The sequence below is a fragment of the Providencia sp. wls1916 genome (genome assembly GCF_009706585.1).
Taxonomy (GTDB): Bacteria; Pseudomonadota; Gammaproteobacteria; order Enterobacterales; family Enterobacteriaceae; genus Providencia; species Providencia lanzhouensis.
Genome location: NZ_WLUL01000013.1, coordinates 115,343 through 230,685, shown reverse-complemented (window position 1 = coordinate 230,685; position 115,343 = coordinate 115,343). Strand labels below are relative to the sequence as shown.

Sequence of the window (115,343 nt, the reverse complement as noted above, 5' to 3'; positions counted from 1 at the left end):
GTGCTTCCTGCAATGGCAGTGTATGCAGGCGGTGTCTTAGTCTCTTATCTATGCGGGTTTATTTTCACTTATCTATTTGGCAGTAAAAATGTTGATTTGGACTAGAGAATAGTGTGGATTGAAAAGCAAAAAGGCACCTAAGGTGCCTTTTTTCTCATAAAAAAACTTACTCCAGCCAAATTAACGGTACACACGCGGCGGTCAGTATCCCCATCACTAGGTTGAAAATAAACCATGCGCGGCGGCTACGTAAGAAAACTCCGATCAAGGAACCAAAGCCCATCCAAATCAAGCCCGCGACAAAATTCACAATCACAAACGCGATGCTCATCACGATAATAGACTGAGTAAATAACTCGCCTGGAAGACTAAAACTCCCTACTGCGCCTAGCCCCATCATCCATGCTTTCGGGTTTAAGAACTGCAACAGTCCGCCTTGAAACCAAGTAACGCTTTTAGAGGCTTTGCTGTCTGTTTTGAGTGGCTCGTAACTGGCAGTGGCTGTTTTCCACGCTAGCCATAATAAATAAACGCTACCAATGATTTTCAGCACAATATGAATTGCAGGATATAATAGTAATAGTGCGGCAACACCGAAGGCAGACAAATATAAAATTGACTGCATGCCCAGCATTATTCCTAATAATAATCCGATACTGCGACGAAAACCGTAGTTAGCTGCACAAGAGGTCAACAACATGTTGTTAGGGCCGGGTGTGACTGCTGCAATGAATAAAAACGTAAAAAGCGAAAAAATTAGCCCCAGAGTCATTTATACTATGTTCCTCAACCTAAATTTGTTTCTAGATTTGTTTACTTGCATCACAGAAAAATAACAGTATGTTATGTCACTCACAAGCGTTCCACTAAATAAAAAATAAGGCCATGTCAGAAAATTTCCGCCCTATGAGTTGGGCAAAGAACCCACATCTCCAAACCTTATTGCCAAGGATCTTTCGCCGTACCCCGAAAATTATCCCAACATGGCAGCGATTAGAATTGCCTGACGGTGATTTTATCGATCTTGCTTGGAGTGAAAACCCAGAACAAGCGAGCGAAAAGCCTCGTTTAGTGATTTTTCATGGGTTGGAAGGAAATTTTAAAAGCCCCTATGCCCACGGGATGTTAGAAAGCGCCCAGAAACAAGGGTGGCTCGGCGTGATCATGCATTTTAGAGGATGCAGTGGTGAACCTAATCGCCAAAAACGTATTTACCATTCCGGTGAAACCAGTGATGCACGCTATTTTTTACATTGGCTAAAACAGACATGGGGTGATGCCCCCACCGCCGCGGTAGGCTATTCCCTTGGCGGTAATATGCTCGCCTGTTATTTAGCTGAAAACGGTGAGAATGCTGAATTAGATGCTGGCGTCGTTGTCTCGGCGCCATTAATGCTTGAAGCCTGCTCCATGAAAATGGAGAAAGGAATTTCTCAGCTCTATCAACGTTACCTATTAAATGGATTGAAACGTAACGCCACCCGCAAACTGGTGCGTTATCCGGGTTCACTTCCTCTTAATTTGTTGCAGCTTAAACAGTTAAAACGCATTCGTGAATTCGATGATGTGATCACCGCGCGTATTCATGGTTTTGATGATGCTGCGGATTATTATCAAAAATGCAGTGCGCTACCTAAGTTATCTCAAATTACTAAGCCAACCCTGATTATTCACGCGAAAGACGACCCGTTTATGGCGCCCGAAGTCGTGCCTGATTTAAGACATTTACCCGAAAATATTGAATACCAAATGACGGAGCATGGTGGGCACGTCGGGTTTGTCGGCGGTAGTTTTAGAAAACCACAAATGTGGTTAGAAACTCGCATCCCTCTGTGGCTAACTGCGTATTTGAATGAGCAAAAATCATGATTATTCCGTGGAAAGATCTCGCACCTGAAACGCTTGAAAATCTTATCGAGAGTTACGTTTTGCGCGAAGGAACCGATTATGGCGTTCACGAAAAAAGCTTGCAAGACAAAGTCAATGATGTGAAACGGCAGTTAGTTTCCGGCGAAATTGTGCTAGTCTGGTCTGAGTTACATGAATCGGTAAATTTCATGCCTAATAACCAGTTTCGCCCGTAGCGCTGTTTCTCAAAAATAGTGGTCATGGCGTAAAACAGGGAGTCCACTATGTCGAAGAAGCATCCGATTATTGCAGTGACGGGTTCGAGTGGCGCAGGAACAACCTCAACGAGCCAAGCTTTTCGTAAAATTTTCCATCAATTAAATATCCGCCCAGCCACCCTTGAGGGGGATAGTTTTCATCGTTATACCCGTCCTGAAATGGATATGGCTATTCGTAAAGCTCGCGAGCAAGGGCGCCATATCAGTTATTTCGGCCCAGAAGCCAATGATTTTTCTCTACTTGAACAAACCCTCATTGATTATGCCCAAACGGGTGGCGGTCAATCTCGGAAATATTTACACACTTACGATGAAGCCGTGCCTTATGGTCTACAACCCGGCACATTTACGCCATGGGAGCCATTACCCGCTAATACCGATGTGCTGTTTTATGAAGGATTACATGGTGGCGTAGTCACCCCGGAGCATGATGTTGCTCAGCATGTTGATTTACTTGTCGGTGTAGTACCGATTGTTAACCTTGAATGGATCCAGAAATTGATCCGCGATACCACCGAGCGAGGGCATTCTCGTGAAGCCGTAATGGATTCTGTAGTCCGTTCGATGGGGGATTATATTAACTATATTACACCACAGTTTTCTCGTACTCATATTAACTTCCAACGGGTTCCTACCGTTGACACCTTTAACCCTTTCTCTGCTAAAGCAATACCTTCACAAGACGAAAGTTTTATCGTTATTCGCTTTAGAGGATTAGAGCAGATCGATTTTCCTTATTTATTATCCATGTTAAATGGCTCATTTATTTCAGCGATGAATACCATTGTAGTACCCGATGGGAAATTAGGACTCGCAATGGAGCTTATTATGATGCCATTAGTGGAAAAGCTAATGAAACAGCGAAATGGGTAGTTTGACACTCTCATTAAAGAGATAAATAACAAGATGCTTATCTTAATTATCGATAAGCATCTTAATATCAAGAAAACAATTACGGCGCTTTAATTTCGAAACTATGAGTCACGTTAACCGTTTTTTCTAGCATGATAGCAACGGAACAATATTTTTCCGCAGAAAGTTGAACCGCACGCTCTACCACTTTATCCGTTAATTCACGTCCCGTCACAATGAAGTGCAGGTTGATATCCGTAAAATAACGAGGGGCTTCTTCACGACGCTGTGAAGTTAATTTCACTTCACAATCAACAATATCCTGACGACCCTTTTGCAGAATAGAAACCACATCAATCGCACTGCATCCGCCTGCCGCCATTAAAACCATTTCCATCGGACTCGGTGCTTTATCGCCCGCATTACCATCCATCATGATTTGATGACCTGATGCCGACTCACCTAGAAAAGAGAGCCCTTCAACCCACTTTACGCGTGCTTCCATTTTTATTCCTCTCGAAAATAGTGATATTTATCGCCATATTGTTCCATATATCTAGACAATGTTATATCAGCATTATTAGGCTGAAGCGATACAGGGAAGACTTTCGGCATTGGATATGATACAAACAATGGTCAGTTGATAGGATTAAGATCAAAACTCAACGATTTAATTGATTATATTATACAATTGATATTAATTTACGTTAGCCTAGAGCAGCATTAATAATAGGCATCAATGTGACTTAATATGCTAAGCTAGACACTTTAAAGTCAGCCTTTCCCTACTTTTCGAAAGGTTGCAATAACATACAGAGGATAACGCTAATGGTTCTCGGCAAGCCACAAACAGACCCTACTCTTGAATGGTTTTTGTCACACTGCCATATTCATAAGTATCCATCCAAGAGCACTCTGATCCATCAGGGTGAAAAAGCAGAAACCCTTTACTACATTGTTAAAGGTTCAGTGGCTGTTTTAATCAAAGATGAAGAAGGCAAGGAAATGATTCTCTCTTACCTCAATCAGGGAGATTTCATTGGCGAACTTGGGTTATTTGAAGAAGGGCAAGAACGTACTGCGTGGGTTCGCGCGAAAGTTGCTTGCGAAGTCGCGGAAATTTCTTACAAGAAATTCCGTCAGCTGATTCAAGTCAATCCAGATATCCTGATGCGCCTTTCTGCGCAAATGGCAAGTCGTTTGCAAACCACATCCGAAAAAGTGGGTAACCTTGCATTCTTAGATGTTACTGGTCGTATTGCTCAAACATTGTTGAATTTAGCTAAACAGCCTGATGCGATGACTCACCCAGACGGTATGCAAATCAAAATTACTCGTCAGGAAATCGGTCAAATCGTAGGTTGTTCTCGCGAAACTGTCGGTCGTATTTTAAAGATGCTGGAAGATCAAAACTTAATCTCCGCACACGGCAAAACGATTGTTGTTTACGGCACTCGCTAATTTACCTGTCAGCCTCACCTTTCTTGGTGAGGCTTCGTATTGAAATAGCTTTATACTTCACGTACAAAGCTATTTTTTTACTTATAGCTCAGTTTATATCGTCTCAGTAACGAGTGTCGTTTCTTTATATTCTTCTAGCTAATTATCGAACTAAGATAGTGAGAGTTAATCATTATTTGGAGATTATTAGTTATGCCACATATTTCCCAGAATTCTACAAAATCAACACCACTTAACACAATCAATAAGAAAAGTAGTTCAGAAGAAAACCTTGTTACGAAAAATAAATCTTCTCTAATAGAGCCTCGTACAAAAACACCTTTTATATCTCCTGACTTATTAGCAAAAGCAAAGGAAATCTCCAATGTAATTAAAAGTGGTATGAATACTGAATATTTACTTCCTAGTCAGTTTATTAAATTCCCAGTTAATCAGGAAAAAGCTATTCTAACAGATATATATACGCTCCCACCTTATAAAGATAATAGAAATCACTCAGCACCACTCTCTATTATTAATTTAGACAAAAACAATACTTCACCAAAAGACATTAAATGGGATAACACACCAATGGAAATCAGCAATTCAAGCAAACAAACAGTGAATATAAAAAATAGCCATTTTTTAATTAAAGATTTTGGCATCAATAAGTTAAAGCATTTTTTCTATGAATCTATTGAGAAAGTAAAATCAACAGGGAAAATTCAAGCTTTAGTCATTGTGAACAAAATAATTCCCAGAGAAAAAGATTTATACAACGTTAAGTTTTATAATAAAGAAGGAACGGTTGAAATACAAAAAACTCACAAAGAAAATGTAGTAATGCTAAACGACGTAAAAAACCCACCAATATCATTTACAGGCAAGGAAAAAGATAATTTTAATAAAATTAAAGATCTACAGAGTGTAATTCGCACCCTAGAAAAGGACATACTAAAAATAAGAAAACCTAATCCCGAAAATATCGGCAACTTAGAAAGTGAATTTAATTATACAAAATCTGCCAAAGCCTTAATTGACCAATGTATTCTATCACCGAGTGATCAAAGAGATAAAAAATTCGACGCCACTATTAAAACGATGAACAGAGTTGTTAATGAATTAAAAAATGAACGTGACAATTTTAAAGGAAATCAAAATTCAAGCATAAATATCACCGTTGAAAACAACATTTATAAGAGTAATGGTAGCTTAAGCTCCAATTCATCCAGCTATTTTTCAGAAATAACGGAGGAATCAGAATATAGTTCAGAAGAAATAACAAAGATGCATATAGAAAACGATCATATTACCACTCAAAAAAATAATGAGTTAAAAAGCAAAAAAGTAGAAAATACAGAGGCACCTCAGAAAAAAACACATTCTGTCGTGAATTCAAAGAAAAAAACATATCAATCTAATAAAATAATACATATCAATAGAGCAACTATATTACGAGACAAGCATATTAGCAAAACGTTTAATTTAAATGAAAATCCACAAAAAAAAATATTAAACGATGGGAAACTAAATACTAAAGAATTAGATGCAAATTTTGAAGAAATCCAAAAAACCTTACATGATATAAATGTTCTAGGCGAAGAAATAGTCAATGAAAAAGCTCACTCTGCGATGCTTAAAACGGAACTAGCTAAGCTTAAATAGCGAGTAACAGCTTGATAAAATGCTCAGTGACAGAGGCAAATTCGTCTCTGTCACTATAAAAATACAATTAACCCAACAGTTTACTAATTGCCGTTTCTAACTTCGCCATACCGCTATTAATTTCATCTTCAGAAATAATCAGTGATGGTGTAAAGCGCAATACATTTGTACCCGCATTCAGCATCATCAGCCCTTCAGCCGCGCAAGCTTGTAGAATATCTTTTGAGCGATTCAGTAATTTGCCATTTAGTTCTGCACCAATTAATAAGCCCATTCCACGAATTTCAGCAAAAATGCCATATTGGTCATTAAGCTTGTTTAAATGGGCGACAAATAACTCACGGCGCTTAGCAACCCCATCAAGTACTTCATCGGTATTGATAATATCAAAAGCGGCATTACCCACCGCACACGCCAGCGGATTACCACCATAAGTGGTTCCGTGTGAGCCCACTTCCATAGTCTTAGCAATTTCAGCGGTTGTAATCATCGCACTAATCGGGAAGCCGCCGCCGAGGGCTTTTGCTGTGGTTAAAATATCGGGAACGACATCATAGTGCATATAAGAGAATAATTTCCCCGTACGCCCCATTCCACTTTGCACTTCGTCAAAAATAAGTAATGTATTATTTTCATCGCAAAGCTTACGAACTCCTTGCAGAAATTCTGATGTTGCTGGGGTTACCCCGCCTTCCCCTTGAACTGGCTCCAAAACCACTGCACAGGTATTTTCATCGATCACGGCTTTAACGGCATCAAGGTCATTAAAAGGCACATGAATAATATCCGCAGGCTTTGGACCAAAACCATCTGCATATTTCGCTTGTCCACCGACTGAGACAGTAAATAATGTTCTGCCGTGAAACGCTTGCTTGAATGCAATGATCTTCGTTTTATATGGGCTATATTTGGTGATGGCATAACGACGCGCTAACTTGAATGCGGCTTCATTCGCTTCAGAGCCAGAGTTCACAAAAAATGCACGGTCTGCAAATGTTGCTTTGGTTAATTTTTGAGCCAGCTTTAACGCCTGCTCATTGGTAAAAACATTGCTCACATGCCACAGTTTTTCGCTTTGTTCACGAACAGCAGCGACTAAACTTGGATGGCAATGACCCAGCGCTAAAACCGCGATCCCGCCTGCAAAATCAATATATTCTTTACCTTGCTGATCCCAAACGCGACTACCTTCGCCTTTAACTGGAATAAATTCAGCTGGCGAAAAAATAGGTAACATAACCTGATCAAAAGTTTGCCGATTGACTGCGTGTTGTTCTGACATACCCCTCACCTGCTCTTTATCGAATGCCTAAGTGAAAATATAAGCATCAAATATGAATAAAAAATCAATAAAGAGCAATAGGCAAGGGTAAAATATGCATAATTAATTTTGCTATTCGCGAAAATCAACTACTAATATTTGAGAAAATTACTCAACAACTCATGACCTTGTTCGCTGAGAATACTTTCAGGATGGAATTGAACCCCTTCAATTGGCAGGGTTTTATGGCGGATCCCCATAATTTCATCGATATCTCCATTATTCAGTGACCATGCGGAGACATCAAAAGAGGCTGGTAGTGTTTCTGCCGCAATCACTAAAGAGTGATAGCGAGTCACCGTTAAAGGCCGATTAAGTCCTTTAAATACCCCTTGATGATTATGGTGGATAGATGACGTTTTGCCGTGCATCACTTCTCTCGCTTTCACGACAGAGGCACCAAACGCCTGCCCAATGGCTTGATGACCTAAGCAGATCCCCAAAATGGGCACTTTTCCGGCAAAATGTTTTATCGCTTCCAGAGAAATCCCTGCCTCATCAGGCGTGCAAGGACCCGGTGAAATGACCAAATGGGTTGGAGCCAATTGTTCAATTTCTTCAATGGTAATTTCGTCATTACGTTTCACCAGCACTTCCGCCCCTAGTTCGCAGAAATATTGGTATAAGTTGTATGTAAATGAATCGTAATTATCAATAAGTAAAAGCATAGTAGCCTATCCGACTGATTTTTATCATTATAAGTTTTTTTGTTTATGCATAATTCGTGGCGGTTAGCAATTAGAACGCGTCCCAAAAACCATAAATTATCACAAAGGGCGGCTATCATAGCACAGCCAAGACAGGAAAATAGCCTATTTACGTCAAGTAACCCACTTTCAGTACAAAATTTCCATATAAAAATCATGGGATTATATTCACAAGAATATAACAACATTCAAAATTTGATAATAATTGCTTTAAATACAATGGAATAAAATAGCAGCAGCCAGACTAAATTAGATTGCCCTTCATGTTGTGTATTTCATGTACAATATTTTTTTCACTCTAAAATAAGCTCCATATTTAGTGCTAATTTTAGAGGTTGCTATGTATACCAAAACGCTTCTTGCTAAAAAAACATCATCAATTAGCGAATTTAAAAAAATCCCTCCGCCGCAATGAATGAATCAAATGGAGAGCCTGTTGCCATTTTGAGCCACAACAAAGCGATCTTCTACTGCGTACCTACCGATTTATTCGAGCTAATGGTAGAAAAACTTGGCGATCAACTCCTATTAGAAAAAGCAATCGCACGCATGGATGATGATGAAATAGAAGTGAGTTGGGATGACTTATAATGGAAAGAGTGTAAGAAAAAATGCAAAGAAAGGCTTTGTAGATAAGAGGATGATTGCAATAAACCACCCTCTTTATTAGAAATGATATTAAGGCTTTTTAATCACTTCCGCGGAAATAATCGTAATAGGTTCAACAGGAACATTTTGATATGGGCCTACGTTCTCTGTTTTCACTTTAGAAATTTTGTCTGCAACATCCATTCCTTTAACGACTTTACCAAATACCGCATAGCCGAAATCACGTTGCCCATGATCTAAAAACGCATTATCAGCAACATTAATAAAGAATTGGCTGGTTGCACTGTCTTTATTTGCGCTACGAGCCATTGAAATAGTGCCACGTAAATTACGTAATCCATTATCAGCTTCGTTAGCGATTGGTGCACGGGCTTGTTTTTGCTGCAATTCTTTATTAAAACCGCCGCCTTGGATCATAAATCCAGGAATAACACGGTGGAAGGTTGTACCGTTGTAATAGCCTTCATTAACATATTGCAGGAAGTTTTCAGTACTAACAGGGGCTTTTTTACTATTGAGTTCTAATTCAATATTACCTGCGGAGGTGACTAATTTAACGTAAGTTTCACCCGCGGCTAATGCAAGAGAAGTTGTGCTCATTGCACAGATTGCCAATAATGGCACAAAAATTCGTTTCAACATTCAAGATCCCTTTTGTTAATACCCAAAAACATATTAATGCCCAATTCTAGAGCGAAGCGGGAGTAATTGCTAAAGATTTACCTATATTTACGCCAAATAGTTAAATTTTGCTGAATTAAATTAATTGTAGAGCCATTTAATGAAAAAACCTTCGCTTAATGTCATTCTCAAATAGATATCGCACCAAATATCCCCCTTTTGTTGTTTGTATGCTATTCAGTCGCTATAATCCCCCAGCCTTTTGAGGCTACTCAGGGAGAACCACCAATGGCAATTAAAAACCACAACTACCACATGACAAAATTTGTCATCAGTGCCCCCGATATCCGTCATCTACCAAAAGATACGGGCATTGAGGTGGCGTTTGCTGGCCGATCTAACGCGGGCAAATCCAGTGCATTAAATGCATTAACACAGCAAAAAAGCTTAGCGCGAACCAGTAAAACACCGGGAAGAACTCAGCTTATCAACCTGTTTGAAGTTGAAGAGGGCATTCGCCTAGTTGACCTTCCGGGCTACGGTTATGCCGAAGTACCTGAAGAGATGAAGCGCAAATGGCAGCAAGCTCTCGGTGAATATTTACAGAAAAGAGAATGTATCAAAGGGTTAGTGATTTTGATGGATATCCGTCATCCATTAAAAGACCTCGATATGCAGATGATCGAATGGTCAGTCGCCATGAGCATTCCTGTTCTTGTTCTACTCACCAAAGCGGATAAGCTCGCTTCAGGCGCAAGAAAGAAACAGTTAATGGAAGTTCGCCAAGCATTAGCGCCGTTATCAGTGGAAGGCGATATTGAAGTGGAATATTTTTCTGCACTGAAAAAAATGGGTATCGATAAATTACGTATCAAACTCGACAGTTGGTACAGTAACGCCGCAGAATAATCTTTTCATTCCTTGTACGCCCATTCGGCGTACAACGGTCTATGCCGTTAGCGCATCAAAATTTATGCAAAAAAAATGCTCCAGTCAAAAACTTGACTGGAGCAGCTAATATTCAGCTAAATCCGATTACGTGAAGTAAAAGGTCTGAAAGATAGAACATCTTACCTCTGTACCCTACGCCTGATAATGTACTTTATTTTCCGCTCGAAAAAAAGGCTTTTTGTAGTTTTTTTTCAAAGCTTACTACGATTCAGCCCTGCAAATTGCCTAATAATTCGCTAAAAACGTATTTTTACTACATATTTATGAGATCTAAGTCGCATAATAACAACCTTAGCTATCCCAACGATATATTTAAAATTCAGTGTTTTACCCATGAATTATGTGCAATTTAAAGGGAATAAAACGCCTCCAAATTTCTGCGTAAATACCACTATAAAAAATATTCTAAGCATAAAAAAACACCCCAAAAATTGTCTCCAACCTTTGGGGTGCCTTACATTATCTTCTACTTAACTCTTAGCTTTTGCTTTTGCTTTTGCTTTTGCTTTTGCTTTTGCTTTTGCTTTTGCTTTTAGTTTTTAGTTTTTACTTCTAAGATCGTTTTACCAACCAATACTCTAAATAGTTCGCGGCTGTAGGTAGGCGGCAAATGAGGATATCCCTAGGAGCATACACAAGTATGTGACTAGGGTGGCCGAGTGCAGCCAACACCCCTACAGCCCGAAATATGACGAGTATTGCTGATTAATGAGCTTCGTCCCAGTTCGAGCCGACACCTACTTCCACTTTGAGGGGAACATCCAGCACCATACTCTGCTCCATCAGCGCCTGAACCTTCGCTTGTACCTTCTCTAACTCGGACTCTTTGACTTCAAACACCAGTTCATCGTGCACCTGCATGAGCATATCTGCATCTGGTTTTTCGGTTTCGAGCCAATTATCTACTGCTATCATCGCTTTTTTGATGATATCAGCTGCTGTACCTTGCATTGGAGCATTGATCGCTTCGCGTTCTGCTGCTTTACGGCGCATGCCATTGCTAGATTTAATATCGGCAAGATACAATCTACGCCCTTCTAATGTCTCAACATAACCTTGTTCAGACGCTTGCAGGCGGGTATTTTCCATATAACGCAGCACACCTGGATAACGCTCAAAGTAGAGATCCATATAACGCTGCGCTTCTCCACGTGGGATGCCTAACTGGCGAGCCAAACCAAATGCACTCATGCCATAAATCAAACCGAAGTTAATCGCTTTTGCACTACGGCGTTGGTCGCTGGTGACTTCCTCTAACGGAACACCAAATACCTCGGCTGCGGTGGCTCTATGGATATCTTTCCCTTCCGCAAACGCCTTCAATAAGCCTTTATCTTGGGAAAGGTGCGCCATAATACGCAATTCAATTTGTGAATAGTCCGCTGCCATCACTTTGTAGCCATCACGCGCCACAAACGCTTGGCGGATACGTCGACCTTCTTCGGTACGCACTGGAATATTTTGCAAGTTCGGGTCACGGGAAGATAAACGTCCCGTCGCTGTTACTGCTTGGTGATAAGAGGTATGCACGCGATGAGTTTTTGGATTAATCATCAGCGGCAGCTTATCCGTATAGGTGGATTTTAGCTTCGCTAAGCTACGATGCTCTAACAGTAATTTTGGTAGTGCATGGTTTAATGCCAGCTCTTCCAAAACTTCTTCGTTGGTTGAAGCAGCGCCACTTGGTGTTTTCTTGATAACTGGCAATTGCAGCTTTTCGAATAAAATCGTCTGCAACTGTTTCGGAGATGCCAGATTGAACTCTTCACCCGCTAACTCAAACGCCTGTTTTTCCAACTCCGCTAAACGCGCGGTGATCACCTGAGACTGCGCCCCTAATGCCGCCGCGTCAATCAGCACACCTTTACGTTCCATACGCACTAACACAGGCACCAACGGCATTTCGATATTTTGGAAAACGTGGGCTAATTTTGGCTCTGCTTCCAGTTGTGGATACAGCGCTTGATGCAGTAACAATGTCACATCCGCATCTTCCGCCGCATAGTTTGCCGCTTGTTCCAATGGAATTTGGTTAAAGGTTAACTGCTTTTTGCCTTTACCCGCTATCTCTTCAAAACTCACGGTCTTATGGTTGAGATGGCGATCTGCAAGGCTGTCCATATCATGACGTCCCATGCCTGCCACACTGTTCAATACATAAGATTCCAACATAGTGTCAAACGCGATGCCTTTTAGCGAAATATCGTAATTTAATAACACTTCCGCATCGTATTTTAGATTTTGACCGATTTTGCCGATTTTCTCATTTTCTAAGATAGGCTTCATCGCTGCCAAAACGTCTTTTAAAGGCAACTGATCTGGCGCATCAAGATAGTCATGCCCGACAGGTAAATAGGCGGCATGACCAGCTTCGATAGCAAAAGACATACCCACTAAACGAGCTTCTTGGGTATCAAGGCTGTCAGTTTCTGTATCAAAGGCAAACAGCGTCGCTTCGCTGAGTTTTTTCACCCAACTATCTAACTGTTCTTTATCGAGAATTGTTTGGTAATTTTCAGCACATAGTGTTGGGACGGCAGGCTTAGATTTTGCCGCAGGCTGGCTTGCTGGTGCACGGTAACTTTCTGCGGCTTTAGTTGGTTTCCCCCCTTTGCCGTCCATCCAGCTACCATTTTCAACATCGGCCAACCAGCGTTTAAATTCATAACGGCTAAACAGTGAATGAAGTTTATCCGCATCCAGTTCCGTCACTTTGAGTTCTTCACACGGTTTTTCTAGCTCAACATCCGTTTTAATCGTCGCCAGTTGGTAAGATAACAGTGCGAGTTCGCGGTTTTCTTCCATTTTTGGTGCGAGGGTTTTAGAGCCACGGAAACCGAGTGGAGCAATCGCATCTAAGTTTTTATAGATGTCGTCTAAGCTACCAATACCTTGCAATAATGCTAATGCGGTTTTTTCACCGACACCCGGTACACCCGGAATATTATCGGATGAGTCCCCCATTAAGGCTAAAAAGTCGATAATTAGGCTTGGTGGAACCCCATACTTCGCTTCCACTTCTTCAGGACCTAAGATGGTGTTGGTCATTGTGTTGATCAGAGTGATATTCGGTTCAACCAACTGCGCCATATCTTTATCGCCCGTACTGATCAGCACTGGCATCCCTTTACTGCTGGCTTCACGCGCCAACGTACCGATGACGTCATCAGCCTCCACACCAGGCACCACTAGCAGCGGCAGCCCCATGGCTTCCACCATTTCATGCAATGGTGCAATTTGAGCACGTAAATCATCCGGCATTGGCGGGCGATGGGATTTGTAGCTTTCAAACAGTTCATCACGGAACGTTTTTCCCTTAGCATCAAAGACAACCGCCACATGACTCGGGGTATATTGCATGATTAGGCTACGCAGCATATTCAACACGCCATACATCGCTCCGGTAGGTTCACCAGCGCTGTTGGTCAATGGAGGGAATGCATGATAAGCACGGTACAGGTAGGAAGAGCCATCTACCAAAATAAGGGGATTTTCAGCAATCTGAGCCATAATCTGTCATCATCTTTTTTATCGGGAATGAATGGGGGATAGGATGCCACATTGTGGCTTCAGATACACCTTGAGATTCAATTTCCCGCTGAGTTATCCCATTTCTTATGCGATAACTTCCTGTGGATAACTTTGTGAGTAAAATTTAGTTATCTAAAGGATTCAATGAGTAAGAGAATTGCAAGAAGAAAACAATAAAATAAAATCAATAAGTTAGCTAATGAGGCTTTGATTTATCGCAAATCAGGGGGGATGGTCGAATTGTGGATATTGATAACGGACAATCAGTAAATAAAAAGATAGCGGCAAGTTGCCGCTATCTTCATTGATTATTTTTTGCTGACTAAGAAGTTCACAACTTTTGAGTATTCTTTAGCATAATCCTCTGCGTTATCGACAGAAATTCCGTTATTACGGATTTGATATTTACCATCGACGAATAACGCTGGCACGCCACGCAGTTTTAAATCTTGTGCGGCATTTTGTTGCTTAGCAACTAACGATTTTACGACGAAGCTATTCAGCGCTGCATCGTATTCTTCACCCGTTACGCCCGCTTTAATAAACGCATTACGGATATCCGCAGGGGTATTGATCGTTTGGGTTTTCTGAATGCCTTCAAACAGAATTGGCGTCACTTTATCTTCAACTTTCAGCACCATCGCCACAGCCCACGCTTGAGTCATTTGAGCACCTAGAGGGCCTAAGAAATCAACGTGATAACGCGCTTTAGTGACACCTTCTGGCAGGTTTTTCTCTACCGTTTGTGGCACTTTGTAGATGCTTTCAAACTGATAGCAGTGTGGGCAGTAGAATGAGAAAAACTCCAGAACTTGCGGTAAGTCTTGTACCGGAGGCTTAACATCCGTGTACTCTTTACCTTCTGAATAATTTGCTGCCGCAGCACCAAAAGACATGGCAATACCAATCAAAGCCAACATGATTTTTTTCATAGAAAACTTTCTCCAAAAACATAGTCTTAAATATTAAAATTGCGGGTTCAATTGCAAAGGAGCATCTAACAACCGCTCAGTTTGCTGTGCAAACTCGATAGATTGCTTTTGCCAAAAATCAGCAGATTGGATCCAAGAAAATGCTTTCGGGAAAGCGGGATCTTGCCAGCGACGAAGGATCCATCCTAAATAATGCACCATTCGCATCGCACGTAGCGGTTCAATCAGCTTTAACTCACGTACATCAAAATCACAAAACTCGTTATACGCTTCTAATAACGTATCCAGTTGGATAATCTGCTCTTGGCGTGAACCATTAAGCAACATCCATAAATCTTGCACCGCAGGACCATTGCGTGCATCGTCAAAATCCACCAGCCACGCTTCATCACGCCACAAAATATTGCCAGGATGACAATCCCCTTGCAGGCGAATAAAAGATTGTTGAGCAGGCCACAGGGCTTTAACTTGGGCAATCAACTTATCCAATGAATCTATCAATGGTGCTTTATCACGTTCAGTAATTAATGAACTGGCGGCGATAATATTTCTCGGTTGGTCAAGATACTCATCCACACCAAGAGTCGGACGAAATGCAAAGTTTCGCTGTTTACCGATTTGATGCACTCGTCCTAATAAATGACCGACACCCTCAAGCTGGAATAAATTATCCGTTTCATATTGGCGCCCTCCGATACTCGGAAAGAGTGCAAACATAAACCCACCAAACTCTAATACCGTTTGTCCGGCAAATTCTAAAGGCGCAGCCACCGATAAGCCTTCATCTTGTAGCTCAAGGGTAAAATCATGCTCTTCTTGAATTTGAGAACGGTTCCAGCGCTCAGGACGATAAAATTTCACCACATAGCGTTGGCGATTTTCATCCTGAAATTGGTAAACGCGATTTTCGTAGCTGTTAAGCTCTGTCAGCCCTGATTCTGGGTAAATCCCCGCTTCCATCAGCGCATCAAGGATCAAATCAGGGGAGATCCCACTAAAATGGAAGCTCGATTGTTCTGTTAAATCCATGTTCATTTAATCTTTTATGATGCCACGAGCACGTAGAATGGCCGTTTTAAAATCATCTTCGTAATCTTTTTGAATACCGGGGATCACCGCATTGCTGTCAGTGCCACGCATTTTTAGATGATAAATTAATACGTCGTCTGTCAGTTCAGATAAACTGCCTTTAAAACCCGCTTCATCTGCCAGTTTTTGCAGTAATTGCACTAAATTTAAATCTGAATTGTCCTTCCATACTGGATGCAGAAGTTCGATGACTTCATTTAAACGATGGCATTTCATGTTTATTCCTTATCACGAATATTCGATACAAGTTACCAATAATCCTACAAGAGAAAAAGGGAACAGTTGTCAATCTAAGTAAAGTTTAACCGTTTCTTGTATTAATATTCATTGATTTTATAGGAAAATAGAATAGATTTTAGCTGTTACTATACTCAAAAAACTACTTAAGTTCGTTAAAACATTTTCGCTAAGATTTTCAGAGATATTGAACATGTCATTTCGTCAGTCGATTACAGGCGTGATCCTCGCCGGGGGCAAAGGCACCCGCATGGGTGGCCAAGATAAGGGTTTAATTCCTTTATTGGGTAAGCCGCTATACCGCCATATTATTGAGCGTTTGCAGCCGCAAGTCGGTCAATTGATGATCAACGCTAATCGCCACCACGCAGAATATGCACAAAGCCAGCTGCCCGTTTTCACGGATTTAACCGCAGATTTTTCGGGTCCCTTAGCAGGGATGCAAGCTGCACTCCATCAGGTCACCACCGATTGGCTGCTATTTGTCCCTTGCGATGTTCCCGAATTCCCAACTGATTTAGCCGAAAAAATGTTTCGCGAAAAAGGCGAGCACCTTGCCTGCTACGCCTGCGATAACGAACGAGAGCACCCGACATTTACCCTACTCCATCGGTCTCTCCAGAAACCGTTGAATGATTACCTCGCAAGAGGAGATCGCAAACTGATGCTATTTATGCGTGAAATCGATGCAAAAGGCGTCATGTTTACCTCTGAAACCGGCACATTTGCTAATTTAAATACGCCGGAAGATAGCCGTAACTGGGAGTTACAACAAAAAAAATCATGAACCAGAACACGTTACCTCTACTCGGGATCACCGCCTACAGTGGCACCGGGAAAACTACTTTGCTCAAGAAAGTTATCCCTTTACTGAGACTACGTCATGTTCGTGTGGGCTTAATCAAACACACGCATCACGATATGGAAATTGATACGCCGGGCAAAGACAGTTATGAATTACGCAAAGCAGGTGCAGCCCAAACGTTAGTAGCCAGCAATCAGCGCTGGGCATTAATGACCGAAACCCCTGAATGCAATGAAATGAATCTGAGCTATCTGGCTAGCCGCTTTGATCCTGCTTCGCTAGATCTGATCTTAGTGGAAGGATTCAAAAGTGAGCCCATCGATAAAATCGCGCTATTTCGATCCGATGTAGGTAAGCCGCTAAACGGCTTAATTGACGAGTATGTCGTGGCGGTTGCCAGCGACGAAATTATTGATACCGACGTGCCACAATTGGATATCAATAACCCCGAACAGGTGGCGGATTATATTGTTTCCTGGTGGCAGAAAAGCCAGTAATTGCCGCTCTAAATGCCTCATTCGAGGCATTTTTTATGCGCTTTTGCGTACAACCAGCTCAGGTTCAAGCTTGATAAGATTCGGTTGATTCTCTGACTGCGCCCAAATGCCTTCAAGCAAGGTAATCACTTGCTGGGCAATACGATTTACAGGCTGAGCCAATGTGGTGAGTTGATACCCTTCCCACCCCGCCATCGGAATATCATCACACCCCACGATCCTGAGTTGTTCAGAAACCGTGATATTCAACTTTTGCCGGCAACAATCCATTACCCCGAGCGCCAAAGAATCTGCGGCACAAAATAAGCCATCCAACGATTGTAGTTGCTGCTGATGCTGCAACGCCGCTTCAAAACCCGCTTGATAACGATAGCTCCCCGCAGATAAGCACATTGGCTCAGGATAACCCGCTGCCATTAAATAGTTTTTAAAACCTTGATAGCGTTCATTTGATGCTTGCCCATCTCCACGCCCAGCCAGAAACCCCAACCGAGTTAAGCCTAAACTTAATAGATATTTTGCCGCCATTTCTCCGGCTAATTGGTTATCTGTTTGTACTGATGGAACCAATCCCGCAGCATCACTGCGTCCCAGTGTAATTAGCGGTAAAGAGAGTTTTAAACATTGATGAAAATGCTCGACTGGCAGTGACCCCACGACAGCAACCACCCCATCAATTTGATATCCCGATAATTGCAAAATCGCCTCATCAAGGTCGCCCGCCTTTTTCACATTCAACAGCATCGGCTGTTTTCCGTGCCCTTGTAATGCGCTGGATAAGGCTTCAAACAAATAGGATTCATACGGGTTCGACAAATCACTGACAAGGATCGCCACGATATTGGAACGTTTTTTCTGGTTAGGCGTACTCAGTGTACGAGCAAAAAAATTAGGTTGATAACCTAACTGCTTCGCTGCGTCTAAAATCTTTTGCTGTTTCTTCGGGTGAATACTCGCACCTTCGGTAAATGCCCGTGATACCGACGAACGGGAAACGCCTGCCACTTCCGCCACATCCGATGCCGTCACTTTGCGATTTTGCATCATGATAAGCATTCCCCCTGCTGAGCCAACTGAAGAAACGGATATTCGGCAATATGTTCACGCAGGCTATCTCGGTAACGCGGCTCAATATGATAAAGCCGCCATTGGCTATTAGATTTGGGAGATAACTTTTGCAACCGCTGGTGTAGTGATGCCCAAGAGCCATGACTGGGATGAATATCGAGGGTTTCACACTCCAAAAATACCCAATCACTTTGCAACGCCAATTGTTCCCCTTGGGGTGAAATCTCACCATCCCCTGAATAAAACAGACTACGCCCCGAATTCGCCGTCAGGTGCAAACTGCGGTTACTGACCGAATGTTGAGTTAACGCCGTTGTCACTTTCCAATCACCAATAAATTGAATCTCTTCACTATTTTGTTGGATGATCTCAAAACCTAATTGCGCTTTAGGCCAATATGAAAAAGCAAGAAGCGGCGTCAATAGCGCCCATTGTTCCCGCTGAGCAATAATCGTCAGTGGGCGCTTTCGTCGGTACGAATCCATCCAGTTAAGCAAGGAGGTTAGCCCCAAACAGTGGTCAGGATGGGTATGGGTTAAATAGATAGCATCCAATTCTTCCACATGCATTTGTCCAAACAGCGCTTGAGGCACCGTCGGACCACAATCCACCAGCAATTGGTAGCCTGACTCTTCCACCAGAATGCTAGCATTGATGCGTTCGCTATCATAAGCATCCCCCGTTCCCACTACCGTAATTTGAAAACTAGGCTGCATGGTTTTTCCTTGTTTTAGCCATTTCAATCCGTTGTTCTTGCTCATCAAAAAGGTGCAACGTCGAACCCGATAAGCTTATGGGTAACCTGTCCCCCAATCCATAAATCTGGTCACTCTCCACCACAAAATGCAGCCCTTGTAGTGAACCGAAGCCTTGTAGAGAACCCTTGTCTTGTAATAGGCCATAGTAGAGCCGTGAATGCCCTAGAGGCTCCACCACCGTGATTGGCATAAAGGCATCCGGGTTTTGGCTATCCACCACCACTTGATTAGGACGAACGCCTATACACTCCGTTCCAGCAGGTAGCGAAATATCGATTGAATCGAACATTTGCGGTGGGAGAAAATTCATCACCGGTGACCCAATAAATGACGCTACAAATTTATTGGCTGGCTTCTGGTATAACGTTTCAGGCGTACCTACTTGCTCAATGCGTCCTTGATTTAAGACCACAATGCGGTCAGCCAAAGTCATCGCTTCAACTTGGTCGTGAGTCACGTAAATCATGGTGGCTTTCAAGTTTTGATGAAGTTGCTTCAAGTAAATGCGCATTTCGCCACGTAGCTTCGCATCAAGGTTTGACAGCGGTTCATCAAACAAAAATAACTCAGGGTCACGCACAATCGCGCGCCCAATCGCCACCCGTTGACGCTGCCCACCAGACAGCGCCGATGGTAGTCTGTCAAGCAAATGAGTTAATTGTAAATTCTCGGCGGTTTCCCGTACTTTTTGGGTAATTTCTCGCGCACTCATTCCCGCCATCTTCAGCGGAAATCCCATATTCTTTTCCACGCTCATGTGGGGATATAGGGCATAGGATTGGAACACCATCGCCACTTGTCGCAGTGAGGGGTGCACATCATTCAACGGTTGACCATTGAGTCTCAATTCCCCCTCAGTGATGGATTCTAGCCCTGCAATCATACGTAGCAACGTGGATTTCCCGCAGCCAGAAGGTCCAACAAACACCACGAATTCGCCATTATCGATGGTTAAATCCACCTGTGGGATCACGCAATGCCCTTCGTAGCTTTTACCAATATTAATCAGTTCAAGTTTTTTCATGATAAGTGCCTACTATTTCAATCCCATCGAGAAACCACGTAATAAATAGCGCTGCATATAGCCCGCCAGCGCCAGCATCGGCAGCGAAGAAACAATCCCTATCGCCATCATTTCTCCCCATGCAGTACCGTCTTCAGTCATAAAGTTAGAGATAAATAATGGGATAGTGAATTTGTCTGGCGTATGAATAAATAACAGCGAGAATAAAAACTCATTCCAACCGAGGATCATGGAGAAAATCGCCGTCGCGACTAACCCCGGCGCACAAAGCGGAAAGACAATATAGGCTAAACGGCGCAGTAAGTTCGCCCCATCCATCGCCCCTGCCTCTTCAATCTCTAATGGAATATCGCGAATAAAACCGAGCAGCATCCAGATACAAAACGGCAAGGTATACACCTGATAAGACAAAATCAGCCCAATGCGGGTATTCAGTAACCCAACTTGGTTCATCAAGGAATAGAGCGGAATGGCAATCACAATCGGCGGCATCATTTTAATAATCAATACACCGAGCAAAAACACGTTATCGAGCTTAGCAGGGAAGCGATAACGCACTAAGGCGTAAGCACAAAAGAACGCCAGTACCACCGAAACCGCCGTTGCCCCCACCGAGACTAAAACCGTGTTGCCCACTAAGCTCAGCAAGTCCCCTTCAAATAGCTTTTCAAACGACGATAAGCTCGGTTGGCTTGGTAGTAATTGCGCCCCCGATTGCATAATTTCAGACGGGGATTTAAACGCCGTGCCGAACATCCAAATAATCGGCAGCGTCATGATCAACACTGCCAACCAAACAAACAATGTATGTATTTTGGCTTTCATGATCAGCGTCCTTTCATTACGTTTCGGGCATAAATCAATGTCATCAGCAAGGAAATCGCCAACATCACTAACGCCGCCGCACTCGCCATGCCTAAGTCAAAGAAGCGGAAACCGTATTTATAGACAAACATAGATAATGTCTCGGTTGAATTTCCTGGACCGCCCCCCGTCATCACATACACTTTGTCGAATAACTTAAAGGTATCGATAGAGCGCAATAAAAATGCCAGCATCAGTTGCTTTTTGATCAGCGGAAGCGTGATGTAGACAAAGGATTTCCAGCCTTTTGCACCATCCACCATCGCCGCTTCGCCAATATCTTTAGGAATGGATTGCAAGCCCGCCAAAATGATCAGAAATGCCATTGGCGTCCATTGCCAGGTATCCACTAACGCTATGGAATATAAGGCCAAATCTGGATTGAACAACCACTCTTGGGCGGGTAAACCCACCGCCACCAGCAGGCTATTTAAGAATCCAAAATCATAGTTGTACCAAGAGCGCCAAATCGAGGAGCACACCAGCGTGGAGAGCATCATCGGGTAGATAATGATGGGCAACGCAAATTTTCGCCCAGCAAATTGACGGTTAAACAGCAGTGCTAGCCACAGCCCTAAAAGAACTTGGGCAATAGACGCCACGAGGGTAAACACGAAAGTATTTTTAATCGCAGCCAGAAAGAAAAAGTCATCGAACAATTCCGAGAAATTCGACCAGCCAATAAAGTGATAGCTGTCATCGATATAATCCACTTGCCCAAATGCGTGATACAGCACGGATACGATGGGATACAACGTCAATAACCCCAGCATAATCAACGCTGGGAGGAGTAACCAAAACAACTGTTTACGGTTTTCAAATAACATACTCAGCATTCCATAAAGGCGCTAGAAACTAGCGCTATGAAAAACATCACTATTTTTTTGGGTGCTATTTTTTGGTGCTACGTTCAATGCGTTTTTGCGCTTGTTCCAAAGCTTGATCTCCGGTCATTTGCCCCATCATCGCCATTTGTAAAAAGTCCCCAAGAATACTTTCCACTTCTGCCCAGTTTTGAATGCGTGGGCGTGCTTTACCCGCTTCTAATGCGGCTGCTTGTTGCGGATACCAACGGTATTGACTAACAACTTGCGGGTCTGCGTAGACGCTATGGCGCGTTGGCGGTGTACCAAAGTTTAGTGCTAACGCTTTTTGCATTTCGGCACTGCTAGCAAATGCAAGGAATTGCTCCGCTTCCACTTTGTTTTTCGCATCCGCCGGAATCGCAAGCTGCCAGATACCTAGCATCGGTGATGGCTGTCCTATTTCTGCTGGTGGAGCCATCATTTCCATTTTGCCGACCACATTCGAGACTTTGGCATTATCAAGATCCGGCACCCAAGCTGGCCATACTTCGATTGCCATTGCTGCGGTACCTTTTTGTAATGCATCGCGAACTTCATCTGCGTTAAACACATCCACCCCTTTCGGTGCATATTGCTTCATGGCTAAGAAGGTTTCTAACGCTTGTTTGGCCTGCGGGGTATTCAAGGTCGGTTTTCCGTTACTATCGACAACGTCGCCACCATATCCCCACAGAATGGGTAAAAATCCCGTCACGATCGGGTTGCCTTTTACTCCTCGGTACACCACGCCATTGGCTTTGCCATCTTGGCTAATGGTTTTCGCTGAGTTCAACACATCCGTCCATGTTTTCGGCTGTTGAAGTTTGTACTGATCGAACAGGTCTTTATTCCACGCGAACATTGCCACGTTACCCACCATTGGCAATGCATAGCTCGCACCTTTGCCGTCTTGGCGACCGATATCCACGGTGGATTGAATAAAGTCTTTATCTTGGAGTGAATCAGACAGTGGGGATAACCACTTGTTGGCAAGGAATTCAGGTGCCCACGAGTCATCCATTAAAATCACGTCATAGTTACCGGTTTTCTCGCGCATGGAGAGCACGACGCTTTCATATAGCCCTTTACTCGGACGCTTAACTAACGTGATTTGTGCCTTAGGATTATTTTTTTTATATTCGTCGACAACAAACTGCATCGCATCACCGTAACTGCTATCTCGTCCGGCAATAATTAATTCAGAGGCGCTAGCGCCAAGTGTTGAGGCTATCAGAGCGGATGCCAATAATGTGCGCTTAATCATTTGCTTCTCCTAGTGGATGTCTCTTGTTCTTTGTATGAATTTTCGGTTGAGTCGTTTTTGCACGCGCGTTCAAATTGCCATGGCAGGCTACGGCTGGAAGATGACAGTTAGATGAAGGTGAAGTGAAGGTTTTATTCATAATGGCAAAGACGATTGGAATTCAATGATGGCTTTCTTTAGTATGATGGGCAATTCTTTGCATAACATCCTAACTGAGAGCCGAATGACTCGCACCCAACGCTTACTCACATTGATTCAGATCCTGAAAGAGAATCGCTATCCGGTCACCGCAGATGCCCTCGCCTGTCAGTTAGAGGTGAGTGTTCGTTCCATTTATCGGGATATCGAATCGCTACGCGACCAAGGAGCTGAAATTACAGGTGAAGCGGGCATTGGTTATCAGTTAAAAAGCGGATTGTTACTGCCACCATTGATGTTCGATGAGAATGAACTAGAAGCGCTAATTTTAGGTTTACGCTGGGTACAAAATAATGCCGATGAAGAACTCAAAAACTCTGCCCTGCGCACACTCAATAAAATTAATGCTGTGGTGGGTAAAGAGGCACAGATCATCCTAAACAGTAATACGCTATTTGCCCCAACGACCCAACTTAATGAAATTGACGAGCATGTGGCTAAAAATTTACGCCTGAGTTTACGGGGAGAGCGCAAAGCCAAAATCGCGTATGTGGATATTAAAGGACAATCCAGTGAACGAATTATTTGGCCGATTGCGGTGGGTTATATGAAAGATACCCAAGTGTTAGCGGCGTGGTGCGAATTGCGCCAAAGCTATCGCCATTTCCGCTTAGATAGAATCCAAGCTTACACCGTCTTGGGTGAGTCGCTGCCCTACCCGAAAGGCTATTTACTCAGCCGTTGGCAGAAAGAAGTTTTGTGTGTCACTCCTGACAATTTCTGACACCGCCTTCGCTTATAGTCAGTGCTCTACTTAATTTAAGGAAAAACCACTATGAGCGAGCTAGTTCTATTTACCAATGCAATGTCCCGCGGCAATACCGTTGATTTACTATTAAAAATGATGGACGTTCCCTATAAGCGCATTGAATTAGCTTATGGTGCAGAGATGCACACCAAGGAATACCTTGCCATTAATCCAATGGCAAAAGTACCTGCTTTAGTTGATGGTGATGTGGTTGTTACTGAGTGCGCGGCGATTTGTCTTTATTTAGCCGATAAGTTTATTGAAAAGGGTTTTGCCCCCACACTTAATAGCCCTGAGCGTGGTGCTTATTACCGCTGGTTTTTATTCACGGCAGGTCCGATTGAATCTGCGTTTACCGTCCTTGATTTAGGTGTGGAATTAACAGAAGAACAGCAAAAATCGTCAGGCTTTGGTAGCGTTGAACGCACTTTAGCGACGCTAGATGTCTGCCTCGCCAGTGCCAAACCGTATATTTGCGGTGAAACATTAACCGCAGTGGATGTGTATGTGGGCTGCTTTGTGATGTTTTTAATCAAATATTGCGGATATACCGCAACACCGCCGATGCAAACCTATATGGATAGCCTAGCAACACACCCAGAGATTGCTACGCTGCTAGCGATGTAGTACCTATTATCATCACCGTGAAATGCAAAAAGGCGCAGAATTAACCTGCGCCTTTTTAATTTCTCGCTAAAGAGAGCTAAACGATGCTTAACGCATTGTCACAAACTCTTCCGCAGCAGTCGGGTGGATTGCAACAGTGTTGTCGAAATCTTTCTTGGTTGCGCCCATTTTGAGAGCGACCGCGAAGCCTTGCAGCATTTCATCCATACCAAAACCGATACCGTGGATGCCGACAATTTTCTCTTCTTTACCCACACATACCAGCTTCATGCGGCATGGTTGGCGATGAGAAGTGACTGCGGTATACATCGCGGTAAATGAAGATTTATAGCATTTCACTGCATCTGCACCATATTTTTCAATGGCTTCTGGCTCAGTTAAACCCACTGTACCAATTGGCGGATGGCTGAATACAACCGTTGGCACGTTGGTGTAATCTAAATGTTCGTCAGGTTTGTTGTTAAACAAGCGCTCAGATAGACGGCGACCCGCAGCAACGGCGACTGGCGTTAATTCTACCGCGCCGGTGTTATCGCCCACCGCGTAAACGCCAGCCACATTGGTATTCTGATATTTATCGACTTTAATATAGCCTTTCGCATTTAGCTCAACGCCTGCCGCTTCAATATTCAGGTTATCCGTCATTGGCTCACGACCGATTGCCCAAATCAGCACATCAACAGTTTGCTCGTGACCATTTTCTAATTTCAGTGTCAGTGATCCGTCTGCATTTTTGACCACTTCTTTCGGAATGGATTCTGTGTGCAGCGTTGGGCCTTCTGCGTTCATCACTTCCACTAACGTTTCAACGATAAGCGGGTCAAACGCACGCAGTGGAGCATGTTTACGCACAAACAGGTGGGCTTCGCTACCTAAACCATTCAGTACGCCAGCCAGTTCAACGGCAATGTAGCCCGCACCGACAACAGCAACACGCTTAGGCAGTGCTTCCAGTTCAAAGAAACCGTCAGAAGTCATGCCATATTCCGCACCTGGGATAGCTGGGATCACCGGGCGACCACCCGTTGCGATCAAAATATGATCCGCGGTGTAAATCTCGCCATTCACTTCAACGGTATGTGCATCAACAAAACGAGCAAAACCTTTGATCACATCGACTTTGTTATTGCCAAGTACGCGATCGTAAGATTGGTGGATACGGTCGATATAAGCAGTACGGCTCTCAATTAATTTCTTCCAGTTGAAATCATTGATAGTGGTATCGAAACCATAGTCTGGACCATAGGCGCGAATAGCTTCAGAAATTTGCGCTGCATGCCACATCACTTTTTTCGGTACACAACCGACGTTAACACAAGTGCCGCCTAACTCTTTAGCTTCAATCAGGGCACACTTTTGTCCGTACATTGCCGCACGGTTCATTGACGCAATACCGCCGCTACCGCCGCCAATTGCAATATAGTCGTAATGTTTGCTCATAACTTGGTGATTCCCATTTGTTGAATTACGAATACGTTAATATTCTCTTATTATGCTATGTAAACATAAACATTTAAGATAGCTATTGCCTGTTACTGCAATAGCTAGAGTCTATTATTACTCAAGTACAATTTACTCAGGTACAATCCACTCAACTAATGTATGCCCAGTGCCTTCTGGCACCAGTGTTTTATGTAACCATGGCAGGACATTTTTCATCTGCTGCTCAAGTTTCCAAGGCGGGTTAATGACAATCATACCGGATGCGGTCATGCCGCGTTGGTCGCTGTCAGGGCGTACCGCTAATTCAATTTGCAGAATTTTACGGATACCCGTAGCTTCTAGCTGGTTCACCATACGTTTGATTTGTTGGCGTAGAACCACTGGATACCAAATCGCATAAGTGCCTGTTGCGAAACGTTTATAACCTTCAACAACGCCTTTTACGACCGCTTCATAGTCTGATTTCATCTCATAAGGTGGATCCATCAGCATAAAACCACGGCGGCTTTGCGGAGGTAATTTCGATTTTAACTGCTGATAACCATCTTCGCGGGCAACTTGTGCACGCTCATCGCGAGAAAATTCAGTACGCAATAATGGATAATCACTTGGATGTAACTCGGTTAAAATCAGTTTATCGTGCTCACGCAGTAAATGTTTCGCTAATAGTGGTGATCCCGGGTAATAACGTAAGCGACCATTTTCATTTAAACGGCGCACAACTTGCATATAGGGCAGTAGTTCCTCAGGTAAGTCCGGTTGCTCCCAAACTCGTGCAATCCCTTCGAGATACTCCCCTGTCTTTTCTGAATGTTCGCTGGTTAATTGATAACGACCCGCGCCGGAATGGGTATCCAGATACAGAAATGGTTTCTCTTTTTCTTTAAGAGATTCAATGATCAGGCTTTGTACCGTATGTTTGAGAACATCCGCATGGTTGCCTGCGTGAAAGCTATGACGATAACTTAACATGTCGCGTTTATTTCCTGAGGAATTCAGCAGTCACTTTTGTGAATGCTGTTAATAGAATCTGTACAGAAGGTCTGTTGAATGAAAAATAGACCAAATAATTTCTTTCGCGCCATTATAGCTAAAATTTGATGGGATTGTCATAGTGACAAAACATGACAAAATTGCACATGACCTTTCCTTAGCAAAAAGTTATCCTAAGCAAAATTAAAAACCACAACAGGGGAAACCAATGAAACGAGTATTTATAATATCTTCCATTTTAGCGTTATTTTTAGTGAATAATTCTGCAATGGCAGGTAATTCATCCCAAGGATGTGAAATCAAAAAACAAAAAATTGAAACTCAGCTCAAATATGCCAAAGCACACGGCAATACTTACCGCGTAAATGGCTTAGAGCGAGCGCTCGAGAACGTTAATCGCTACTGTACCTCTGATTCTCTGTATCGCGATAGCCAGCAGAAAATTGCTGAAAAACAGAAAAAAGTCGCTGAGCGTGAAGCTGAATTGCAAGAATCTGTTCAAAAAGGTGACCCTGAAAAAATCGCTAAACATAAGCGTAAGGTCGCCGAAGCAAAGGCTGAACTTAAAGAAGCTCAAGACCTCTCCGACATCTACAAAGATACCCTTTAATAAAAATTCAATTTTAATCAAATAGTTAATTTCTATTCTTTATCTCACCCTATGCCTAATTTTGGATAAATAAAGGCATAGGGTGAAATTATCAACAAACTTAGGCTATAGTATAAAAGAATATAGAATGGTGAATTATAAGAATATTTTGATTAAGCAGTGAAAAGGGGAACGCATGTCAGACATGCAAGATGAGCAACAAAAAGAGACCAACAAATTAAAATCCACTCTAAACAAAAGCCTAGACGGTAGTAAAAAAGCCTTAACGTTCTCAATGAGAGTGGTCGATTTTGTTTGTGCAATTCCATTTATTGCGCATTTAATCCGCACTGCCCAACGTTTTACCGATAGAATGGGTAACCAGTTTGGCGCCGCAATTACCTATTTCTCGTTTTTATCCCTGATCCCTGTACTGATGTTTAGCTTCGCTGCGGCGGGTTTCGTGTTAGCCAGCAATCCTGAATTACTTGAGAAGCTCATTCGTGGCATTTCTGCCAACATTACTGATCCCACACTCGCAAATACCCTTGAACAAACCATTGATACGGCTATCCGCCAGCGTACCACCGTGGGGTTAACTGGTTTAGCACTAGCGGTCTATTCTGGCGTTAACTGGGTAAATAACTTGCGCTTAGCGATTTTAGCGCAATCTCGCACCATTTGGGAACGAAACGAATCAGAACAAGAAAATATCATTTTTCGCTATGTTCGGGACTTTTTCGCGCTAATAGGTTTGCTAATCGCGTTAATTGTCACTATTACACTGACCTCCGTAGCTGGCTCTGCTCAAGCAACCATTGTCAGTACGCTTGGCCTAGACAGCATTGAGTGGCTTAAGCCCGTTTGGACACTGATTGGCTTAGCAATTTCCATTACCGCCAACTTCTTATTATTTTTGTGGATTTTCTGGATTTTACCACGCATGCAGCACCGTCGCCGCTCACTGCTGAAAGGCACCTTGCTCGCCGCGATTGGATTTGAAATCATCAAATCTATCATGACATGGATTTTACCAACCTTAGCCTCTTCACCATCGGGAGCAGCTTTTGGTTCAGTATTGGGGTTAATGGCATTTTTCTATTTCTTTGCCCGACTCACACTCTTTTGCGCTGCGTGGATTGCCACGGATGAGCCGAAGGGGGGTGCACAAGACGTTCTCACTTCCTAATATCAATCATAGGGGAATGGTAGGTTTATCATTCCCCTCACTCATTTATTCCATCTCTTTAATGAGCGTCGCCATTAAATCTTTTGTGCTCATTTCACGGACTTTTGCCACATTTTGTCCCGCCCAATGGGCGGCAAATTCATCACTGCCGGAATGAGTTGCCGCGGCATTCAGCTGCTTACCCACATCATAAGCGATGGGATAATCTGGCAATTTACTTTCATCATACTGCTGCCCCGCTTGCATAAACTGGTTGAAAATACCTCGGGCAGGCCGCCCTGAGATAGCCGCAGTTAAATAAGTATTATCCGTAGTTTGGCTTTTCAGTTTACGACGATATCCTTCATTTGCCGCAGATTCTGGGCATAACAGAAAGGCGGTTCCTAATTGTGCGGCAGAAGCACCATGAGCAAGAGCTTGCTTGATATCCGCACCATCCATGATCCCCCCTGTCGCAATAATCGGTAATTGCGTGTGTTTAGCAAGTAGCGCAACCAGCTGATTTGTTCTCAGTTCTTCATCTTTTAATTGCACATCAAACATGCCACGATGGCCACCAGCTTCTATTCCTTGCGCCACAATTGCATCAATGCCTGCTTGTTCAATTAATTGGGCTTCATGTAAGTTTGTCGCCGTCGCCATCGTAAAAATACCTTTTTCTTTCAAAGCATTGATAACTTCACAAGACGGCACATTGAAGTGGAAACTCACGACTGCGGGTTTCATTTCTAAAAATAGTTCCAACATGGCTGGGTTATCTAAAAATGAGAGATAAATTTCATCCAATTGCTCTGGGGCTTGATGGTTAAACTGCTGAAATTTAGGCTGTAAATGTGCCAACCAAGCCTGTTCGTTCTGGCTATTGCGTTGTGGTGTCGTATGGCAAAACACATTCACATTAAATGGTTTGTTTGTTAGTGCTTGAGTGGCTGCAATCATTGACCTAGCTTGATCTACCGAGCTGGCGCCCAGTGCTAAGGAGCCCAATCCGCCCGCCTCACAAACGGCGGCGACCAACGCAGGTGTTGAAACTACCGCCATAGGCGCTTGAATAATAGGATAACGTAGGTTTAGGCGATGCAGTAATACATTGGAATGGCTCATACTTTCCTTACCTTTTTATGCTTATGCGATAGATGAATGGCATGTTAATAAATTGCATATAATATGTATCTTTATCATTCTATCCCAATATTTACTCAATGAACCTAACTGTTTTTCGGAATGTGATAACAGCCGCATTTCTCATTACTATCATAAAATTAGCAAACTAAACGCATTTTAAGCGTGTATGTTATAGCGACAAACAGCCGAAGATACAGTGAGCCCACGCTTAAGGAAGCCGACAATGCTAATCTCTCAATTGGAAAATCTATCTTGTGGTGTCGTCGTTTATTACCATAATCAGCCACAAAACTGCGTTGGCACATTCTGTGCGCGAGGTAGCGATCTTGCGGGGAAACGATTAACTGTCGATACGCCTTTGCGCATTGCGAGTAACACTAAACCCTTTACTGCAGCGGCGATTTTACGCTTGGCTGAGATGGGCAAGCTGTTTGTAGATGACAGTATTTCTCATTATATTTCACCAAAATACAATCAATTACTCTCACCAAAATACGACACCGATGCGATTACGATCCGTCACCTACTCAACCACAGTAGTGGGCTATTGGATCATGCCAACGAGGAATACCTCAAAGACGTTTTAAAACGTCCTGATTATCAATGGACACGTTCAGAGCAAATTGAGTTATATATTCAGCAAGATCACCCCTTTTTCCGCCCCTCCGAAGCTTTTATCTATTCTGATACGGGCTATATTCTGCTTGGGAATATTATTGAGCGAATGACGGGACAAGCACTGGGAGAAGCTGTCCGAGAACTCTTGAAGTTTAATGAAATTGGCTTGCAGACCGCCTACTGGGAAACATTTGAACTCCCTGCTACAACGGAACCTCGTGCAAAACAGTACCTCGGAAAACTCGATTGCTCCGACATGGATCCTTCAATGGATGTGTATGGCGGTGGTGGCTTAGTGATGTCCTCGAAACAAATGGCACAGTTCTTTGAAGCCCTATTTAGCGGTAAGATTTTTACCAAATCGGAAACCCTAGACACCATGTTAAGTGCAGGCTCCCATGAAGGGGCGCAAGGCTATCGGCAAGGGATCATGGTCAATGAGGTCAACGGTATGACACTCTATTCCCATTTAGGCTTTTGGGGTTCCGTTGCGTACTACTCACCGGCAACTCAAACCAGTGCTGCGGGGTTTGTGGATAATCGAGATTCACGGAACGAACTGATTAACGCGATTGAAGCATTGTTGACGTCTAAATAAAGCGCCATCAACACAAAAAAATAACCCTCATCAGTGAGGGCTATTTTTATTCAGTTGATCACTAACGGGTCAATGGTGCTGGAATCGGTAACGCTGGTGCAGGCCCGCCCTCTTGAGGCTCTGCGACTGCTGGAGATTCTGGCGCCGGCTCCACAACCGCAGGTAATTTAGGCCATAACACTTGCGTGAATTTCTGGCGAATTTGCTCTGCATCCATGGTCTGTTTTTCTTTCGGCTGTGCTAAGACAATCGCCGCTTCTTGAGACAGTAAACGACGCGCTTCCATATTTACTTGTTCAAGATTTTGAGTTCCTAAGAACGCTTGTCTGAGTAATTGATACTGCTCAGGTGCGATATCCACGACGCCATTTTGTTGTGAAATCAAACGCTGGCTAATTAACACATCGGTACTGGTACGCGCATATGCCGCAAACAGTTGTGATAATTGAACTTGCTTCTCTTTCATCATGTCATTGAACAGCTCTGGGTCAATACCATTTTGTTTGATTGCCGCCAGCTCATTCAACGCCACGTCTGCCACTGCTGCCATTTTTTCTGGTGGTGCAGAAATCGCTAACGTACAGCTCGCTTTTTGATACTGAACACGACAATCTAAGCCCGGCGTCACACCCTCTTCCGCAAACTTTTGTTTAAAGGACTTCTGTAATGAGCGGTAAATGGCTTCTCGAGCGAGGTCACTTCCCCAATAACGCAGCAACACGTTGGAATCTTTGATTGGCAACCAATCGATATCCCAAATTAGCGAGAGGGTATCTTGCGTTGATTTGTCTTGAAGGATATCAATTGCCTGAGGCTTCACTGACGATAAAACAGCAACTGAAACAGGCTCAGAACGCTTACCTTCTAACGATGAAAACGCTTGAGTGATACTGTCAGATAACATGCGAGAATCCACATGCCCCGCGACATATAATGTCATGACATCAGGTGTGTACCATTTTTGATAGAACGAATTCACACTGGCTAAATCGACTTTACCGTTTGGCTTCTGCCCTGGATCATAACCTAGCATCGCCGACCCATTGAGACGAGCACGCCAAACAGGGTCGTTGGCATTGACTGGTAAGGTAGCCACTGGAATATTGGGAACAGTTAACCCACTCTGTAATGAATTCTCAGTATATTGCGCCCCAGCCACAGATGTTGCCAACCAACTTAATGCTTGTTTCACCAAATCAGGGCGGTTGTTAGGCAGACTTAAACTATAAATTGTGTAGTCGTAAGAAACGACGGCTGGAGGTAACGGCATATCAGGGTCGGTTGCCTGACGCCAAAAATTTTGCAATGTAGCAGCAGGAAAAGCTTCAGATTGATGGAATAGCGCCATTCGGGGGATCAGATAACTGTACCCTTTTTCACTGGCTTTTTCAGATAACGAACCTGTTTTAATGGCTAACCGAAGTTGGATCCGATCATTTGGACGCTGTGGTGTTTGTAATAACTGCCAATTAAAGCCATTCTCGAGCTTTCCTTGCTGCCATGCTGGATCGGGTTGTAAAGGTTCAGCACTAGCAAAACCAGTGACTGATAAAAGTACCACGCCGATGATATATCGCACTTTCAAACCCTGCATGTAGACCCCTATGTTCTTTATATCCTTGTATTTAACCGTAAACAGCAACAGAAAAATTAACGAAAAACGCTAATTGACTCGGTTAAGCGATATAGTTTGGCTTCATCAAAAATTTGATTATCACTATACCCGAAAAAAACATCGCTGCATGTTATTGAGATAATTGGGCAGCGCTCAATACGCTAAGTCGCTAAGTTGATCACTAAAATGCATGTTAAACATCACCATTTATTTGCTGATATTTCGCATTTTGGATACGACAGATAGTGAGTAAGTCGCCCGAATCTTGCTGCTAACAATATGATAGGTATGTGTAATGATATTAGACCACAAACCTTATAACATGTTCATGGCTTAATCTGAATTTTGTTGTTTTATTTGACGATTATAACCTTTCGCCAATAACCCTATCTCATCATCTTGATGATATTGAGAAACTTCCAAATGGTCGACGTACTGATTTACTTGCAACTCCCCCGCCATTTTACGCAGTGGGCGTACAATCATGCGGCTCACACACCACGTCATCGCAATGGAGATAATCAGCGCTAGCAGCAAATACGTTGTCGTTAGCAACGCAAAGGTGTTGAGTGCAAAACGGTAAACCCGGTTAGAATCCACTTGTAACGTCAAATAACCTTGAGGTTTCGCTTGTGGCGCTACCGTACCATAGGCATACAATGGAACAGTCATCTCAACCGGAATACCAATAAGCGGTAAAGACCATTCTGGGATCGGTTTCGGCGTGGCAAAGCTTAAATTCATTACCGTCGCATTATCCACCGTAACAATGGCTTTTCCCATAATCCCCGAGGTTTTCAGGCTCACAAGTAGCCTTTTGGCTTCGTTTAAATCAGAGCTAAGTAGTGAGTCCGTCAATGGTTTTTGGACTTGAACTACGGCATTGCTCAGTTGATTTAAATAATCTTGTTTGCGCTGTTCTAAGAGGTAAGTAAATTGAATGGACAAAAAAAGTGCAAGAAAAAGCAACGTAATCACAAAGAATACGACCATGCTCTTAAACGTGAGTGAACGTTGGACACGAGTGTTCATTTCCCACAACCTTCCTAATCAAGCTGCTTTTTAAAGAAAAAAATCGGACAAACAGTATACTTGATTTTCTGTATAAAGGTGCAGCTTTAAAAAAGAAAGATCACTTATTTAAGATAAGCTCCAAATTAACCGCTAAAGTGAGTAGATACAGCATAAAGAAACGGCAGAAAGTTTGCTTTTCTGCCGTTTAAAGTAATTAATTTGCGACTATTACCTGCTTTTCGTCTTCATCAACGGCAAAACAAGCGACTAACTGCTCACGGTAATTTTTCAATGCAGGCTGAGATTGCGTGCAAGGACCAAAAGCGCGTCGACAACGTGCTGCAAACGCACACCCCGGAGGCGGATTCATTGGGCTCGGTAATTCTCCCGTTAATTTGATGCGCTCACGGCGTTGGTCAGGGTTCAAACGTGGCGTCGCAGAAAGTAGCGCTTGAGTGTATGGATGCTGAGGATTGTTAAAAATCTGCTCTTTAGTCCCCTTTTCCACACAACGCCCCAAATACATCACCATCACTTCATCCGCGATATGCTCTACCACCGATAAATCGTGGGAGATGAACACATAGGAAAGCCCCAATTCTTGCTGTAAATCCATCATCAGGTTCAATACCTGAGCACGTACGGACACATCCAACGCCGATACTGGCTCATCCGCCACAACCACATCAGGGTCTAACATCAACCCACGAGCGATAGCGATACGTTGACGTTGCCCACCAGAAAACATGTGCGGATAACGGCTATAATGCTCTGTTTTCAAACCCACTTTTGCCATCATGGATAACACTTTTTCTTTACGCTGCTCTTTCGATAGCGAAGTGTTAATCAATAAAGGCTCTTCCAAAATTTGCCCGACTTTTTTACGCGGGTTCAGCGAACCATATGGGTTTTGGAAGACAATTTGGATTTTTTGGCGACGTAGTTTCTCTGCTGCTTTATCAGCAATCAGTAAGTTTTGGTCACGATAATACAGCTCACCGTCCGATGGTTGCTCAATCATTGTTAATAAGCGCCCAAGCGTGGATTTTCCACAACCTGACTCCCCAACCACCGCCAATGTTTTCCCTTTTTCTAACTCAAAAGAGACACCATCAAGCGCTTTGAGTGTTTTCTCCTTCGAGAAGACCCCGCCTTTCACGGAATAGTATTTTTTCAAGTCCACCGCTTTTAATAACGGCATTCCTTTAGCTTGTTGCTCACTCATAGCGTTGGTCTCCCCATATCATCCAGTGGCATGTGACATTTCACCTGACGGTCACCAATGGTTTGTAACGCAGGCTCCTCTTGGCGACAACGATCCGTTGCATACGGGCAACGCGGGTTGAGTAAGCATCCTTCAGGGCGGTCATATTTACCGGGTACAACACCCGGCAAAGAAGCTAAACGCGATTTGTTGCTAGCAAACTCAGGCAATGCGCGCAGCAATGCTTGGGTATAGGGGTGTCTCGGATGTTTAAAAATATCCTTCGCTTTCGCAGACTCGACCACTTGCCCTGCATACATCACGATAATATGGTGTGCGGCTTCTGACACTAACGCTAAGTCATGGGTAATCAGTACTAGCGCCATATTTTCTTGTTGTTGTAATTCCAACAATAATTCAATGATTTGTGCTTGAATGGTCACATCAAGCGCCGTAGTGGGTTCATCGGCGATCAACAACTTTGGACGACAAGCAATCGCCATCGCAATCATAATTCGCTGACTCATCCCGCCAGATAACTGGTGAGGATATACATCAAGGCGTGACTGCGGATCAGGAATTCCCACCATGTTTAGCAGGTCAATGGCCCGCTGTTTACGGGTGCTTCTATTGCCCCCTTGGTGTACTTTTAACGCTTCCATGATCTGATAACCGACCGTAAAGCATGGGTTCAAACTGGTCATCGGATCTTGGAAAATCATTGCCACATCTGCGCCGACAATTTGGCGACGCTCTTTTTCAGGAATCGACAATAAATCGCGTCCATCAAACTGCAACGATTTCGCCATCACTTTGCCGGGGTAATCAATTAACCCCATAATCGCCAGTGAACTAACTGATTTACCGGAACCTGATTCGCCTACGATCCCCACCACTTGCCCTTTCTCAACTTGGTAGCTGATGCGGTCAACGGCGCGAAACGGTGTCCCTTCGTCACCAAAGTGAACGGAGAGTTCTTCTACATTTAACAATGCCATTAGATTACCTCATCACTGCTTGAGTTTTGGATCAAAGGCGTCACGTAAACCATCACCCATCAGGTTAAACGCTAATACCGTTAATAAAATTGCTAATCCTGGGAACGTTACGACCCACCATGCGCTTTGTGCAAACTGCAACACATCAGACAACATAGTTCCCCATTCTGGTGTTGGTGGCTGTGCCCCCATTCCCAGAAAACCCAGTGCAGCCATATCTAAGATGGCGTTCGAGAAGCCTAAAGATGCCTGTACAATCAATGGTGCCAGACAGTTAGGTAAAATATTGACGAACATTTGACGCAACGCCCCTGCTCCCGCCACTCTCGAGGCAGTCACATAGTCACGATTCACTTCCACGAGAACCGCGGCTCGCGTCAAACGAATATAGTGCGGTAATGCCACAAAGGTTAACGCTATCGAGGCATTGACAATCGAAGGTCCGAAAATTGCCACCAAGACCAATGCGAGTAATAAACTTGGCAGAGCCAACATAATGTCGACGATACGCATAATCAGCGCATCCACTACGCCGCCAAAATAGCCCGCAATCACCCCAATAGTGACCCCCATAATTAGGGATAACACCACCACGAGACAGCCCACTAATAACGAAAGCCTTGCTCCGTACATTAGGCGAGATAATAAATCGCGCCCGACATCATCCGTACCAAGAATAAACTCCCATGAGCCACCTTCTTCCCAGACTGGCGGCATCAGTAACGCCTGACGGAATTGCTCATCAGGAGCATGAGGCGCTAATACACCCGCAAGGATAGCAATTAATACCATCAAGATGATGTAGAACATACCAACAACAGCGCCTTTGTTGCGCTTAAAGTAATGCCAGAATTCTTGTAAGGGTGTCATCGGCTTCGGGGCGCTGACAGCTTTCGACTCAGTTGTTTGAGACATGTTTGCGCTCCTTATTTCTTATGACGAATACGTGGGTTAACAATGCCATACAGCACATCAACCACTAAGTTAACGAAGATAATCAACGTTGCGACAAGTAAGACGCCACCTTGAACCACTGGGTAATCTCGACGTTGTAATCCTTCAATTAACCAACGACCTAATCCCGGCCATGAAAAAATAGTTTCCGTCAAAATTGCACCGGCGAGCATCACACCGACCTGCAAACCAATGACCGTGACAACCGGCAGTAATGCGTTACGCAGGGCGTGAATTAAAATCACGCGAGCACGGCTAACACCTTTGGCTCTCGCCGTACGAATATAGTCTCCCCCTAATACTTCCAGCATCGCCGAGCGAGTCATACGCACAATCACAGCCAGTGGAATGGTTCCGAGTACAATGGATGGCAAAATTAAGTGCTCCACTGCATCTTTGAAGTCTCCCGCTTCCCCCCAAATTAGGGTATCAATCAGCATAAAGCCCGTGAGCGGATTCGAGTCATCAAGGAAAACTGTGTCGCTTACCCTTCCCGCAACAGGAGTGAGATCCCACTGAACAGAGACCAGCATGATCAACATGATCCCCCACCAGAAGATCGGCATAGAGTAGCCTGTTAATGAAACCCCGATCGCAGTGTGATCGAAAATCGAACCACGTTTAACTGCCGCTAAAACCCCGACAGGGATCCCAACAGAAACCGCAAAAATCATGGCGCAAGTGGCTAGTTCTACGGTGGCTAAAAAGCGAGGTAAAAATTCTTCCCAAACGCCAATGCGGCTTTTTAAGGAGATCCCTAAATCACCATGCATTATGCCGTTCAGGTAATGGAGGTATTGTTTCCAAAGTGGCTGGTCAAGTCCTAATTCAGCCATTAAGTATGCGTGTCTTTCTGGAGATAATCCGCGTTCACCCGCCATAATCATGACTGGGTCGCCTGGGATCATGTGAACGAAAGCAAAAGTAAGTAGCGTGATACCGATAAAGGTGGGGATCACGAGCCCGAATCGTCGGAGGATAAATTGCAGCATATCCTGAGTCTCTTTAATAATGCCGTCGACGGCTCTTAGTCCGCTTGGCTGGTCAGAAAAACAACGTTTTCATCTGCTCACAAATAACTAAATTTATCTGCATCTTCTGAACGTCAGAGGAGAAAACGCCCTCCGCTGCAAAGAGGCAGTGAAGGGCATTTACAGATTAAAAACAATTACTTATCAATGTCTACGTTTTCGAAGTGGTGTTTACCTAATGGATCAACCACGTAGCCTTTTACTTCTTTACGCACAGGCTCAAATACGGTGGAGTGAGCGATGATCAGCGCTGGCGCTTGTTCGTTCATGATCACTTGAGCTTGTTTGTACAGTTCTACACGTTTGTTGTGATCAGATGTCATACGTGCAGGCTGGATCACGTCTTCAAAGCTTTGATTACACCATTTAGAGTAGTTAGAACCCTGTTTTTTCGCAGCACAGCTGAATAAGGTCGCGAAGAAGTTATCAGGGTCACCATTGTCACCAGTCCAACCCATCATTACGGTTTGAGGCTCGCCGCTCTTAGCACGTTTCAGGTATTCACCCCATTCGTAGCTAACCACTTTCGATTTAACCCCGATCTTCGCCCAGTCAGCTTGGATCATTTCCGCCATTCGGCGTGCATTCGGGTTATATGGGCGTTGAACTGGCATTGCCCACAGGTCAATTTCAAAACCTTCTGGGAAGCCCGCTTCCGCCAGCAATTTCTTGGCTTTTTCTGGATTATATTCGGTATCTTTAATCGCGTCGTTGTAACCCCACATAGTTGGTGGAATTAAGTTTTTCGCTTTTTGACCCGCACCTTGATAAACCGCTTGGATAATGGCGTCTTTGTTCACGGCCATTGACAGCGCTTGGCGAACCTTTTGGTTATCCAGTGGTTTCTTTTCAACGTTGTAAGACAGGTAGCCTACGTTCAGACCAGGCTGCTCCATTAACGTAATTTCTTTATCTGCTCTCATGCGCTCTAAGTCAGCCGGATTTGGATACGGCATCACTTGGCACTCATTTTTCTGCAATTTTGCATAGCGTACTGACGCGTCAGGAGTGATAGAGAAAACTAAACGGTCAATCTTCGGTACCGCGCCCCAGTAATCTTTGTTTGCTTTGTACAGAATGCGAGAGTCTTTCTGATACTGTTGCAGTTCAAAAGGCCCTGTTCCAATTGGGTTCAGGTCAACTTTCTCTGGAGTTTTCGCTTTCATCATTTGGTCAGCATATTCCGCTGATAAAATTGATGCGAAGTCCATTGCCATATCCGCTAAGAATGGCGCTTCTGGGCGTGTTAATGTGATACGAACAGTGTTGTCATCGACTTTTTCAACTTTGTCGATGATTTTGTCCATGTCCATTCCCATAAAGTATTCATAGCTACCGCCAGAAACTTTGTGATATGGGTGGTTTGGATCTTTTTGGCGCATGAACGTATAAATCACGTCATCCGCATTTAAGTCACGGCTTGGTTTGAACTCTTTATTGGAGTGCCACTTCACGCCTTTACGCAGGTGGAATGTGTACACTTTACCATCGTCACTGACTTCCCAGCTTTCTGCTAAGCCCGGCTCAATTTCAGTCGTACCCAGCTTAAATTCAACCAAACGGTTATACAGGGGGATTGAACTCGCATCATAAGTTGTTCCAGAGGTGAATAACTGCGGGTTAAACCCTTCAGGTGAACCTTCAGAACAATAAACCAGTGTTTTAGCCTGTACTGAGGCAGATACCGCTAAAGCAGCTAATGTTAAGCCTACCGTCAATAAACCTGTCTTTTTCATCGAGAGCGTCATTGGTAATGCTCCTGTGGTGTATGTTGTTTTATCGAATACTGAAATCCATCTTGAATAAGACAGATGCCGTATCTGTATTTTTTGTTATTCACTGTGCAATTAATCAACTGGAATACATTTCGTCAATAGCATTATTCACTGTAACAATTTCGCTTAAATAACATTTTTTGAATTATTTTGGTGTAAACATAGCCTTATATGTTACGAAAATGTTTATTTCCTAGCGGTTATAACCACAGAAACATTACTGGATAGATTTTTATAAGGACGTTAATTATTTGTATATTTGTGATTAAGTGCTGAATTACTGAGCGGAAATAGTGGGCAATACAAAAAACTGCAACATAAAACGCTAAATAGAATTCACATGAAACTATTTGTTAGCTGATTGTTTTGCATGTTTTTTATACTAAAAAGAATTATTGGCGGATTTATATATCCTCTTACCATTTTCAGGGAATCGCGGGGGAAAATACCAATCACATTATGAAGGCTGGTTTTGATAGCTAGACTTGTTTTGTTCTGAGCGCTTAGCTTAAAAGCAATGAAAAGCTTATTAATACGTAATGTGCATTAAATGATGCGTAATTGCGTAATAGTGGTAACTAAAAGGCGTTGGAAAAATGAGGGAGCTAGAAACGAAAAAACCCACCTCAATGAGGTGGGTTTTAGAATTTGGTCGGCGAGAGAGGATTCGAACCTCCGACCCACTGGTCCCAAACCAGTTGCGCTACCAAGCTGCGCTACTCGCCGAAAACGGTGTGAATAATACTGCCAAGAATGGGGATCGTCAACCCTATTTTTCGCTAAAACCGTTCGTATGCTGATAAAACCATCAAAATGGTATGGTTTCTTATTTTTACGTCTATTTTTGGATAAAAAATAAGCGCTAAAAATATTTTAGCGCTTATTTATTCCAATCACTGGGAAGGTCATATTTATGCAATTATTTTCTAAACAGAAAATAACTGATTAAAAATCAACCTATTGAAGCAGTGAAATATCTGCAACTTTTAAGAATAACTCGCGAAGCTGGCTTAACAGTGTTAAACGGTTATTCCGCACAGCAGGATCTTCATCCATCACCATGACATTAGCAAAGAATTCATCAACGACGTCACGTAAAGAGGCTAACTCTACGAGTGCTTCTTGGTAGTTACGTTCAGCAAACATTGGCGCAAGCTTGTCTTGCAGTACCACAACGTGAGTGGCTAATTTCACTTCTTCTGGCGTTTTCAGTACAGACGCTAACACGCTATCAGCGAGTTTCTCTTCTGACTTACTCAGAATGTTAGAAACACGTTTGTTGGCAGCTGCCAGCGCTTGTGCTTCTTCTAAAGAACGGAAGTGAGTTACTGCTTTAACGCGCGCATCGAAGTCAGCTGGCTGAGTTGGGCGACGTGCTAATACGGCTTGGATAGTGTCGATGCTGTAGCCCAGTTCTTGGTACCAAGAACGGAAGCGACCTAGCATGAACTCAACCACATCTTCCACGACATTTTTGTTAGTCAGTTTATCGCCATATAGACGTACCGCCTCTTGGGTCATTTCCACAAGATCAAGCTGATAGCCTTTTTCAACGATAATACGTAACACACCTAATGCCGCACGGCGCAGAGCGAATGGGTCTTTATCCCCTTTCGGATGCTGACCGATACCGAAAATACCTGCGAGAGTATCCATTTTTTCAGCTAACGCTAATGCCGCAGAAACATCAGTAGATGGCAATTCATCACCCGCAAAACGCGGTTGATACTGTTCTTTTAGTGCAAGTGCAACATCTTCTGACTCACCGTCATGGCGAGCATAGTGCATCCCCATAACACCTTGAGTGTCTGTGAATTCAAAGACCATGTTGGTCATCAAGTCACATTTAGCCAGTAAGCCTGCACGGGTTGCGTGATTTACATCCGCACCAATCTTGCTCGCAATCCAACCTGCTAACGCTTCTAAGCGATCAGTTTTATCACGCAGAGTACCTAGCTGTTGCTGGAACAGAACAGTTTCTAAACGTGGTAAGTTATCTTCTAAGCGCTGCTTACGGTCAGTTTTGAAGAAGAATTCCGCATCTGCTAAACGCGGGCGAACGACTTTTTCGTTACCGGAGATAATTTGCTGAGGATCTGAAGACTCAATATTTGCCACAAAGATAAAGTTCGGCATTAACTTGCCAGCATTATCATAAACAGGGAAATATTTTTGGTCGCCTTTCATGGTGTATACCAGTGCTTCAGCAGGAACTTCTAAGAATTTCTCTTCGAATTTTGCTGTTAATACTACTGGCCATTCAACCAAAGAAGCCACTTCTTCAACTAAGCTGTCGGTTAAATCTGCTTTACCGCCCAACGCTTGAGCAGCTTTTTCTGCATCGGCAATAATTGTCGCTTTACGCTCAGCATAATCTGCAATGACTTTACCGCGAGTACGTAAAATTTCTGGATATTGTTCCGCGTTATCAATTGTGAATTCAGCTTCACCCATAAAACGGTGACCACGGATAATACGGTCGCTCTTAATACCAAGAATTTCACCCTTAACAACATCGCTACCCAGCAGTAATGTCACAGTATGTACTGGACGTACAAACTGAGTTTCTTTATCTGCCCAGCGCATTAATTTAGGGATCGGTAATTTCGCTAGTGAACGGCTAACCATATCAATCAATAATTCGCTGACTGGCTGCCCTTTCATTTGTGCGCGATACAGTAACCATTCGCCTTTATCTGTGGTTAAGCGTTCTGCTTGATCAACGGTGATCCCACAGCCACGCGCCCAACCTTCGGCTGCTTTTGTGGGTTTACCTTCAGCATCAAATGCTTGGGAAATTGCAGGGCCACGTTTTTCAACTTCGCGATCTGGCTGAGCCCCGGATAAGTTTTCCACTTTCAGCGCTAAACGACGAGGTGCAGCAAACCAGTTCACTGCTCCATGAGCGATATCTGCACCATCCAATTCCGCAGTAAAGTTAGCGGCGAATGATTCTGCAAGAGAACGAAGAGCCTTCGGCGGTAACTCTTCTGTACCGATTTCCACTAGGAAAGTCTGTTGAGTCATGACAGCCTCTTAGTTCTTATGACACATAGGGAAACCCAGCGCTTCACGAGAAGCATAATAAGCTTCTGCCACCCCTTTAGTCAGGGTACGGATGCGTAAAATATAGCGCTGGCGTTCTGTGACTGAAATTGCCTTACGGGCATCCAGTAAGTTAAAGGTATGAGCAGCTTTTAAAATACGCTCATAAGCCGGAAGTGGCAGAGGCGTTTCTAAAGCAAGCAGATATTGAGCTTCTTTTTCATACTCTTCAAAGCATTTGAATAAGAATTCAACATTGGCATGTTCAAAGTTATACGTGGATTGCTCAACTTCGTTTTGGTGATAAATATCGCCATACGTGGTTTTACCCAGTGGGCCATCGCACCAAACCAGATCGTACACGCTATCAACGCCTTGAATATACATAGCAAGACGCTCAAGACCATAAGTGATTTCACCGGTTACAGGTTTACACTCCAGACCACCCACTTGCTGGAAGTAAGTAAACTGAGTCACTTCCATGCCATTTAACCAAACTTCCCAACCCAGACCCCAAGCACCCAGTGTTGGGTTTTCCCAGTTATCTTCAACGAAGCGGATATCATGGACAGTTGGGTCAATACCAAGTTCTTTTAATGAACCTAAGTACAACTCTTGGATATTGTCAGGCGAAGGCTTAATGATCACCTGAAATTGGTAATAGTGCTGTAGACGGTTCGGGTTTTCACCATAGCGACCATCAGTTGGTCGGCGAGATGGCTGAACATAAGCTGCTGCGATAGGCTCTGGACCTAAAGCGCGCAAACACGTCATTGGGTGTGAAGTACCTGCGCCGACTTCCATGTCCAGTGGTTGAACAATGGTACAGCCTTGGCGCGCCCAGTAATCCTGTAATGTCAGGATAAGACCTTGAAAGGTTTTGGTATCAAACTTTTGCATGTTAGATCCGCACGCGATACGTGAAATTTAAGAAAGTGACCAGTATACCCTTTGACCGCCAGATATACAGCAATGAATACGTCTGTAACCATTCTAAAAAGAAAAAAAATTAATTTCACCCCTTTAAAACTGTGTTTTTATACAGTATAAAGATTCTATTCTTGCTCACAAGCTGAACATAATTAGAAAAAGGATGAAAATGGAAACCTCACTCACTCGCTGTCATTGGGTCAACCAAGATCCCGAATATATTGCCTATCACGATAATGAATGGGGAAAACCCACCAAGGATAATCAAGAATTATTCGAAATGATCTGCCTCGAAGGCCAGCAAGCAGGGCTCTCTTGGTACACTATTTTGAAAAAGCGCCAAGGGTACCGAGACCTATTCCATCAATTTGATCCTGAAAAGATTGCCTTGATGGATGAAAAAGATGTAGAGCGGCTTATGCAAGACTCAAGAATTATTCGTAACAGATTAAAAATCAACGCGATTATTGCTAACGCCAAAGCTTATTTAGCGATGAAAAACGAAGGAATAGATTTTTCTACTTTCATTTGGGACTTTGTGGACCACCAATCTATTGTGAATAAATGGACGGAATCTGCCCAAGTTCCTGCGGAAACAGAACTTTCTAAAAACTTGTCTAACGCACTGAAAAAACATGGCTTCAAATTTGTAGGTTCTGTTACTTGCTACGCCTTTATGCAAGCCACTGGGATGGTCAATGACCACCTTGTAAATTGTTGCCAGTATCGATAAATCAAAATTTATCGATGGAACCTGAATATATAACAACACAAATAAACTAAGCTTGGTCAATAAGATAACCCAAAAAACTAATTTATTACCTATGTTTGACATTTTATATGAAAAAGAACTGTAATTAAGCTATTGAACTCTAGGTGGGGGCGCGGTATGTTGGAAATTCCATTAACAACCTAATAAACAAATGTGAATAAATACAATGAATTTCTCTAAATTTGGTAATAAATTTGCTAAGAATTCAGGCATTTCAGAATTAATGAAAGACTTGAATGAAGGTCTCAGAACCCCCGGCGCTATTATGCTTGGTGGTGGGAACCCTGCTCATATTCCTGAGATGGATAAATATTTCCAAGATCTCCTCGCTGAAATGTGTGCCAATGGGCAATTGACCGATACCTTGTGTAACTATGATGGTCCTCAAGGCAAAGATGCCATGTTGAAAGCGCTAGCAGCAACTCTAAAAGCGAAACTAGGCTGGGATATCAGCGTGAAAAATATTGCGCTAACAAACGGCAGCCAAAGTGCGTTTTTCTATCTATTTAACCTACTTGCTGGTCGCTTTGAAGATGGTATCTCTCGTAAAGTGCTTTTCCCAATTGCCCCTGAATATGTGGGTTATGCAGACTCTGGACTTGATGATGATCTTTTTGTGGCAAATAAGCCGCAAATTGAATTTTTGCCTGATGGTCAGTTTAAATATCACGTTGATTTCAACACCCTTGAAATTACTGAAGATATTGGTGTAATTTGCGTATCTCGCCCAACGAATCCAACAGGAAACGTGATCACCGATGAGGAAGTGCTGCATCTTGACCAATTAGCTAAGAAACATAATATTCCATTATTGATTGATAATGCGTATGGTGTTCCCTTCCCCGGCATTATATTTAGCGAAGCCACACCATTTTGGAATGACAATGTCATCCTGTGTATGAGCTTATCAAAACTCGGTCTACCGGGAACTCGCTGCGGTATTATTATTGGTAATGAAGAGTTGATTGGTGCCATCAGTAATATGAATGGCATTATTAGTCTTGCTCCGGGTGGTATCGGTCCAAGCATCGCACTTGAAATGCTACAGCGTGACGATTTATTTGAATTATCTCAAAATGTTATAGGACCATTCTATAAACAGCGCGTTGAAGAAGTCATTAAGATCATTCGCCGCTATATCCCTGAAGATAAATGCCTTATTCATAAACCTGAGGGCGCCATTTTCTTGTGGTTGTGGTTTAAAGACCTGCCAATTAGCTGTTTAGAACTTTATCGCCGCTTAAAAGCACGTGGTGTATTGATGGTTCCGGGACATTACTTTTTCCCAGGACTTGAAGAAGATTGGCAACATGCCCATGAATGTATGCGTATGAACTATGTTCCTGAGCCGGAAAAGATTGAGCAAGGGATTCAAATCCTTGCTCAAGAATTAGAAAAAGCCTATCAAGAATCTGAACGCTAAATCTAGCTGTAGGGTTAAAAAAAGCCCTTTCCATTGAGGAAAGGGCCAAAATTAGCGAGAACTCCATAATTGAAATCGAATATATTTGTACACGACAAATCTTATTCGCGGTTATTAAACCACTTTTTCAATATCAGTTATGGCTAGAACAAAGACCAATTACGCCCTTATATAGACGGATACTTTTTCTCCATATCTTATTCCTTCCTTTATTCACAATCATAATGCCCAAAATAAGATAGCTAATAACTGCGGCGAGATAATGCGTAAAAACATCGCTAAAGGATATACCGTGGCATAAGAAAGTGCCGGTGCTCCGCTGGTTGGATGGATATTATTTGCAAAAGCTAATGCTGGTGGATCTGTCATAGAGCCTGCCAATACACCACATAGGCTTAAATAATTCATTTTTCCGAAAATGCGTGCAACTAAGCCGGTGATAAACAGAGGAATAAAGGTAATTAATAGCCCATAGCCAATCCATGTGAGCCCATCACCTTGAATAAGAGTTTCAATAAAACTCCCTCCCGAATTCAGCCCGACAACTGCCAAGAACATCACAATTCCAAGCTCTCTCAACGCTAAGTTGGCACTTGGTGGCATAAACCAATACAGTCGTCCAATGGTACCTATTCGTCCAAGGATCAAGGCAACAACTAATGGTCCGCCCGCTAAACCTAGCTTCAATGCAGCAGGAAAGCCCGGTACAAATATCGGTAACGAGCCTAAAACAACCCCCAAACCTATTCCAATAAATACAGGCAGCATCTGGACTTGCTGTAATTTTTGTTTCGCGTTTCCAAGTATTGCTGTGACCGCTTCAATTGATTCAGGACGCCCAACAATATTGAGGATATCACCAAATTGCAGTACAGAATTGTTGTTTGCCATCAGGTCAATCCCAGTCCGGTTCAAACGAGTTACCACCACATCATACTTCTGCTTGAGATTCAGTTCTTTTAAACGTTTACTTAGTACAGCGTCATTAGTCACGACCACTCGGACAGAGTGCAATACAGAACTTGAAGTTGATAATGAAGCTTCAACCTCCTCACCAAGGATTAGGCGAACTTTATTTAAGTCTTCTCTTTGCCCAACAACATGCAGTAGATCTCCAAGATGTATTTCTGTCGTGGGCTGAGGCACCACCAGCATTTCCCCGCGTTTTAGCCGCGAGCAAACAATGTCTTCACTGCCAAGCATGGGAATATCTTGCATCATCAAGCCATCAAGATTGGTATTGCGCACCGCGATGTTCATCGTTTGCAGTGAGTCACGATGCTGAACGTTCGCACTATTAAACTCCGCGGCTTCTTTATCTACCGAGATACGAAAGATAATACGAACGAGCCACATCACCAGCAAAATACCGCAAATTCCCATTGGGTAAGCCATCGCATACCCCATTCCCATTTGTCCGACCAAACTCGGATCAGACCCTAAATCAGATAGAATTTGCTGCCCAGCCCCTAACGATGGTGTATTCGTGACTGCGCCCGAGAAAATGCCCAAAATAATTGGTAGAGGAATGTCTGCTATTTTATAGATAATAGCGGTAACGACAGCCCCTAAAATAACCACCATCAAGGCAAATCCATTGAGTTTTAAACCAGAAACACGCAAAGAAGAGAAAAAACCGGGTCCAACTTGTATCCCGATGGTATAAACGAAGAGAATCAAACCAAATTCTTGAATAAAATGCAGCATGTCATTATTGAGAGACAAGCCATAACTTCGCGCAAAATGCCCAACAATAATTCCACCAAAAAGAACCCCGCCAATCCCTAAGCCCACGTTGCGGATTTTCCAATTACCTATCCATAAGCCTAGTGCGGCAGCTAATGCTAATAAACTGACTGTAAGCGCTAATTCACTCATAGACCGCTATCCTTTTGACGACAATGAACCAAAATACGGGACATACGGAGTTATTACATTTGCAACTGAATCGATTGTGCCAAATAAACACAGAGGAAGTTGTGTGATAGAGCACAGTTCACAGCAATTCAATTATGCATTTTCATACTTTAGTTAAAAACAATTTAATTGCTAATTATTAACATCACCGACATAAAATAATACAAAAAAGAGCTATTATTCTGAGGGTATCTTAAATAATAATAGAGTTGCTCGATTGTGAATTTTTAGTTTTTAGTTATTATGATCTCTGATTAGGCAAAATTCATTTAAATGCAGGTCAACATATATATGCCAAGCTTGATTTTTTTTAGGTCGTTAGCATTTTCCACCTTATTAACTCTTACATTAAGTGGGTGCTCCAGTATTATGACTCATGCTGGCCCTACTGATAGCTATTATCCTGGGACAAAAAATAGCGTTGATATGCTGCAGCATGAAGATACCGGCTGGGTAGTTAAGCCGTTGCTGGTTATTGATTTACCATTTACTGCACTCATGGATACATTATTAATTCCGATGGATTATATGCATTCAAACGGCTCACAAGAGGCAGATTCACCAAAAAAACGTGTAGAACAACTTGATAAACAGCGACTTGATAAACAACAGCCAAAGAACCCTCAATAATTTTCCTATATAAAAGTAGCTTATTGATGCTCTAATCAAGAATATAATACTTAAAATATAATTAATATTATTAACTTAATTTAGGTTAATAAATCCTTTATCTTACTGACCAAATTTCCATCTTTTTTAATCTATTCTATTAACCCACCGCTTATTAATTTTAAATCAATATACATGAATCAAATATTGAGCATTTAATTTAATGATTACTTAAGCCCTCTTTTTTTGAAGAATAAAAAGATGAATACCCACCTTTTTATTCTTCATGAGTGTTATTCCAGATAAACTTTAATTAGACAACCCTGTTTCAACAATATAAATCTGTCTAAACCCATTAATATCTCGCATAAATGCTACAAATTTATCATTTGGAGAAAAGACAACAGCATCTGCGACAGGGGCTATTTCTGTTCTCTGAGTTAACCGTTCTAAATCTCCAGTCGCCACATGGCAACGTACAACGCTATTGTCATACACAAAGCAGAGATACTCACCAGTTTTATTCCAACTAAATGCAGACTGAATTGAAAACTTGCCAAATGTCACCTGAGTGAGTACTCCTGTTGCCGTTGCCACCAACCATAATTGCACAATGCCATGATCATCATGCATCAAACAGGCGATTAATTCGCCATTTGGTGAAGTACGCAACCAGTGTCTTGGCTGTTTCGCTAGCCCTGGAAACTTCCGATGATGTGTATACGTTAAACGCCTTTGTTTCACACCCTTAGGCGGCGCTGGCATGGTTTTTTCGGTACCTTGCAGAGGTTCATCGCCTTGGATTTTGAATTCATTTGGATCTTCAGGTAAATCAACTAAGTAAACTTCAGGGACCACGTCACCATTTTGATGATGCGTATCTCCAATAAACGCTAATGCACGTCGTTGCCACTGGCCTTGTTGATTCATATAACCACGTTGACCAACCCACCCCTCTTCATAGGCTCGGCTAATCTCGTCGCTATTCGGAGTTGGCATCAAAGTTGTCTTCGTCACAACACTACAGAAAAAATCGCCGCTATATTCTCTTTCATGACCAATAGGTTCAATGGTCACTGCGCCTGCAGGTACGGCAACAGCCACATTGCGTTGGTCTAATTGAAGATCGATCTCATGCAAAACATGGTCATTATAGGTAAAGCTCAACCACTTCCCATCAGGGCTAAAAACATGAACATGTGTTCCACCTCTGAGCGCACCCGCCATATAAGGTGGCGTAATGCACATTGCATCAATCGGATGCGCAATACCGAGTTGGCAGTCATCAACGTAAACACCTCGGCGATGATGGAAATCATACTGCCAAGACTCATCGGGATATTCTGGACCCTGAATAAAAGCATAACGAGGCGGATTTTCAGCGCTTACAGTGACTACGCCAACATGGGCACCATACAATCCTCGATAAATTTCTACTTTTTGATGGGTAATAACATGAATTTTTTCTATGGTTTGCCCGGTAAATGAACTGCCAATTGGTCGAACATCATAAGCTAACCACTGGCTATCTGGTGTCCAAACATTAATATTTGTAAGCTGATGACTTCGCGAATCATCAGTAATACACATTTCTTTATAAGGCATTTTATTGCTCAATCTGTTATCCTTTGACATCATTTAACATAGGCTATCGGATTACTTTAACTAATCAATTCTTTAAGAGAATAAAAAATCTCAGTCGAGAAGTTTCACAAGTAATATTACCCTTAGACAATCACTATAGTATTGAATAAAACCATCATGTTATTAAGTGTTCTCTATATTATTGGTATTACTGCCGAAGCCATGACAGGCGCTTTAGCTGCTGGACGCCGTAAAATGGATGTCTTTGGCGTCATTATTATTGCTTCTGCAACCGCCATCGGCGGTGGCTCTGTCCGTGATATTCTACTCGGTCACTACCCTCTAGGTTGGGTTGCCCACCCCGAATACATCATGACCGTGGCAGGTGCTGCCATTGTCACCATCTGGATAGCACCGATGATGAAACACCTTCGCCGGCTCTTCTTAATACTTGATGCGATTGGCTTAATCGTCTTCTCTATTCTTGGTGCCCAAATAGCCCTCGATATGAATTATAGCCCTATTATTGCCGCCATTGCTGCTGTAGTTACCGGTGTATTTGGCGGTGTACTTCGTGACATGCTGTGTAACACCATCCCTCTGGTTTTCCAAAAAGAAGTCTACGCGGGCGTCTCTTTTGCTGCCGCATGGTTATATATCGGCTTGCTGTATACACCACTCCCTAAAGATATCGTGGTTATTATCACGTTGGTCGCAGGTTTAAGTGCCAGGCTGCTTGCCATCCGCTACCGTTTGGGATTACCTATTTTTAATTACGAAAGCCAAGATTAACCAAAACTGATTTTCCTATCAGCCATTCGTTTAACCGCTAATGGCTGAGATCTAGCTTCTGCAAAGTATACAGTTCCTGCAAAGTGTATAGCGCCTTCTGAATTTCAGGCTCTGCCAACCAGTACTTTAATGCCTGCTTCCGCTTTTCAGATAAACCTAGCGACTCCACAGTCTCTTGTTCACTCAATTCTTCTATCGTGGATATCTTGTTTAGATGTTTAATTTCTAAAGGAATTCCGAACCCTTTCAACCAATTTGTTATTGGCTGCATAGATGTCTTTTGTAACTGGCTAAGCGCATTTGCCGTTTTCTTATTCTTAGGTAATGAATCTTGCCAATGAGGAGAAAGCCAACCAAGCAACGTTGAGAGTCCATATTGCTCTACCCATATCTTCCATGTCTTTTCGCCCACCCCGCGAATCTTTAATTGTTTACCTAGCCAAGCTAGGCGAGCAACAAATTGGGGAGCACAATCTGGTGTGTATGCTAAACAGCTCAATGAATGAAAGTTTTCGAGAGAGGATGTGTTCGGATGCAACCTAGGCTCTCGCCGCCAAATGACTTTTTCCATAAATGGCGTCCCATGTCCTGATAACGTTAACTGGATTTTATCCCCAACTAACACATCTTTTTGTTTCCAGGAATTGAGCGAACCAATGCGGATTTTACTCACTTTTTTATCATCGATTGTGACGGGTTCAATGTTAGCAATCACATTCACAGCCCCTGATCTCCCTACCCGAAAAGTTAAATTAATAACCTCTGAGACCACACTTTTTAGCGGGTATTTCCATGCTACACTCCAACTGTTTTGGTTTGCTCGCCAAGCCGATGACGGCGGTGGTGGAAAGCTTTTCAAAACGATACCATCGGTTGCAAATGGCATCGGCGCTGAATAATAATGGTCACGCCACTTGGCTGCTGATTGATAGTCAGAGATTGGATGGCTATATTGTTGTACCCAATCAAATCCTAGCCTCTTTAATTCACTCAATTGACGATTCATAGCGACAGAGTTATCAGACCATGCCCAAATAAAAATGCTGATATCATCCGTGACTTGTGTAGGTAGCTCCTTGCGCATCAGCCAACCCGCAATTTTACTCCGTGCATTTTTTCCACCATCCACATTTTGTACATGTCCATTGAGTCTCCAAAATAATTCACCCTGTAAAACAAGAGGTTGCTTCGCTGAAATAGTTTTGGGGATAGCTTGAATAAAGTCGGCTTTATCTCGCCAATTAAGCCCTTCATTCCCATTGCCCCGGCTAATCATTGACACTAAACGTCCATTTTCATAGTGCAGCGTCACCGCAACACCATCGACTTTAGGTTGCAACCAAACTTCATTACGAGCCTTTATCCATGCTGCTATTTCTTCTGATTTTAATTTTTTCAATCCCGTATGGGGTATGGGATGCTTTATTAATCGTTCAGTTTTAGACTGTAACGGTTGTACTAGAGTGTCAGGTAAATTTTGACAGCGCTGCCCCTGCTGCCACTTCGCCAAAAGTTGGTCATAAACCTCGTCACTCACACCGCTCACACCGCCAATCTGATATTGCCTGTCCCACTCTTGTAGCTGCTCTCCCAGCCGCCGCTGCTCCATTCTTGTTAATTCATTATCTAATGAGCGGCATGCTTTTGGAGAATCTACGGTTTCCGCACCATAGCCTATTGAAATAACAGATTGAAGTAATAGGCAGAACCAACCAAATTTCCAGAGTTTCCTGACTGAAAAATAATGCATAATGTCCCTATTATATTTAAGTTTAAACCATGTTCCGAACCGCTATGTGTTGCATTGCATTCTGAGTCAATAAATCAAGGGTAGCAGCAGGCAATGCCGTTAATTGCATAGCGCTTCGCAAAACAGATGGTATTTTCATTAAGTTAAATTTATTTTCTGGAAGGCGTTCACAATTTTCCAATAACCAAAACTTTTTTACTCTTATTTCATGGTTAATTGATATCGCTGCATGTTGTCTTAAGTACGTGTATACTATGTAGGGTTTATCACTATCTTTTATGTCTAACCCACAAATATTCAAGAAATCATCATGATACAAGGCACGTTATATATTCTCTCTGCTCCTAGTGGCGCAGGTAAGTCCAGTCTTATCCAAGCATTACTGAAGACACAACCGTTGTATGACACTCAAGTTTCTGTTTCTCATACAACTCGAGCTGCACGCCCAGGCGAAATTCATGGCGAGCATTACTTCTTTGTTTCTGAAGCTGAATTTCTTCAGATGGTTGAGAACAATGACTTTTTAGAGCATGCCTGTGTTTTCGGTAACTACTACGGCACCTCAAAACCCATTATTGAGGAAGTCTTAAATAGTGGCGTGGATGTGTTTCTCGATATTGACTGGCAAGGTGCTCAGCAAATTCGCGCGAAAATGCCAGAGGCACGTAGTATTTTTATTCTACCGCCATCAAAAGATGAGTTATATCGCCGTCTGCGTGGTCGTGGTCAAGATAGTGATGAAGTCATTGAAAAGCGCATGTCACAAGCAGTTGGCGAAATTGAGCATTACAATGAATACGATTACGTCATTGTAAACGACGATTTCAACACCGCACTGAGCGATTTACAATCTATCATGCGTGCTGAGCGCTTGAGATTAGGTCGCCAAGTCCAGCGACATGATGCTTTAATCAGCAAATTACTAGCAGACTGAGAATAGTTTCAGTATCATATCAGGTCATTTTTTTATTTCTTTGGAGTAGCACACTTATGGCACGCGTAACTGTTCAAGACGCAGTAGAAAAAATTGGTAACCGTTTTGACCTCGTACTGGTCGCAGCACGTAGAGCTCGTCAGTTACAAACTGGTGGTAAAGATCCTTTAGTTCCAGAAGAAAACGATAAGCACACTGTTATCGCGCTACGTGAAGTAGAAGAAGGTTTAATTAACGGTCACATTTTGGATGTGCGTGAACGCCAAGAACAGCAAGAGCAAGAAGCCGCTGAAATGCAGGCAGTTTCTGCGATCGCTGAAGGTCGTCGCTAATTACTAAGGTGGGTCTGCCTTGTATCTGTTTGAAAGCCTAAATCTAATAATTCAGCAATATCTCCCAAAAGAGCAAGTTGAATTACTGAAAAAAGCCTATGTTGTCGCACGGGATGCTCATGAAGGGCAGACCCGTTCCAGTGGTGAGCCTTATATTACTCACCCTGTTGCTGTTGCTTGTATTCTGGCTGAAATGCGTTTGGATCATGAAACACTGATGGCTGCGCTACTTCATGATGTGATTGAAGATACTCCAGCGACATTTCAAGACATAGAGCAGCTGTTTGGAACTACCGTCGCCGGCTTAGTCGAAGGGGTTTCCAAACTGGATAAGCTGAATTTCCGCGACAAGAAAGAAGCTCAAGCAGAAAACTTCCGTAAAATGATCATGGCAATGGTGAAAGATATCCGTGTCATTTTGATCAAACTGGCAGACCGTACTCACAATATGCGCACGCTTGGGTCATTACGACCCGATAAGCGTCGCCGCATAGCGCGTGAAACACTGGAAATTTACAGTCCTCTCGCGCATCGCTTAGGTATCCACCATATTAAAACCGAACTCGAAGAGTTAGGTTTCGAAGCGCTGTATCCAAACCGTTATCGTGTTATCAAGGAAGTGGTGAAATCCGCTCGTGGTAACCGTAAAGAAATGATCCAAAAAATCCTTTCTGAAATTGACGGTCGATTAACGGAAGCAGGTGTACCCTGTACAGTCAGTGGTCGCGAAAAACATCTGTATTCTATCTATCGGAAAATGCATCAAAAAGAGCAGCGATTCCATTCCATTATGGATATCTATGCTTTTAGGGTCATCGTTGAAGACGTTGATACCTGCTACCGTGTTTTAGGGCAAATGCACAGTCTTTATAAACCTCGTCCGGGGCGAATCAAAGACTATATTGCTATTCCTAAAGCTAACGGATACCAATCCCTCCACACCTCATTAATTGGACCTCATGGGGTACCTGTCGAAGTACAAATTCGTACTGAAGATATGGACCAAATGGCCGAAATGGGTGTTGCTGCTCACTGGGCATATAAAGAACAAGGCGAATTGGGAACCACTGCGCAGGTGAAAGCCCAGCGTTGGATGCAAAGCTTGCTCGAACTCCAACAGAGTGCGGGAAGCTCATTTGAATTTATTGAAAGCGTAAAATCAGACCTCTTTCCTGATGAAATTTACGTTTTCACCCCCGAAGGTCGTATTGTCGAATTACCGACAGGCGCAACACCGGTGGACTTCGCGTATGCCGTGCATACTGACATTGGGCATGCTTGTGTGGGTGCACGAGTTGATCGCCAACCTTACCCACTCTCCCAGTCACTTTCTAGCGGTCAAACGGTAGAAATTATTACGGCTCCAGGCGCTCGACCAAATGCGGCATGGTTGAACTTTGTGGTAAGTTCAAAAGCACGTGCAAAAATCCGTCAGTTACTGAAGAATTTAAAACGCGAAGACTCCGTTAATTTAGGTCGTCGCCTACTCAATCATGCGCTAGGTACAGGCACCAAAATCACGGATATACCTCGTGAAAGTATTGATGCCGAATTAGCTCGCATGAAGCTCCACTCTATTGACGATTTACTTGCCGAAATTGGTTTAGGTAATGCCATGAGTGTTGTAGTAGCTCGTAACTTGCAAAGTAACCCTCAGAGTGCTCAGTCAAGTGCCGTTGAAGAACCAGTGATTACGGAAAACCGTAATAAGCTGTCCATCAAAGGGGCTGATGGAGTCTTAATTACCTTTGCTAAATGCTGCCGTCCTATCCCGGGCGACCCAATTATTGCGCATATTAGCCCAGGTAAAGGATTGGTTATTCACCATGAATCTTGCCGTAATATCCGTGGTTATCAGAAAGAACCGGATAAATTTATGGCTGTTGAGTGGGATACCGAGACAGACACAGATTTTATCGCTGAAATTAAAGTTGATATGATAAACCATCAAGGTGCCCTTGCTAACTTGACCGCCGCTATCAATGATGCGAACTCAAGTATTCAAAGCATGAACACTGAAGAGAAAGATGGTCGTGTTTACTGCGCCTTTATTCGCTTGTCGATTAAAAACCGTATTCAATTGGCTAACGTGATGCGTAAAATTCGTATCATGCCAGATGTTCTACGCGTCAGCCGTAACCGTAATTAGTCGATATCATTAAAAATACGAACTCTCACTATGAATGAACGCCGCTATCGCCGCATTTGCCAAATGATGGCGATGCGGCAGCCCGACCTAACACTTTGTCTTGAAGAAATTCATAAGCCTCATAATGTTTCTGCAATTGTGCGCAGTGCTGATGCAATCGGGATCCATAAAATTCATGCCATTTGGCCAGACCAACAGGTTAAACTCTCCGTCTCCTCTGCAGCGGGAAGTAATAGTTGGGTAAAAGTCATCTCGCACCAATCCACCGAAAGCGCCATTACTCAGATAAAATCCCAAGGTATGCAGATTTTAGTCACGAATCTGTCAGATACGGCTGTCGATTTTCGAGAAATTGATTATACCCGCCCAACCTGTATTATGGTGGGACAAGAGAAAACGGGTATCTCGGATAAGGCATTAGCCCTTGCAGATCAACATATTATCATCCCAATGATTGGTATGGTGCAGTCACTCAATGTATCTGTCGCCTCTGCACTTATTTTGTATGAAGCCCAACGTCAGCGCCAACTCGCAGGCATGTATGACCGAGAAAATAGTCTATTATCTGAGCAAGAACAACAAGAGTGGCTATTTGAAGGCGGCTATCCTGTATTGGCTGAAGTGGCTAAACGCAAAGGGCTTCCTCGCCCATTTATCAATCAGCAAGGTCAGATAGAGGCTGATGATGCTTGGTGGGCACAAATGCAGCTTTCTGAAAAAATGAAGAGAAAACAACTCAGTTAAGGAATCGACATGAACCGTGGTCTGCTTAATACCATTTCACTGACTTCACTTCATGGCATTGGTGCCAGCCAGTCAGAAAAAATGAGTAAAATCGGGTTGAACACAGTTCAGGACTTGCTTCTGCATTTTCCACTGCGTTATGAAGATCATACGCGTCTTTATCAGATTAAAGACTTGATACCCGGCACAACGGCCACTATCACTGGTCACGTTCTACAAACCAAAGTCGTTTTTGGACGTAAAAGAATGATGACCTGCCTGATCAGCGATGGTACAGGCAACCTAACGCTGCGTTTTTTCAACTTCTCTGCTGCAATGAAAAACAGTTTAGCCGAAGGTCGCCAAGTGACTGCCTACGGAGAAGTGCGTCGTGGTAATACAGGACCTGAAATTATTCACCCTGAATATAAAGTCTCTCAAGAAACGGATAATATCGCCCTTCAAGAGAACCTAACTCCGGTTTATCCGACAACCGAAGGTGTCCGCCAAGCCACACTGCGTAAAGTGATGGAGCAAGCGCTCACCATGTTAGAAAGTGGCAATATTCAAGAGTTACTGCCCGAAGAGTTCAGCCGTAGCCTAATTAGCCTCCCCGATGCCATCCGACTGTTACACACTCCACCACCGGATGTTTCGTTAGAAGAGTTGGAAAAAGGGCATCACCCAGCCCAAAAGCGTTTGATCCTCGAAGAGTTACTGGCTCACCATTTAAGTATGCTTGCCATTCGGGCTGGCAATGAACGGCTCTATGCTGAACCATTGGTTTCATCTGGAAAGTTTAAAACGCCTTTACTGGCAAATTTGCCGTTCTCACCAACTAACGCGCAAAAACGCGTCGTAGCAGAAATCGAAACTGATTTACGAAAAAATGCCCCAATGATGCGTTTGATCCAAGGTGATGTCGGTTCCGGTAAAACACTTGTGGCTGCATTAGCCGCACTGTGTGCCATTGAAAATGGTAAACAAGTTGCCTTAATGGCACCGACTGAAATTCTTGCAGAGCAGCACGCAAATACCTTTAAGCAATGGTTTGAACCTCTAGGTATCAAAGTAGGCTGGTTAGCAGGTAAACAAAAAGGTAAAGCCCGCCAGCAACAACAAGATGCCATTGCGAGTGGTGAAGTCTCGATGGTAGTCGGTACCCATGCCATCTTCCAAGAGCAAGTGAGCTTTCACTCTTTAGGGTTAGTCATCATTGATGAACAACACCGCTTTGGCGTTCACCAGCGGCTCGCTTTGCGCGAGAAAGGTGAACAGCAAGGATTCCACCCACATCAATTAATCATGACCGCTACGCCAATCCCACGCACGCTGGCAATGACTGCTTACGCCGATCTCGATACCTCAGTGATTGACGAGCTTCCACCAGGAAGAACTCCGGTCACTACTGTGGCGATTCCAGACACCCGACGTAGTGATATTGTCGAGCGCGTTCGCCAAGCCTGTTTAGAGGAAGGACGGCAAGCTTATTGGGTGTGCACATTGATTGATGACTCAGAGGTACTTGAAGCGCAAGCTGCCCAAGTTACCAGCGAAGAACTCGCGTTGGCCCTACCTGAACTCAAAGTTGGACTAGTCCATGGTCGAATGAAACCCGCCGAAAAGCAAAGCATTATGGCGGCATTTAAGAATAACGAAATACAGTTACTTGTTGCTACCACCGTTATCGAAGTCGGGGTGGATGTTCCGAACGCAAGCCTGATGATTATTGATAACCCCGAACGGCTTGGATTAGCACAATTGCACCAACTACGGGGGCGGGTTGGTCGTGGCTCTGTCGCATCTCACTGTGTGCTACTTTATAAAACGCCACTCACTCATACCGCCAAGCAGCGCTTACAAGTTTTACGAGACAGTAATGATGGCTTTGTGATTGCCCAAAAAGACTTAGAAATTCGAGGCCCCGGAGAGCTGCTAGGTACCAGGCAGACAGGGAATGCGGACTTTAAAGTGGCAGACTTGCTACGAGATCAATATATGTTGCCAGAAGTGCAACGGTTGGCACGACATATTCAACAAAACTACCCTGAGCATGCTCAAAAGATTATTGAACGCTGGCTCCCTGAGCGCGAGCAATATAGCCACGCTTAAGCTTTTTCCTTCCTTAAAATGAAAATTGCCGTGAACACATCCATGTCCACGGCAATACCTGCTTTATTTATACATTTAGTTATATATGTTTGTATTTACTTCAATACTTGTTCTGTACTAGCCGCCAATCGTTGGGAAAACTGGCAACCATAAGTAGAACTTAATCACTAACGCATTCACAATATCGATAAAGAATGCCCCTACCATCGGCACGACTAAGAATGCTAGGTGAGATGGACCAAATTTATCGGTTACCGCTTGCATGTTAGCGATAGCGGTTGGTGTTGCCCCTAAACCGAAACCACAATGACCCGCCGCTAAAATAGCAGCATCATAGTTTTTACCCATCACACGGAAGGTAACAAAAATCGCATATCCTGCCATAACGCAAGCTTGAACGCCGAGAATGACTAACATTGGGATTGCTAAAGACGCCAGTTCCCACAGTTTTAAACTCATTAATGCCATGGCTAAGAATAAGGATAGACTGACGTTACCCATCACAGAAACCGCGCGGTCAAATACTCGATAAAAACCAAGTAAAGATAGGCTGTTACTTAAGATAACACCGACGAACAATACGCAAACAAATTTAGGCAGTGCAAATGCGGTGCCTGATAGTAGCCCTGCAATCCAGCTTCCTGCTAGCAAACAGATAGCGATCAACGCAATAGTTTCAATCAACACCATCGAGTTGATCATGCGGTTGGATTGTGGCTTTTCAAATGCGGTAGGAACATCTTTGTCCTCATCCGCGGTACCAGGTGTTGGGATATTGCGAATTAAGAAACGTGCAACAGGGCCACCAATAAGCCCTCCAAGTACTAAACCAAAGGTTGCACAAGCCATTGCAACTTCAGTTGCACTCTTGAAGCCATAATCTTCAGTAAAGATTTTACCCCAAGCGGCGCCTGTACCATGTCCACCGGATAAAGTGATTGAGCCGGCTAATAGCCCCATAAGAGGGTCTAAACCTAATAATTTCGCAAGTGCGATACCGACTGTGTTTTGAACTAGCAATAAACCGACAACGACAAAAATGAAAATTAACAATGCTTTACCGCCAGCTTTTAAGCTCGCTAAGTTAGCATTCAAACCAATGGTCGCAAAGAATGCGAGCATCATCGGTTCTTGCAGTGATAAGTCGAAGGAGAGGCTCCAATCAAATACTTGCTTAACCACTAACAGGGTAAAAGCGACTAATAATCCCCCTGCAACGGGTTCAGGGATAGTGTATTTTTCAAGAAATGAAACTGACTTTACCAGTTTACGTCCGAGTAATAGCACGAGTGTAGCAGCGACCAGAGTGCCGTAGACATCGAGATGATACATTTATGTACCTCGTCTGTTGTTAATATTATTTAAAACTAATTAGACGTTATTTTTTTCCTTAAAACGCCAAAAGCAGGTGCATGGATTAGAAAAAAAAATCGCGATAAATACAAGTTAAAACATATAAAAATGTGACGCTCTTAGTTTAATATCCACCTTAATTTTTTTGCGCAACCGATTGCTTTTTGAATTATTCTCTTTAAAATGCGCTTTTTGCTAGTGGAATTGGAATAATGAACGCAACGGCATCTGAAGAACAAAATGTTGAAAAAACAGTACAAAACCAAAGCGAACTGATCTATCGCCTTGAAGATAGGCCACCTTTACCTCAGGCGCTGTTTGCTGCTGGACAGCATCTATTAGCGATGTTTGTCGCGGTGATTACCCCCGCAATGCTTATCTGCCAAGCACTTGGGCTACCCGCTCATGACACCCAGCGAATCATCAGCATGTCATTGTTTGCTTCAGGAATCGCCTCTCTGATTCAGATCCGCGCGTGGGGTCCTGTCGGCTCAGGATTACTTTCCATTCAAGGCACCAGTTTCAACTTTGTTGCACCGTTGATTATGGGGGGAGTTGCACTCAAGCAAGGCGGAGCCGATATCCCTTCCATGATGGCGGCATTATTCGGCACATTAATGGTCGCAGCACTGACCGAAGTTATCTTATCGCGTTTCTTACATTTAGCTCGCCGAGTTATCACGCCGCTGGTTTCTGGTGTTGTGGTCATGATCATTGGTTTATCACTGATTCAAGTCGGTTTAACCTCAATTGGTGGGGGTTACAGTGCACTGAGCGATAACACATTCGGTTCCCCTGATAACCTCATTCTTGCAGGCATTGTGTTAGCCGTCATTATCCTGTTAACTCGCCAGAAGAACCCGTACTTACGCGTTGCATCATTAGTGATTGCAATGGCAGTAGGCTACCTTGCTGCTTGGTGGATGAATATGCTGCCAACTACGCAAGCCAGTGATGCCAATCAATCTCTGATTACGATCCCTGAACCTTTTTATTATGGTCTCTCTTTTGACTGGAATTTACTCATTCCACTAATTCTAATTTTTATGGTGACGTCGCTAGAAACCATTGGTGATATCACAGCAACGTCAGATGTCTCCGAGCAGCCAGTACACGGACCTCTCTATATGAAACGTATTAAAGGCGGTGTATTAGCCAATGGACTAAATTCTATGGTGTCAGCGGTGTTTAATACCTTTCCTAACTCCTGCTTTGGTCAGAATAATGGCGTTATCCAATTAACAGGTGTTGCTAGCCGCTATGTGGGTTACTTAGTGGCGTTGATGCTAGTGCTACTGGGTCTGTTCCCAGCAGTGGCAGGTTTTGTGCAACAAATTCCTGAACCTGTTCTAGGTGGTGCTACCATTGTGATGTTCGGCACAATTGCTGCGTCCGGTGTGCGTATCGTTTCTCGCGAGCCACTCAATCGCCGCGCAATTATGATCATTGCATTGTCTCTAGCCGTAGGAATGGGGGTTTCTCAGCAACCGTTAATCCTACAATTTGCGCCTGACTGGCTGAAAACCCTGTTTTCATCCGGTATTGCAGCAGGTGGTTTAACTGCGATTGTACTGAACTTGATTTTCCCTCACGAAAAATAATTCCCTATACCGCCGCAAGAGTTGAACACGCCGGCGGTTCTTCTGTATGCTATCCTTGAGTTGCCGATATATTAAACATATCGGCAATTTATATTTTTATCTGATTAATAAGGGAGCAGACAAACGTGAAAGGGTTACTGAGGTTTTTCGGCTATATTTTTCTGCTTCTTTTGATTGTATTTCTTGCCTGCTATATTGCCTTACAAACTCGATGGGGAGCAGGTTACGCCAGCCAACTTCTGAGCAAATTTACGCCTTATGACATTACCGTCGGCATTATGGGACATCAATTCTCCGATCCGGGTAAATTTATTTTCCAAGACATTAAGATTGAATCAAGCAACAAGCAGCTAGAATTAGATGCTCGGCAAATTGTGGTGGATGTCAATTGGCGGCATATTTTCAGTGGCGAAGCTATTCAACGCTTAACCATCACTCAAGGAGACTTATCTGCAAACTTTACCAAGAACACATCGCCGCTACCGCTTTCTGCAAAAGTCCTACAATTTGAAAATAGCCAGATTCAATTAACTCAAGACAAAAACACCGTTCAAGTCGCAGGATTTACAGGGGGTATAACCCCATGGAAACCAACAACTGAAAATCCATTTGGTTATGGTGATTTTCGCTTTACTACCAATCAATTAACCTTGAATTCTCTCCCTTTTAGAAATGTCGCGGTCACGGGGAAATTACAAGAAAAGGTAACAGATTTTAGCCAAATCAGCGGCTACCTCAATAATGGGGCGATCACGGGTAAAGGAAAATGGTTTGCTGACGGTTCTATCACCATTGATAACCTGTCGATGAATAAAGTGGGCTGGCAGAATGACTTAACCTTTGATGCGCTGTTTGATGCAATAAACAGTGACCGAACATTGCAAATCAACCAATTACAACTAACCAATGTAGATATTCAAGGGCGCGATTGGGCACTGTCGGGTCTGAGCAGCGAAGTCGATCAAATTGCCTTGGTGAGAGGGAGTTGGAGCAGCCCAAAAAGCCATATTAATTTCAATGTCGATCAATTGGTTATCCAAGACCAGCAAATTGATACGCTCATCGGTGAGCTGAACATTGACGGTGATAACTTCAATGTTGATAAGCTCTCCGGCTACTACAATAAAGGTATTTTTAACCTCAGTGCGGTTTGGCAACGTAATGATAAATCACTGACCATCACTGACGGTACGCTCGCTGGGGTTCTGTATACCTTGCCAGATAATTGGCTGTCGTTCTTTGCTCAACCCACACCAGCGTGGTTATCCACATTCGCCATTGATAATTTTACCGTCACGCAATCTTTGCTGATGAATATTCAACCTGAATTTCCTTTCGAATTTACCGCGTTAAGCGGCAACATTCGCTATGTTGACCTGATCAAACAGAAACAGTGGGGAATCTGGAAGGGGCAAGCTACTTTCAATGCCGATACAGGTACCATCAACCAGGTGATGATCCGTCGTCCACTTTTAGAAATTGCAGGAAGTAATGGGCGTGCCGCCGCAAGCCTCAGTGGCAGCGTTGACCGTGGTATCGCAAAAATTGGTTTACTGGCACAGCAAGAGCCAAATAAAGTACCTTTTGAATTACGTGCATCAGGCACCAACATTGATTTAAGTGATTTAAACCAATGGGGTTGGTCAGGCTTTTCACCACAAATGTGGGGAGATTTCGAGGCTTCATTACAAGGGGATTTACTCGCATCACCTCTAGTATCAAGCCTCAACGGAAAATTAACCGCTAAGCCACTTCAAGGAAGCGCTCAACTGCGTACTGTGGTTGATGGCCATGTGGCGTCTGGCGTCGCCCCCGTAGAGCCATCAGCAGAATCCCAACCCAAGCTAGAATCACACACTGTACCAGCAGAAAATACCTACCCTGTTGATAGGCATGTTCCTGATATGGTTACTCAATAAAGCAGTGAGTTAGTAAGCAATAAAAAAGCAGGCTCATCCCTTCGGATTGCCTGCTTTTTCGATTCTTCACCAAAAACAGTCAGCCACCTAAAAACATTATTCGCTTTTCTCTTTTTTCGTTTCTGGCAGCACCATGTATATGCCGCTAAATACCGCACCCACTTGGTTTTCTGCATTGCTCACATGCACTTCTAGTTTTACCCGCGCTTTACTTCCTCGGGCGAGGCGATCTAAATCCCCACTAAGATGTGAGAGATCGGCCACTGCGGTTGGGCGTCCACTAACGGGTTTTGCGTAGCGAATATTGGCATCTACCAGAACGATTTCTCCGCCTAATTGATGCTCTTGCAGCAGTAGCCAAATCATTCCCCAGCCAGTTAACGTGGCGAGAGAAAACTGGCTTCCAGCAAAAATAGTATTATGAGGATTTTGGTTGCCAGCTTCTGGCATTGTCGTCACAAAGCGCTTTCCTGTGTACTGTTCAATACGTACACCCATTTTTTCACTTAATGGAATATGCTTGTGCCAAGCTTGCTGAAGCTCACCGCACCAATCCGGACGATGGAGAATTTGGTCAAGGGTTTCAATTGGTTTGATCATCAAATAGTGTCGAACAGGGGTTTTCAACTCTCCAGTGACCTCGCCACGACGTTCAAAACCCATTTTGGCGAAGAATGGTACGGCTTCTTCTCGAACACTGGACACGATACGTTTAACACCTTCTCGCCTTGCAATGGTTTCAAGCGCCATAATAATCAGTTTGCCTAACCCCTTGCCTTGCATGACAGGATTAACTGCGAGAAAGCGAATAGCTCCTTCATTATCGGCATTAATATATAGGCGCCCAATGGCCAAAATACGATTTTTTTCATCAACCACCATTTGATGGTGAGCGGTTAAATCATAACCGTCTTTTTCAGAGCCAAGGGGTTGTTTGAACGGTTCTCGCAGCATTGACCAGCGAAATTGGTAGTATGCAGCGAATTCAAGTTCATCTTTTGGTGTCCGTAGGTGATACATCTCTCCCCCCTCCCTTAAGCGATTTTTCTACACTTGCAGCCAAAAAGTCACGGGACCATCATTGGTCAAGCTAACTTGCATGTCCGCCGCAAATTCACCGGTTTCTGTCACGATGCCTTGTGCACGGCTTTGCTCAACAAAATATTGATACAGCTGATCCGCTTTCGCTGGCTCCGCTCCGCCGGAGAAACTTGGGCGCATCCCTTTCTTGGTATCTGCGGCTAACGTGAACTGTGAAACCACTAATAAACTTCCACCAGCTTGTTGAACGTTAAGGTTCATTTTGCCTTGGTCATCGCTAAAAATACGATAGCCAAGGACTTTCTCACAAAGGCGTTTTGCTTTCTGCTCATCATCGTCTTTTTCAACACCGAGCAAAACTAAAAGACCAGGACCAATTTGCCCTACTGTTTTTTCATCAACAACCACACTCGCGTGAGTGACTCTTTGGATTAATGCAATCATGGGTACTCGATAAAAAAAGGAGTAACGTCGCCGTTACTCCTTATTAAGAACTGGATTATTCGACTTCGGCGCTAAAGTCGTAAGTACGAAAATATTCAGGAACGGTGTCTTTATTCAAGACATGAACACCTTTGATACCAAGTGCTTCAGCCGCTTTTACGTTTTCTTCTACATCATCAAAGAACACCGCATCAGCTGCTTCAAATTCTTCAGATTCCAGAACATATTTGAAAATTTCTGGGTCTGGCTTACGCATTCCTAAATCTTGGGATAGATACAGGAAGTCAGAGGACGCTGCAATTTCAGGGTAGTGTTCTGGCCAATAATCAAGATGCAGGCGATTAGTGTTAGATAACACGACAACGCGATGACCTTGCTCACGCAGACGTTCCATAATATCAATGACTTCTGGTCTTAGTGAGATGAAAATTGAGTGCCAGCCTTCTGCAAAATCTTCAAAGCTTAGGGTGATACCCAATTCTTCACAGAGCAGTTCAGCAAATTCGATATCTGAAATTTTGCCACACTCGTGGAGTTGGAAGATATTGCCAAAAGTGAATCGCTTTTTGATTTCTGAACTTGGGGTACCACTTAGTTCAGACCACTTATCAAATACACGATTGAAGTCGATATCAATAATCACATTACCCATATCGAAGATATACAGCATAAATTGTCCTCTTAGTTATTCATTAAATTTACTTTAATCATTATTGAGGCAACTGAACAGTCCTAATTGAGGATTATTAAGGTTATTTTTTCAATTTATCGATTAAGCAAATTGGCTAGAGGAATGACGTTTGTGTCTGGAGAAACAAATTTTTTCCTCCGATATAACTAAATTCATTTATCGTTCGATTTTTGTGCATAAAAAAAGGTGCCATATTTGGCACCTTCAATTTTAATTCAAAGACTAACGATTAATCTTCTTTAGAACGGCCAGCACGACGGCGATCGTTCTCTGTCAAGTGACGCTTACGCAGACGAATTGACAGTGGAGTTACTTCAACTAATTCATCATCATCGATAAACTCAAGAGCTTGTTCCAGAGTCATTTTGATAGGTGGTGACAGCGTTGTTGCTTCATCAGTACCTGATGCACGCATGTTAGTCAGTTTTTTACCGGTTAAGCAGTTAACAGTCAGGTCGTTAGAACGTGAGTGAATACCGATGATTTGGCCTTCATACACCTCAGCACCGTGACCTAAGAATAACTTACCGCGATCTTGCAGGCTGTACAGTGCGTATGCAACTGCTTTACCTTGACCATTAGAGATCAGAACACCGTTTTGACGGCCGCCGATTTCGCCTGGGCGAACATCGTCGTAGTGGCTGAATGTGGAGTACAGTAAGCCAGTACCTGAAGTCATAGTCATGAACTCAGTACGGAAGCCAATCAGACCACGGCTAGGAATGATGTAGTCTAAACGTACACGACCTTTACCGTCTGGCATCATGTCACGCAGGTCACCTTTACGCTCACCTAACGCTTTCATCACGTCGCCTTGGTTTTGTTCTTCAACATCCAAAGTCACTTGTTCGAATGGCTCTTGTTTACGACCATCGATTTCACGAACGATAACTTTTGGACGAGAAACGGCTAATTCGAAGCCTTCACGACGCATGTTTTCGATCAGAACAGATAAGTGCAGCTCACCACGACCAGAAACGCGGAATGCATCTGGATCTTGAGTTTCTTCAACACGCAGTGCAACGTTGTGAACCAGTTCTTTATTCAGACGATCAAGGATTTGACGTGAAGTAACGAACTTACCTTCTTTACCACAGAATGGTGAGGTGTTAACACAGTAGAACATGCTAACTGTAGGCTCATCAACCGCCAGTGCAGGCAATGCTTCAACGTTACCCACTTGGCAGATGGTGTCAGAAATATTCAGCTCACCTAAACCAGTCAGTGCAACAATGTCGCCAGCTTCAGCTTGTTGTGAATCAATACGCTCTAAACCTAAATGAGTCAGAACTTTACCGATTTTACCGTTGCGAGTCTTACCTTCGCTATCGATAACAGTCACTTGTTGGTTAGGTTTAACAGTACCACGCTTGATGCGACCGATACCGATAACGCCTAAGTAGCTGTTGTAATCTAACTGAGAAACTTGCATCTGGAATGGACCTTCCAGATCAACTGCTGGTGGCTCAACGTGTTCCACGATAGCTTCGTACAGTGGAGTCATGTCTTCAGCCATGTCAGTATGGTCAAGACCAGCGATACCGTTTAATGCAGATGCATAAACGATAGGGAAATCTAATTGCTCATCCGTAGCACCTAAGTTCACGAATAAGTCGAATACTTGGTCAACAACCCAATCAGGACGCGCGCCTGGGCGGTCAACTTTGTTGATAACAACAATTGGACGTAAACCGTGGTCGAACGCTTTTTGCGTTACGAAGCGAGTTTGTGGCATTGGACCGTCCATCGCATCAACAACCAGCAGAACGCAGTCAACCATGGACATAACACGTTCAACTTCACCACCAAAGTCGGCGTGACCTGGGGTGTCTACGATATTGATGTGATAACCATTCCATTGGATAGCGGTGTTTTTAGCAAGGATTGTAATACCACGCTCTTTCTCCAAGTCATTGGAGTCCATAACACGCTCATCAACAGTTTCACGTTCACCGAAAGTGCCGGACTGTTGCAGTAATTTACCAACCAGTGTTGTCTTGCCATGGTCAACGTGAGCGATGATGGCGATGTTTCTTAAGTTTTGAATTGACAAGGATTTTTACCGTTTAATTGACAGGAAAGGAATATGCTTTATGAGTTGTTGTAATGCCCAAAGCATACTTTCTACGTTAATTTGCTGTTATTTTACACGTTTTTCCACACAAGTGGAATAAATGTGAAAGCCATCACTATTAAAAAAGTTTTTAGCTAAAAAACATTCAGTTGCGTCGTCGTGCAAAGATGCTCAAAAAAATAGCAATTATCAGCACTAGGAAATCACAAAGTGGCAGGATAATACGCTAAAAAGGAAATATTAGCAGCCGAAAAAAAGAATAAAAAATAAACTTTCTTCGTCTATCACTCATTTCAATGTATTTTTTATTATTTAGATATATCTGATTTGACAATTTAGATATATCGGAATAAAGTGAACTCATCAACGCAATTTAGATATATCGAAATAATAACAGAGGTTCCTATGAGAATACATCAATGCCGTCATGTTTATGCCTCACATCATGACGAACATCAACGAGGACACGGTGGCTGCTGCCACAATAGCGAGCACCAAGAACATCGCCATGGTCATGACCACGGGGAATGTTGTCACGGCGAGGGTCGTCACGGTCGTGGACACGGTGAAGGCTGTCACGGCGAGGGTCGTCACGGTCGCGGACGCGGTGAAGGCTGCCACGGCGAGGGTCGTCACGGTCGTGGACGTGATGAAGGCTGCCACGGCGAGGGTCGTCACGGTCGTGGATACGGTGAAGGCTGCCACGGCGAGGGTCGTCATGGTCGCGGACGCGGCAAAGGCTTACGTCGCCTATTTGACCATGGAGATCTGCACATTATGGTGCTCTCTTTAGTGGCAAAAAAACCAAGCTATGGTTATGAAATCATCAAAGACATCCAAGAAGCATCTAATGGCTTATATGTACCAAGCCCTGGGGTCATCTACCCAACCTTAACCCTATTAGAAGAACAAGGCTTTTTGGAATCCCAAATTGTCGAGCGTAATCGCAAAAGTTTCTCTATTACTCCAGAAGGGGCTGAACACCTCGCGCAGAATAAAGAAACTGAAGCCGTTATCAGCCGTAAATTAGCCAAAGCCCGTGAACTACAGCAAGGCACCAACTTATCAGAAGATATCGAAATGGCAGTGAGCCGTTTTAAAGCCCTGCTCCGCCACAAAATGGTGCTCAAGCAATTAAATGAAGAACAAACTCATCAAATTGCAGCGATCATCAATGATGCCGTCAAACAAATTGAAGAAGTAAACACGTTATTAACTGACAGTAATGACGAATAAACCTTTTTATATCTCTAAAAATACCAACGGTGTCGCGCCAATCAATGGCACTACACCGTTTTTGTTTCCGCTTTTCATTGATTGCACCATATTGGTGCAGCAAATCTTTTCCTTGCACCAATACAGCGCAATGATAGACTGTTTTTTAGCCTAATCATTGCCATCTTCTTGTCATCATCCCCATTTACGATGATTTTAAAAGTTGGCACGCTTTTCGCTTATATAACCCTAGAGAGCTTGCAATATTGTTAATGAAATAATCATTAATCTTGCGAAGCCAGATAAACCAACCCATGCGCACCTTAATTGCTGCGTGAGTTGATTAGACCCGACCAGGAGAGCCGAGAATGTCCGCTAAACATGCTTTATCGTTAATCGAAGAGCACAATGTTAGATTTATTGATCTGCGTTTTACTGATACAAAAGGTAAAGAGCAACACATCACTATCCCTGCTCATCAAGTTGACGAAGACTTCTTTGAAGAAGGTCAAATGTTTGATGGCTCATCCATCGGTGGCTGGAAAGGCATCAACGAGTCTGACATGGTATTAATGCCTGATGCATCTACCGCAATGTTAGACCCATTCTACGCCGATAATACCTTAATCATTCGTTGCGACATTTTAGAGCCAGGCACTATGCAAGGTTATGATCGCGACCCCCGCTCTATCTCTAAACGTGCTGAAGATTACCTGCGTTCTAGCGGCATTGCGGATATGGTGTTATTTGGACCTGAACCAGAATTTTTCGTGTTCGATGACATTCGCTTCGGCAACAGCATGCACAGCAGCTACTATCACATCGATGATATCGAAGCCGCATGGAACACTGGCACTAAATACGAAGGCGGTAACAAAGGTCACCGTCCAGCAGTGAAAGGCGGTTACTTCCCAGTACCACCAGTAGACTCATCACAAGATTTACGTTCGGCTATGTGTACCACGATGGAAGAGATGGGCTTAGTGGTTGAAGCTCACCACCATGAAGTGGCAACTGCAGGTCAAAACGAAATCGCAACTCGCTTTAATACCATGACCAAAAAAGCGGATGAGACTCAAATTTACAAATACGTTGTCCATAACGTTGCACACGCATACGGCAAAACTGCGACCTTTATGCCAAAACCATTAGTTGGTGATAACGGTTCCGGTATGCACTGCCACATGTCTTTATCTAAAGGTGGTGTGAACCTATTTGCAGGCGATAAATACGGCGGATTATCTGAGATGGCGCTGTACTACATCGGCGGTATCATCAAACACGCTCGCGCACTGAACGCATTCACTAACCCAACGACTAACTCCTACAAACGTTTAGTCCCAGGTTTTGAAGCACCAGTAATGCTGGCTTACTCTGCACGTAACCGCTCTGCTTCTATCCGTATCCCAGTGGTTGCAAGCACGAAAGCACGTCGTATCGAAGTTCGCTTCCCAGACCCAGCGGCTAACCCATACTTAGCGTTTGCTGCTCAGTTAATGGCAGGTCTTGATGGCATCATCAACAAGATCCACCCAGGCGATGCGATGGACAAAAACCTGTATGACTTACCGCCAGAAGAAGCCAAAGAGATCCCAACAGTGGCGGGTTCTTTAGAAGAAGCACTGGCTGAACTGGATAAAAACCGTGAGTTCTTAACTCGTGGTGGTGTATTTACTGACGATGCTATCGACGCTTACATCGAATTACTGCGTGCTGATATCCAACGCGTTCGTATGGCACCACACCCACTCGAATTTGAAATGTACTACAGTGCGTAACACGCCGTTCCACTGATAGTCTTTGTTGCCGTGAAGCACTTGCCCCATCTTTGGATGGGGCCTTTTCTCTGCACCGAGTGATAAACAGCAAATATTGGCTTCGACGTATCGGTTAATCAGTAAATAACGTATAATGCACCAAAATAGTGCAGGAGCAATATTACATGAAAGCCGAGCATTTACCTGTCCCCGAACATCTCCTCGATTCCTTAATTAACAGCGTATTAGTGCTGGATTACGATTTAGTCATTCATTATGCCAACCATGCCGCCTTACAAATTTTGGCACAAAGCCCCCGTAAGCTCTATGGCACCCCGCTCCCGTTACTATTCAACTATTGTTCATTAAATGATGAACAGATGCTCAATAGCCTCAAAACCGGCCACAGTTTTACCGAAAACGAAGTGACTCTGGTGCTTAATAACCACTCTCACATGATGTCTTTAAGTGCTCAGCCTTTATCCGACCAATTTATTCTTGTCGAGCTGTCCCAATTGGATAGCCAGCGACGCCTTAGCCAAGAGTTAGCGCAAAATGCCCAGCAGCTTGCTGCCCGTGAATTGATCCGTGGGCTTGCCCATGAAATCAAAAACCCATTGGGTGGATTACGTGGTGCGGCGCAATTATTGTCTAAGGCGCTGCCCGACCCGCAGCTAAATGAATATACCCAAGTGATTATTGAGCAAGCCGATCGCCTACGTGCCTTAGTCGATAGGTTATTAGGACCTCAATATCCGGGACCGAAAACCGAGCAAAGTATCCATCATAGTGTGGAAAATGTGATGCGCTTAGTCGGGTTAGAAAAACCAGACAATATCACGCTGGTTCGCGATTACGACCCAAGCCTTCCCGATCTGGAATACTACCCAGACCAAGTAGAGCAAGTGCTGCTCAATATCACGCGTAACGCCTTGCAAGCACTTGGCGATACGGGTAGCACCATCACTTTGCGCACGCGCACCGCATTCCAAGTGATGCTGCAAGGGGAGCGCTATAAGCTGGCTGCGCGGATTGATATTGAAGATAACGGTCCCGGTATTCCACTCGCTATCCAAGATACGCTGTTTTACCCGATGGTCAGCGGTCGCCCTGATGGCACTGGCTTAGGCTTATCTATCGCGCGCAGTCTAGTGGATCAACATGCGGGGAAAATTGAGTTTAACAGTTGGCCGGGTCACACCGAGTTTTCTATTTATCTACCCATCAAAAAATAGGAGATAGCCATGCAGAAGGGAAAAATCTGGGTTGTTGACGATGACAGTTCAATCCGCTGGGTACTAGAGCGAGCGCTCAACAGTGCCGAACTTAATTGCACCTGTTTTGACAGCGCCGATGCGGTGCTTGCCGCCCTCAACAATGACGTCCCTGACGTATTACTCTCCGATATTCGTATGCCGGGCATGGATGGGCTTGCCTTACTCAGCCAGCTAAAACAGTCCCATCCATTACTGCCGATTATTATCATGACCGCGCATTCCGATTTAGATGCCGCCGTTAACGCTTATCAATCTGGCGCTTTTGACTATCTCCCTAAGCCTTTTGATATCGATGAAACCGTCGCCTTAGTAGAGCGCGCACTAAACCACAGCCGTGAACAAAACAATGCTGCTAGCGATAAACCGCAAGCCGCGGTGATTTCGTCAACGATGATCGGCGAAGCCCCTGCTATGCAGGAGGTGTATCGGATCATTGGGCGTCTTTCCCGCTCCTCAATTAGTGTACTTATCAACGGGGAATCTGGAACGGGTAAAGAGCTCGTTGCCCACGCGTTGCATCAACACAGCCCACGTGCTAATGAGCCTTTTATCGCCTTAAATATGGCGGCTATTCCAAAAGATTTAATTGAATCTGAGCTATTTGGTCACGAAAAAGGGGCTTTTACAGGCGCATCCCAAGTTCGCCAAGGGCGCTTTGAGCAAGCTAATCGAGGTTCACTATTCCTCGATGAAATCGGTGACATGCCTCTGGATGTGCAAACGCGCTTATTGCGGGTACTGGCTGAAGGGCAATTTTATCGAATTGGTGGCTATACCCCTGTTAAGGTTGACGTGCGGATTATCGCCGCAACGCACCAAAACTTAGAAAAACGCGTGGAAGAAGGATTATTCCGCGAAGACTTGTTCCATCGACTGAACGTGATCCGCGTACAGCTTCCGCCATTACGGGAACGCGTTGAAGATATTCCTCGTCTGGCCCATTACTTTTTGCAAAATACCGCCAAGGAGTTAGGGGTAGAAAGCAAAGTTCTGCACCCTGACAGCATTAAAATTCTTCAACGCTATTCTTGGTCGGGAAATGTGCGCCAATTGGAGAACGTCTGTCGTTGGTTAACCGTGATGGCAGCTAGCCAAGAAGTGCTTCCGCAAGATTTACCAAGCGATCTATTTAATAAGCAAGAATCCAACAAGTCAGCGAAAGATCCTGCTTCATCCGCCATCCATTCTCAAGATCCTAACCTCACATGGTTTGATCTATTAGAAAAATGGACTGATTCCGCACTGAACGCCGGCCAGCAAAATTTATTTAATGACGCCATGCCGTTATTAGAGAAAACCATGCTCAATTGCGCCCTCAAATATACCCACGGACATAAGCAAGAAGCAGCTCGCTTATTAGGCTGGGGTCGAAATACCCTAACGCGAAAATTAAAAGAGCTCGGTATCGAAGATTAATTTCTAGAAAGCTCACCATCTAGCAGCTATGATTTAATTAGGTTAACACGCGAAAAAACGTGTTAACTTTTCATTGGTTAATATTGATTATCAATAAAATATCATCAAAAAGCCGCACTAATTGAATATCGATGCTCGATAACCATCATCTGTCAATATACCGTCATTGAGGGTTTCCTATGAGCGAAAACCATACAATATCCGAAATTATTGGACATAAAATAACACTAATCCGTGAATATCATCATTTGTCATTAAAAGAACTAGCTGATGAAATTGGTGTTTGCGAATTTCAACAGCTGAAATATGAAAAAGGAAAGTCACGAATTCCCGTCGATAAACTAAAACAATACGCCGATTATTTTGAGATTAGTTTATTAAGCTTTTTTATATTTAGTGAAGCGGAGAAGAAATTTATTTTACATTATCTTAATAAAAAGTAGTCACTATAAGATATACGCAAATAGACCAATCTTATTTCATGATTGAAATAGGATGATTTAACTTCATAAAAAATAAATCAATGTATAAATAAGAATATTGTTTTATGTCAAAACCTGCCATCAATATTTTACATTTACGATAAAATCTCACTCTCCCAACCCATAAAGCGTGTTTTTGTACAATCTCGCACTCTAAAATAAATCCTGACATTTAATTTTTATTTTCAATTCACATTGAAATTGAAATTATTAATATTTCAATTTTCCAAATTAACCTAAATAAAAACCCCACCCGTATAGTGAATTTAAAACAAAAATAAATAACCGTAACTCAAGATGAAATTTAAAATCTAAAAAAACACAAACTTGTTTATTTATAAAAACAAACACAAAATACTTAAGCTTTAATTCACAAGCGAAAAACATTCACGAAATTATATTTATATCGAACTCAGTTCGGAGAGTTAAAATGAAAAAACAGATTATTGCATCGTTAATTGCAACAGGAACTTTATTAATTTCTGCTAATAGCTTTGCCAAAGATGGTGATATTAATTTCACAGGCGAAATTATCGATAACGCATGTCAGTTAGCATCCGGTTCTGATGCGATTCAAGTGAACTTAGGTAAAGTCTCTAAAACATCATTAGCCAGTACTGGTAGTACTGCTGCTGCCACTAAGTTTTCCATTCAATTAGAAAACTGCCCTGCCGCAGTAACCACTGCAACGGTAAAATTTGATGGCGTTTCTTATGAAGGTGATAGCAGCGTTCTGCAGTTAACCAATGCGGGAGCATCTGGAATTGCTAAAGATGTTGGTATTCAGATCCAAGATGCTAAAGGGGTGACTGTTCCTTTATATACAGAATCCAATGAGTACACACTAAAAGAAACAGTTGTAAATAATTTAGATTTTACTGCACGTTATATTGCGATGTCTGATGCTGTCAGTGCTGGTTTAGCAAACTCAACGGCAACATTCACAATTAATTATAACTAATTTCAATTTAAGGTTTATAGGGATATAAGCCTTAGTGATTTATTTTTTGTTTTGTTATAACTCAGTGGTGGCTATATGAAATCAATAATTACTATTTTTATCTTTTTTTTCACATTTATCAGTACAGCCAATGCCGGTGTTATTATTGGTGGTACCCGCGTCATTTATCCTGAAGGAAAGAAAGACGTGAGTATTAGTGTGGAAAACCCAGATAAAATACCTTATTTAATTCAGTCATGGATTGAAAATGCCAATGAAGGTAAGCAAACGGACTTTACTATTACGCCACCACTTTTTCGTTTAAACCAAGAAAAGACAAATGCTTTACGAATATTTCTAACCCAAGACTCTCTACCAAAAGATAGAGAATCTTTATTCTGGTTAAATGTAAAAACAATTCCTGCAACAGAGAAAAAATCAGAAAACTCACTAAAGATCGCATTCAAAACTCAAATGAAATTAATTTATCGCCCTGATTCATTAACGAATGTCGATTTTAATGAAGAGCAAAAGAAACTTAAATGGTCGAAAAACAGTAAAGTAATCACGGTGAATAACCCTACACCTTATTATATGAATTTCCAGAGTATTAAATTTAATGGAAAGAGCGCAGAAAATATTTCTTATGTCGCACCATTTTCAGAGAAAAGTTTTAATATTAGCAATCCTGAATTACATGGAACCATTAAATGGGAAGTAATTAATGATTATGGCTCCGCCAATAATCCAGCAGAAATAAAAATATAGCCTTAAGGATAGTTAGGTTTATCTATGAAAATAAATAAAATATGCCTTAGCCTATTTTTATCTCTAGGCTATATTGCGACATCTTCGGCAGAAACGGACACCTATTTTGATCCTGAATTTCTTGAGCTACCGAATAAAGAATCCGTGGACTTAGAACAGTTTGAGCGTAATGAACAGTTACCGGGTCAATATTATGTGGACATCTACATTAATAAGAGCTTGATTGGCTCAAAAAGTGTTAGCTTTTCCACCAATAAAAATAATGAACTGGAGCCTTGCTTAACGCTCTCTGACCTGAAAGATGTTGGGGTTAAAGTCGGGGAATACCCTGAGCTGCAAGTCGCGGGTAACTAATGCATTAATTTATCTGCGATTCCTGATGCCAAAAGTGAGTTTGAATTTGGTTCTCAGCGCCTTTATTTAAGCATTCCGCAGATTGCATTGAACATGAACCCGCGCGGTTATGTGGATCTCGCAGCGATCGACAATGGGATCACCGCGCTGTTACTCAATTACAGTTATAACGGCTCGCGCAGTACCGATCGTAAAAACGATAAAAACAGCAGCAATTCCAACTATGTGAACTTGCGCCCGGGGCTGAATATCGGTCCGTGGCGTCTGCGCAACTACACGACGTGGCAAAGTAGTGATGGGCAACGCAATAAGTGGGACACGGTATATACCTATTTAAGCCGTAATATCAATGCGATAAAAAGCCAGCTGATCCTTGGGGACAGTTCATCACCGTCCGATATTTTTGACAGTGTGCCGTTTCGTGGAGTACAGCTCTCCACTGACGATGATATGAACCCAGAAAGCTTGCGTGGATATGCGCCAGTGGTACGGGGTATTGCGCGCAGTAATGCGCAGATCACCATTCGTCAAAACGGTTACACCATTTACCAAACCGATGTGGCAGCGGGTCCGTTTGAAATCAACGATCTCTACCCTACAGGGGGGAGTGGTGATTTACACGTCACGATTAAAGAAGCCAACGGTAGTGAACAGTACCAAATTATTCCGTTTGCCTCTTTACCGGTTTTACAACGTGAAGGGTATCTCTCCTATAGCGTGACAGGCGGGCAATACCGCAGTTATGACAGTAGCGTAGATAAAAAAACCTTTGCGCAATTTGCACTAACTTACGGGCTGCCTTGGGGGGTGACTCTGTTTGGCGGTAGCCAAGTCAGTGACAAATATCAGGCTTACTCCATCGGCTCAGGGCAAAACTTAGGGCGATTTGGTGCATTATCTATCGATGTCACCCACGCCAGTTCGACCCTCAGTAATGGTGAAAAAGAGAGCGGACAATCCTACCGTTTTCGCTATAACAAAAACCTGAATGATATTGACACCAACATCGCTTTAGCGGGCTATCGTTATTCCACTAAAGGGTTTTATAGCTTGTCGGAAGTATTTGATGGCTATCGAAAAGAAGCATTTACCGCATTGCATGAGCGCAGCCGTAACCGCGGAGAAATTACCCTTAGCCAAAGCTTAGGGGACGGCTGGGGTTCCTTATCTGTCGGCTTTGTGAGCGAGGATTACTGGAATAGTGATCGCAAAACGCAGTCTACAACTATTGGCTATAACAATAGCTGGAACGACATTAGCTATGGGGTGAATTATAGCTATAACAAAAACACCAACCCAAATAACTACGATGGACGCAATAAAGACGATGACCACCAGTTTGCCTTTACGGTCAGTGTGCCATTTAGCCTGTTTGATAGCATTTTCTATTACAACTTTAACGGCACAAACAGCAGTAGCAATGGCTCCTCGGGCAGCATGGGAGTTTCAGCAACGCAACTGGATAATCGCTTGAACTGGAGTGCTCAGCAAAACTTCCCAACCCGTGATTCAGGGGCTTCCGGTAACTTAAATGCCAGCTACCGCGGGCAGTATGGGGAAATCACTGGGGGGACGGGATACAGCACCAACAATTACAACCTGTATTACGGTGCCAGCGGCAGTGTGGTCGCTCATTCCGGAGGGGTAGTTCTTGGTCAGCAACTGGGTGAAACGGCAGCCTTGGTGGAAATTCCCGATGCGCCTAATGTCCCGATTCTGAACCAAACCGGTATTCAAACTAACGGGCAAGGCTATGCGTTAGTGCCGTATGTCACCGCGTATCGTAGTAATGGGATTCAAATTGATACCAGCAAATTACCAAGTGATACCGAAATGGAGTTAACCACCCAAAACGTGGCGCCATTGCTAAAGCCAGCTTTAATGCCAATGTGGGCTATCGCGCTATCATAATTTTGAATTTTAAAGATGGTAAACCGGTGCCATTCGGGGCGCAGGCGATTTTCCCAGATAATAATCAACTCAATGCGATGGTAGGTAATGACGGGGAAATTTATTTGTCGGGAATGCCAGAAAGCGGTTCATTTACCATTCAATATAACGATAAACAGCAGTGCCAAGTTTCTTATAACTTAGCAGGGTTACCGAATTATATTGGCTTATATAAAACCACTGCGGTTTGCCAATAAGGGGGAAGCAAGATGAGACAATTGATCATTAAATCCGTATTCACAATGGGATGTTTATATTCCGGGTATGTGAGTGCGGCTTGTATTCAAAACCCAAGCTTTAATAATATTCAAGTGAATGTTCCATCAAGAACCCTCAACATACAATATGATGATACAACCATAAAAGATCTGGTCACATTAACAGTACCATTTGGCTCCCAGAACCTAACCACATATTCTGGTGGAAATGGAGTATGTGGAGCTGCATCACTATATGGTAACTACATTAATGGTTGGACACCTAACTCCGCTAAAGTAGCTAATACTAATGTTTCAGGCATTGGTGTATTAGTAAGGAGTTCAGGGTTAGGTGATTTTAATATGTTTTATGGGACTGTACAAAATGGAGGTATGGGCTGGCAAATATTCAATCCTAGTTGGACAATCATCATCAAGAAAACTGGATTAGTTAATACTAATGGTTCATTAAAATCAGGAGCTATTGCTCGTTTATATCAAGGAAACCCTTCACCACATAACACAACATGGATTTTATCAACATTTAATATGCCAGCTAATGCAATAAAAATTAATGTTCTTAGCTGTTCATTAAAAAATAATAAAAATACTTACGATATTAATATGGGCGACTGGTATGACACTCAATTTAAAAATATTAATGATACGCAAGGTACAGTTGCTATTCCAATTGCATTAAGTTGTCTCTCTGGTACCAATATTAAAGTCACGGTAACGTCAGATACAATTGATAATGCTGCAAATGGTCGGCTAGGTTTAACCGGTGCAGATAAAGCGACAGGTATTGCAGTGCAATTATTAAATAATGCCGGAACGCCTATTGTATTAAATCAAAAATTGACTCAACAAGATAACGTTGCCCAAGGCGATTATATCTTCGGCTGGAAAGCTCGTTATATTAAAACGGCCGCCACAATTACACCAGGTACGGCAAATGCCAATGCCACTGTCAATATTCGCTATGAATAGAGGTTTAAAATGAAAAAATTACTGCTCACCCTACTATTCTTAAATATTTCGATAACGGCTGATGCGGCGGATACTGTCTATTTGAAATTCACCGGAAATATAAAAGCTGCAACGTGCAATTTATCTACCGGTAATAATGTGGATGTGGATCTGACCACCATTCCTTTAGATACTTTTTATAGTGGAACGAAAGCCTCAGATTGGAAACCTTTTACTATTGAATTAAAAGATTGCTCCTCGTTTATTAATAGCGTGAGATTAACGTTCACAGGAACCGCAGATAGTGCCGATATCGCCAGCTTGTATAAAAATAGCGGCACCGCTACCAATATTGCCATTCAATTGCAAAGTGGCGATGGGGCTACACCGCTAGGCAATACCAAGATATTAACGGTTCCCACCAACGGGCAGCCTTTGGTCAGTATTCCCCTACGCACACGGGCATTTTCCTCACTCGGCAATGGTACCGCAGGCAGTTTATCCGCCAATATTACCGCCACTATTACCTATTTATAAGAGGCTGATCATGAAAAGAATATTATTCAGTTTACTTGGATTGTGCGCCCTGCCAGTGATGGCAGAAAACGTCAATATCTATGTGCATGGTAATGTCGTGGTTATGCCCTGCAAAGTTGAAAATACCAGTTATAACGTGGAATTAGGTAAGATAAACCGTTGGAATTATCGCAACCCTGCGCAAAGCCCATGGGTGGATTTTTCTATCAAATTGGTTGATTGCCCTGTTTCAACAAAAAATGCCAAATTCAGTGTTAATGGCACTGCCGATGCCACCGATAATAACTATTTTGTGAATACAGGTAGCTCTACAAACAGCTTGCTGCATCTGGCGCAAAAAAGTAATAAAGCCACCATTAAAAATGGCAGTGCAGTAGATCTGGCCATTAATAGTACCACCAAAAGTGCCGAAATTCCGCTATCCGCAAGAATGATTAGCCTTCAACCCATGTTTACCCCTGGGGATTTTAAAAGCCATTTAGAGTTTTCGCTGACATATCAGTAAAACATAATCTTAAAAACGTACTGTAATAGCTTAATAATATTTAACAGCACTCTTGTGATAAATCTTTAATAAGGTATACAAAATGAAAAATCGTATTTATCGCACCATATTAGTTATTGGGACTTTATTTTTATATTCCCATTACTCTTTGGCTGAATGTGCTCAAAATCCGCAAAATAACTTAAGAAGTACAGCTTCAGGAAAAACAATTACTGTGCAGTACGATAATATTTCAGCAGTCGGAACCGTTCTTGATACACAATATGTGCAAGCATTTTCGAGTAATTATAATTTTGCAGATGTTGCAACTGGTAAAATTGCATGCGGTGGATATCAAGATCTTTATTATGTGAATGGGTGGGCAGCTAACGCCAGTAAAATAGCAGCAACCGGTATCGCTGGTATAGGTATTAGAATCAATTACAATACTTTTGGTTCAGGTAGCTATATTCCTATAACATCAGCAAATGCAGGAAGTGGCTCTAGTTGGACTATGCCACCCTCTGGTTGGAATATTCAAATTGTAAAAACAGGTACTATTACATCCTCAGGAACATTAAGAAGTGGAGAAATCGCCTATATAACTCAAGGTAATTCGACAACAGGAACCCGATTTATAGGAAATAGATTAAGTCTTCCAACAAACTATCGAATCAACGTCGTTAGTTGTTCACTAAAAAACAGTAAAAATACCTATGATATTAATTTAGGTGACTGGTATGACACCCAATTTAAAAATATTGGTGATTTCCAAGGAACGGTTAATATTCCGATAACATTAAGTTGCCAAACAGGTACCAATATAAAATACACAGTAACTTCAGATACTGTTGATAATGCAGCAAATGGGCGGCTTGGGTTAAGTGGAGCAAATAAAGCCACAGGCATTGCTGTGCAATTACTGAATAACGCTGGAACCCCAATTCAGTTAAATACTAAATTAGTGCAACAAAATTCCGTTCCTGCAAATGACTATATTTTTGGTTGGAAAGCACGCTATATCAAAACCGCAGCAATAGTAACACCAGGAACCGCAAATGCTAATGCAACTGTTAATATTCGCTATGAGTAGGTAAGAAATAGATTATCTATTTTCGTTAATTAGAAATTTTATTGAATAATAATCGAATTAGATGATTAAAGAGGAGTTGATGATGCCTGAATATTACCCTGTGTCCCGAATTATTGGCAATAAAATAACCTATTATCGAAAAATGAATGGCTTATCTCTTTACGATATTGCCAAAATGATTCATGTTAGCGAACAGCAACAATCTCGCTATGAACGAGGTATTAATCGTATTAATTTGGATAGACTTAGCCAGTATGCGGAAATATTCAATGTTGATTTATTAGATTTTTTTAACCTGAGTGAACATGAAACTAAAAATATAAAAATACATTTTAATAGATAATCTAATATCGATAATTATCAAATAAAAGACAACAAGAGAAATTTTCATTTATTGACCTAGATCTATAGTTTAACCTGAGAATTAATGCTAGGTTAATAATCATATTGAGCTTGTTAGGCTTAATAAATCGTCTAATTAAGATTGATTTATTTCTATGTATTCACTTATTCACAGAGAGGCTCAATATGTCTAAAGATTATCTCATATCTAAAATGGTCGGTAGTAAAATTATTTATTATCGCAAAATGAATGGAATCACATTACGGGAGCTTGCGAATACCATTGGTGTTAGCGAGCAGCAGCAGTCACGTTATGAAAGAGGAGTTAATAGAATTAATTTAGATAGATTATGGCAATATGCGGATTATTTTGAAATTGGTATAAAAGACCTTCTAGATATCAATGAAAAATAAGTATTTCGATATATTCTATTTATATAAAAAATCTAATTAACTCTCATAATAAATATACCTAGGAGTTAACGATATGGAGAAAATCGTATCAAAATCTGTCGGTCTAAAAATAAGAGCGCTAAGAGATAGCCACGGAATCAGTGGAAAACAACTGAGCGAACAATTGGGGATCAGTCAGCAACATTTATCTCGCTACGAAAATGGCGATGTGAATATTCATGTGGACACGCTCTACCATTTCTCTCTTATTTTCTCGGTCGACCCTGCCTATTTCTTTGCAGAATTTAATGAAATAACTAGCAGCCGCGAGGAGCAAGACCATAAAAAAAGTTACTACGCTGCCGAGTCGGTCGTTTTCTGAACGAACGTTTCTGAATTCATACTCGCCACACCCTAGCTAATTTCACAATCGGTGCTTTAAAATTTAAGCACCGATTTATCACCCTATAAATGATCCTTCTTTTTGGATTCTTCAAGTAACCATTGCTGGAAAATCGTCATAGCTGGTGTCATCGGTTTGGATTTTAATCGACTCAGCCAGTAGCCCCCGAGAGTCACGGAAATATCAAATGGCTGAACCAAATCCCCTGCACTTAGCTCCCGCTCAAACATACAGCTTGGTGCGATGGCAACACCGTCCATCAATAAAGCCGCTTCCACCATTAAACGGGAAGAATCAAAAACAGGTCCTTTCACACGCCACGGTTCCACATTCGCCGCTAAAAACCATTTTTCCCATTCATCTTTACGATAAGATCGCATCAACGGAAAATTTTGTAAATCAATGGGATGCTTAAGTTTATGAGCGACCTTTTCGGCACAAAGCACCGTATGCGGCGCAGAAAATAACGGCGTATTTTCCACTAATGGCCAAAGCCCTTCCCCAAAACGGATCGCAAAATCAGCCCCTTCTCCAGCTAAATTCACCACGTTATTGTGGGTCATAATGCGCAAATCAATATAAGGGTAAAGATCGGAAAAATGCGATAAACGCGGTAATAGCCAGCCCGCCGCAAAGGTGCCTACCACAGAGACATTCAGGACTTCATGATAATGACCATCTTCGAATTGCTGCAATAATGATTCGATTTGGTCGAAAGATCGGCTAACGACAGGCAATAATGCCAACCCCTCATCGGTCAGTGCTAGCCCTCTAGGCAAACGAATAAATAGCTCTAAGCCTAGTTGTTCTTCCAGCGCACGAACTTGCTGGCTTACCGCTGCCTGAGTGACATTTAACTCCATACCTGCTCGAGTAAAGCTTAGATGGCGCGCAGATGCCTCAAAGGCTCTGAGTGCATTGAGGGGTAAACGGTAGCGAGCATTTTCAGCCATAAGATTTTCTTTTACCTCATCGAATTTTATATCGTTTTAACTAATGCCAAAAAAGCCGCATACTCCGACACCAGAATCACTCTTCCTTTGGTATGTGACCGCCTCTTGTTTGTCACTCATCATAACTAAAACTTTTATTTAAATGGATATCTGTATGAAAAATCTTTTTCGTCGCGGACGGCTGCTTGTCGCCCTAAGTTTGGCATTTACCTCACTATCTAGCGTGGCATTAACGCAATCCGATGTGGACAGCATTATTAAACCGTTGATGAAACAGCAGCAAATTCCGGGAATGTCTGTTGCGATTTCCGTGGATGGTGAGCATTTTATCTATCACTATGGCGTGCAGTCTAAACAGACTCAGGTGCCTGTGAGCAACAATACGTTGTATGAAATCGGTTCTTTATCAAAGACCTTTACCGCCACGCTTGCCGCCTATGCTCAAGGACAAGGTAAGTTAGATTTTGCACAAACCGTCAGCCATTATTTACCCGAATTAAAAAATAGCGCATTTGATAAAGTAACAGTGATGAATCTAGCCACCCACACTTCAGGCTTATCGCTATTTGTTCCGGATGCAGTGACTAACCGCGCGGAGCTAATCCATTATTATCAGCAGTGGTTCCCTGTAAAACCTATTGGTGAATACCGTTCATACTCCAATCTTGGTGTGGGTTTATTAGGCATGGTGACTGCTAAGCAACTTAATCAGTCATTCCCTGATGCAATAGAAAAGATGATGTTACCAGCTTTGGGCATGAAGCATACTTATTTACAGGTACCGCAAAATCAGCAAAAAAATTATGCTCAAGGGTATAACAAGCAGCATCAGCCGGTGCGTGTAACTCCACAAATTTTAGATAATGAAGCCTACGGCTTGAAATCCAACGCGAAGGATTTGATCCACTTTTTAGATATTAATATGCAAGTCGCCGACGTGGCAAAACCGTGGCAGGAAGCAGTAGAAGATACGCATACAGGCGTGTATATGACGGATTCTTTTGTGCAAGATTTGATGTGGGAAAGTTATCCGTGGCCAGTTTCACTCGCCCAGTTACAACAAGGTAACCGTGATGATATGGCACTGAAACCGCAAAAAGTGGATGCCATTCAGCCACCGATGCCACCAGAATCTCGCTCACTGTATAACAAAACTGGCTCTACCGGCGGATTCGCCACCTACGCGGTATTTATTCCCGAGGAAAAAATCGCCGTGGTGCTGCTCTCCAACCAATGGTACCCAATTCCTGAGCGCATCAACACTGCCTACCAGCTGATCGAAAAAGTGAAGCACTAGCCCTGCGCCAAACGCGGAATATGCAGGAAATTTAATACTCAAAATAATCATATGCCAAGCATCCAATGTTCTAAATAATTCACGTTGTGGCTAGGCGTCAAACGAGGTTATCTCGGGGTGCATACAAAAGTATGTGACCCGAGTGACCGAGAGCAGACAACAAAGCCACGGCGTGAAGTATGACGAACATTTAGATGACTCGGGAGAATTGGCGCTGCCTCATTTGGCTTCTAAGATAAACATCAAAACACATACACACATTACGAATCAGCAAACGCCCACGTGGCGTGACTTTAATCCCCGTTTCACTGACTTCCACCAGCCCATCTTCTGCCATCGGTTTCAGCAGTTCTAGGTCTTCTTTGAAGTAGGTTTTGAAGTCAATTGGGTAGAGCGCTTCTATTTGCGCAAAACTCAATTGGAAGTTGCAAATCAATGTTTTAATCACGTCACGGCGCAGGCAGTCGTCGTCAGTTAGCACTAATCCACGCCATAGGGCATGCCCCTTTTCTTCCACTTGCGCGTAGTAAGTTTTTAAATCTTTCTGATTTTGGGCGTAGTTATCGCCGAGCATGCTGATCGCTGATACTCCTAATCCTAATAAATCGCAATCTCCTTGGGTGGTATACCCTTGGAAATTACGATGTAAAATTCCTTCTCGCTGTGCGACCGCCAGTTCATCTTCTGGGCGCGCAAAGTGATCCATCCCGATAAATTGATAACCGTCGGATGTCAGCGTTGCGATAGTATCTTGCAGAATATCCAGTTTTTGCTCCGCCGTTGGCAGGTCTTCATCTTTAATTTTACGCTGCGCTGCAAATAAATTCGGTAAATGCGCATAGTTGAAAACGCTTAAACGATCGGGAGCGAGCTCCGCCACTTTTTTCAATGTAAACGCGAAGCTTTCAGGGGTTTGTTTTGGTAAACCATAAATTAGGTCGATACTGGTTGAAGTGAAGCCAGTCTCTTTGGCACGTTTAATGAGCGCAAAAATAAACTCTTCATCTTGCTCGCGGTTAACCAGAACTTGCACTTCTTTATTAAAATCTTGAACACCCATGCTTAGGCGGTTAAAGCCTTCACTGCGCAGATGGTCAATCATGTCGAGTTCGATTTCGCGGGGATCCACTTCGATGGACATCTCGGCATCAGGCGCAAAATGAAAATGTTTTTTCAGCAAGCCAACTAAATGGCTCACTTGTGCCTTATCTAGATACGTTGGTGTACCGCCGCCCCAGTGCATTTGAGTCACTGTGCGGTTTTTAAGTAACGCAGCACGCTGGATAATTTCTTTTTCAATGACTTGTAGATACTCATCCGCTTTATGTTTTTGGCGAGTGACTAGCTTATTACAGCCGCAGAAATAGCACAGTTTGTGGCAAAACGGGATATGCACATACAGAGACAAAGGACGGTCAGGATAACGTTGGGTTGCCTCAACAAAAGCCTGTTCGTTGTAGTCTTGATTGAACTCTAAGGCTGTTGGATAAGAGGTATAACGTGGACCTGAATAGTTATATTTCTGGATGAGAGAGAGATCCCAAACGATATTTTGCTCTGACATTGATATTCCTTAATTGACCACAAGCTCGAAAGCATCACTGTTAATTATATCTCTTTAGATTATTTTTTAGCTATTTATGTAAAGAGTCTATACCGCAAAGATTATAGCGATGTTAGAAAATACAGATCCGATGCAACATCAAAGAAAAGGAAGATAGGCGAGAAATTAAGCAGAATTCCTCCCGCTTACTACGGGAGGAACGAATAGATAGGAAATTATTTACTTTTTAAGATGCGCATAATGTCATCAAATTTCTCTTCTTCCTCTTCATCACCGTCTTCGTCCGCATATTCGATACCGAGGATATTCATCAGTTCATCGATGCGATCTAAGCAGGTATCAACATATTGCTGCTCTTGAGCAGTAATGGTTTCGCCATCTTCCAGTCGTGCCAGAATCTCATCTAAGCGATCGTTGCTTTCCAGCATTTCCAGTTCTTTTTCTGGCGTCAGTTTTTCTTTAGCAACTGGCTTTTCTTTCACGACAGGACGCGCAACTGGCTGGTTACTTTCAACCACCAGTGGAATTGGTTTTTTACTGCCAATACGTGGGTCAGCCTGAACATTTTGCCCATTTTTTTGACCATTCGAAGCACCGTCTTGGTTACGGCTACCAGACTTATGCCCGCGATGTTTTTTCTCGCGTTTACGCTCACGACCTTCTGCGTTGAGCTCTTCTTTCGTCTTACGGTATTTTTTCTTCAGTTTTGCGGTCGGTTTTTTCGGTGAATTCATGGTTTGCTACCTTGATAAAATCAGTTTCTGCGGCGGAATCTAGCAGGATCCCTTAAGCAGCGAAAGCACTACTTTGCAATTTAGGTGAATTTTATCTCACTTTGCATTCGCAACAGTACTTTAATGATTATACCTTAAATAATTTGAGTTGCATGCAAGCAACAAAAAGGGAGAGCCTAACTAGCTGTACGCCAGAAAATAGAAAGATATCCTGAGCAATATTCTAAATAATTCAAGTTGCCTAAGCATTCCAATGCTCTCAATAGCTGTATCGCCAGAGGGCAAAAAATAGAGAGTCACCTTGAGCAATGCTCTAAATAGTTTGTGCTGTAGCAAGGCGGCAAGAGTTGCTAATCCCTAGGAGCATACATAAGTATGTGACTAGGGTTAGCAACCGAAGCCAACGCCGCTACAGTGCAAAGTATGACGAGCATTCACGCTACAGCACAAAATATGACGAGCATATTAGGCGTCGACGAGGATCATTTTTAGTAGAAACATCGCTGCTACTAAAATTACACACAGACCCAGATCACGCCAGCGCCCTGTACCAATCTTCATCGCACAGTACGCGATAAAGCCTAGCGCAATACCTTCTGTAATCGAGAAGCTAAATGGCATCATGACCGCAGTAATAAACGCTGGAACGGATTCCGTTAAGTCATCCCATTTCACGCGCGTTAAGCTTGAAGTCATCAGAACGCCAACATAGATCAGCGCGCCTGCGGTTGCATAAGCGGGAACCATGCCTGCCAGCGGAGAGATAAACATCGTCAATAGGAATAACACACCGACGACAATCGCGGTTAAACCTGTACGACCGCCCACCGATACCCCAGAAGAGCTTTCGATGTACGCCGTTACAGACGAAGTTCCCATTGCAGAGCCTGCCACAGAACTTAAGCTATCCACATACAGCGCTTGTTTCATGCGAGGGAAAGTTCCACGCTCGTTGGTAATACCCGCTTTGTCTGTTACCCCAATCATGGTGCCGGAGGAGTCAAACAGGTTCACTAACATAAAGGCAAAGATAACCCCAGAAAGTGCCAGATCCAGTGAGCCCGCAAAGTCCACTTGTCCAACAACACTGGTAATGCTTGGTGGCATTGAGAAAATGCCCGTATATTTCACATCACCCAGCGCTAAACCAATCAGCGTCGTCACGGCGATAGATACCAATACTGCCGCATGAATATTACGCGCCGCTAAAATGGCAATAATGAAAAAGCCTAATGCCCCTAACCACACATTATGGTGAGTTAGGTTACCAATTGACACTAAGGTATCTGGGTTTGCGACGATAATACCGGAGTTTTTCAGTCCCATCATGGCGATAAACAGACCGATACCGCTGGTGATCCCCACACGTAAACTCAGGGGAATATTAGCGATAATCCAGTAACGAATACGGAATAACGTTAGAATAAATAAGCCAACTGCGCCCCAGAATACCGCCCCCATAGCGACTTGCCATGAATAGCCCATCGCCCCAACGACCACAAAGGCAAAGAAGGCATTTAGCCCCATCGCGGGTGCAACAGCAATAGGTAAGTTAGCCAGTAAGCCCATTAAAATACTGCCGATGGCTGCGATTAAGCAGGTGGTCACGAATACCGCTTTGATATCCATGCCAGCGACGGACAAAATTTGTGGGTTAACGAAAACGATATATACCATCGTCAGGAAGGTGGTGAACCCTGCAACGACCTCTGTTCTTGCGGTGGTGCCGTGTTCTTGTAATTTAAACACACGCTGAAACAGACCCTGCGATTGCGAGGAGCCAGATGATTGATTAGTCATTAAAATGCGCCTTGTCGAAATGTCATGCCCTAGATTGCCAATGGATGCGTGGTGGGCACGAAAAAAAGTTTTTTTCGGCTCATGGTACAACTAAACGATGCAAAAGAAAACGATTGCGTCATTTTAAATAAGTCGTATTTCCTAACTGACTGATACTGTAAATGAATATCGAGGGAGATATGGCGGTTGTCATACCGCCATTGAGGGATTAAGCCGCCTTTGTGCGATTAAGAAAGCGCAATCAGCTTTTGACGTCGCCAAAACAGCCAACCGCGTTTTGCTGAACGGCTGCGCGCTGCACTTTTATCACTGAGCTTTTTCGCCACTTGATTGGCAATAATTTCTACTGACAGGCACATCACAAAGTAGATAAATGCCACAAACAAAAACACTTCCAGCGGATAGATCATTTCACGGTTATTCACCTGTGTTGCTAAGAATGACAGTTCTGCAACCCCCACAATATACGCCAGAGAGGTATCTTTAATTAACGCAACCCATTGGTTAATAAAGGAAGGCACCATCATTCGTAATGCCTGAGGTAACACCACATTCCACAGAACTTGCCAGCGGTTAAACCCGAGAGAAAGCCCAGCGTTCCATTGCCCTTGACCGATAGCTAAAATTCCCGCTTTCACGCCGTGCGCTAAATAGGCTGAAGTGATCAGCGCTAATGCGCACACCACCGCCGTCACGCCCGGAATTTCCGTTCCGAAGACAATAGGCAGTAGGAAGTAAGTCCAGAAAATCAACATGATGACGGGAATGGCGCGGAAAAAACCTAAAACGGCGGCAAATAAATTCATCCAGAAGCCACGTAGCATCGCCAGCGCAATACCACCCAATGTGCCGAGGACAATAGACGCAGCGCCAGCCAATACGCTCATAATCAGCGTCAGTGCTGCCCCTTCCAAGGGACCATCAGGATAAGCCCCAAATAGCAGATATTGCCAGTTATCCGTAATGACTGAAAAATCCATCTTATACCCCCTGGGCCAATTGACGCTGTTGTCGCCACTGACCCCAGCCTTCCATAAAGGCAATGATTGCAATGTACAGTACTGTAGCTAAACCAAATGCAGCAAATGTTTGTAATGATTGGCTATCTACCTGGCGTGATACATAAGAAAGCTCAGCCACCCCGATCGCCATCGTTAATGACGAGTTTTTGACGACGTTCATGTATTGCCCTAACAGCGGCGGTAACGCGATTTTTACGGCTTGCGGTAAAATCACTAAACGCATGGACTGCCATGATGTCAGCCCTAAAGCGAGAGCTGCTTGTTTCTGTCCTTGACGCACTCCTCGGATACCAGAGCGCACTTCTTCCGCAATGAAAGGTACGGTGTATAGCGTTAAGCCGACAAATCCGGCTAAAAATTCAAAGGATGGCCAACCCAATGTTATCCCTAAAATTTCAATTTCATGGGGAGTATTCAGCCATTCCATCGCTGATTCAGGGAGAATTTCTCCCGAGGCGAAATACCAGAAAAACAGTTGCACCAGTAGTGGCGTATTACGGAAAATCGAAATATAAACGGTCACAAACCAGCGTAGCGGCGCGATTTGGCTGTCTCTTGCCGAGGCGGCAATAAAACCTAATAGCGTGGCAGCGATGATCGTACAAATCGAGATCCAGACTGTAAGCAAAAAGCCATAGCCAAACCACTCAAGGTATTGTGGTGCTAGTAGATGCGCAGACCAGAAGTCACCGCTGAAAAATTTGTCGAACATATTTCGCCTCGCTATAACTGACAACCCCTGCAACATGGCAGGGGCGTTTACTCTCACTAAACTGCATGACTAACTTAAGATTTAGGCTGCTCGCTCAATGGGGCAAATTTGAATTCACCACGTGGTTGTGCCGCTTTGGTGTCTGGACCAAACCAACGGTTATAAATCTCGTTCGCTTTGCCTTCTTTCTCCAGTTTCAGCAAGGTAGCATTCACGTTTTCAATTAAACGCGTTTCTCCTTTGCTCGCGCCTAGCGCTTGGTACTCTTTGGTTAAGCTAAATGGTGAAATTTCAAAGTCTGCTTTCACTTTTTCTGGCAAGTTACCGAGCAAGCCCACCAGCTTCGCATCATCTTGGGTGATCGCTTGTACGTTACCGTTACGTAGCGCTGCGAAAGCTTGCGGGGTATCGTCGTAAGAGATAACTTTGGTATTCGGGAAACGTTCGCGCAGAGTCACTTCCTGAACAGTTCCTTTGTCTGCACCAATACGCAGTGGAGCGATATCTTCAGGGGTTTTCAGTACGCCTTTACGCGCGATAAATTTTTGCCCTGTTGCAAAGTCAGGAATGGAGAAATCCACCTGTTTTGCACGTTCATCTGTAATTGTGAAGTTGGCACCAATCAGGTCAACTTTGCCGGATGTTAACAGTGGAATGCGGTTAGCTGGGTTGGTTGGACGCAGCTCTAATTTCACGCCAAGATCATCAGCAATCGCTTGGGCGATATCGATATCATAGCCAGCAAGTTTCTTGGTTTTAGGATCAATAAATCCGAATGGGGGATTACTGTCAAAAACAGAAATGCGGATCACTCCCGCTTGTTTAATATCATCTAATTTATCTGCGCTAGCGACATTCGCTGTCAGCGCCAGACCTGCAACTAAAAGTGCGGAAGTAAGAAAACGAGCTTTCATTGAATACCCCTAACGGTAAATTTGTGTAAATCGACCATCACAAGCTATCAACTATTTCTTAGCACCTGAAATAATATTAAATAATATATTTATATCAATTTGGAATATGGATAGACATAAAAAAAGGGGCGAAAATTCATCGGAGCGACCCCTAAAATGTTGCAGATTAAGACTCTTATCGAGCAAGAAGAAAATGAAGAAGATGAACACTGAGGTGGCCAGCACCCCAGTGGTTTAACAGTTACTCTTTGTTGCTGTCTTTCGAGCTAGTCAGCATTTTTTCAAGGCTGTCTCCACCTACATGGCGGAAATCTTGCCCTTTAACATAGTAGAAAATAAATTCACAAATGTTCTGGCAACGGTCACCGATACGCTCAATGGAGCGAGCACAGAACAGCGCAGTTAAAACACTTGGAATGGTACGCGGGTCTTCCATCATATACGTCATTAACTGACGGACAATCCCCTCGTATTCTTGGTCTACCTTTTCATCTTCACGATAAATACGGATAGCTTCTTCCAAGTCCATGCGCGCAAAAGCATCTAGCACGTCATGCAGCATTTGCACGGTATGGCGACCTAATGACTCCAAGCTCACCAACAATGGCTGGTGCTGCTGAGAGAATTTTTCCAGTGCGGTTTGGCAGATTTTATCCGCGACGTCACCGATTCTTTCCAGCTCAGCGATGGTTTTCGAGATTGCCATAATCAAACGCAAGTCGCTCGCGGTTGGCTGGCGCTTGGCGATGATTTTGACGCACTCTTCATCGATTGCCACTTCCATCATGTTGACTTTATGGTCATTGGCAATCACTTCTCGCGCTAGGGCTTCATCCTGATTATGCATCGCAGTGATAGCCTTGGTGAGCTGCTCTTCAACTAGCCCTCCCATGGTCATCAACTCAGTATGGATATGTTCCAGTTCAGCGTTGAACTGCCCTGATATATGTTTGTTGTGGTTCAGCGTATCCATCGTCGGCTCCATATCAACCGTAGCGGCCAGTAATATAATCTTCAGTTTGTTTCATTTCTGGGGTGGTAAACATCTTGTCAGTGTTATTAAATTCCACCAACTCACCCAAGTACATAAATGCCGTGTAATCAGAGCAGCGCGCCGCTTGTTGCATGTTGTGAGTAACGATCACCACGGTATATTCTGATTTCAATTCGCTGATCAACTCTTCAATACGCCCCGTTGAAATTGGGTCCAGAGCAGAACATGGCTCATCGAGTAACAGAACTTCTGGGCGAATGGCGATACCACGCGCAATACACAGACGCTGTTGCTGACCACCAGAGAGGCTATAGCCGCTTTGGTGAAGTTTATCTTTGGTTTCATTCCACAGTGCCGCTTTTGTTAGCGCCCACTGCACACGCTCGTCCATTTCGACGCGGGACAGCTTTTCAAACAAACGCACACCGAACGCGATATTGTCATAGATAGACATCGGGAATGGCGTTGGTTTTTGGAATACCATACCGACTTTTGCACGTAATAACGCGATGTCTTGTTTATCAGTCAGGATGTTTTGACCATCCAGTAAAATTTCGCCTTCTGCGCGTTGCTCACCATACAGTTCGTACATTTTGTTGAAGGTACGCAGCAGCGTGGATTTACCACAACCTGATGGGCCGATAAACGCAGTCACTTTGTTCTTTTCAATGTCTAAAGAGATATTCTTCAGCGCGTGAAACTTTCCATAGTAGAAGTTAAGGTCACGAACTTTAATTTTACTGTTTGCAATATCGTTTGCATTAATCATGGCTACTTCTCTCTATCAATTCTTTTATTCGTCTGGGATTAGTGTTTTTTCTGTGCAAACACAACACGGGCAATGATATTGATTAACAGGACACATAAGGTGATTAGGAGAACCCCTGCCCATGCTAATTGCTGCCATTCAGAGAACGGACTCATTGCAAATTTGAAGATAGTCACTGGTAAGTTAGCAATTGGCTCATTCATGTCGGTGCTCCAGAATTGGTTCGAGAGTGACGTAAACAGCAGCGGTGCGGTTTCCCCCGCAATACGCGCGATAGCCAGCAAAATACCGGTAATAATCCCAGATACAGATGCTTTTAATGTAATGGATAAAATCATTTTCCATTTTGGTGTGCCCAGTGCATATGCCGCTTCACGCAGGCTATCAGGCACGAGCTTCAACATGTTCTCAGTGGTACGAATAACAATTGGGATTTGCAGTAATGCAAGTGCAATTACCCCCGCCCAACCCGAGAAATGCTGCATTTGAGCCACCACAATGGTGTAAACAAACAGACCAACCACAATTGAAGGCGCAGATAACAGAATGTCGTTAATAAAACGCGTCACCGAAGCTAACCACGATTTGCGACCATATTCCGCTAAGTAGATACCCGCTAAAATCCCTAATGGTGTTCCGATAACGGTCGCCCACAAGATAAGCAATCCACTTCCCACAATGGCGTTCGCCAAACCACCACCTTCTGTATTTGGCGGCGGTGTCATTTCAGTAAACAGATTGAGGGACATACCATCAATCCCTTTGGTTACCGTGGAGAATAAAATCCACACTAACCAGAACAGACCAAATGCCATCGTCAGCATGGAGACTAATAATGCCATTCTGTTGACTTGACGGCGCCATGCTTGGCGGCGTGCACGCTCTTTTTGATTCACTACAACAGGTTCAGAAATCGACATATTAGCGTCCCTCATTCTTAGCAAGGCGCATTACCATCAGCTTGGAAATCGCCAGAACGATGAAGGTAATCACAAACAGAATTAAACCAAGTTCCATCAATGCCGCCGTGTGTAAACCACTTTCCGCTTCAGCAAATTCGTTCGCCAGCGCAGAGGTAATACTATTACCCGGCATAAACAGTGAAGGGCTATCGAGCTGGTAAGTGTTACCGATGACGAAGGTGACCGCCATGGTTTCTCCCAATGCACGACCTAGCCCCAGCATCACACCACCAATCACCCCATTACGGGTATAAGGCAGAACGATATTCCAAATCACTTCCCATGTAGTACAGCCAATTCCATAGGCTGACTCTTTCATCATCACAGGAGTTTGTTCAAATACATCGCGCATTACAGAGGCGATGTAAGGAATGATCATAATGGCAAGGATAATACCCGCCGCAAGAATACCAATACCAAACGCAGGACCAGTGAACAGTTCGCCAACAATTGGAATGCTCGACATGACATTACCAACTGGTTCTTGGAAGTATTCTGCAAATAACGGAGCGAAGACAAACAGTCCCCACATACCATAAACAATACTTGGGATTGCAGCGAGAAGCTCAATCGCAATACCTAATGGGCGTTTTAACCAGTTAGGCGCTAGCTCTGTTAAGAATAATGCGATACCAAAACTCACGGGTACGGCGATAATCAGAGCGATTAATGATGTGACGATGGTGCCGTAGATAGGCACTAATGCACCAAACTGCTCTGCTGGCGCATCCCACTCTTTATTCCACAAAAACGAAAACCCGAATTTCTGCATACTTGGCCAAGATGCGAAAATCAGGGAAATAATAATGCCACCAAGCATGAGGAGAGTGATTAGCGCTGCTATTTTGACTAATGCACTAAAAATCACGTCGCCCGATTTACTAGGGGCTTTGAATGCCGTTATTTTTTCGGCCATGCGCTTTGTTCTCATTCCATGCCTACTTTTCAGTAGGACTTACGTTACTACGGTGAATAAGCGGGAGCTATTCCTCAGCCCCCGCTTACCCTTTTCCAACCCGAGGGGCACTTAGAACAGTGCTTTACCTTGGCTATCTTTTACTTCTGTTTTCCATGCTGCACGTACTGCGGTCACAACTTCTTGAGGTAACACAGCGTAATCTAATGCTTCTGCTTGTTTACCGCCTTTGTCGTAAGCCCAGTTGAAGAAATCAAGAACCGCTTTACCTTTCTCCGCATCCGCTTGTTGCTTGTGAACTAAGATGAATGTGGTTGAGGTAATTGGCCATGCGTTAGCGCCTTCACGGTTAGTCAGGTCTTGTGCAAATGATTTAGACCAATCCACTTTTTTCGCTGCTGCGCTGAAGCTTTCACCTGTTGGTGAAACTGGCTGACCATCTGCAGAAACCAGCTTAGTATACGCAAGATTATTCTGTTTTGCGTAAGCATATTCTACATAACCGATAGAGCCTGGCAGACGTTGAACAAAGGCTGCAACGCCGTCGTTACCTTTACCGCCTACGCTGTTTTTCGGCCAGTTAACCGTTGAACCTGCACCCACTTCATCTTTCCAGTTTGAGCTAACTTTTGCTAAGTAGCTTGTGAAGACGAATGTGGTACCAGAACCATCAGAGCGGCGAACTACAGCGATGTTTTGGTCAGGTAATTTTACGTTTGGATTCAGTTTTGCGATGGCTGGGTCATTCCATTTTGCAATTTTGCCTAAGTAGATGTCGCCCAGAGTTTTACCATCAAGAACCAGTTGATTAGATTCGATGCCTTTAACGTTTACCGCTAAAACCACGCCACCAATCACGGTTGGGAATTGGAATAAGCCGTCTTCTTTGAGTTTTTCATCAGTCAATGGCGCATCAGACGCACCGAAATCAACTGTTTTTGCATTAATTTGTTTTACACCACCAGAAGAACCGATCCCCTGATAGTTAATTTTATTACCTGTTTCTTTCTGATAAGTATCTGCCCACTTCGCATAAACAGGAGCAGGGAATGTCGCGCCAGCTCCGGTCAGGCTGGTAGCAGCAAAAGAAGACATTGCAGTCAGAGATAAGGTTGCTGCCATTACGCTTGCTAGTGTGGTACGCATCATTTTCATAATCCCTCCGGGGATGTAAGAAATAATCAAGTATTAAATTATTGGGTGTATGTCACGGTAGGGAAAATAGGACAATTGAGTTACGGCAATATGTCAGCTTTATGACAGTTTTATGACATTTGCGGATTTTATCGACATGATTAAGTGTAGCAGAATGGTACAAAAATGATTATTTACTTATTTTTCAACAAACTAAATAAGAACAGCGAATGTGACAGCTTAGCGTTTGGAATATGACATATTGTCATAAATGAAAAAATTTATTTCTCTTTCTATCTTTCTACACAGTATATCTCTAAGTATTTCAGCTTGTAGGTAGGCGACAAGCAAAGATATCTCAGGGAGCATACATGAGTATGTGACCTGAGTAGCTGAGCGTAGTCAACACCCCTACAAGTTGAAATACGACGAGATATCAGTCTTCGCGTTCTTTGAGAGGGAGAAGGGCCCGAATAGCAAACCCGCCGCGCTCACTTTTATGGATCTCAATATTCCCTTCGTGAGCATCTATAATCCTGCGAATTATCGCGAGTCCCAGCCCTGTACCTTTGTTACTTCGGGCTTTTTCACCCTGTACGAACGGCTGGAATAGGCGTTGAATGTCTTCTTCTTTGATCCCTGCGCCGTCATCTTCAACTTGGAACCAAACGTAATCTTCGTTTTTACCACTGCTGACTTTGATCCAGCCATTTCCGTAGCGATAAGCGTTGACTATCATGTTGGTAATTGCGCGTTTGATAGCGAGATGGTTACCGTTGAACATCACTGGTCCTGGGACTAAATTGGTTTCAATTTCTCCCACGACGTTGGTTTCAGCAACAACAGCTTCGTTGAGAATAGCGTTAAGGTCGCAAAACTCCATATCCATTTCTTGCCCTGTTTTCAGGTAAGACATGAATTGACCGATGATTGCGTCGCACTCTTCAATATCTTTGTTGATAGATTCAGCGAGATAGCCATCTTCTGGTCCCATCATTTCCGTTGCGAGACGAATGCGGGTTAGTGGCGTTCGAAGGTCATGGCTGACCCCTGCCATTAATACAGTGCGGTCATTTTCGAGGGATTTTATCCCTGCCGCCATATGGTTGAACGAGCGAATAGCCGCGCGAACCTCTGTGGCACCTTTCTCTTGCATCGGCGGCATAACATGCCCCTTACCGACCTCACCCGCGTGATATTCCAGCTCTAATAATGGCTTGTTTTGATAGCGAATATAGAGCCAAACCCCCGCAAAAATCGTGAGGAAGACCGTGAGTGTATAGCGGAAAACTTGAGAAAACTGATTTTGGCCGATTTCGGTGAGCGGAACGCGCACCCAAATATCTGGTGCTAGGTAGGATGTTAACCACAATATCGGATACTCACGCCCAAGTTCCAGATGCACACTGGCCTTGCCACCCAAGTATTCCGACATGTTTTCACTTAGAAAATCATACTCTTTTGCCCAGTTTAATCCCTCTTCCATCGCCGCTGAATGGGCGTAAAAGGTAATACCGAGCTCATTGTAGATTTTTTTACGTAATGCGGGTGAAACTCGCACTGAGGTTCCATCTTGTAGAACCATTTTCTCTGTCATCAATGTACGTACTTCATAGGCAAGCACTTTATTGAACTGCTGTAAGCTTGGCATCACAACAAAATTCAATACAACCATATAGCTGGTCACAAGGCTTGCGAACAGGAGTGCGACAAACAAAAATAACGAGCGAGAAAATGTACTACGTCGTGAGAACCTCAGTCGCTTCATGCTTTACTTCCATCTGGAACAAATACGTATCCTAAGCCCCAAACGGTTTGAATGTAACGTGGGTGCGCAGGATCTTCTTCAATCATACGGCGTAAACGTGAAATTTGAACGTCGATAGAACGCTCCATCGCACTGTATTCACGACCTCGAGCCAAACTCATCAGCTTGTCACGAGATAATGGTTCGCGTGGATAAGAAACTAATACTTTCAACACCGCAAACTCACCACTGGTTAATGGCATATTCTCTTCGCCTTGGAACATTTCACGGGTTCCGAGGTTCAGTTTGAATTTACCAAAAGTGATGACGGCATCATCTTGCGATGGCGCACCTGGTAGCTCATTCGCTTGGCGACGCAGCACCGCACGAATACGCGCTAACAGTTCACGAGGGTTAAACGGTTTAGGGATATAGTCATCCGCACCAATTTCTAAGCCCACAATACGGTCAACTTCTTCGCCTTTCGCGGTAACCATAATGATTGGAATTGGGTTATTTTGACTACGTAAACGACGGCAAATAGATAAGCCATCTTCCCCAGGAAGCATCAAGTCCAATACGATTAAATGAATAGATTCCCGTGTTAGGATCCTGTCCATCTGTTCAGCATTCGCTGCACTTCTTACCTGAAAACCCTGCTCGGTGAGGTAACGTTCAAGCAGAGCACGTAAACGCATATCATCATCGACGACGAGAACTTTATAACTTTCCTGCATTTATAGCCCCCAAAGTGTGGAATTTTAGAATTATTCTGCTGATGAAAGTAACAAAAATAATATTCATGCCATTAATTTACCATTAACACTAACTTTAATGAATCATTTTACTCGTTAACTGATTAATGGTTTATAGCTAATCTCTAGCACAAAATAGGTGACTTTTCCGCCCGGCGTTGTGACGACCACTTCATCATCAACCTGCTTGCCAATTAATGCGCGAGCGACTGGTGAATCGATAGAAATCCACTGCTTAGCAGGATCAAATTCATCCGCCCCCACTAACCGGAAAATTCTGATATTTTCATTATCATCTTCAAGCTTAACCCATGCGCCAAAAAACACACGCCCCTCTTGTCGAGGATCGGGTTCAACAATTCTAAGCTGATCCAACCTTTTGGATAGAAAACGAATACGGCGGTCTATTTCCCGCAACCGTTTTTTACCGTAGATATATTCTGCGTTTTCGGAACGATCCCCCTGGGCTGCGGCTTCAGAGACAGACTGCGTCACTCGAGGGCGCTCTTCTTTCCAAAGATACTTAAGTTCTTTGTCTAAAGCGTCCCATCCTTCACGGGTAATTAAAAGGCTCTTATTCATCTCATTAAAGGTATATAAATCGGATAATTATAATATTTTATAAAATATAATCTGCGACTTGCCTACCACTAGACAAAAATTCTGTCTGGCAATTCTGTCTACCAGCAAGTATAACTGTGCAGTCTATTTTCACTGTTCTTTGAGTAGGTATTTAAACACGACATGAATGAAACTCTAAGCCAAATTATTGCGGCCGAACTACAAGCCCAACCAAAACAGGTGTTTTCAGCCATTACATTATTGGATGAAGGCAATACCGTCCCATTTATCGCCCGCTACCGTAAAGAGGTTACGGGGGGATTGGATGACACTCAGCTACGTCAGCTAGAGAGCCGTTTAGGGTATTTGAGAGAGTTAAACGACCGTAAGCAAACCATTCTAAAATCCATTGATGAACAAGGTAAGCTTACTCCAGAACTCGCTTCTGCTATCAATACAACGCTGAATAAAACCGAACTCGAAGATCTTTACCTCCCTTACAAACCAAAGCGCCGTACTCGTGGGCAAATTGCTATCGAAGCGGGCTTAGAACCCTTAGCGGATACGCTGTGGAACGATCCAAGCCAGTCACCGGATACACTTGCACAAAGCTATGTTGACGCAGATAAAGGCGTTGCGGATACCAAAGCCGCTTTAGATGGTGCTCGCTACATTTTAATGGAGCGTTTCGCCGAAGATGCTACCTTATTAGCGAAAGTTCGCGACTATATTTGGAAGAATGCGCACATTGTTTCTGTTGTTGCTGATGGCAAACAGACTGAGGGTGTAAAATTTAGCGACTATTTTGATCACCATGAACCCGTTGCTCAAGTTCCTTCACACCGCGCTTTGGCCATGTTCCGTGGTCGCAATGAAGGTGTTTTGCAGTTATCCCTCAACTGCGACCCTCAGTTTGAAGAGCCGCCAAAAGAGAGTTATTGCGAAGAAATTATTACTCGCCATTTAGATGTTCGTTTGAACAATGCCCCCGCTGACCAATGGCGTAAAGCTGTCATCAGTTGGACGTGGCGAGTCAAAGTGTTACTGCACCTAGAAACCGAAATCATGAGCACCCTGCGCGAGAAAGCGGAAGAAGAAGCAATTAACGTATTCGCCCGTAACCTCAGTGACTTATTGATGGCAGCTCCTGCGGGTATGCGTGCCACGATGGGTCTCGATCCGGGTTTACGTACAGGTGTCAAAGTCGCGGTCGTTGATGCGACGGGTAAAGTCATGGCGACAGATACCATTTACCCGCACACAGGCCAAGCTGCCAAAGCGGCTGCTATCGTTGCCGCATTATGCCAGAAATACCACGTTGAGCTGGTCGCGATTGGTAACGGAACTGCATCACGAGAAACCGAACGCTTCTTTGCTGAAGTGCAAAAACAGTTCCCTGACGTCACGGCGCAAAAAGTCATTGTCAGTGAAGCAGGTGCCTCTGTTTATTCCGCTTCTGAGCTGGCAGCATTAGAATTCCCTGATTTAGACGTATCTCTGCGTGGCGCGGTTTCTATTGCTCGTCGCTTACAAGACCCGCTGGCTGAACTGGTGAAAATCGACCCGAAATCTATTGGTGTCGGCCAATATCAGCATGATGTCAGCCAAACTCAGCTAGCCCGTAAGTTAGATGCAGTCGTTGAAGACTGCGTAAACTCCGTCGGCGTCGATTTAAATACCGCTTCCGTGGCACTACTTACCCGTGTTGCTGGCTTGAGCAAAATGATCGCGCAAAATGTTGTTGATTGGCGTGATGCGAATGGTCAATTCAATGACAGAAAACAGTTACTCAAGGTCGCTCGCTTAGGTCCGAAAGCCTTTGAACAGTGTGCGGGTTTCTTGCGTATCACCAATGGGGATAACCCACTGGATGCCTCAACGGTTCACCCGGAAGCCTACCCAATCGTTGAAAAAATCCTTGAAGCTGTACGTCAGCCACTCAAAGAGATCATGGGCAATTCACAGGTATTAAATGGCTTAAGCCCACGTGAATTTACCACCGAACAGTTTGGGGTTCCTACCGTCACAGACATCATCAAAGAGCTGGAAAAACCGGGCCGTGACCCACGCCCTGAGTTTAAAACGGCAACCTTTGCTGACGGCGTCGAAACGATGAATGACTTAACACCGGGAATGATCTTAGAAGGTGCAGTGACTAACGTCACTAATTTCGGGGCATTTGTGGATATTGGTGTTCATCAAGATGGCCTAGTGCATATTTCTTCCCTTTCAAACAGCTATGTTGAAGATCCTCACAAAGTCGTCAAAACGGGTGACATTGTGAAAGTCAAAGTGCTGGATGTGGATATTGCTCGTAAGCGTATTGCGCTCACTATGCGCTTAGATGAACAAGCGGGTGAAGGTAACAGCGCACCTCGCAGTGCGGCTCCAGCGCAAGATAGAAATACCCGCAAAGCCCCTGCTTCACGAGGGAATGCGCGAGGAAATTCATCATCTAGCTCTGCGTCTAGCAACAGTGCGATGAGTGATGCACTGGCTGCTGCTTTTGGTAAAAAGCGCTAAGATATGATGCCCTTGCTGTTTCATCGGTAAGGGCATTTATTAAAATGTATTCAATCATCTCTCCGTACTTAATTTAAACATATTCCATTTTTCTTATAGAAATAAATTAAATAACTAATTCAATTTATTATCTGCATTTTGTCTTATTTAATTATATTAATTAACAATACTAACATCTGCCTTTTCGTTTTAAAAAACTCCGCCAACTAAATCCCTTTTTGATCCACATCATTTAATATTGCCCGAAAAAGAGGCTAAATATAATCATGGTAGATGATTATGATTCTCATTGTTAATTAGATTTAATTTTATCTTCCATTCTATTTCTTTTAAAGATAACCACTTTTATAATAATAATTATCAATATTATTCTTAATAACACTCTCTGTAATTTAACATCGCAGTTTTCATGTTAAATCAACAGAATAAACCGTAATTGGAAGGTACTATGTCCATACTTCCTCAATGCAGTTATAAAATACTTGGCTTTTCACCAGAGATAAGTCCGGCCTATCGCCAAAAATTACTTTCCCTCGGTCTGCTTCCAGGCTCAGTGTTCAAAGTTGTGCGCGTAGCGCCGTTTGGTGATCCCGTGCAAATTGAAACTCATCGCGTCAGCTTAGTATTACGCAAAAAAGATTTAGCTCTGATTAACTTAGATGAAGCTCAAGCGAACTAATTATTTTTGGATTAATTCCAATAAAGATTTTCATTTTCACGACTGGCATACACTATGAAACCATTAACTATCGGCCTTATTGGCAACCCTAACGCAGGTAAAACAACCTTGTTTAACCAGTTAACAGGGTCACGTCAGCGCGTCGGTAACTGGGCAGGAGTGACCGTCGAACGTAAAGTTGGACGCTTCCACACACCTGAACACAAGATTGAACTCGTTGATTTACCAGGTACTTATTCCCTTACAACTATCTCAGAGCAAACCTCCCTCGATGAGCAAATCGCCTGCTACTTTATTTTAAGTGGCGAAGCCGACATGTTGATCAACGTGGTGGATGCCTCAAACCTCGAGCGCAATTTATATCTGACATTACAGCTTGTTGAACTAGGTGTTCCCTGCATCGTCGCACTGAACATGCTGGATATTGCCAAAAGCCAACATATCGATATTGATGTTAAACAGCTCGAAAAACAGCTCGGTTGCCCTGTTATCCCAATGGTCTCTACCCGTGCAACTGGCCTTGAACAGCTCAAACAAGCGATTGATAGCCATCCTCAAAATAGCCAACAAGCCCTAGTGCAATATCCGCCACAACTGTTACAAACCGTGGATATGCTTTCAGAGCAAATTTCTGCTCAGCAATTTAGTCAGCAGCAGCGCCGTTGGTTAGCTCTCCAGATTTTAGAAGGCGATATTTATAGCCGCCAACGAGCTGATATCTCTGAGCAAGTATTTGCTGAAACTCGCCTTAGACTTAAAGATACCTTGCAAGAAGAACCCGAGTTGCTCATTGCGGACGCTCGCTATCAATCCATTGCCTCAATTTGTGACGCCGCGATTAATAACAGTGCCGCTGAGCCGAATAAACTCACTCAAGCGCTGGATAAATTTATCTTGAACCGCTGGCTTGGCGTGCCAATTTTCTTGTTCGTGATGTATCTAATGTTCGTCCTTGCGATCAATATCGGTGGTGCTTTACAACCGTTCTTTGAAGGGGCCTCTGAAGCTATCTTTATTCATGGTATTCAATGGATTGGAGCAACAGCAAACTTCCCTGATTGGTTGACCGTTTTCCTTGCTCAAGGTGTTGGCGGTGGTATCAATACCGTTCTGCCTCTGGTGCCACAAATCGGTATGATGTATCTGTTCTTATCTATCTTGGAAGACTCAGGCTATATGGCTCGAGCAGCTTTCGTTATGGATAGACTGATGCAATCTCTTGGTTTACCGGGTAAATCTTTTGTTCCATTAATTGTTGGCTTCGGTTGTAACGTACCTTCTATCATGGGAGCAAGAACCTTAGATGCACCTCGTGAACGCTTGATCACCGTGCTTATGGCACCGTTTATGTCCTGCGGTGCTCGCTTAGCTATCTTCGCAGTATTTGCAGCGGCATTCTTTGGTAAAAACGGCGCAAGCGTCGTGTTCTCCCTCTACATTCTCGGTATTGTCGTGGCAATCCTAACAGGCCTGCTACTGAAACATACTTTGATGCGCGGTGAAGCGTCCCCGTTTGTGATGGAACTGCCGGTCTACCATGTACCTCATGCAAAAACATTGCTTATCCAAACTTGGCAGCGTTTAAAAGGCTTTGTGATCCGTGCAGGTAAAGTCATTGTGGTAGCGAGTATTTTTATCGGTGCGCTAAATAGCTTTTCGTTATCCGGCAAGCCTGTGGACAACATTAATGACTCTGCGCTGGCTTCCGTCAGTAAAGTGATCACCCCAGTATTACAGCCTATCGGCGTACACAATGATAACTGGCAAGCGACTGTCGGTTTGATCACCGGTGCAATGGCTAAAGAAGTGGTGGTTGGGACCTTAAATACCCTGTACACCGCCGAAGCGATTACCAGTGAACCTTTCGATGCAGAATCGTTTGACCTGCTCGATGAGTTAGGTGCGGCAGTCACGGATACGTGGGATAGCTTAAAAGAGACATTCTCCATCAGTGCATTATCCAACCCAATCGAAGCGAGTATGGGTGATGCCGAGATGGCAACAGGCTCCATGGGTACCATGGCAGCGAAATTTGGTTCAGATATCGCCGCTTATAGTTACCTAATCTTTGTGCTGCTGTATGTGCCTTGTGTGTCAGTAATGGGAGCAATCGCCCGTGAAACCAACAAAAGCTGGATGACATTCTCTATTCTGTGGGGATTAAACGTGGCTTATAGCCTCGCAGCACTGTTCTATCAAACAGCTACATTTAGCGAACATCCACAAAGCAGCTTGATCACCATTGGCGCGGTGCTACTGTTTAATATTGTACTGATCACCGCTCTACGCCGTATGCGCAGCCGTGTGACGTTTAATATTAAATCCAAAACAGCGCAACAATGTTCAGGTTGTTCTAACAACAGTTGCCACTAAGGAAAATACGATGGTCAGCTTGCTGCAAGTCCGAGATTTAATTGCATTATATGGGCAAGCTGACATTGCGCTTCTGAGTTCTCAACTAAACGCCCCTGCTGCACTGGTCAATGCCATGGCTGAAAAGCTGGTCAGTATGGGGAAAATTGAAAAAATCGATGTGAGCGCGTGCCTTACGGGTACCAGTTGTAAAGGATGCCCCGAGAGTCACGATTGCTCACATTTTGTCTATAAGATTAAATAGTTGTTTTCATCTCAGCGAATCAGCTTCTAATACACTGATTTAGTTCAATGATTTCGCAAACTGAACCAATGTTTCACAAAACTCATCGGGATGAGAAATAAACGGCGCATGAGCGCTATTACGCATCACAACGGATAATGAATTGGGATACAACTCATCTAATTTCCCTGCGATTTTACGCGGGACCAAGCCATCTAAATAACCATAAACGCGTAAGAAAGGCACCTGTAAATGGGTGAGTTCCTCTCGTAAATCTTCAGTACGTAAAGATTCCAGCCCCATATTCAAGGCTTCAACCGATGGCATTGGCAACGCCAATACCACAGATTTCAATGTACGCGCATCCTCACGGGCGCTTTCAGTTCCCAATGTTTGCAGTGCCAGAAAACGCTCAACGGTACGCTGGAAATTTTCAGCCAGCATCTGCTCAAAATTAAGTAAGACTTCGGGCTTGATACCTTGCCACTCATCATGAGCCCCAAAGCAAGGGGAAGATACCACGGTGATTAAGGCTTTTACCTCATTAGGGTGATCAAGCGCGATACGGCTTGCTACTAACCCACCTAAAGACCACCCCAGCCAAATCGCATTTTTAGGTGCTTGTTCCCACACAACATTGGCCATTGATTGAATGGTCATCGGAGTGAAATCGTGACTACGCCCATAACCCGGTAAATCAACTAAATGGATGCGAAATTGCGAAGCTAGTCGAGGAATAATTGTTTGCCAGACTTCGGCATTCAGTCCCCATCCGTGCAGTAACACAATATCTTGTTTTCCTTCACCCACTGTCTGCCAATATAACGTCGCCATGGTTACACTCTCTTCAATATTATTTTCATTCTGATTTTTCAATCTAGGACTCGCCTATGCTAGCAATGGAAGGGGTCTGTTGGCTATGCCGGCAGTTATTAAAAATTCCCCAGCAAGGAATATGCAGCTTTTGTATCAAAAACTTACCGCCAATGCCGAAGGTTTGTCCACAATGCGCTCTTCCTTGTGAATATCATCAATTTCCTTGCGGGCGCTGCCTTGTACAGCCACCGCCTTGGCAAAGGTTGATTACCGTAACGCCATATCAAGCGCCATTACGCCAGCTTATCCATCAATATAAATTTCGTTATCAACCCCAGTTAGCTATCCCCCTGACGCGGATATTTTTACTTTATTGGCTGAATGGATATCGCCAACAGCAATGGAAAAAACCCGACTTATTGATAACCATACCTCCCCACCCTCGACGATGTTGGCGTCGAGGATTTGATCACATGGCATTAATTGGTGGTAATTTAACCACATGGTTAAATATTGCCTATTCGCAAAATTCATTATTGCGCTCTCGTGATACACTGGCGCAAGTTTCATTAACACGTAAGCAGCGCCGCAATAACCTAAAAGAGGCATTTACCCTTGAAACTTCGGTTTCAGGTCTACACATAGCTATTATTGATGATGTGATTACAACTGGCTCAACCATGCATGCCGCCGCTCAATTGTTGATTTGTGCGGGAGCGCATACTGTTGACGCGTGGTCACTCTGTCGCACCTTGTAGGATGGGTGTAAATGGGCGTATTATAACCAACTAAAGCAGTCAACTATTATTGAGCAAGAGATTATGATTAATATTACAGAAGCAGCACAGACTCACTTCTCCAAGTTATTGGAAAGCCAAGAGTCAGGAACCCAAATTCGAGTATTTGTCATTAACCCAGGCACACCAACCGCTGAGTGTGGTGTTTCTTATTGCCCTCCTGGTGCCGTAGAAGCCACCGATAAAGAGCTGAAGTTTGAAAAACTCTCTGCTTATGTTGATGAAATTAGCGCTCCATTCTTAGAAGATGCTGAGATTGATTTCGTCACAGACCAATTAGGCTCTCAGTTAACCTTAAAAGCACCGAACGCGAAAATGCGTAAAGTGTCTGAAGATGCGCCATTAATTGAGCGTGTTGAATACGTTTTACAATCACAAATTAATCCACAATTAGCGAGCCATGGCGGTCGTGTTTCCTTAATGGAAATCACCGAAGATGGTTTTGCTATCCTGCAATTCGGCGGCGGCTGTAATGGTTGTTCCATGGTCGATGTGACGCTGAAAGAAGGTATCGAAAAAGAATTACTGAAAATGTTCGAAGGTGAATTAAAAGGTGTTAAAGACCTGACTGAGCACCAACGCGGCGAGCACTCTTTCTACTAATAGATTCTGCTCACCCGCATTTTCTACTGAGTATTAGAGCATCCTCAGCACTCCTGTGGATGCTCTTTTATGACATTTCCCCTAATTTTCCGGTATTTTATGGACCATTTTGAGACACTAACACCTGAACAAGCTTATCAGCACTGGCTAGATGGCACTGCTATCCTTGTCGATGTTCGCGATCCCCAAAGTTTTCGTGCTGGTCACGCGACAGGCGCTTACCACTTAACCAATGAATCACTTCACCCGTTTGTCGAAAAAACAGATTACGAACAAACGATTATGGTGATGTGCTACCACGGTCACAGCAGCCAAGGTGCGGCGCAATACTTAATTAATATTGGTTTTGAATCTGTATATAGCATTAATGGCGGATTTGAGGCATGGTCACGGGAATACCCACAAGCCATAACGGCGCTCTAAACGAGACAACGTATTTATGATCCACATTATCTCTTTTGAAAACCCACGGATGGCTCAAGCGTTTGTCGATTATATGGCTGGACAAAATATCCAACTACAACTCCATCCTTCCAACGACCAACAACATTATGAACTTTGGCTCGCCGATGAGCAGCATACTGAGCAAGTACGCCAAGAGTTAGAAACCTTTTTGCGTAACCCTAATGATCCTCGTTACCTCGAAGCCAGCTGGCAAACGGGTCGCACAGATGCCCAATTTCAGTATCGAAACTATCTGACATTCAGTTATTTAAAACAGCAATCAGGCCCATTAACTATCGCCGTTATTTTGCTGTCTATCGCGGTCTATCTTTGGGTCACCCTGACAGATCCCCGTGTCGTTCTATACTATCTAGGTTGGCCCATTGGTGATCAGCAAAGTGAATTGTGGCGTTGGATAAGCCCAGCGTTCGTTCACTTTTCTATTTCGCACATCGGTTTCAACCTTGCGCTCTGGTGGTTTCTTGCCGGGCAAGTTGAGAAAAAAATGGGCACAGGAAAACTGTTCACCATTTTATTAGTCTCCGCATTATTCAGTAACTGGGGTCAATCCCTATTCAGTGAAAATAACTTCGGCGGCTTATCGGGTGTCGTTTATGCACTGGTTAGCTATGTTTGGCTCACTGGCGAACGTCGCCCAGAAATTGGTATCGGCATCCCTCGCGGGCTCATGGTATTCTCAATTATCTGGTTATTTTTCGGTTACTTTGACTTGCTTGGTATGGACATTGCTAATGCCGCACATACTTCAGGGTTAATTATCGGATTATTGATGGGAATATGGGATAATAGGCTCAGTTTTAAACACCAAGGTTCCAAATAGAACATTTTATAATTAGAGGCTAATGCTGTGAAACAAACCCAGAGACATGATGCAATTGTTGAACTTGTGCGTCTTCAGGGATATGTCAGTACTGAAGAACTTGTCGAACAGTTTGAGGTTAGCCCTCAGACCATTCGCCGAGACCTCAATGATCTTGCTGAACAAAATAAAATCCTACGACACCATGGTGGCGCAGCCTTGCCTTCGAGTTCCGTCAATACCGCCTATAATGACCGCAAAACTATGTGGTCTGAAGAAAAGGCGCGTATTGCTCAACGTGTGGCAAGCCAAATTCCTGACGGCGCAACCCTATTTATTGATATTGGCACAACCCCTGAGGCCGTTGCTCACGCATTGGTTAATCATAAAAACCTGCGAGTAGTGACCAACAACTTGAACGTCGCAACATTGCTCATGGCAAAAGAGGATTTTCGTTTGATCCTTGCAGGCGGTGAAGTTCGTTCTCGCGATGGCGGAATTGTCGGTGAAGCTACCCTCGACTTTATCTCTCAGTTTAGGCTGGATTACGGCATCCTGGGGATCAGCGGGATTGATATGGACGGCTCATTGCTTGAGTTTGATTATCATGAAGTGCGCACCAAGCGCGCGATTATCGAAAATTCTCGTCATGTCATGTTGGTTACCGACCACTCCAAATTTGGTCGAAATGCGATGGTAAATTTAGGCAATATGAACCTAATCAATACCTTGTTTACCACCCAAGCGCCTCCAGCCAGTATCCTAAAGGTTATCGAACAGCATAACGTTCAATTAGAGCTCTGCTAACCCCCTAGCTTTAACCTCCCAATGATGGTAGCTTGCCTACCATCAATTCTTATTTTTTCCTTTCTTTTCATTCTGTTGTCATCCCTTTGTCATATTGCCAACTTATTAAACAGATTAAATTTATACACAAAATGTTATTAGCATCACGCGCTTGTTATTTTTATGGATTACAGGTTGGCAGACGTACAAAATTTGATTACAATCAAATGAGCGAAAACGAACATTATAGAAAATGGTTCGAACATCTCAGGGGGATGCATGGAAACGAAAGACTTGATTGTAATTGGCGGCGGAATCAACGGCGCTGGTATTGCGGCTGATGCTGCTGGGCGTGGATTATCTGTACTGCTGCTTGAATCTCAAGACTTAGCGAGTGCAACTTCATCTGCAAGTTCGAAACTAATCCACGGTGGTTTACGCTACCTCGAACATTATGAATTTAGACTGGTGAGTGAAGCACTTGCAGAGCGTGAAGTCTTATTGCGACTGGCTCCGCATATCGCATTTCCAATGCGCTTCCGTCTACCTCATCAGCCTCACTTACGCCCAGCTTGGATGATCCGTATCGGCCTGTTCCTGTACGACCATTTAGGTAAACGCGTTAGTCTGCCAAGCAGCAAGAGCTTAAAATTCAACCAGAACTCTGTGTTAAAACCTGAACTAACCAAAGGTTTCGAATACTCAGATTGTTGGGTTGATGATGCGCGTTTAGTAGTATTGAACGCTCAAGAAGTAGTACGCAAGAACGGTGAAGTGCGCACTCGTACAAAAGTGACTCGCGCATACCGTGAAGGTGGTCTTTGGGTGGTTGAAGCTCAAGACTTACGTACTGGCGAAACTCATACTTGGAAAGCTAAAGGTCTGGTCAATGCAACAGGACCTTGGGTTAAAGAGTTCTTCGATGACGGCTTAAAACTGAAATCCCCTTATGGTATTCGTCTGATCAAAGGCAGCCATATCGTGGTTCCACGCGCTCACGATGAACCACAAGCATATATCCTGCAAAACGAAGATAACCGAATTGTCTTTGTGATCCCTTGGATGGATGAATTCTCAATTATTGGTACCACCGATGTTGAGTACAAAGGGGATCCAAAAGATGTGAAAATTGACGAAAACGAAGTTAATTATCTGCTGAAAGTGTATAACGACCACTTCAAAAAACAGCTGACTAAACAAGATATTGTGTGGGATTACTCTGGTGTTCGCCCTCTGTGTGATGACGAGTCAGACTCTCCACAAGCTATCACTCGTGACTACACTTTAGATATTCACGATGAAGAGGGTAAAGCGCCATTACTGTCAGTCTTCGGTGGTAAATTAACGACTTACCGTAAACTGGCTGAAGCAGCTGTGGGTAAATTAGCGGCGTACTACCCTAACGCTAGCGGTCCATGGACTAAAAATGGTCAGTTACCGGGTGGCGATATCGAAGGTTGTGACCGCGATGGTTACGCACGTGTATTAACCCAGCATTACCCATGGCTCCCAGAAGGCTTAGCACTGCGTTATGCAAGAACTTACGGCAGCAACAGTAAGTTGATTTTAGCAGGTGCAAACTCACTGTCTGATTTAGGTGAAGCATTTGCCGCAAACGTCTATGAAGCTGAATTACGCTACTTAGTCGAAAATGAGTGGGTTGTAGAATTAGATGATGCAATTTGGCGTCGTACCAAATTGGGCATGTGGCTGAACGACGCTGAGAAACAGCACATTGCACAATGGCTTGCAGAGCACACTAAAGTGGCTGTGACAGCATAATCTCGCAAGAGATACGCAGTAAAGATAGAATCGTAAAAAACTCGTTGTTGTACCAAAAGCGCCTATCTGTGCCCACAGACTGGCGCTTTTACTTTATTATCTTTCTAAGAATTTGATGTTGTCATCAATTCTGGATTGGATCTGTTTCAATGTCGTGGACGTAATTCTATTAGGATAATGTTCATTTGCGATATCGCTAAATTTGCGAGCAACATGGCATAGGCGTGATATCGTCTCATTAGCTTCTTGCGCAGTGATATCCGCATCATCAGCCAATGCTAGCAAATGCCTCTTTCCAATTTTTAGCGCTTCACCCATCACATCCATTTGATGATACCCTCCAGGCCCTTCACAGAACGTCACATCATAGGCAGGCGCCAAAGCCCATTGACCCGACTGAGACAGGGTGTAAGCGAAATTCTTTGGGTGGTCATCACGATTATTAAAGATGACATTAAAGGCCACACGTTCAAATGCAGATTTTTTCTCTCTAATATCATTCGTGCATTTATGTGTTGCACGAAGAAAACTAAGATAATCAATGCTGCCTGGAATTGCATAATCTGCTCCAGTCAAAGCCGCTAAACTTTGAACAGGAATTTTGAAGCCGCCCTGCCTATCAAAGCGTTCAGATGCAAATGCAGCTAGCCCATTTTTTAAATTAAACAGCAATGTGTTTGGGGTTGGGATACCGCAACGTCGTAAACATTCCGAATAGACCATTTCAATAGCGCAAACTTCAGGATGCTCATGTTTTGCAGGGAATTTAACTAGCCAAGCCTCAAGATTTGGCGCAGCAACGGTGGTAAAAATATTCGATTTTGGGTCTCGGTAAACAAGCGCTTTTGGTCTAGCACCTTGAGGTGAACCCCCAATTTGCAATAGTTGCTGTAAAAACTGCTCGCCTTCACCATTTAAAACATCTTGTACTTCTTCCGCTAATTGGTCGAGAGGAATATTAATTTGCTCATCAAGAAGCTCCGTGGCAACAGGCTCAAATGACATTGCCCCAATTGCATTATGCCCAACATACACTAAGCGTTCTAATGCACCGATACGAGCCACATTCAGGCCTCTTCGTCGAAATAATCTGTCCATCAACAACATTCCCCAGCCATCAGGTAATGAATCATAGACAGGTCCAGGTAAACCTAATTGATGAGCAGGAAAATCAGTGCGAAGTTGAGTCTCTTTCAGTGGCAGGAGCAGAGGTGAAAGTTCAAGTCCTCTGCGCTTAGCGGCATCGGAGTATTCAAATGCAATAAGTGGGCGACCTGTAATTGCGGTACTAGAAATCAAAGACCCCCATAACCAATGCTCCCCCCAGCCATTATAATAAACATCAACTTGCTTCAGCATTTCACTTATCCTTTTTCACGCGCTGACGGTTTTTGCTTTCATCGTAACGAACAATATCATCAATGCTGTTTAAATTTGGCATAAACAATCCTTCAAGCTCTTTACTGCGACCAAGCACCATCGCAATACGGATCATGTTCTCAAAACTAACATTTCTCCCTGCCTCTAGGTTTGAAACTGTATTCGCACTCACACCCGCACGTTCCGCGACATCTGCCTGCGTCATTTTTAATGTCAGTCGCTCTAAACGTAATCTTTCACAGAGTTTTTTGACAATTTCACTCGGTTTACTCAAGCTTAAATCCAACATATTGCGCCTTAAGTTAAAATATTACCAATAACACACAATATTATGGATTTAGAAGTCGATTACTGCAAGTTTACTTTTCATACAACCCATGCTTGCTTCCACCTCGCAATCCTGTTTATAATTCACCCGCAATTTTGCCCCTTTTAAAATGAGCCTTTCCGACGATGAACTAAGTACTGCCAGAAAATATCCACAATGCCTTGTTTAAGGTCATTATTTTTCTGTTCTTGGCAGACACAGTTTTCATCGCTTCTTTTTCGAAATATGCTTTTTAAAAGAAAATGCTTCGAAAAATGATCGTGCGAAAGATAGCGTAACATTGTCTGCCCCTCTATTTGGAGGTCTCTATGACAATAGCTAACCCAGCTCTCGCGTGCCATTTTTCACAATTAACCGTCGAGTTCGCTCAGTCCACACTCTTTCCGCCATTGAGTGGTAGCTTATTTAGCCAAAAAAATGCGCTGATTGGTCACAATGGTCGTGGAAAATCCGTATTAATGCGATTACTTGCCCGACAACTCACTCCAACTCACGGCAAAGTTGATTGGCATTTACCGATAATTCATGTGGATCAACTCAACCGCTTAACGGGCGACACCCTTGCTCAAGCGCTAGGCATTGATGCACTTTGGCAAGCTTTTTCGCGCATTGAACAAGGTCGCGGCACCATGACCGATTTCGAGCTAACGGAAGATAATTGGCATCTACCCGCAACATGGGAAACACTGTTAGCGTCTGCGCAGCTAACGGCATCAATGGATGCCGCTATTGAACAACTGAGCGGCGGTGAACGCACTCGCTTAGCGCTATGTCGTGCATTTTTACATCCTGACCACTTTCTTTTGCTCGACGAACCCGACAACCATCTTGACCAACAAGGACGCCAATGGCTAAGTGAAAAACTCAGTCAGCACAAAGCCGGCTGTTTAGTCATCAGCCATAACCGGCATCTTCTCGAAGAGATGGACGCAATTTTTGAATTAACCGATAAAGGCTTAGTGGAATACGGCGGAAATTACACCCTGTATGATGAGCAGAAAACCTTTGCTATCAACGCTATTGAAGCGGAAGGCGAACAACTCGAAAAACAAATTCGCCAAGAGAAAAAACAGCAGCAAGCCAACCTACAAAAAGCCGCTCAACGACGTAAGCAAGGCGAAAATATTCGCTATGGCGGTTCTCAATCCTTACTGTTGCTCGATATGCAGAAAAACAGAGCCGAAAAAAGACAATCCAATGTGGCAGAGCGTCACCAGCGAGTATTAGGCGAATTACAACATCAACATCAGCAAAATCAAGACAAAGTCAGCCATATTCAACCTCAAAAAATGGTACTCAATTACCAAAGCGAAGGTGGGAAAATGCGCATTTTTGTCTCCCAATTAAAGCTACCTTATGGGCAAACTGCGCCACTCTCGTTCACTGCCTATAGCGGTGAGCATTGGCATATTCAAGGACGCAATGGCTCGGGGAAATCCACCTTATTGAAAGTGTTGGCAAATAAGTTGCAGGCACTTTCTGGGGAATCCCGCATTAGCGGTGCTTTTTGCTATTTAGACCAACATCTGAATCTTTTGGATAAATCGTTACCAGTTGCCGAAGCTCTCTATCAATATCAACCAGCAATTTCCGTAGAGCACTGGAGAACTCAATTGGGTATGTTGCGTATTCGAGGAGATAAATCGTTACTACCATTGCGCCAGCTTAGTGGTGGTGAGCAGCTCAAAGCGACGCTCCTAGCTCTGACGCATAGCCCTTATCCTCCCGCTGTTTTACTGCTCGATGAGCCAGACAATCACTTAGATTTAGATTCAAAACAGCTATTGGAAGGGCTATTACGGGATTACCAAGGGACACTATTATTGGTTTCTCACGATGAAGCATTCGTGGAACAGTGCAATATTACCCATGATTTACAACTAGGTGGTTAATAAAGGTTAGATAGTTAACTGTGCGGGCTGTGCTTCGCAGCCCTTTCTTTAATTCACAAAGGTATTTTTAACGCGGGCAGAAACCAGAAAATAAGGAACCCAAATCAAGCAATAAAAACTGCCATTAAAAAAGCTAGTAATGTAGCTATAGTCGATTTCGAGGTGAAACGCGACGGGAAAAGCGATGCGCGAGGCGCCAATTACCACGACATAGAGCATCATCGTAATGATAAACAACCACTTAACCATAGCTTTCTTTTTAACCACCGCAATTAACGACCCCACCATTAATGCGATAATTACCCCAAGGCTGAACTGTACAGCATAAAAACCAGAGGCAAACCCTGACATATAAAAGTCCGATGC

Annotated in this window: 109 protein-coding genes, 1 tRNA gene and 1 pseudogene (2 of these 111 running past the window's edge); 55 read left to right on the top strand and 56 right to left on the bottom strand. The window is 43.4% G+C overall.

Features of this window, described 5'->3' with window-relative positions; translation table 11 throughout:
- Nucleotides 1-105, top strand: partial view of a PTS N-acetylmuramic acid transporter subunit IIBC gene (murP, locus tag GKR61_RS09190; protein WP_036948692.1) — the final stretch only. 1,365 nt of this gene lie to the left of the window's left edge; 105 of the gene's 1,470 nt are visible here — the last part of the coding sequence; its start codon lies beyond the left edge, outside the window; its stop codon occupies nt 103-105.
- A gap of 61 nt (nt 106-166) precedes the next feature.
- Here the strand turns inward: murP and GKR61_RS09185 are convergent, their stop codons facing one another.
- On the bottom strand, nt 167-772 hold the full coding sequence (locus GKR61_RS09185; protein WP_108478756.1) for a LysE family translocator: 606 nt from the start codon (nt 770-772) through the stop codon (nt 167-169).
- Nucleotides 773-885: 113 nt separating this feature from the next.
- Between GKR61_RS09185 and GKR61_RS09180 the strand changes: the two genes are divergently transcribed.
- The 3 genes from GKR61_RS09180 to GKR61_RS09170 are packed head-to-tail and all read left to right on the top strand — an operon-like array spanning nt 886 to nt 2,999.
- Nucleotides 886-1,869 carry a hydrolase gene (locus GKR61_RS09180; RefSeq protein ID WP_036948687.1) on the top strand — a complete coding sequence of 328 codons (984 nt, stop codon included), beginning with the start codon at nt 886-888 and terminating at the stop codon, nt 1,867-1,869.
- Complete coding sequence (locus GKR61_RS09175; protein ID WP_108478754.1) at nt 1,866-2,084, top strand: YheU family protein; 219 nt, start codon at nt 1,866-1,868, stop codon at nt 2,082-2,084. Before GKR61_RS09180 ends, GKR61_RS09175 begins: the two co-directional genes overlap by 4 nt.
- A gap of 48 nt (nt 2,085-2,132) precedes the next feature.
- Nucleotides 2,133-2,999, top strand: coding sequence for a phosphoribulokinase (locus tag GKR61_RS09170; RefSeq protein WP_154639741.1), 867 nt, complete (start codon nt 2,133-2,135; stop codon nt 2,997-2,999).
- 79 nt (nt 3,000-3,078) lie between these two features.
- Here GKR61_RS09170 and GKR61_RS09165 read toward each other — a convergent pair whose 3' ends face one another.
- Nucleotides 3,079-3,483, bottom strand: coding sequence for an OsmC family protein (locus GKR61_RS09165; RefSeq protein ID WP_036948679.1), 405 nt, complete (start codon nt 3,481-3,483; stop codon nt 3,079-3,081).
- Nucleotides 3,484-3,806: 323 nt separating this feature from the next.
- Here GKR61_RS09165 and crp point away from each other — a divergent pair, with 323 nt between their 5' ends.
- Nucleotides 3,807-4,439 carry a cAMP-activated global transcriptional regulator CRP gene (gene crp, locus GKR61_RS09160; protein WP_006813718.1) on the top strand — a complete coding sequence of 211 codons (633 nt, stop codon included), beginning with the start codon at nt 3,807-3,809 and terminating at the stop codon, nt 4,437-4,439.
- 192 nt (nt 4,440-4,631) lie between these two features.
- Nucleotides 4,632-6,083 carry a hypothetical protein gene (locus tag GKR61_RS09155; protein ID WP_154639740.1) on the top strand — a complete coding sequence of 484 codons (1,452 nt, stop codon included), beginning with the start codon at nt 4,632-4,634 and terminating at the stop codon, nt 6,081-6,083.
- A gap of 67 nt (nt 6,084-6,150) precedes the next feature.
- On the opposite strand, the gene GKR61_RS09150 is transcribed toward GKR61_RS09155, so the two are convergent.
- Together GKR61_RS09150 and GKR61_RS09145 are read right to left on the bottom strand one after the other, a co-directional pair.
- Complete coding sequence (locus tag GKR61_RS09150) at nt 6,151-7,365, bottom strand: aspartate aminotransferase family protein (RefSeq protein ID WP_154599890.1); 1,215 nt, start codon at nt 7,363-7,365, stop codon at nt 6,151-6,153.
- Nucleotides 7,366-7,496: 131 nt separating this feature from the next.
- Nucleotides 7,497-8,072 carry an aminodeoxychorismate synthase component II gene (locus GKR61_RS09145; RefSeq protein ID WP_036948669.1) on the bottom strand — a complete coding sequence of 192 codons (576 nt, stop codon included), beginning with the start codon at nt 8,070-8,072 and terminating at the stop codon, nt 7,497-7,499.
- 450 nt (nt 8,073-8,522) lie between these two features.
- On the opposite strand from GKR61_RS09145, the gene GKR61_RS09140 reads away from it, so the two are divergent.
- Complete coding sequence (locus tag GKR61_RS09140; protein WP_154599889.1) at nt 8,523-8,702, top strand: type II toxin-antitoxin system Phd/YefM family antitoxin; 180 nt, start codon at nt 8,523-8,525, stop codon at nt 8,700-8,702.
- A gap of 87 nt (nt 8,703-8,789) precedes the next feature.
- Here GKR61_RS09140 and ppiA read toward each other — a convergent pair whose 3' ends face one another.
- Nucleotides 8,790-9,362 (bottom strand): peptidylprolyl isomerase A, encoded by a 573-nt coding sequence (gene ppiA / locus GKR61_RS09135; RefSeq protein WP_036948667.1) that lies wholly within the window; start codon nt 9,360-9,362, stop codon nt 8,790-8,792.
- 267 nt (nt 9,363-9,629) lie between these two features.
- Between ppiA and yihA the strand changes: the two genes are divergently transcribed.
- Nucleotides 9,630-10,250 (top strand): ribosome biogenesis GTP-binding protein YihA/YsxC, encoded by a 621-nt coding sequence (gene yihA, locus GKR61_RS09130; RefSeq protein ID WP_036948665.1) that lies wholly within the window; start codon nt 9,630-9,632, stop codon nt 10,248-10,250.
- Between the two features lie 112 nt (nt 10,251-10,362).
- Here the strand turns inward: yihA and GKR61_RS18045 are convergent, their stop codons facing one another.
- From GKR61_RS18045 to GKR61_RS09110, 5 genes are all read right to left on the bottom strand, one after another.
- A complete protein-coding gene (locus GKR61_RS18045) occupies nt 10,363-10,410 on the bottom strand; it encodes a hypothetical protein (RefSeq protein ID WP_438361642.1) in 48 nt (15 codons plus the stop codon).
- Between the two features lie 587 nt (nt 10,411-10,997).
- A complete protein-coding gene (gene polA / locus GKR61_RS09125; protein ID WP_154599888.1) occupies nt 10,998-13,802 on the bottom strand; it encodes a DNA polymerase I in 2,805 nt (934 codons plus the stop codon).
- Between the two features lie 329 nt (nt 13,803-14,131).
- On the bottom strand, nt 14,132-14,755 hold the full coding sequence (gene dsbA, locus GKR61_RS09120) for a thiol:disulfide interchange protein DsbA (RefSeq protein WP_036948659.1): 624 nt from the start codon (nt 14,753-14,755) through the stop codon (nt 14,132-14,134).
- A 33-nt stretch (nt 14,756-14,788) separates the two neighbouring features.
- Entirely contained in the window at nt 14,789-15,790 is a 1,002-nt protein-coding gene (locus GKR61_RS09115) for a serine/threonine protein kinase (protein WP_410431445.1), read from the bottom strand.
- The gene (locus GKR61_RS09110; RefSeq protein WP_006659561.1) at nt 15,791-16,060 is read right to left on the bottom strand and encodes a YihD family protein; all 270 of its coding nucleotides are present in this window, start codon (nt 16,058-16,060) and stop codon (nt 15,791-15,793) included.
- Nucleotides 16,061-16,274: 214 nt separating this feature from the next.
- Between GKR61_RS09110 and mobA the strand changes: the two genes are divergently transcribed.
- Both mobA and mobB read left to right on the top strand, forming a co-directional pair.
- Nucleotides 16,275-16,868, top strand: a complete 594-nt coding sequence (mobA, locus tag GKR61_RS09105; RefSeq protein WP_036948657.1) for a molybdenum cofactor guanylyltransferase MobA — start codon at nt 16,275-16,277, stop codon at nt 16,866-16,868.
- Nucleotides 16,865-17,383 carry a molybdopterin-guanine dinucleotide biosynthesis protein MobB gene (gene mobB, locus GKR61_RS09100; protein ID WP_108478748.1) on the top strand — a complete coding sequence of 173 codons (519 nt, stop codon included), beginning with the start codon at nt 16,865-16,867 and terminating at the stop codon, nt 17,381-17,383. The genes mobA and mobB overlap by 4 nt, the downstream gene beginning before the upstream one ends.
- A 33-nt stretch (nt 17,384-17,416) precedes the next feature.
- Here the strand turns inward: mobB and GKR61_RS09095 are convergent, their stop codons facing one another.
- The 6 genes from GKR61_RS09095 to GKR61_RS09070 form a co-directional block, all read right to left on the bottom strand.
- Nucleotides 17,417-18,430 carry a LacI family DNA-binding transcriptional regulator gene (locus GKR61_RS09095; protein WP_036948654.1) on the bottom strand — a complete coding sequence of 338 codons (1,014 nt, stop codon included), beginning with the start codon at nt 18,428-18,430 and terminating at the stop codon, nt 17,417-17,419.
- Nucleotides 18,427-19,167 carry an MBL fold metallo-hydrolase gene (locus GKR61_RS09090; RefSeq protein WP_154599887.1) on the bottom strand — a complete coding sequence of 247 codons (741 nt, stop codon included), beginning with the start codon at nt 19,165-19,167 and terminating at the stop codon, nt 18,427-18,429. The genes GKR61_RS09095 and GKR61_RS09090 overlap by 4 nt, the downstream gene beginning before the upstream one ends.
- Nucleotides 19,157-20,233 carry an ABC transporter ATP-binding protein gene (locus GKR61_RS09085; RefSeq protein ID WP_154599886.1) on the bottom strand — a complete coding sequence of 359 codons (1,077 nt, stop codon included), beginning with the start codon at nt 20,231-20,233 and terminating at the stop codon, nt 19,157-19,159. The genes GKR61_RS09090 and GKR61_RS09085 overlap by 11 nt, the downstream gene beginning before the upstream one ends.
- Nucleotides 20,234-20,245: 12 nt before the next feature.
- Nucleotides 20,246-21,058 carry an ABC transporter permease subunit gene (locus GKR61_RS09080; protein WP_154639739.1) on the bottom strand — a complete coding sequence of 271 codons (813 nt, stop codon included), beginning with the start codon at nt 21,056-21,058 and terminating at the stop codon, nt 20,246-20,248.
- Between the two features lie 2 nt (nt 21,059-21,060).
- Complete coding sequence (locus GKR61_RS09075) at nt 21,061-21,924, bottom strand: carbohydrate ABC transporter permease (RefSeq protein WP_036948646.1); 864 nt, start codon at nt 21,922-21,924, stop codon at nt 21,061-21,063.
- Nucleotides 21,925-21,988: 64 nt separating this feature from the next.
- Nucleotides 21,989-23,206 (bottom strand): ABC transporter substrate-binding protein, encoded by a 1,218-nt coding sequence (locus GKR61_RS09070; protein ID WP_154599884.1) that lies wholly within the window; start codon nt 23,204-23,206, stop codon nt 21,989-21,991.
- Nucleotides 23,207-23,429: 223 nt separating this feature from the next.
- Between GKR61_RS09070 and GKR61_RS09065 the strand changes: the two genes are divergently transcribed.
- Together GKR61_RS09065 and GKR61_RS09060 are read left to right on the top strand one after the other, a co-directional pair.
- Entirely contained in the window at nt 23,430-24,128 is a 699-nt protein-coding gene (locus GKR61_RS09065; RefSeq protein WP_154599883.1) for a helix-turn-helix transcriptional regulator, read from the top strand.
- A gap of 51 nt (nt 24,129-24,179) precedes the next feature.
- A complete protein-coding gene (locus GKR61_RS09060) occupies nt 24,180-24,779 on the top strand; it encodes a glutathione S-transferase family protein (RefSeq protein WP_154599882.1) in 600 nt (199 codons plus the stop codon).
- Between the two features lie 87 nt (nt 24,780-24,866).
- Here the strand turns inward: GKR61_RS09060 and gorA are convergent, their stop codons facing one another.
- A complete protein-coding gene (gene gorA, locus GKR61_RS09055) occupies nt 24,867-26,219 on the bottom strand; it encodes a glutathione-disulfide reductase (RefSeq protein WP_154599881.1) in 1,353 nt (450 codons plus the stop codon).
- A 132-nt stretch (nt 26,220-26,351) separates the two neighbouring features.
- Nucleotides 26,352-27,194 carry a 23S rRNA (adenine(2030)-N(6))-methyltransferase RlmJ gene (locus GKR61_RS09050; RefSeq protein WP_036948638.1) on the bottom strand — a complete coding sequence of 281 codons (843 nt, stop codon included), beginning with the start codon at nt 27,192-27,194 and terminating at the stop codon, nt 26,352-26,354.
- A gap of 229 nt (nt 27,195-27,423) precedes the next feature.
- Between GKR61_RS09050 and GKR61_RS09045 the strand changes: the two genes are divergently transcribed.
- Nucleotides 27,424-27,825, top strand: a complete 402-nt coding sequence (locus GKR61_RS09045) for a DUF1090 domain-containing protein (protein WP_036948636.1) — start codon at nt 27,424-27,426, stop codon at nt 27,823-27,825.
- Nucleotides 27,826-28,000: 175 nt separating this feature from the next.
- Nucleotides 28,001-28,993, top strand: coding sequence for an inner membrane protein YhjD (yhjD, locus tag GKR61_RS09040; protein WP_148444782.1), 993 nt, complete (start codon nt 28,001-28,003; stop codon nt 28,991-28,993).
- Nucleotides 28,994-29,038: 45 nt separating this feature from the next.
- Here yhjD and GKR61_RS09035 read toward each other — a convergent pair whose 3' ends face one another.
- Entirely contained in the window at nt 29,039-30,097 is a 1,059-nt protein-coding gene (locus GKR61_RS09035) for an NAD(P)H-dependent flavin oxidoreductase (protein ID WP_154599880.1), read from the bottom strand.
- A 244-nt stretch (nt 30,098-30,341) separates the two neighbouring features.
- On the opposite strand from GKR61_RS09035, the gene GKR61_RS09030 reads away from it, so the two are divergent.
- The gene (locus tag GKR61_RS09030; protein WP_154599879.1) at nt 30,342-31,334 is read left to right on the top strand and encodes a serine hydrolase domain-containing protein; all 993 of its coding nucleotides are present in this window, start codon (nt 30,342-30,344) and stop codon (nt 31,332-31,334) included.
- A 61-nt stretch (nt 31,335-31,395) separates the two neighbouring features.
- On the opposite strand, the gene GKR61_RS09025 is transcribed toward GKR61_RS09030, so the two are convergent.
- The 10 genes from GKR61_RS09025 to glyQ all read right to left on the bottom strand — a co-directional run bounded on the left by GKR61_RS09025 (nt 31,396) and on the right by glyQ (nt 43,870).
- Nucleotides 31,396-32,928 carry a M16 family metallopeptidase gene (locus GKR61_RS09025; RefSeq protein WP_108478737.1) on the bottom strand — a complete coding sequence of 511 codons (1,533 nt, stop codon included), beginning with the start codon at nt 32,926-32,928 and terminating at the stop codon, nt 31,396-31,398.
- A gap of 354 nt (nt 32,929-33,282) precedes the next feature.
- Nucleotides 33,283-33,981 carry a HAMP domain-containing protein gene (locus GKR61_RS09020; protein ID WP_154599878.1) on the bottom strand — a complete coding sequence of 233 codons (699 nt, stop codon included), beginning with the start codon at nt 33,979-33,981 and terminating at the stop codon, nt 33,283-33,285.
- A 196-nt stretch (nt 33,982-34,177) separates the two neighbouring features.
- Nucleotides 34,178-35,188: a dipeptide ABC transporter ATP-binding subunit DppF gene (gene dppF, locus GKR61_RS09015; RefSeq protein ID WP_036948621.1), complete on the bottom strand. Its 1,011-nt coding sequence runs from the start codon at nt 35,186-35,188 to the stop codon at nt 34,178-34,180.
- Nucleotides 35,185-36,165 carry a dipeptide ABC transporter ATP-binding protein gene (dppD, locus tag GKR61_RS09010; protein ID WP_036948618.1) on the bottom strand — a complete coding sequence of 327 codons (981 nt, stop codon included), beginning with the start codon at nt 36,163-36,165 and terminating at the stop codon, nt 35,185-35,187. Before dppD ends, dppF begins: the two co-directional genes overlap by 4 nt.
- A 12-nt stretch (nt 36,166-36,177) precedes the next feature.
- Nucleotides 36,178-37,080: a dipeptide ABC transporter permease DppC gene (gene dppC / locus GKR61_RS09005; protein ID WP_154639738.1), complete on the bottom strand. Its 903-nt coding sequence runs from the start codon at nt 37,078-37,080 to the stop codon at nt 36,178-36,180.
- Between the two features lie 11 nt (nt 37,081-37,091).
- The gene (dppB, locus tag GKR61_RS09000; protein ID WP_154639737.1) at nt 37,092-38,111 is read right to left on the bottom strand and encodes a dipeptide ABC transporter permease DppB; all 1,020 of its coding nucleotides are present in this window, start codon (nt 38,109-38,111) and stop codon (nt 37,092-37,094) included.
- A gap of 176 nt (nt 38,112-38,287) precedes the next feature.
- Nucleotides 38,288-39,898, bottom strand: coding sequence for a dipeptide ABC transporter periplasmic-binding protein DppA (dppA, locus tag GKR61_RS08995; RefSeq protein ID WP_108478735.1), 1,611 nt, complete (start codon nt 39,896-39,898; stop codon nt 38,288-38,290).
- Between the two features lie 676 nt (nt 39,899-40,574).
- Nucleotides 40,575-40,651: transfer RNA gene (locus GKR61_RS08990), tRNA-Pro, on the bottom strand.
- Nucleotides 40,652-40,882: 231 nt separating this feature from the next.
- Entirely contained in the window at nt 40,883-42,952 is a 2,070-nt protein-coding gene (glyS, locus tag GKR61_RS08985; RefSeq protein ID WP_036948602.1) for a glycine--tRNA ligase subunit beta, read from the bottom strand.
- Between the two features lie 9 nt (nt 42,953-42,961).
- A complete protein-coding gene (gene glyQ, locus GKR61_RS08980; RefSeq protein ID WP_006659589.1) occupies nt 42,962-43,870 on the bottom strand; it encodes a glycine--tRNA ligase subunit alpha in 909 nt (302 codons plus the stop codon).
- A 199-nt stretch (nt 43,871-44,069) separates the two neighbouring features.
- On the opposite strand from glyQ, the gene GKR61_RS08975 reads away from it, so the two are divergent.
- Nucleotides 44,070-44,633, top strand: a complete 564-nt coding sequence (locus GKR61_RS08975) for a DNA-3-methyladenine glycosylase I (protein WP_108478733.1) — start codon at nt 44,070-44,072, stop codon at nt 44,631-44,633.
- 205 nt (nt 44,634-44,838) lie between these two features.
- Nucleotides 44,839-46,095 (top strand): valine--pyruvate transaminase, encoded by a 1,257-nt coding sequence (locus GKR61_RS08970; RefSeq protein WP_154637302.1) that lies wholly within the window; start codon nt 44,839-44,841, stop codon nt 46,093-46,095.
- Between the two features lie 219 nt (nt 46,096-46,314).
- On the opposite strand, the gene GKR61_RS08965 is transcribed toward GKR61_RS08970, so the two are convergent.
- Nucleotides 46,315-47,973, bottom strand: coding sequence for a putative transporter (locus GKR61_RS08965; RefSeq protein ID WP_036948594.1), 1,659 nt, complete (start codon nt 47,971-47,973; stop codon nt 46,315-46,317).
- Nucleotides 47,974-48,285: 312 nt separating this feature from the next.
- Here GKR61_RS08965 and GKR61_RS08960 point away from each other — a divergent pair, with 312 nt between their 5' ends.
- Nucleotides 48,286-48,642, top strand: coding sequence for a YceK/YidQ family lipoprotein (locus tag GKR61_RS08960; protein WP_336426618.1), 357 nt, complete (start codon nt 48,286-48,288; stop codon nt 48,640-48,642).
- A 288-nt stretch (nt 48,643-48,930) separates the two neighbouring features.
- Here GKR61_RS08960 and GKR61_RS08955 read toward each other — a convergent pair whose 3' ends face one another.
- Nucleotides 48,931-50,259, bottom strand: coding sequence for a DUF3748 domain-containing protein (locus tag GKR61_RS08955; RefSeq protein WP_195848359.1), 1,329 nt, complete (start codon nt 50,257-50,259; stop codon nt 48,931-48,933).
- 123 nt (nt 50,260-50,382) lie between these two features.
- On the opposite strand from GKR61_RS08955, the gene GKR61_RS08950 reads away from it, so the two are divergent.
- Nucleotides 50,383-50,997, top strand: a complete 615-nt coding sequence (locus tag GKR61_RS08950) for a trimeric intracellular cation channel family protein (protein WP_036948588.1) — start codon at nt 50,383-50,385, stop codon at nt 50,995-50,997.
- Nucleotides 50,998-51,034: 37 nt separating this feature from the next.
- Here GKR61_RS08950 and ligB read toward each other — a convergent pair whose 3' ends face one another.
- A complete protein-coding gene (gene ligB / locus GKR61_RS08945) occupies nt 51,035-52,747 on the bottom strand; it encodes an NAD-dependent DNA ligase LigB (RefSeq protein ID WP_154639736.1) in 1,713 nt (570 codons plus the stop codon).
- A 310-nt stretch (nt 52,748-53,057) separates the two neighbouring features.
- Between ligB and gmk the strand changes: the two genes are divergently transcribed.
- Genes gmk through recG form a run of 5 tightly spaced genes read left to right on the top strand, consistent with a single transcriptional unit; the run spans nt 53,058 to nt 58,997 of the window.
- The gene (gmk, locus tag GKR61_RS08940; protein ID WP_036948585.1) at nt 53,058-53,681 is read left to right on the top strand and encodes a guanylate kinase; all 624 of its coding nucleotides are present in this window, start codon (nt 53,058-53,060) and stop codon (nt 53,679-53,681) included.
- Between the two features lie 56 nt (nt 53,682-53,737).
- Nucleotides 53,738-54,013, top strand: coding sequence for a DNA-directed RNA polymerase subunit omega (gene rpoZ / locus GKR61_RS08935; protein ID WP_006659598.1), 276 nt, complete (start codon nt 53,738-53,740; stop codon nt 54,011-54,013).
- Nucleotides 54,014-54,032: 19 nt separating this feature from the next.
- Complete coding sequence (spoT, locus tag GKR61_RS08930) at nt 54,033-56,162, top strand: bifunctional GTP diphosphokinase/guanosine-3',5'-bis pyrophosphate 3'-pyrophosphohydrolase (RefSeq protein WP_154599873.1); 2,130 nt, start codon at nt 54,033-54,035, stop codon at nt 56,160-56,162.
- Between the two features lie 30 nt (nt 56,163-56,192).
- Entirely contained in the window at nt 56,193-56,906 is a 714-nt protein-coding gene (gene trmH, locus GKR61_RS08925) for a tRNA (guanosine(18)-2'-O)-methyltransferase TrmH (protein WP_154639735.1), read from the top strand.
- Nucleotides 56,907-56,915: 9 nt separating this feature from the next.
- Nucleotides 56,916-58,997: an ATP-dependent DNA helicase RecG gene (recG, locus tag GKR61_RS08920; RefSeq protein WP_036948574.1), complete on the top strand. Its 2,082-nt coding sequence runs from the start codon at nt 56,916-56,918 to the stop codon at nt 58,995-58,997.
- 117 nt (nt 58,998-59,114) lie between these two features.
- Here recG and gltS read toward each other — a convergent pair whose 3' ends face one another.
- Nucleotides 59,115-60,329, bottom strand: coding sequence for a sodium/glutamate symporter (gene gltS / locus GKR61_RS08915; protein WP_036948572.1), 1,215 nt, complete (start codon nt 60,327-60,329; stop codon nt 59,115-59,117).
- A 233-nt stretch (nt 60,330-60,562) separates the two neighbouring features.
- Here gltS and GKR61_RS08910 point away from each other — a divergent pair, with 233 nt between their 5' ends.
- Together GKR61_RS08910 and GKR61_RS08905 are read left to right on the top strand one after the other, a co-directional pair.
- Nucleotides 60,563-61,951 carry a uracil-xanthine permease family protein gene (locus GKR61_RS08910; RefSeq protein WP_036948569.1) on the top strand — a complete coding sequence of 463 codons (1,389 nt, stop codon included), beginning with the start codon at nt 60,563-60,565 and terminating at the stop codon, nt 61,949-61,951.
- 125 nt (nt 61,952-62,076) lie between these two features.
- On the top strand, nt 62,077-63,870 hold the full coding sequence (locus GKR61_RS08905) for an AsmA family protein (protein WP_336426617.1): 1,794 nt from the start codon (nt 62,077-62,079) through the stop codon (nt 63,868-63,870).
- Nucleotides 63,871-63,966: 96 nt separating this feature from the next.
- Here GKR61_RS08905 and fabY read toward each other — a convergent pair whose 3' ends face one another.
- From fabY to typA, 4 genes are all read right to left on the bottom strand, one after another.
- Nucleotides 63,967-64,890 (bottom strand): fatty acid biosynthesis protein FabY, encoded by a 924-nt coding sequence (fabY, locus tag GKR61_RS08900; protein WP_036948563.1) that lies wholly within the window; start codon nt 64,888-64,890, stop codon nt 63,967-63,969.
- A 27-nt stretch (nt 64,891-64,917) separates the two neighbouring features.
- Nucleotides 64,918-65,355: a D-aminoacyl-tRNA deacylase gene (gene dtd / locus GKR61_RS08895; protein ID WP_036948561.1), complete on the bottom strand. Its 438-nt coding sequence runs from the start codon at nt 65,353-65,355 to the stop codon at nt 64,918-64,920.
- 55 nt (nt 65,356-65,410) lie between these two features.
- On the bottom strand, nt 65,411-66,025 hold the full coding sequence (yihX, locus tag GKR61_RS08890) for a glucose-1-phosphatase (RefSeq protein WP_036948558.1): 615 nt from the start codon (nt 66,023-66,025) through the stop codon (nt 65,411-65,413).
- A gap of 250 nt (nt 66,026-66,275) precedes the next feature.
- Nucleotides 66,276-68,099, bottom strand: coding sequence for a ribosome-dependent GTPase TypA (typA, locus tag GKR61_RS08885; protein ID WP_036948555.1), 1,824 nt, complete (start codon nt 68,097-68,099; stop codon nt 66,276-66,278).
- Between the two features lie 426 nt (nt 68,100-68,525).
- Between typA and GKR61_RS17730 the strand changes: the two genes are divergently transcribed.
- From GKR61_RS17730 to GKR61_RS08805, 17 genes and pseudogenes are all read left to right on the top strand, one after another.
- The gene (locus tag GKR61_RS17730) at nt 68,526-69,356 is read left to right on the top strand and encodes a PadR family transcriptional regulator (RefSeq protein ID WP_230083145.1); all 831 of its coding nucleotides are present in this window, start codon (nt 68,526-68,528) and stop codon (nt 69,354-69,356) included.
- Nucleotides 69,357-69,703: 347 nt separating this feature from the next.
- Nucleotides 69,704-71,113, top strand: a complete 1,410-nt coding sequence (gene glnA / locus GKR61_RS08870; RefSeq protein WP_154639734.1) for a glutamate--ammonia ligase — start codon at nt 69,704-69,706, stop codon at nt 71,111-71,113.
- A gap of 164 nt (nt 71,114-71,277) precedes the next feature.
- Nucleotides 71,278-72,327 carry a nitrogen regulation protein NR(II) gene (glnL, locus tag GKR61_RS08865; protein WP_154639733.1) on the top strand — a complete coding sequence of 350 codons (1,050 nt, stop codon included), beginning with the start codon at nt 71,278-71,280 and terminating at the stop codon, nt 72,325-72,327.
- A 9-nt stretch (nt 72,328-72,336) separates the two neighbouring features.
- A complete protein-coding gene (glnG, locus tag GKR61_RS08860; RefSeq protein WP_154599872.1) occupies nt 72,337-73,785 on the top strand; it encodes a nitrogen regulation protein NR(I) in 1,449 nt (482 codons plus the stop codon).
- Between the two features lie 179 nt (nt 73,786-73,964).
- Complete coding sequence (locus tag GKR61_RS08855) at nt 73,965-74,228, top strand: helix-turn-helix domain-containing protein (RefSeq protein ID WP_036948539.1); 264 nt, start codon at nt 73,965-73,967, stop codon at nt 74,226-74,228.
- 469 nt (nt 74,229-74,697) lie between these two features.
- Entirely contained in the window at nt 74,698-75,228 is a 531-nt protein-coding gene (locus GKR61_RS08850; RefSeq protein WP_036948536.1) for a fimbrial protein, read from the top strand.
- A gap of 75 nt (nt 75,229-75,303) precedes the next feature.
- Nucleotides 75,304-75,975 (top strand): fimbrial biogenesis chaperone, encoded by a 672-nt coding sequence (locus GKR61_RS08845; protein ID WP_154599871.1) that lies wholly within the window; start codon nt 75,304-75,306, stop codon nt 75,973-75,975.
- A 24-nt stretch (nt 75,976-75,999) separates the two neighbouring features.
- A pseudogene (locus GKR61_RS18040) lies at nt 76,000-76,443 on the top strand (FimD/PapC N-terminal domain-containing protein); the annotation flags it as partial.
- Nucleotides 76,423-78,240: a fimbria/pilus outer membrane usher protein gene (locus GKR61_RS08840; RefSeq protein ID WP_442959312.1), complete on the top strand. Its 1,818-nt coding sequence runs from the start codon at nt 76,423-76,425 to the stop codon at nt 78,238-78,240. The pseudogene GKR61_RS18040 and the gene GKR61_RS08840, both read left to right, overlap by 21 nt.
- Nucleotides 78,241-78,242: 2 nt before the next feature.
- Nucleotides 78,243-78,476 carry a FimD/PapC C-terminal domain-containing protein gene (locus GKR61_RS18035; RefSeq protein ID WP_442959311.1) on the top strand — a complete coding sequence of 78 codons (234 nt, stop codon included), beginning with the start codon at nt 78,243-78,245 and terminating at the stop codon, nt 78,474-78,476.
- 12 nt (nt 78,477-78,488) lie between these two features.
- On the top strand, nt 78,489-79,466 hold the full coding sequence (locus GKR61_RS08835; RefSeq protein ID WP_108478711.1) for a fimbrial protein: 978 nt from the start codon (nt 78,489-78,491) through the stop codon (nt 79,464-79,466).
- Between the two features lie 9 nt (nt 79,467-79,475).
- Nucleotides 79,476-79,982 (top strand): fimbrial protein, encoded by a 507-nt coding sequence (locus GKR61_RS08830; protein WP_036948512.1) that lies wholly within the window; start codon nt 79,476-79,478, stop codon nt 79,980-79,982.
- Nucleotides 79,983-79,992: 10 nt separating this feature from the next.
- Nucleotides 79,993-80,487, top strand: coding sequence for a fimbrial protein (locus tag GKR61_RS08825; RefSeq protein ID WP_036948510.1), 495 nt, complete (start codon nt 79,993-79,995; stop codon nt 80,485-80,487).
- Between the two features lie 82 nt (nt 80,488-80,569).
- A complete protein-coding gene (locus tag GKR61_RS08820) occupies nt 80,570-81,559 on the top strand; it encodes a fimbrial protein (RefSeq protein WP_036948508.1) in 990 nt (329 codons plus the stop codon).
- A gap of 82 nt (nt 81,560-81,641) precedes the next feature.
- A complete protein-coding gene (locus GKR61_RS08815) occupies nt 81,642-81,902 on the top strand; it encodes a helix-turn-helix domain-containing protein (protein ID WP_036948506.1) in 261 nt (86 codons plus the stop codon).
- A gap of 185 nt (nt 81,903-82,087) precedes the next feature.
- On the top strand, nt 82,088-82,315 hold the full coding sequence (locus GKR61_RS08810) for a helix-turn-helix domain-containing protein (protein ID WP_132496896.1): 228 nt from the start codon (nt 82,088-82,090) through the stop codon (nt 82,313-82,315).
- A gap of 73 nt (nt 82,316-82,388) precedes the next feature.
- Nucleotides 82,389-82,676, top strand: coding sequence for a helix-turn-helix domain-containing protein (locus GKR61_RS08805; protein ID WP_036948501.1), 288 nt, complete (start codon nt 82,389-82,391; stop codon nt 82,674-82,676).
- 83 nt (nt 82,677-82,759) lie between these two features.
- On the opposite strand, the gene GKR61_RS08800 is transcribed toward GKR61_RS08805, so the two are convergent.
- Nucleotides 82,760-83,650: a LysR family transcriptional regulator gene (locus GKR61_RS08800; protein ID WP_036948499.1), complete on the bottom strand. Its 891-nt coding sequence runs from the start codon at nt 83,648-83,650 to the stop codon at nt 82,760-82,762.
- A 154-nt stretch (nt 83,651-83,804) separates the two neighbouring features.
- Here GKR61_RS08800 and ampC point away from each other — a divergent pair, with 154 nt between their 5' ends.
- Nucleotides 83,805-84,947 (top strand): class C beta-lactamase, encoded by a 1,143-nt coding sequence (gene ampC, locus GKR61_RS08795; RefSeq protein WP_036948496.1) that lies wholly within the window; start codon nt 83,805-83,807, stop codon nt 84,945-84,947.
- A 190-nt stretch (nt 84,948-85,137) separates the two neighbouring features.
- On the opposite strand, the gene hemN is transcribed toward ampC, so the two are convergent.
- The 14 genes from hemN to greB all read right to left on the bottom strand — a co-directional run bounded on the left by hemN (nt 85,138) and on the right by greB (nt 99,552).
- Nucleotides 85,138-86,511 carry an oxygen-independent coproporphyrinogen III oxidase gene (hemN, locus tag GKR61_RS08790; RefSeq protein WP_036948493.1) on the bottom strand — a complete coding sequence of 458 codons (1,374 nt, stop codon included), beginning with the start codon at nt 86,509-86,511 and terminating at the stop codon, nt 85,138-85,140.
- A 215-nt stretch (nt 86,512-86,726) separates the two neighbouring features.
- The gene (gene yihI / locus GKR61_RS08785; protein ID WP_036948490.1) at nt 86,727-87,245 is read right to left on the bottom strand and encodes a Der GTPase-activating protein YihI; all 519 of its coding nucleotides are present in this window, start codon (nt 87,243-87,245) and stop codon (nt 86,727-86,729) included.
- Nucleotides 87,246-87,710: 465 nt separating this feature from the next.
- The gene (locus GKR61_RS08780) at nt 87,711-89,045 is read right to left on the bottom strand and encodes an NCS2 family permease (protein WP_036948487.1); all 1,335 of its coding nucleotides are present in this window, start codon (nt 89,043-89,045) and stop codon (nt 87,711-87,713) included.
- Between the two features lie 227 nt (nt 89,046-89,272).
- Entirely contained in the window at nt 89,273-90,025 is a 753-nt protein-coding gene (locus GKR61_RS08775) for an amino acid ABC transporter permease (protein ID WP_036948484.1), read from the bottom strand.
- 1 nt (nt 90,026) lies between these two features.
- A complete protein-coding gene (locus GKR61_RS08770) occupies nt 90,027-90,779 on the bottom strand; it encodes an amino acid ABC transporter permease (protein ID WP_036948481.1) in 753 nt (250 codons plus the stop codon).
- A 74-nt stretch (nt 90,780-90,853) separates the two neighbouring features.
- Nucleotides 90,854-91,693: an ABC transporter substrate-binding protein gene (locus tag GKR61_RS08765; protein ID WP_036948477.1), complete on the bottom strand. Its 840-nt coding sequence runs from the start codon at nt 91,691-91,693 to the stop codon at nt 90,854-90,856.
- Nucleotides 91,694-91,934: 241 nt separating this feature from the next.
- Nucleotides 91,935-92,666 carry a phosphate signaling complex protein PhoU gene (gene phoU / locus GKR61_RS08760; protein ID WP_006663093.1) on the bottom strand — a complete coding sequence of 244 codons (732 nt, stop codon included), beginning with the start codon at nt 92,664-92,666 and terminating at the stop codon, nt 91,935-91,937.
- Nucleotides 92,667-92,679: 13 nt separating this feature from the next.
- Nucleotides 92,680-93,456, bottom strand: a complete 777-nt coding sequence (gene pstB, locus GKR61_RS08755; protein WP_036948470.1) for a phosphate ABC transporter ATP-binding protein PstB — start codon at nt 93,454-93,456, stop codon at nt 92,680-92,682.
- A gap of 38 nt (nt 93,457-93,494) precedes the next feature.
- Nucleotides 93,495-94,376 (bottom strand): phosphate ABC transporter permease PstA, encoded by an 882-nt coding sequence (pstA, locus tag GKR61_RS08750; protein ID WP_036948467.1) that lies wholly within the window; start codon nt 94,374-94,376, stop codon nt 93,495-93,497.
- Nucleotide 94,377: 1 nt separating this feature from the next.
- Nucleotides 94,378-95,334, bottom strand: a complete 957-nt coding sequence (gene pstC, locus GKR61_RS08745) for a phosphate ABC transporter permease PstC (RefSeq protein WP_036948465.1) — start codon at nt 95,332-95,334, stop codon at nt 94,378-94,380.
- A gap of 111 nt (nt 95,335-95,445) precedes the next feature.
- On the bottom strand, nt 95,446-96,489 hold the full coding sequence (pstS, locus tag GKR61_RS08740; protein WP_036948462.1) for a phosphate ABC transporter substrate-binding protein PstS: 1,044 nt from the start codon (nt 96,487-96,489) through the stop codon (nt 95,446-95,448).
- A gap of 415 nt (nt 96,490-96,904) precedes the next feature.
- Nucleotides 96,905-98,236: a two-component system sensor histidine kinase EnvZ gene (envZ, locus tag GKR61_RS08735; protein ID WP_036948459.1), complete on the bottom strand. Its 1,332-nt coding sequence runs from the start codon at nt 98,234-98,236 to the stop codon at nt 96,905-96,907.
- A complete protein-coding gene (gene ompR, locus GKR61_RS08730) occupies nt 98,233-98,952 on the bottom strand; it encodes an osmolarity response regulator transcription factor OmpR (protein WP_036948456.1) in 720 nt (239 codons plus the stop codon). The genes envZ and ompR overlap by 4 nt, the downstream gene beginning before the upstream one ends.
- Nucleotides 98,953-99,066: 114 nt before the next feature.
- The gene (gene greB / locus GKR61_RS08725; protein ID WP_036948453.1) at nt 99,067-99,552 is read right to left on the bottom strand and encodes a transcription elongation factor GreB; all 486 of its coding nucleotides are present in this window, start codon (nt 99,550-99,552) and stop codon (nt 99,067-99,069) included.
- 162 nt (nt 99,553-99,714) lie between these two features.
- Between greB and GKR61_RS08720 the strand changes: the two genes are divergently transcribed.
- The 4 genes from GKR61_RS08720 (at nt 99,715) to GKR61_RS08705 (ending at nt 105,350) form a co-directional block, all read left to right on the top strand.
- The gene (locus tag GKR61_RS08720) at nt 99,715-102,054 is read left to right on the top strand and encodes a Tex family protein (protein ID WP_154599869.1); all 2,340 of its coding nucleotides are present in this window, start codon (nt 99,715-99,717) and stop codon (nt 102,052-102,054) included.
- 448 nt (nt 102,055-102,502) lie between these two features.
- Nucleotides 102,503-102,733, top strand: coding sequence for a ferrous iron transporter A (gene feoA, locus GKR61_RS08715; protein WP_036948447.1), 231 nt, complete (start codon nt 102,503-102,505; stop codon nt 102,731-102,733).
- A gap of 54 nt (nt 102,734-102,787) precedes the next feature.
- Nucleotides 102,788-105,106: a Fe(2+) transporter permease subunit FeoB gene (gene feoB, locus GKR61_RS08710; RefSeq protein ID WP_036948444.1), complete on the top strand. Its 2,319-nt coding sequence runs from the start codon at nt 102,788-102,790 to the stop codon at nt 105,104-105,106.
- 10 nt (nt 105,107-105,116) lie between these two features.
- Entirely contained in the window at nt 105,117-105,350 is a 234-nt protein-coding gene (locus GKR61_RS08705; RefSeq protein ID WP_036948442.1) for a FeoC-like transcriptional regulator, read from the top strand.
- Between the two features lie 39 nt (nt 105,351-105,389).
- Here GKR61_RS08705 and bioH read toward each other — a convergent pair whose 3' ends face one another.
- Complete coding sequence (gene bioH, locus GKR61_RS08700) at nt 105,390-106,163, bottom strand: pimeloyl-ACP methyl ester esterase BioH (RefSeq protein WP_154639744.1); 774 nt, start codon at nt 106,161-106,163, stop codon at nt 105,390-105,392.
- A 56-nt stretch (nt 106,164-106,219) separates the two neighbouring features.
- Here bioH and GKR61_RS08695 point away from each other — a divergent pair, with 56 nt between their 5' ends.
- The 6 genes from GKR61_RS08695 to glpD all read left to right on the top strand — a co-directional run bounded on the left by GKR61_RS08695 (nt 106,220) and on the right by glpD (nt 111,377).
- The gene (locus GKR61_RS08695) at nt 106,220-106,903 is read left to right on the top strand and encodes a phosphoribosyltransferase family protein (protein ID WP_108478700.1); all 684 of its coding nucleotides are present in this window, start codon (nt 106,220-106,222) and stop codon (nt 106,901-106,903) included.
- Between the two features lie 63 nt (nt 106,904-106,966).
- Complete coding sequence (gene nfuA, locus GKR61_RS08690) at nt 106,967-107,545, top strand: Fe-S biogenesis protein NfuA (RefSeq protein WP_036948432.1); 579 nt, start codon at nt 106,967-106,969, stop codon at nt 107,543-107,545.
- 99 nt (nt 107,546-107,644) lie between these two features.
- Nucleotides 107,645-107,968, top strand: a complete 324-nt coding sequence (glpE, locus tag GKR61_RS08685; protein WP_036948430.1) for a thiosulfate sulfurtransferase GlpE — start codon at nt 107,645-107,647, stop codon at nt 107,966-107,968.
- 16 nt (nt 107,969-107,984) lie between these two features.
- Nucleotides 107,985-108,830 (top strand): rhomboid family intramembrane serine protease GlpG, encoded by an 846-nt coding sequence (gene glpG, locus GKR61_RS08680; RefSeq protein ID WP_154599868.1) that lies wholly within the window; start codon nt 107,985-107,987, stop codon nt 108,828-108,830.
- A 27-nt stretch (nt 108,831-108,857) separates the two neighbouring features.
- On the top strand, nt 108,858-109,616 hold the full coding sequence (locus tag GKR61_RS08675; protein WP_036948423.1) for a DeoR/GlpR family transcriptional regulator: 759 nt from the start codon (nt 108,858-108,860) through the stop codon (nt 109,614-109,616).
- A gap of 258 nt (nt 109,617-109,874) precedes the next feature.
- On the top strand, nt 109,875-111,377 hold the full coding sequence (glpD, locus tag GKR61_RS08670; protein WP_036948421.1) for a glycerol-3-phosphate dehydrogenase: 1,503 nt from the start codon (nt 109,875-109,877) through the stop codon (nt 111,375-111,377).
- Between the two features lie 96 nt (nt 111,378-111,473).
- Here glpD and GKR61_RS08665 read toward each other — a convergent pair whose 3' ends face one another.
- Together GKR61_RS08665 and GKR61_RS08660 are read right to left on the bottom strand one after the other, a co-directional pair.
- Entirely contained in the window at nt 111,474-112,736 is a 1,263-nt protein-coding gene (locus GKR61_RS08665; RefSeq protein WP_108478698.1) for a type II toxin-antitoxin system HipA family toxin, read from the bottom strand.
- Between the two features lies 1 nt (nt 112,737).
- On the bottom strand, nt 112,738-113,046 hold the full coding sequence (locus tag GKR61_RS08660; RefSeq protein WP_036948418.1) for a helix-turn-helix transcriptional regulator: 309 nt from the start codon (nt 113,044-113,046) through the stop codon (nt 112,738-112,740).
- 347 nt (nt 113,047-113,393) lie between these two features.
- Between GKR61_RS08660 and GKR61_RS08655 the strand changes: the two genes are divergently transcribed.
- Nucleotides 113,394-114,977: an ATP-binding cassette domain-containing protein gene (locus GKR61_RS08655; RefSeq protein WP_154639732.1), complete on the top strand. Its 1,584-nt coding sequence runs from the start codon at nt 113,394-113,396 to the stop codon at nt 114,975-114,977.
- Nucleotides 114,978-115,025: 48 nt separating this feature from the next.
- On the opposite strand, the gene GKR61_RS08650 is transcribed toward GKR61_RS08655, so the two are convergent.
- Nucleotides 115,026-115,343, bottom strand: the 3' portion of a protein-coding gene (locus tag GKR61_RS08650; protein ID WP_108478696.1) for a DUF2569 family protein. Its footprint extends 213 nt past the window's final position; the window shows 318 of its 531 coding nt (coding positions 214-531); the start codon falls outside the window, past its right edge; the stop codon is at nt 115,026-115,028.

What these genes read in the sequence shown, in the direction of transcription:
- GKR61_RS08910 (WP_036948569.1), top strand. Translation starts at nt 60,563, where the DNA reads ATGAACGCAACGGCATCTGAAGAACAAAATGTTGAAAAAACAGTACAA.
- hemN (WP_036948493.1), bottom strand. Translation starts at nt 86,511, where the DNA reads ATGTCAGAGCAAAATATCGTTTGGGATCTCTCTCTCATCCAGAAATAT.
- dppA (WP_108478735.1), bottom strand. Translation starts at nt 39,898, where the DNA reads ATGACGCTCTCGATGAAAAAGACAGGTTTATTGACGGTAGGCTTAACA.
- pstA (WP_036948467.1), bottom strand. Translation starts at nt 94,376, where the DNA reads ATGTCGATTTCTGAACCTGTTGTAGTGAATCAAAAAGAGCGTGCACGC.
- GKR61_RS09025 (WP_108478737.1), bottom strand. Translation starts at nt 32,928, where the DNA reads ATGCAGGGTTTGAAAGTGCGATATATCATCGGCGTGGTACTTTTATCA.
- GKR61_RS09075 (WP_036948646.1), bottom strand. Translation starts at nt 21,924, where the DNA reads ATGTTATTTGAAAACCGTAAACAGTTGTTTTGGTTACTCCTCCCAGCG.
- GKR61_RS08695 (WP_108478700.1), top strand. Translation starts at nt 106,220, where the DNA reads ATGCTAGCAATGGAAGGGGTCTGTTGGCTATGCCGGCAGTTATTAAAA.
- GKR61_RS08815 (WP_036948506.1), top strand. Translation starts at nt 81,642, where the DNA reads ATGCCTGAATATTACCCTGTGTCCCGAATTATTGGCAATAAAATAACC.
- polA (WP_154599888.1), bottom strand. Translation starts at nt 13,802, where the DNA reads ATGGCTCAGATTGCTGAAAATCCCCTTATTTTGGTAGATGGCTCTTCC.
- GKR61_RS09185 (WP_108478756.1), bottom strand. Translation starts at nt 772, where the DNA reads ATGACTCTGGGGCTAATTTTTTCGCTTTTTACGTTTTTATTCATTGCA.
- GKR61_RS08960 (WP_336426618.1), top strand. Translation starts at nt 48,286, where the DNA reads ATGCAGGTCAACATATATATGCCAAGCTTGATTTTTTTTAGGTCGTTA.
- GKR61_RS08975 (WP_108478733.1), top strand. Translation starts at nt 44,070, where the DNA reads ATGGAAACCTCACTCACTCGCTGTCATTGGGTCAACCAAGATCCCGAA.
- glpD (WP_036948421.1), top strand. Translation starts at nt 109,875, where the DNA reads ATGGAAACGAAAGACTTGATTGTAATTGGCGGCGGAATCAACGGCGCT.
- GKR61_RS09165 (WP_036948679.1), bottom strand. Translation starts at nt 3,483, where the DNA reads ATGGAAGCACGCGTAAAGTGGGTTGAAGGGCTCTCTTTTCTAGGTGAG.
- GKR61_RS08835 (WP_108478711.1), top strand. Translation starts at nt 78,489, where the DNA reads ATGAGACAATTGATCATTAAATCCGTATTCACAATGGGATGTTTATAT.
- GKR61_RS09045 (WP_036948636.1), top strand. Translation starts at nt 27,424, where the DNA reads ATGAAACGAGTATTTATAATATCTTCCATTTTAGCGTTATTTTTAGTG.
- glnG (WP_154599872.1), top strand. Translation starts at nt 72,337, where the DNA reads ATGCAGAAGGGAAAAATCTGGGTTGTTGACGATGACAGTTCAATCCGC.
- GKR61_RS09175 (WP_108478754.1), top strand. Translation starts at nt 1,866, where the DNA reads ATGATTATTCCGTGGAAAGATCTCGCACCTGAAACGCTTGAAAATCTT.
- glyQ (WP_006659589.1), bottom strand. Translation starts at nt 43,870, where the DNA reads ATGCAAAAGTTTGATACCAAAACCTTTCAAGGTCTTATCCTGACATTA.
- GKR61_RS08825 (WP_036948510.1), top strand. Translation starts at nt 79,993, where the DNA reads ATGAAAAGAATATTATTCAGTTTACTTGGATTGTGCGCCCTGCCAGTG.
- GKR61_RS08770 (WP_036948481.1), bottom strand. Translation starts at nt 90,779, where the DNA reads ATGTTCGACAAATTTTTCAGCGGTGACTTCTGGTCTGCGCATCTACTA.
- GKR61_RS08820 (WP_036948508.1), top strand. Translation starts at nt 80,570, where the DNA reads ATGAAAAATCGTATTTATCGCACCATATTAGTTATTGGGACTTTATTT.
- dppD (WP_036948618.1), bottom strand. Translation starts at nt 36,165, where the DNA reads ATGGCATTGTTAAATGTAGAAGAACTCTCCGTTCACTTTGGTGACGAA.
- GKR61_RS17730 (WP_230083145.1), top strand. Translation starts at nt 68,526, where the DNA reads ATGAGAATACATCAATGCCGTCATGTTTATGCCTCACATCATGACGAA.
- dtd (WP_036948561.1), bottom strand. Translation starts at nt 65,355, where the DNA reads ATGATTGCATTAATCCAAAGAGTCACTCACGCGAGTGTGGTTGTTGAT.
- dppC (WP_154639738.1), bottom strand. Translation starts at nt 37,080, where the DNA reads ATGTCTCAAACAACTGAGTCGAAAGCTGTCAGCGCCCCGAAGCCGATG.
- phoU (WP_006663093.1), bottom strand. Translation starts at nt 92,666, where the DNA reads ATGGATACGCTGAACCACAACAAACATATATCAGGGCAGTTCAACGCT.
- ppiA (WP_036948667.1), bottom strand. Translation starts at nt 9,362, where the DNA reads ATGTTGAAACGAATTTTTGTGCCATTATTGGCAATCTGTGCAATGAGC.
- GKR61_RS09090 (WP_154599887.1), bottom strand. Translation starts at nt 19,167, where the DNA reads ATGCAGCCTAGTTTTCAAATTACGGTAGTGGGAACGGGGGATGCTTAT.
- pstS (WP_036948462.1), bottom strand. Translation starts at nt 96,489, where the DNA reads ATGAAAATGATGCGTACCACACTAGCAAGCGTAATGGCAGCAACCTTA.
- feoA (WP_036948447.1), top strand. Translation starts at nt 102,503, where the DNA reads ATGTCCATACTTCCTCAATGCAGTTATAAAATACTTGGCTTTTCACCA.
- dppB (WP_154639737.1), bottom strand. Translation starts at nt 38,111, where the DNA reads ATGCTGCAATTTATCCTCCGACGATTCGGGCTCGTGATCCCCACCTTT.
- GKR61_RS08810 (WP_132496896.1), top strand. Translation starts at nt 82,088, where the DNA reads ATGTCTAAAGATTATCTCATATCTAAAATGGTCGGTAGTAAAATTATT.
- GKR61_RS08840 (WP_442959312.1), top strand. Translation starts at nt 76,423, where the DNA reads ATGAACCCGCGCGGTTATGTGGATCTCGCAGCGATCGACAATGGGATC.
- GKR61_RS09140 (WP_154599889.1), top strand. Translation starts at nt 8,523, where the DNA reads ATGAATGAATCAAATGGAGAGCCTGTTGCCATTTTGAGCCACAACAAA.
- rpoZ (WP_006659598.1), top strand. Translation starts at nt 53,738, where the DNA reads ATGGCACGCGTAACTGTTCAAGACGCAGTAGAAAAAATTGGTAACCGT.
- GKR61_RS09115 (WP_410431445.1), bottom strand. Translation starts at nt 15,790, where the DNA reads ATGAACATGGATTTAACAGAACAATCGAGCTTCCATTTTAGTGGGATC.
- GKR61_RS09095 (WP_036948654.1), bottom strand. Translation starts at nt 18,430, where the DNA reads ATGATGCAAAATCGCAAAGTGACGGCATCGGATGTGGCGGAAGTGGCA.
- ompR (WP_036948456.1), bottom strand. Translation starts at nt 98,952, where the DNA reads ATGCAGGAAAGTTATAAAGTTCTCGTCGTCGATGATGATATGCGTTTA.
- GKR61_RS09145 (WP_036948669.1), bottom strand. Translation starts at nt 8,072, where the DNA reads ATGCTTTTACTTATTGATAATTACGATTCATTTACATACAACTTATAC.
- GKR61_RS08705 (WP_036948442.1), top strand. Translation starts at nt 105,117, where the DNA reads ATGGTCAGCTTGCTGCAAGTCCGAGATTTAATTGCATTATATGGGCAA.
- gmk (WP_036948585.1), top strand. Translation starts at nt 53,058, where the DNA reads ATGATACAAGGCACGTTATATATTCTCTCTGCTCCTAGTGGCGCAGGT.
- glnA (WP_154639734.1), top strand. Translation starts at nt 69,704, where the DNA reads ATGTCCGCTAAACATGCTTTATCGTTAATCGAAGAGCACAATGTTAGA.
- yihI (WP_036948490.1), bottom strand. Translation starts at nt 87,245, where the DNA reads ATGAATTCACCGAAAAAACCGACCGCAAAACTGAAGAAAAAATACCGT.
- GKR61_RS09110 (WP_006659561.1), bottom strand. Translation starts at nt 16,060, where the DNA reads ATGAAATGCCATCGTTTAAATGAAGTCATCGAACTTCTGCATCCAGTA.
- GKR61_RS08780 (WP_036948487.1), bottom strand. Translation starts at nt 89,045, where the DNA reads ATGACTAATCAATCATCTGGCTCCTCGCAATCGCAGGGTCTGTTTCAG.
- GKR61_RS08970 (WP_154637302.1), top strand. Translation starts at nt 44,839, where the DNA reads ATGAATTTCTCTAAATTTGGTAATAAATTTGCTAAGAATTCAGGCATT.
- GKR61_RS09030 (WP_154599879.1), top strand. Translation starts at nt 30,342, where the DNA reads ATGCTAATCTCTCAATTGGAAAATCTATCTTGTGGTGTCGTCGTTTAT.
- dppF (WP_036948621.1), bottom strand. Translation starts at nt 35,188, where the DNA reads ATGAGTGAGCAACAAGCTAAAGGAATGCCGTTATTAAAAGCGGTGGAC.
- glpG (WP_154599868.1), top strand. Translation starts at nt 107,985, where the DNA reads ATGATCCACATTATCTCTTTTGAAAACCCACGGATGGCTCAAGCGTTT.
- recG (WP_036948574.1), top strand. Translation starts at nt 56,916, where the DNA reads ATGAACCGTGGTCTGCTTAATACCATTTCACTGACTTCACTTCATGGC.
- GKR61_RS08845 (WP_154599871.1), top strand. Translation starts at nt 75,304, where the DNA reads ATGAAATCAATAATTACTATTTTTATCTTTTTTTTCACATTTATCAGT.
- GKR61_RS08965 (WP_036948594.1), bottom strand. Translation starts at nt 47,973, where the DNA reads ATGAGTGAATTAGCGCTTACAGTCAGTTTATTAGCATTAGCTGCCGCA.
- GKR61_RS08765 (WP_036948477.1), bottom strand. Translation starts at nt 91,693, where the DNA reads ATGAAAGCTCGTTTTCTTACTTCCGCACTTTTAGTTGCAGGTCTGGCG.
- dsbA (WP_036948659.1), bottom strand. Translation starts at nt 14,755, where the DNA reads ATGAAAAAAATCATGTTGGCTTTGATTGGTATTGCCATGTCTTTTGGT.
- GKR61_RS09050 (WP_036948638.1), bottom strand. Translation starts at nt 27,194, where the DNA reads ATGTTAAGTTATCGTCATAGCTTTCACGCAGGCAACCATGCGGATGTT.
- GKR61_RS09070 (WP_154599884.1), bottom strand. Translation starts at nt 23,206, where the DNA reads ATGATTAAGCGCACATTATTGGCATCCGCTCTGATAGCCTCAACACTT.
- yihA (WP_036948665.1), top strand. Translation starts at nt 9,630, where the DNA reads ATGGCAATTAAAAACCACAACTACCACATGACAAAATTTGTCATCAGT.
- GKR61_RS09035 (WP_154599880.1), bottom strand. Translation starts at nt 30,097, where the DNA reads ATGAGCCATTCCAATGTATTACTGCATCGCCTAAACCTACGTTATCCT.
- nfuA (WP_036948432.1), top strand. Translation starts at nt 106,967, where the DNA reads ATGATTAATATTACAGAAGCAGCACAGACTCACTTCTCCAAGTTATTG.
- GKR61_RS09020 (WP_154599878.1), bottom strand. Translation starts at nt 33,981, where the DNA reads ATGAACACTCGTGTCCAACGTTCACTCACGTTTAAGAGCATGGTCGTA.
- GKR61_RS09180 (WP_036948687.1), top strand. Translation starts at nt 886, where the DNA reads ATGTCAGAAAATTTCCGCCCTATGAGTTGGGCAAAGAACCCACATCTC.
- GKR61_RS08850 (WP_036948536.1), top strand. Translation starts at nt 74,698, where the DNA reads ATGAAAAAACAGATTATTGCATCGTTAATTGCAACAGGAACTTTATTA.
- GKR61_RS08665 (WP_108478698.1), bottom strand. Translation starts at nt 112,736, where the DNA reads ATGCTGAAGCAAGTTGATGTTTATTATAATGGCTGGGGGGAGCATTGG.
- yhjD (WP_148444782.1), top strand. Translation starts at nt 28,001, where the DNA reads ATGTCAGACATGCAAGATGAGCAACAAAAAGAGACCAACAAATTAAAA.
- mobB (WP_108478748.1), top strand. Translation starts at nt 16,865, where the DNA reads ATGAACCAGAACACGTTACCTCTACTCGGGATCACCGCCTACAGTGGC.
- pstB (WP_036948470.1), bottom strand. Translation starts at nt 93,456, where the DNA reads ATGATTAATGCAAACGATATTGCAAACAGTAAAATTAAAGTTCGTGAC.
- glyS (WP_036948602.1), bottom strand. Translation starts at nt 42,952, where the DNA reads ATGACTCAACAGACTTTCCTAGTGGAAATCGGTACAGAAGAGTTACCG.
- GKR61_RS08955 (WP_195848359.1), bottom strand. Translation starts at nt 50,259, where the DNA reads ATGATGTCAAAGGATAACAGATTGAGCAATAAAATGCCTTATAAAGAA.
- glnL (WP_154639733.1), top strand. Translation starts at nt 71,278, where the DNA reads ATGAAAGCCGAGCATTTACCTGTCCCCGAACATCTCCTCGATTCCTTA.
- crp (WP_006813718.1), top strand. Translation starts at nt 3,807, where the DNA reads ATGGTTCTCGGCAAGCCACAAACAGACCCTACTCTTGAATGGTTTTTG.
- gltS (WP_036948572.1), bottom strand. Translation starts at nt 60,329, where the DNA reads ATGTATCATCTCGATGTCTACGGCACTCTGGTCGCTGCTACACTCGTG.
- GKR61_RS09080 (WP_154639739.1), bottom strand. Translation starts at nt 21,058, where the DNA reads ATGAAAGCCAAAATACATACATTGTTTGTTTGGTTGGCAGTGTTGATC.
- GKR61_RS09085 (WP_154599886.1), bottom strand. Translation starts at nt 20,233, where the DNA reads ATGAAAAAACTTGAACTGATTAATATTGGTAAAAGCTACGAAGGGCAT.
- envZ (WP_036948459.1), bottom strand. Translation starts at nt 98,236, where the DNA reads ATGAAGCGACTGAGGTTCTCACGACGTAGTACATTTTCTCGCTCGTTA.
- GKR61_RS09170 (WP_154639741.1), top strand. Translation starts at nt 2,133, where the DNA reads ATGTCGAAGAAGCATCCGATTATTGCAGTGACGGGTTCGAGTGGCGCA.
- GKR61_RS08805 (WP_036948501.1), top strand. Translation starts at nt 82,389, where the DNA reads ATGGAGAAAATCGTATCAAAATCTGTCGGTCTAAAAATAAGAGCGCTA.
- mobA (WP_036948657.1), top strand. Translation starts at nt 16,275, where the DNA reads ATGTCATTTCGTCAGTCGATTACAGGCGTGATCCTCGCCGGGGGCAAA.
- GKR61_RS08720 (WP_154599869.1), top strand. Translation starts at nt 99,715, where the DNA reads ATGAATGAAACTCTAAGCCAAATTATTGCGGCCGAACTACAAGCCCAA.
- GKR61_RS09150 (WP_154599890.1), bottom strand. Translation starts at nt 7,365, where the DNA reads ATGTCAGAACAACACGCAGTCAATCGGCAAACTTTTGATCAGGTTATG.
- ligB (WP_154639736.1), bottom strand. Translation starts at nt 52,747, where the DNA reads ATGCATTATTTTTCAGTCAGGAAACTCTGGAAATTTGGTTGGTTCTGC.
- GKR61_RS08775 (WP_036948484.1), bottom strand. Translation starts at nt 90,025, where the DNA reads ATGGATTTTTCAGTCATTACGGATAACTGGCAATATCTGCTATTTGGG.
- GKR61_RS08830 (WP_036948512.1), top strand. Translation starts at nt 79,476, where the DNA reads ATGAAAAAATTACTGCTCACCCTACTATTCTTAAATATTTCGATAACG.
- pstC (WP_036948465.1), bottom strand. Translation starts at nt 95,334, where the DNA reads ATGGCCGAAAAAATAACGGCATTCAAAGCCCCTAGTAAATCGGGCGAC.
- GKR61_RS09155 (WP_154639740.1), top strand. Translation starts at nt 4,632, where the DNA reads ATGCCACATATTTCCCAGAATTCTACAAAATCAACACCACTTAACACA.
- glpE (WP_036948430.1), top strand. Translation starts at nt 107,645, where the DNA reads ATGGACCATTTTGAGACACTAACACCTGAACAAGCTTATCAGCACTGG.
- GKR61_RS08855 (WP_036948539.1), top strand. Translation starts at nt 73,965, where the DNA reads ATGAGCGAAAACCATACAATATCCGAAATTATTGGACATAAAATAACA.
- feoB (WP_036948444.1), top strand. Translation starts at nt 102,788, where the DNA reads ATGAAACCATTAACTATCGGCCTTATTGGCAACCCTAACGCAGGTAAA.
- greB (WP_036948453.1), bottom strand. Translation starts at nt 99,552, where the DNA reads ATGAATAAGAGCCTTTTAATTACCCGTGAAGGATGGGACGCTTTAGAC.
- trmH (WP_154639735.1), top strand. Translation starts at nt 56,193, where the DNA reads ATGAATGAACGCCGCTATCGCCGCATTTGCCAAATGATGGCGATGCGG.
- GKR61_RS09060 (WP_154599882.1), top strand. Translation starts at nt 24,180, where the DNA reads ATGAGCGAGCTAGTTCTATTTACCAATGCAATGTCCCGCGGCAATACC.
- gorA (WP_154599881.1), bottom strand. Translation starts at nt 26,219, where the DNA reads ATGAGCAAACATTACGACTATATTGCAATTGGCGGCGGTAGCGGCGGT.
- bioH (WP_154639744.1), bottom strand. Translation starts at nt 106,163, where the DNA reads ATGGCGACGTTATATTGGCAGACAGTGGGTGAAGGAAAACAAGATATT.
- GKR61_RS08950 (WP_036948588.1), top strand. Translation starts at nt 50,383, where the DNA reads ATGTTATTAAGTGTTCTCTATATTATTGGTATTACTGCCGAAGCCATG.
- yihX (WP_036948558.1), bottom strand. Translation starts at nt 66,025, where the DNA reads ATGCTGTATATCTTCGATATGGGTAATGTGATTATTGATATCGACTTC.
- GKR61_RS09065 (WP_154599883.1), top strand. Translation starts at nt 23,430, where the DNA reads ATGACTCGCACCCAACGCTTACTCACATTGATTCAGATCCTGAAAGAG.
- fabY (WP_036948563.1), bottom strand. Translation starts at nt 64,890, where the DNA reads ATGTATCACCTACGGACACCAAAAGATGAACTTGAATTCGCTGCATAC.
- ampC (WP_036948496.1), top strand. Translation starts at nt 83,805, where the DNA reads ATGAAAAATCTTTTTCGTCGCGGACGGCTGCTTGTCGCCCTAAGTTTG.
- GKR61_RS08655 (WP_154639732.1), top strand. Translation starts at nt 113,394, where the DNA reads ATGACAATAGCTAACCCAGCTCTCGCGTGCCATTTTTCACAATTAACC.
- GKR61_RS08660 (WP_036948418.1), bottom strand. Translation starts at nt 113,046, where the DNA reads ATGTTGGATTTAAGCTTGAGTAAACCGAGTGAAATTGTCAAAAAACTC.
- GKR61_RS08800 (WP_036948499.1), bottom strand. Translation starts at nt 83,650, where the DNA reads ATGGCTGAAAATGCTCGCTACCGTTTACCCCTCAATGCACTCAGAGCC.